A 115,343-nucleotide genomic window follows, 5' to 3' on the forward strand; every position below is an offset into this window, starting at 1 on the left:
AGCTGCGTCTCGCGGACCTGCTGTCGAAGAAGCGCAGCCGATCGATCGCACGCCCACGGCAGATGGCGATGGGGCTCGCCAAGGAGCTAACCGAGCACAGCCTGCCGGAGATCGGCGACGCCTTCGGCGGCCGCGACCATACGACGGTGCTACACGCCTGCCGCACGATTCGCGACCTGCGCGAAACCGACGGCAAACTGAGACAGGATTGGGAAAAGCTGGTGCGCACGCTGACCGAGTGAAACCGTACGGACAGGCTGTGGACAAGCTGTGCTGAACGCGCGACGCGAATATTATCCACAGATGACCCACAGGCGAGGCGTTTCGTTCTACAGCGCCTAAGCTACGCGTAAACGATTGATTTACAAGTGCTTTTAAGGGCTTCCGCGCTTATGCACAAGCCCAGCTACCACCAACGCTCCACATAAAGAAACCAAAGACAGGAACGGCAGACCATGCGATTCAGCATCCAGCGCGAAGCTCTACTCAAGCGGCTGCAACATGTGGTGGGCGTGGTGGAGCGGAGGCAGACACTGCCTGTGTTGGCGAACCTCTTGGTCGTCGTCGATGCCAGCGGTGTCGCGCTGACGGGTACGGACCTCGAAGTGGAAATGGTCGCGCGCACGGCAGCGGACGATCTCGATGCAGGCGAAGTCACCGTTCCCGCGCGGAAGCTGTTCGACATCTGCCGCGCGCTGCCCGATGGCTGCCGGATCAAGTTCGAGCAGAACGGCGAGCGAGTCACCGTGAGTGCAGGGCGCAGTCGTTTCACGCTGGCGACGCTGCCGGCGACAGAATTCCCGACGATCGATTCGATCGAGCTCGTCGAACGCGTCGCGCTGCCCGAAGCGACGTTGAAGGAACTGATGGATCGCACCAGTTTCGCGATGGCGCATCAGGACGTGCGCTACTACCTCAACGGCATGCTGCTCGACCTGCGTGAACAGGCGTTGCGGTGCGTCGCGACCGATGGTCACCGTCTTGCACTCGCCGAGGCGAAGCTCGAGGCGAAGGTCGGCTCACCGCGCCAGGTGATCGTCCCGCGCAAGGGCATCAACGAGCTGCAGGGGCTGTTCGAAACCGGCGACGGCGTGGTCGAGCTCGAGTTCGCGCGCAATCACCTGCGCGTGCGCCGTGGCGACGTCACGTTCACGTCGAAGCTCATCGACGGGCGCTTCCCGGACTACGAGGCCGTGATCCCGATCGGTGCCGACAAGGAAGTTCGCTTGCAGCGCGACGAAATGCGCGCAGCGCTGCAGCGCGCGGCGATCCTCTCCAACGAGAAGTACCGTGGGGTGAAGATCGAAGTCGCGCCGAATCGCGTTCGCGTCGTCGCACACAATCCGGAACAGGAAGAAGCAGTCGAGGAAGTCGAGGCGCGTACCGGTGTCTCGGACCTCAGCGTCGGTTTCAACGTGAACTACCTGCTCGACGCGCTCGGCGCGATCGGTAGCGAGGAAGTCCTGTTGTGCCTGCGCGACGGCCAGTCGAGCTGCCTGGTGCGCAAACCCGATTCCGACGACACGCGGCATGTGATCATGCCGCTGCGCCTCTGACGCACGCGCGAACGCGTCCCGCGTGCGCGGCGGCGACCGTGTGAGCCTGCGCCGCCTCGCATGAACCTGCTCGAACTGCGGATCGAGAACCTGCGTGTGCTCGCGCAGGTCGAGCTGGCGCCGACCGCCGGCTGGAACGTCTTCACGGGCCCCAATGGCGCCGGCAAGACGTCGCTGCTCGAAGCCGCCTATCTGCTCTCCCATGGCCGCAGCTTCCGCAGCGCGTCTCGCGAAGCGCTCGCCCGTGACGGCAGCGGCGGGTATTCGGTGTTCGGTGAGGTCGGACGCGCCGACCGGCGATTTCGCGTCGGGCTCGCTCGCACTGCGCGTGGACTCGAGGCGCGCGTCGATGGGGTGGAGGCGCCGATTGGCGATCTGTTGCGCCAGGCGGCCGTGGTCTGTTTCGAACCGGGATCGCATGAATTGATTGCCGGCGCGTCGGACGAGCGCCGCCGCTACCTCGATTGGGGTGTGTTCCACGTGGAACATGCCTTCCTTCCGGCGTGGCGGCGTTATCAGCGCATCCTCAAGCAGCGCAATGTCCTGCTACGACGACTCGTCGACGCGAGCGAACTCCAACCTTGGGACCACGAGCTTGCCCGCGCGGCAGCGCCGCTCGCGGCGATGCGGCGCAGCTACTTCGACGCGCTCGTTCCCTACGCACAGGAGTTGCTTGGCGATTTGTTGCCCGAGCTGGGCGACGCTGCCATCACGTTCGACCCCGGCTATGACGACACGCAATCACTGGCGCCGATCCTGACCGAACGGCTCGATCGCGATCTCGCGCGCGGCCATACGGGGCGCGGACCGCACCGGGCCGACTGGTCGCTCGGCTTCGCGGCAGCGCGTCGTCGTGACCATCTGTCGCGCGGGCAGCAGAAACTGAGCGCCTTCGCGTTCGTGCTTGCCCAAGCCCGATTGTTCGCGGAACGGGCCGGGGAGTGGCCCGTCATCTGTCTGGATGACCTCGCCTCGGAAATCGATGCGGAACACCAGCGGCGCGTGCTGCATGCGGTCGCGGCGAGCGGAGCGCAGGTGTTCTTGACGGGTACGGAAGAGCCTGCTGCGCTCGCCGAGGTCGTCGTCGAAGCCGCAAGGTTCCACGTGGAACACGGCCGCGTAACGCGGTTGCGCTAGCTGCGGCTGCTATAATCCGTGGATTGAGTTCCTTGGCAGGGTTCGCTTCGGCGCGCCAGCCCCGTCGCGTCCGGAGATCGAATGACCGACCAATACGATTCCAGCAAGATCAAGGTCTTGAAGGGCCTCGAGGCCGTACGCAAGCGGCCCGGCATGTACATCGGCGATACCGACGACGGCACCGGCCTGCATCACATGGTATTCGAGGTCGTCGACAACTCGATCGACGAGGCGCTTGCGGGCTATTGCGACAGCGTCATCGTCACGATCCATGCGGACGGCTCGGTCAGCGTCGCCGACAATGGCCGCGGCATCCCGGTCGGCATCCAGCCCGAAGAAGGGCGCTCTGCAGCCGAGGTCGTGATGACCGTGCTGCATGCGGGCGGCAAGTTCGACGACAACAGCTACAAGGTGTCCGGCGGCCTGCACGGCGTCGGTGTCTCGGTCGTCAACGCGTTGTCGGACCATCTCTGGCTCACGATCTACCGCGATGGTCATGAGCACCAGCAGGAATACGCGCTTGGCGAGCCGCTGTATCCGCTCAAGGTCGTCGGCACGTCGGCCAAGCGCGGCACCACCGTGCGGTTCCACCCGAGCCCGGCGACGTTCTCGACCATCGAATTCCACTACGACATCCTCGCCAAGCGCCTGCGCGAGCTGTCGTTCCTCAATTCCGGGGTCAAGATCGAACTCATCGACGAGCGCACCGACAAGCGCGACGTCTTCGAGTACGAGGGGGGCATCCGCTCGTTCGTCGAGCATCTCGCCCAGCTCAAGACGCCGCTTCACCAGCAGGTCATCGGCTTCAGCGCGCAGCACGAGGGCACGACCGTCGACGTCGCGATGCAGTGGACCGACGCCTACCAGGAAACGGTGTTCTGCTTCACCAACAACATCCCTCAGCGTGACGGCGGCACCCACCTCGCGGGCTTCCGCGGAGCGCTCACGCGCACGCTGTCGAACTACATCGAGTCGTCCGGCCTGCAGAAGTCGGCGAAAGTCGCGCTGTCGGGCGACGACATGCGCGAAGGCCTGATCGCGGTGCTGTCGGTGAAGGTGCCGGATCCGAAGTTCTCGTCGCAGACGAAGGACAAGCTCGTCTCGAGCGAGGTCAAGGGCGTCGTCGAGTCGATCGTCAACCAGAAGCTCGAGGAATTCCTGCTCGAGAATCCGAACGAGGCGAGGGCGATCGGGGCGAAGGTCGTCGACGCCGCACGTGCGCGCGAAGCGGCGCGCAAGGCGCGCGAGATGACGCGCCGCAAGGGGGCGCTCGACATCGCCGGCCTGCCCGGCAAACTCGCCGACTGCCAGGAAAAGGATCCGGCGCTGTCGGAACTCTTCATCGTCGAGGGTGACTCGGCCGGCGGCTCGGCCAAGCAGGGCCGGAACCGGAAGAACCAGGCGATCCTGCCGCTCAAGGGCAAGATCCTCAACGTCGAACGCGCGCGGTTCGACCGCATGCTGAGTTCGGCCGAAGTCGGTACGCTGATCACCGCGCTCGGCACCGGCATCGGCAAGGATGAATTCAACGTCGACAAGCTGCGCTACCACCGCATCATCATCATGACCGACGCCGACGTCGACGGCTCGCACATCCGCACGCTGCTGCTCACGTTCTTCTATCGCCAGATGCCGGCGCTGATCGAGCGCGGCCACATCTACATCGGCTTGCCGCCGCTGTACAAGCTCAAGCAGGGCAAGCAGGAGCTCTACCTCAAGGACGACGCGGCTCTCAACGCGTACCTGATCTCGAATGCAGTCGATGGTGCCGAGCTCACCTACAGCGCGGACGCGCCGCCGATCAGCGGCACCGCGCTCGAGAAGCTCATGGCGGTCTACCGCGCCGCGCTCGACCAGATCGAGCGGCTCGCGTTCCGCTTCGATGCGGCCTTCCTGCACGCGCTGATCGGCGCGCCGTTCTCCAGCGAAGGCTGGCAGGACGCGGCCGCGCTGCAGGCGTGGGTCGATCGCCTGTCGTCGTCGCTCGCGAGTACCGGACTCGGCCGCCCGCGATACGCATTGCGCATCCAGCCGGCGACCGCGGAGCACGGCGCCGGGCTCGTGGTCGAACGCGACCAACACGGCTTGCTGCACACGCATGTGTTGCCGGCGACGTTCCTCGCTGCGGCCGAATTCCGCCCGCTCGTCGAAGCCGCGAACCAGCTCGCCGACCTCATCCAGCCCGGCGCGCAGGTACGCCGCGGCGGCAAGAGCCAGGCGATCTCGCGCTTCGGCGAAGCCTACGAATGGCTCATGGAAGAGGCCAAGCGCGGCCGCACGATCCAGCGCTTCAAGGGCCTCGGCGAGATGAACCCGGAGCAGCTGTGGGACACCACGGTCAATCCGGACACGCGCCGCCTGCTGCAGGTCAGCATCGAGGACGCGGTCGCCGCCGACCAGATCTTCTCGACCCTGATGGGCGACGTGGTCGAACCGCGTCGCGACTTCATCGAGCAGAACGCGCTGCGCGTCGCCAATCTCGACGTCTGAGCACGCATCGCGCCGCCGCCACAGCGGCGGCGCTTCATGCTGCGAAGCAACATGTGAAGTCCTGCATGCGCGCTTGTGCAGTTCGCGCGCGCAGGGGTACCCTCTGCGCCCCGTTTTCGTCCCGCCAAGTGGACGACGTCCTTCGTATGTTCAGGAGTGAATCGACATGAAACTCTCGAAGTGGCTCATCGTCGCGGTCTGCAGCGCCGCCATGGTCTGCGGCACGGTCGCTTTCGCCAAGGACAAGAAGGAAGAGAACAAGTATCCGAACGCGACGCGCCAGGAGCCGAAGGTGAGCATGTCGCCGGGCGACCAGCGCGCGCTCAACAAGGCGGCCGACCTCGTCAACGACAACAAGTCCGACGAAGCGTTGCCGCTGATCCAGAAGGTCGTCGACAACGGCAGCGCGAGCAAGTACGCGCAGGCGTTCGCGCACCAGCTGCTCGCGCAGATCTACTGGGACCAGGAGAAGGGCGCGCAGTCGATCGACGAATACAAGAAGGCGATCGCGTTCGACGCGCTGCCGAACGACAGCCAGTTCCAGCTCGTGTTCGCGCTCGCGCAGACGCAGATCCAGGAAGAGAAGTACCAGGACGCGCTCGCGACGCTCGCCGACTGGGAGAAGCTGACCGGCGCGCAGACCGCCGACGAACTCGCGCTGAAGGCGAACGCGTACTACCGCGTCGATCAGTTCCAGCCGGCCGTCGACGCGATGAAGAAGGCGCTGTCGATGACCGACAAGCCGAACGACAGCTGGACGCAGATCCTCATGGCGAGCTATTTCGAACTGAACCAGTTCGACCAGGCCGCCGAGCTCATCAAGGGCCAGCTCGCCAAGGACCCGAACAACAAGAAGCTGATCAACCAGCTCGCGACCGTCTACATCCAGGGCGACAAGGACCAGATGGCGCTCGACCTCATGGCGAAGGCGAAAAGCCAGGGCCTGGTCACGACCAACGACGACTACGTCCAGCTCGCCAAGCTGTATGCACAGGCCGACAAGCCGAAGGACGCCGCGGCGACGATCAAGGAAGGCTTCGCCAAGGGCGCGCTGCAAGGCACGTACGACAACTACAAGCTGCAGGGCGACGTCTGCACGCAGGCCGAGGACGATCCGTGCGCGATCGAGGGCTATACCAAGGCCGCGCCGATGTCGAAGGACGGCAACGTCGATTACCAGCTCGGCTACCTGCTGTTCTATTCGGGCAAGTCGAAGGAAGCGGTCGATTCGCTAAACAAGGCGATCTCGCGCGGCGGCCTGCGCCAGGAAGGCGAAGCCTACCTGCTGCGCGGCGACGCGCAGAACGACCTCGGCCAGGGCGCGGCTGCGAACGCCGACTGGCAGAAGGCGGCCGGCTATGCCAGCACGAAGACGATGGCCGAACAGCGCCTCAAGGCCGCCAAGAGCGGCGTCAAGATCAACCGCGCCAAGAAGAAGTAAGGATGCGTTCCGCGCACGCACTGCAACCCGCGGTCGCGTGCGCGGAACCATAATGAGCTCCAAGGGCCGTAACCCCGGGGAGGGGTCCAGGCCGTTGGAACCTAAGGTTCCACCGAAGAACGTCACACAACTCCATAATCACGTGCAGGTCGCCCGCTGCAACCGCTTGTCCTGAGGGCATCCGCTGTTGTACCGTGGCCAGCTCTCGCGCCTACGCCTCTCGGGGTTTGCAATCGGGGCGAAGCGACGGCGTCGCCACGACGGCCGCACAGACACAATCTCGTTGGTCAATACTGATGGCAGATACCAATCAATCTGGCGGCGATTTCAGCTGGCGACGCGTCACGGCGTTTGCAAGTGCATTCGCTCTGCATGCCTTCGCATTCGCGATGATGATGGCGCCGGTTGCCCCGCCGCCGCCGAAGGACAAGACCATCGACAAGAAGGTCATGGTCGAGTTCATCGAGCCGCCGCCGCCGCCACCGCCGCCGCCGCCGCCGCCGCCGGAGCCGCCGAAGAAGCCGCCGCCGAAGATCATCGAAAAGGTGCAGCCGCCGCCGAAGGCGCCGCCGCCGCCGCCGGCCCCTCCGGTCGTGACGGAGGAAGCGACGCCGATGTCGACGCCTGCGCCGCCGCCGGCTCCGCCTGCGCCGCCGCCGCCGCCGGAAGATATCGCACCGAGCGAGAACATCAGCTACCGTAAGATGCGTCCGCCGCGTTATCCGCCGCAGGCCGCACGCCAGCACCAGCAAGGCAAGGTACTGCTGAAGGTCCTCGTCGGTGTCGACGGCTCGCCACAGGAAGTGACGGTCGAAAAATCCAGCGGCTCGCGCCTGCTGGATCAGGCAGCGATCGAAGCCGTGAAGACCTGGAAGTTCAATCCAGGCTCAAAGGGTGGTAGACCCAGCACCGGGTATGCCTTGGTTCCCATCGAATTCAATTTGACCGAGTAAGGTAACGCCATGCAGCAAGATGCCTCTCAGACCCCCGCAGCGGCTCAGCCTGCTGTCGTTCCCGCTCCCGGCGGCGGCAGCAATGCCGCGGCCATGAGCCAGATGGGCTTCCACGATCTGATCCAGAACTTCGACGCGCTCGGCTGGATCGTCTTCATCACGCTCTGCGTGATGTCGATCTCGTCGATCTACTTCGTGGTCGCCAACTTCCTGCGCAACGGCATGATCCGCGCGCGCATGGAGAAGGTCATCAACACGTTCTGGGACACGCCGTCCGCGCAGGACGCCGTGCGCTTCCTCGAGGAGCAGCCGAAGGGTGAGCCGTTCTCGAAGATCGCGCTCGACGCCGCGCAGGCTGCCGCGCACCACCAGCGCAACGAAGGCAGCCGCCTCGTCGAGGCACTGAATCGTTCCGAGTTCATCGATCGCTCGCTGCGCCAGGCCGTCGCCCGCGAAAGCTTGCGCCTCGAAGGCGGCATGACGGTGCTCGCCACGGTCGGTTCGTCGGCGCCGTTCGTCGGTCTGCTCGGTACCGTGTGGGGCATCTACCACGCGCTGATCAAGATCGCCGCGTCGGGCAACGCCTCGATGGAAGCGGTCGCCGGCCCGGTCGGTGAAGCGCTGATCATGACCGCGTTCGGTCTGTTCGTCGCGATCCCGGCGGTGCTCGCGTACAACTTCTTCGTGCGCCAGAACCGCGTGATCTACGCGCGCTTCGACGAGTTCGCGCACGACCTGCACGATTTCTTTGCGACCGGTTCGCGCGTCGACGGTGGCGCTGCTCCGGTTGCCGTCGCGAGGAAGTAAGCCATGGCAATGAGCACGGGTTCGGGCGGCGGCCCGATGGCGGAAATCAACGTCACGCCGCTCGTCGACGTGATGCTGGTGCTGCTGATCATCTTCATGATCACGGCGCCCCTGATGTCGCACAAGATCCGGATCGACCTCCCGCAGGCCAATCCGAACGTGCAGCAGGAAAACCCGCCGGAGCCGATCGATCTGGCGATCAAGGAAAACGGCGACCTGTTCTGGAACGACGAACCGGTCACCGATGCGATCCTGCAGGCCCAGCTGCGCGTCGCCGCGCAGAAGAGCCCGCAGCCGGAGCTGCAGATCCGCGCCGACAAGCCGACGCAGTGGCAGAAGATCGCCACCGTCATGGCCGAGGCGAAGGCAGCCGGCATGGTCAAGCTCGGCTTCATGACCACCGGCGGCAACGACCAGTAATCCGGTCGGCTGACGCGAGAAGCAATGGAACGGCGCCGCGGCAACGCGGCGCCGTTTTTTCTTTGCCATGCGATGCTCCTTGATCGCAGCTTCGGCGAACGATGGGACGGGCGCGAGCGTCTCGGGTTCGCGGGGTCAGAGCGACCATCCATGGCCGCGCTTGTTACAAACAGCCTGCTCCACAAACAGCCCGCTCCGTTTGGGGGTCGCCTGGAGGGCGCGCGGCGCGGATTGCGTGACCGCGATCGGCAGGCGTAGGCTGGGGTCGCCCGACCACAGCCGACGGAGACGACGATGACGACCGATGCGTTTCGTTCCCATGCCGCTGCGACCCAGGCCGAGATCAACGTCACGCCGCTCATCGACGTGTTGCTCGCTCTCGTCGTGATCCTCATGGTCACCGCGCCGCTCGCGATCAAGCGCCTGCCGCTGCCGCTCGGCAGCGACGGCACTGTCGCGCCACCGCCGCGCACGCTCGGTTTGTCCGTGCTGTCGACCGGCGAGCTTTATCTGGAAGGTCACGCCGTGTCGCGCGCCGAGCTCGCCTCCGCGCTCGCGATCGAAGCGCAGAAGCCGAAGCCGCCCGTGCTCGAGATCCGCTCGGATGCCGACACGCCGTACGCGAGAGTCGTCGACGCGCTTGCCGTCGCGCGCAGCAGCGGCATCGAGGGTATCCAGATCGAAGGAACCCGCGCGAAGTAGGCGTGCGTTCGCTGCGGCCGCTGAGGTCGCGGCCGCGAGCGATCCCGTGGCGCCTCGCTCAGTCCGCGAGGATCGCGAGATACGCGCGCACGGTCGGCGCGAGCCCCGCGTAAAGCGCTTCGCCGATCAGCGCGTGGCCGATCGAGACTTCGGCGAGAAACGGAATCGCGCGCTTGAGCGCACCCAGGTTGAGCTGGTTGAGGTCGTGCCCCGCGTTCACGCCGAGTCCGCAGTCGCGCGCGGCTTCCGCGGTGCGCACGCAGGCTTCCAGTTCGCGCGCGTGGTCGCCGCTCGCATGCGCCCGCGCGTACGGTTCGGTGTAGATCTCGATGCGGTCGGCGCCTGCCGCGACAGCCCGTTCGAGGTCGGCTGCGCCCGTGCCGGCGTCGACGAACAGGCTGACGCGGCAACCGAGTGCTTTCAGCTCGCCGACGAGCGGCGCGAGGCGCGCCGCGTCGGCGGCGAGATCGAAACCGTGGTCCGAGGTGATCTGCGCATCGCCGTCGGGCACGAGCGTCGCTTGCGCGGGGCGCGTGCGACGCACGAGTTCGACGAAGCCGGGATAGCTGCCGCGCGACGGCGCGAACGGATTGCCCTCGAGGTTGTACTCGACGGCGCGGTCGCGCGCGTTCCACGCAGCGACTTCCGCACCGACGCGCGCGACATCGTCGACGCGGATGTGGCGTTGATCCGGGCGGGGATGCACGGTGATCCCGTGTGCGCCGGCCCCGATCGCGATGCGCGACGCAAGCACGGGATCGGGTTCGGCATGTCCGCGCGAATTGCGCAGGACGGCGATTTTGTTGACGTTGACGCTGAGCGCGGTCATCCGACGATGATCGCGCAAGCGCGCGCGTGTGTCGACGCGCGCGCCACGCGGATCAGCGGCAGCTTTCGGTCGTCTGCTTCCAGGCCACCGGATCCCAGTACGCGCCGTCCTTCCACTCGTTGCGCTTGTCCTCGTTGAGGCGCGCCGCGATCAATACGGTCGTGTCCGGCGGCACGTCGACGTCGAGGGTCTTGTAACGGTCGTTGCCGATCGCCGAATTGCGCGCGCGATCGTTGAACGACAGGTAGCGACCCTCGATCTGCTCGGTCACCTTGATCGCGTGCCGACCCGCGCTCACGCGGTACGCGCGCGTGCCGGTCGGCCCCGGCGAAACGCCGTCGATGCTGATGATCTTCGCCGCGTGCAGGTGGTCGCCGCGCGGCGCGACGTCGAAATCGCTGACGCGACCGCAACCGCCGGTGCTCGCTGGCGTAGTGCCGCCGCCACCGCCGCCTGCCGCAACCTGCGCGCCGTCACCGACGGTGAGGTGCATCGCCGGCAAGTACACGCTCGACGGCGTGCCGGCGAGCGTCTGCCGGCGACCATCGCGTTGCACGTCGAACGCGAGCTGCGCGCCGTCGGGCAGCTGGTCGACCGAGCGGCGCAACGCCGCCGCCGCGCCGTCCGTGTTCGCGAGCGCCGTGCCGTTCACCGCGACGAGCACGTCGCCGCTGCGCAGGCCCATCTTCTCGGCGGCGCCGCCCGGCGTGATCGCGAGCACGTGCACGCCGTCGCGATCGTCGCGCGCGCTGTCGACGAGCAGGCCGAGGTTGCTCACGCGTTGCGCCGGCGCATCGATGTCGAGACGGATCTCGTGCGGGGGCGCCGCGCCGAATGCGCCGCTCTCGACGAGTTCGGTCATCACGGCGCGCAGTTCCGCGCGCAGGCGCTGCTCGGCGCCGGCGCTCGCGCCCGCTTCGCCGCGCAAGGCGGCCGCGGCGACGCTGCCGGCGAGCGGCGTCGCGCTGTCCGCATAGGCGCCGCCGGTGGCGAGCGCGAGTGCCAGGGCGAGCGAACGTACCGCGCGCGGTACCGTGTTGTGCATCTGCCTGCTCATTTCGTTACCTCTGCCTCGTCATTCACAACTGCGTGATGCTCGACGCGCGCCCGTAGGCGCCGTCCTGCATCGCCGCGATCAATCCGCGCAGCGCCCGGTTGCGCTGCTGCCACAACGACGCGAGTTCGTCCGTGGCTGCGCCACGATCGTAAGCGGCCTGCAGCTCCGCGTCGATCGCGCGCAGGCGCGTCGAGCCGAGCGCGGCCGCCCGTGTGCCGGCGAGCCGGTGCCATTCGCCCTCGAGCGTGCGCGATTCGTCCTGCATCGCAGCCGTCGCGGCCGGTGCCACGGGTGCGACGCCGAACCGGCCGGCGACCAGCACGGCTGCGGCGACCGACGCGGCGAGCGCGCCGCCGAACGCGGCACGCTGCCAGCGGCGCACCGACACGCGGCGCTGCTGGGCCGCGGCGATGCGCGACCACAGTGCCGGGTCCGGAGCGAATTCCGGCAGGCGTCGCGGATCGAATCCGCGCGCCGTCGCACGTTCATGTTTCATCCTGCACCTCCGCTGATCCGCCCGCGTCGTCATTGAGCCGCTTCAGTGCGCGCGCGAGGATCGACTTCGAATAACTCTCGCTCTGCCCGAACAGTTCCGCCATTTCCTTGTGCGTGTAGCCTTCGACCTCGTGCAGCACGACCACGGCGCGCGCGCGCGGCGGCAACCGCATCAACAGCGACCACGCGTCGACCCCGTCCTCCGCATCCGCGGCGACCGCGGGCATCGCTTCGAACAACGCCTCGACGTCGTCGCCCTGGTAGCGCTGGCGCGCGCGCAGCACGTCGATCGTCGCATTCGCGGTCAGCCGCTTGAGCCACGCGCCGAACGGGGCATCGCCGCGGAAGCCACGCACCGTCGAAAACATCTTGAGAAACACGTCCTGCACGATGTCCTCCGCAGCCGCCGGCTCACCGAGTACGCGCAACGCGAGCGTGTAGCAGGCACCGCCGAAGCGGTCGTAGATCGCCGCGAACGCGGTCATGTCGCCGCGCCGCGCGCGCTCCAGGGTCACCCGGTCGAGCGTCTGGCCGAAGCCCGATCCCGAGGGTACCGCGTCCACGTAGCTGGTCTGTCCGTCGGCCATCTGCTGCAAAGGACGGTCCACCGCGCCGGAACGTCGCGATTCCGTCGTCACGACACGAGTCGTAACGGTTGCACCACGCGTGGCGCGCCTCGCCAGGCGAGGCAGCCGACCACCCCGGGCACCGGCTCGAACGGCCGCAGCTGCCAGTCGGACGGGTGGCCGGCTTCGGCGGCGAGGCGACCGAGGCGGGCTACGTGTCCGTCGTCGGCAAGGTCGAATTCGATGCGATCGAGGCCGAAGCCGAGGCCGTCGCCGAGCGCTTTCAACACGGCTTCCTTGTGCGTCCACAGGCGCAGGAACGCAGGCTGGCGGGCGCCGGGTTCGATGCGGTCGAGCGCCGCCGTTTCGGCCGCTCCGAAAAATCGCGCCGCGACCCCGTCGACGGCGACGCGGCGATCGAGCGGCTCGATGTCGATGCCGAGCGGTTGGCCGCGTGCGAACGCGATGGCGACGTACGGGCCGGCATGGCTGAGGTTGAAGTCGAGCCACGGCAGCGCCGGTGCGAACGGCTTGCCATGGGCGCCGGTTTCGATCACCGGCGCGCGGTCGTCGCCCGCATAGCCACCGAGCAAGCGGTCGAGCGTCGCGCGCGCGGCGTCGCGCACCGCGCGCGGCCGCGTTTCACCGGTGTCGTGGATCCACACGTGGATCGCCTCGCGATCGAGCAGTGGCGGCGCGGGAAGCGGCAGGAAGGCATCGGCATCGGTCGATCGCATGCACCGATGCTTGGCGCGTCGGCGCGCGGCGTCAAGTCGCCGAGCGGGGGGAACGAAAAAGGCCGGCTTGCGCCGGCCCGGATTCACCCCTGGCGTGCATTCACGTCGCGCGTTTGAACAGGCCGATGAGCACGAGCAGGATGATCGCGCCGATCGCCGCGTTGATGATCGCCGCGACGAGGCCGCCACCGATCATGAGTCCCAGGCGCGGCAGCAGGAAGCCGGCGAGGAACGCGCCGACGATGCCGACCACGATGTTGCCGACCAGGCCGAAGCCGTGGCCCTTCACGATCTGCCCGGCGAGCCAGCCGGCGACCGCACCCACGATCAGAAAGATGAGCAGCGATTCGATGGTCACGCCAAATCTCCCGTCATGGCGTCGCAGGACGCGACCACGGGATTCTGCGTCAACCCGCGTTGGGGCGCACGACGCGGTGCGGCGCGACGCCCCGCGACTTCAACGCGGCGCCGAAGGCGGCGACGTTTGGCCCGACGACGGCGCCGAAGCGGGCGGCCGCGGCGCAGGTGGCAGCGGCCGCGTCGCGGGCTTGCGCATCGCTGCGAGATCCGTCGGCGATGCCATCGCGGTATCCGGACGCGAACTCGCCGACACGCGATCGGCGGCGAGCGAGAACACGAAGCCGATGAAACCGACGATGCCGAGCACCAGTCCAACGCCGAGCAACGTCGGGCTGCGCGTGGTGAAGACGAAAATGAATCCGAGTATCGTGGCGGCGAGCAGGAGCCAGCGGATCATGGAGCACCTGGAACGACAGCAATGGCCAAGGCGCCACGCTAGCAGAAACGGCGCCGCAGGCGGATGTCCACTGGTCGGGCGATCCCGGCCGGTCGCTGCACGGGAGCGCTCGGAGGCGTGATGGATTCGTTGTCGCAACTCGCGCTCGCCGGAGGCCTTGCCTGGGCCAGCGGGATCCGCCTGTACGTGACGATCCTCGTGGTCGGCCTGCTCGGCCGCTACGGCTACCTGCACCTGCCCGAACCCCTGCTCGTCCTGCAGCATACGTGGGTGCTCGCGGCGGCCGGCATCATGACGGTCGGTGAATTCCTCGCCGACAAGATTCCCGCGTTCGACTCGTTCTGGGACGCGCTGCATACGTTCATCCGCATCCCGGCCGGCGCGTTCCTCGCCTGGGGCGCGATGGGTGACGCGACGCCGGCGGCGCAGATGGCCGCCGCGATCGTCGGTGGCCTCATCACGAGCGGCACGCATCTGGCGAAAAGCGGCGGGCGCGCCGCGATCAACACGTCGCCGGAGCCGTTCACCAACTGGACCGCGAGCGCGAGCGAGGACGGCCTCGTACTCGGCGGGCTCTGGCTCGCGATCGCGCACCCGTTCGCGTTCCTCGTCGCGCTCGTGCTGTTCCTCGGCGTCGTCGCGTGGCTGCTGCCGAAGCTGTTCCGCTTCGCCGCGCGCATGCTGCGCCGCCTGCGTGGGCGCGGTCCGCCGGCGTTGCCGATCGCGCAGCGCTGAGCGCGGTCCGCCGGTCAGCGCATCCGGCGGTAATCGCCGCGCATGAACTCGACGTAGTCGTCCTGCCCGGCGAAGCGGTTCTCGATGCGCAAGCGCAGCGCGTCGCCGTCGAGCACGAACGTGTAGCGCGCGGCGCCGCGCGGCGTGTGCTTCTCCATGCGCAAGGTGTCGCCGTCCCAGCGGCCGCGCGCGGGCGGATCCGGCGCGAAACCGAAGCTGTCGAACCACCACCACGCGATGTCGTGTGACATGGGGTCGACGATGAACACGCCGTGGCCGCGGAAAGCGACCTGTCCTTCCTTCTCCTCCTCGTAGTCCTGCAGCAGCGCCGTGCCGTCAACGCCGACGCGGAACGCGAAGCGCCCGATCGCGACGCCGCCTGCGCCCCAGGGCGAAGGCGACAGCTGTTCGTCGCCGCTCCACGCACCGACGAAGCGCGTAAGGCGCGCGTGATCCGGACCAGGCTTGGGCATTTCCATCGGGGCGCTCCGCGGGAGGGCGCCATCGTACGCCGCTCAGCGTTCGGAATGTCCTGCCTCCCAGTAGTCACGGCGCGTGAACAGGCCGGGCCGCACGAGGTCGATGAATGCCCGCGCCTCGCTGCTGAGGTACTTGCCCTTGCGCACGACGACACCGTAGCTGCGCTGCGGGAAGTACGCGCTCATGTTGCGCACGGCGAGGCGCGCGCGGTCCTCGTCGCCGATGCAGATGCCCGTCACGATCGAGATGCCGAGGCCGAGGGAGACGTACTGCTTGATCACCTCCCAGCCGCCGACTTCGATCGCGACGCGGAACGGCACCTTGCGCTGCTGGAAGATGAGGTCGACGAGGCGATACGTCGTCAGGCGCTGTGGCGGCAGGATCAGGCCGTATGGCGACAGGTCCTCGAGGCGCACGTCGCGCAGCTTCGCGAGCGGATGGTCGGGCGGTGCGATCAGCATCGGATCGTACGACTGCACCGGCTCGTAGCTGAGGTCGTTCGGCACGTCGAGCATCGAGCCGATCGCGAAATCGACGTGGTCCGAGCGCAGCAGGGCGAGCCCGTCCTTGCCGGTCACGTTGTGCAGCTGCAGCTTCACACCGGGATGCTGCTCGCGGAACGCGGCGACGAAGCCCGGCAGCAGGTACTGGATCGTCGAGGTGCCGGCCGCGACGTGCAGCTCGCCGCCGGCGAGCCCCGAGCGCAGCGCGCGGAACCGCTGGTCGAGCTGGTCGAGTCCCTCGATGAGCGGCAGCGCGAGGTCGTATAACGCCTGCCCCTCTCGCGTCGGCGCGACGCGCCGGCGGCGGCGCTCGATCAGGGTCGCCCCGAGTTCCTGTTCGAGCGCGCGCAACTGCAGGCTGACCGACGGTTGCGACAGGAACAATGCTTCCGCCGCGCGCGACAGCGTGCCGAGCTTCACGATCATGCAGAACGCGCGCAACTGCTTGAGCCGGCTGCCTTTGTAATAGAACCGCGGTGGTTGCGCCGGCTCACTGCCACGACTCGAGCGCGCCGCTTTGCGGCGCTCCGGCTTGGGCGCATCGCGCGATGGGTCACGGCTGGATCGATCGGCCTGCTTCATCCGTGGATTCAAACACTTGGTCATGTTTTGAATAAGTCAATGTATCGCATTGAAACGTTTGCTTTGTCAAAGTCAAGTTTCCGCGCCTAGGCTTGCCGCATCGCACCACGGAATCGGTCCATGAGCGCTACCGTCGAAGACCTGTCGCAGGCCCGCCTCAGCCATCGCCTCGACGCCCGCCAGGCCGAAGTGCTCGACGCCGGCGCGCTCGCGTTCCTCGCCGACCTCCACGAGCGCTTCGATGCGCGCCGACGCGCACTGCTCGCGGCGCGCCGCGAACGCCAGGCGCGCTTCGACGCGGGCGAGCTGCCGGATTTCCTGCCCGGGACGCGCGCGATCCGTGAAATGGACTGGCGCGTCGCGCCGATCCCCGCGGCGCTGCAGGACCGCCGCGTCGAAATCACCGGCCCGGTCGACCGCAAGATGATCATCAACGCGCTCAACTCGGGCGCGAACGTGTTCATGGCCGACTTCGAGGACTCGACCGCGCCGACGTTCGCCAATCTCGTCGACGGCCAGCTCAACCTGCGCGATGCGGTCGCCGGCACGATCGACTACCGCGCCGTCGACGGTCGTGCGTACGCGGTCGGTGCCGATCCCGCCGTGCTCGTCGTGCGCCCACGCGGCTGGCATTTGCCCGAGCGCCACGTCGAAGTTCGCGGCAAGGCGATGTCCGGCGCGCTGTTCGACTTCGGCGTGTTCGCGTACCACAACGCGGTCGCGCTGCACGCGCGCGACCGCGGCCCGTATTTCTACCTCCCGAAGATGGAGAGTCATCGCGAGGCGGCCTTGTGGAACGACGTGATGGATCACGCCGAGGCCGTGCTCGGACTGCCGCAGGGCGCGATGAAGGCGACCGTGCTGATCGAGACCCTGCCGGCCGTGTTCGAGATGGACGAGATCCTGCACGCGCTGCGCACGCGTGTCGCCGGCCTCAACTGCGGCCGCTGGGACTACATCTTCTCGTACCTCAAGACGCTGCGCGCGCATCGCGATCGCGTGTTGCCCGAGCGCGGCCAGGTGCTCATGACCGTGCCGTTCCTGCGCCACTACTCGGAACTGCTGATCCGCACCTGCCACCGTCGCGGCGCGTTCGCGATGGGCGGCATGGCCGCGCAGATCCCGATCAACCACGACGCCGCGGCGAACGCTGCCGCGTTCGCGAAGGTGCGCGCGGACAAGTTGCGTGAGGTCACCGCCGGACACGACGGTACCTGGGTCGCGCATCCCGCGCTCGTCGCGGTCGCGCGCGAGGTGTTCGACGCGCATATGCCGATGCCGAACCAGCTGCAGGTCACGCGCGACGACGTCGTCGCCGATCGCGACACGCTGCTCGCGCCGAGCCCGGGCACGATCACGCGTGCCGGCTTCGACGGCAACATCGAGATCTGCCTGCGCTACCTCGCCGCATGGATCGACGGCCAGGGCTGCGTGCCGATCCACCATCTCATGGAAGACGCCGCGACCGCGGAGATTTCTCGAGCGCAGCTGTGGCAATGGTTGCATCGCGCCGACGACGGCGTTTCCACGCCGCTCGCGTTCGACGACGGTGCGCCGATCGACTTCGCGGCGTTCGACGCGTCGCTCGCGACCGCGCGCGCGCTACTCGCCGCCACCGCGATGCCCGGCCAGGCGCGCGTCAGCGAAGCCGCGACCCTGCTCGCTCGCCTCACGCGCGCCGACGCGCTGGCCGATTTCCTCACCCTCGAGGCGTACGAATACCTGTGCGATCGTCCCTGATCGCATGGCAAAAGCGGCCGTCCAGGGCCGCATATCTCACCACAAGCCCCTTCCACTGCTACGAGGTTGCCATGAAGACGCAGTTGCCGACCGCCGAACAGATCAAGCTGGACTGGAGCAACAACCCGCGCTGGCACGGCGTCACGCGCAACTACACCGCCGAAGACGTCGTGCGCCTGCGCGGCACGATCGCGGTCGAACATTCGCTCGCTCGCCTCGGTGCCGAGAAGCTGTGGGGTTCGCTGCACCGGGAGCCGTTCGTCAACGCGCTCGGCGCGCTCACCGGCAACCAGGCGATGCAGCAGGTGAAGGCGGGCCTCAAGGCGATCTACCTGTCCGGCTGGCAGGTCGCGGCCGACGCCAACATCGCCGGCGAGATGTATCCGGACCAGTCGCTCTATCCGGCCAACTCGGTGCCGATGGTCGTCAAGCGGATCAACAACACGCTGCTGCGCGCGGACCAGATCGCGCACGCGGAAGGCAACGACGGCGTCGATTTCCTGCAGCCGATCGTCGCCGACGCCGAGGCCGGCTTCGGCGGCGTGCTCAACGCGTTCGAACTCATGAAGGCGATGATCGAGGCGGGCGCAGCGGGCGTCCATTTCGAGGACCAGCTCGCGTCGGTGAAGAAGTGCGGCCACATGGGCGGCAAGGTGCTCGTGCCGACGCGCGAGGCGGTCGAGAAGCTCAATGCCGCGCGCCTCGCGGCGGACGTCTGCGGCGTGCCGACCCTGCTCGTCGCGCGCACCGACGCCGAGGCGGCCGACCTGGTCACGTCGGACATCGACGAGAACGACCGCCCGTTCACCACCGGCGAGCGCACGGTCGAAGGCTTCTACAAGACGCGCAAGGGCCTCGATCAGGCGGTCAGCCGCGGCCTCGCCTACGCGCCCTACGCGGACCTCGTCTGGTGCGAGACCGGCAAGCCCGACCTCGCGTTCGCGCGTGCATTCGCCGAGGCGATCCACGCGAAATATCCCGGCAAGCTGCTCGCCTACAACTGCAGCCCGAGCTTCAACTGGAAGAAGAACCTCGACGACGCGACGATCGCGAAATTCCAGAAGGAGCTGGCGGCGATGGGCTACCGATTCCAGTTCATCACGCTGGCCGGCTTCCACTCGCTCAACTACTCGATGTTCAACCTCGCACACGGCTACGCGCGTCGGCAGATGAGCGCGTTCGTCGAACTGCAGGAAGCCGAGTTCGCGTCGGCCGAACGCGGCTTCACCGCGGTCAAGCACCAGCGCGAGGTCGGCACGGGCTACTTCGACGCGGTCACGCAAACGATCCAGCAGGGGCTGTCCTCGACGACCGCCCTCGCCGGCTCGACCGAGGAGGAGCAGTTCCACGGCGCCACGCCGCGCGCCGCCTGACCGGCGCCCGGCGAACAGGCACACGAAGACCGCCGCGGGGAGAGCGGCGGGCTTCGTGTTTCCGGGAGAGAGGGCCGGAAGGTGCAGCCGACCGGCATCGGAACAGGCCGGGAGAGAGGGGACCCGGGCAGCTGGGGAGTGCGCCGGGTCGAGCCGTTCCGATGCCGGCCATGCCCTGGATCGCCGCGGGAGCGGCCGGGAGCCAGGGCGGCTGGCAAGTCAGGCCAAGCAAGAACCGGGCCTAACCTCCTCCAGCTTGCCCGTGCGGCATGACAGCACGGAGACGCCACCCGCGCCGCCACGTCGCCTGCGGCGCCCTCGCGCAATCCGTGCAACAGGCTTCGCACGCTCGAAGGGCGCTTGGCTCACAGCCGGAATAGCTGTTTTCTTACGACACTCCTTGTCACTCCGTGCCAGCCCGTCGGCCACATGGGTTACCATGACCCATTGATCGGGCCCCTAGGGGGAGGTTCGAGTGTCCAGCGACAAGGCAGAGTCGACCAGCGAACTCGCGCACGCGCTCTCCGCGACCCCGCTGCGCCCATCCCTGTTGCCCCGTCAACTGTCGGAAGACGAGTTCGCGCTGTTCGCCCGCGTCGGCGTCGCGCGCGAGGTGAGCCAGGGCGAGGTGATCTTCCGCCGCGGCGAGCTCGGCCGCAGCATGTTCATCGTCGAGGCCGGCCAGGTGCAGCTCGAATTCGGCGACGGCCTGCCCGACAAGATCATCGGCGCGCGCGAGTTCTTCGGCGAACTCGTGTTGTTCATCGGCAGCCATACGCGCGTGGCCAACGCGGTCGCATTCGGCCCCACGACCCTGCGTATCGTCGACCAGGAAACCTTCGAACACCTCATCTCGACGGAACCGCGTTTGCTCGCCCAGTTCATGCGCCGCTCGTTCTCCTACCTCGTCGCGAGCGAGCAGCAGCTCATCCAGAGCCTGAAGCGCCGCAACGAGGACCTCATGGTCACGCTCGATTCGCTGCGCCAGACGCGCACCCAGCTGTCCACCGCGCAACGCCTCGTGCAGACCGACGAACTCTCGGGCTTGTGCAACCGGCGCGGCCTCTACATGTTCCTCGAGCGGCTCGGCGAGCACCGCCTGCCCGGTACCGTGCTCGCGCTGCTGCTCGTCGATCTCGACCGCTTCAAGCAGATCAACGACCGCTGCGGCCACCTCGTCGGCGACCAGGTGTTGCGCGCGATCGCCGAAGAGGTGCAGAACGCAGCCTCGTCGGTCGATGTCCCCTGTCGTCTCGGCGGCGACGAATTCGCGCTGCTCATGCAGGTCACCGGCGAAGAGGAGCTCTGCGCGCGCGCGACCCAGATCATCGGCGCGGTACGCGCACTGCGCTTCCCGGGTTGCAAGGACGGCCTCGCGATCACCGTCAGCGTCGGTGGCAGCCTGTGCGGCGAGCATGCGGACTGGGCGGTCTGGTACAGCGACGCCGATGCGGCGTTGTACGAAGCAAAGGGCCGCGGCGGCGACGGTTATCATGTGGCGATACCCGGCAGCGTGCGCTGCGTGGTCTGAACCGAGAACACGGCTCCGGGCGCGCGGGAGCGAATGATGGACCAGCGCGCACATGCGGCGAATCGCCCGGCCCCATGCCCCGCGGCCGTCGAAGCACGAATCCGGCGGCGACGCATGCCCCGTCGCACCTGGATCAGCAGGACGCGTCGCTCCCGCAGCGCGCTGGAAGGCAGTAAGGCATGAACGCATTGCTTCATCCGTCAGCGCCGATACCGCAAGCCACGGCAATTCCGCTGTTGCGCACGCTCGTGCTCTGCGACCTCGTCGATTCGACCGCACTGACCCAGCGACTCGGTGACCAGCACGCCGCCGAGCTGTTCCGCAAGCACGACCGCCTCGCGCGCGCGCTGCTGCCGCTGCACGGCGGTCGCGAGATCGACAAGACCGACGGCTTCCTGCTCATGTTCGAGCGGCCGGTGCAGGCGGTCGCGTTCGCGATCGATTACCAGCGCGCTTTGCGCGAGCTCAACGCGACGGAAGGCAGCATGCTCGCCGCGCGCGTGGGCATCCATGTCGGAGACGTCGTCGCCTGGGACAACAGCGCCGAGGACATCGCGCGCGGCGCCAAGCCGATCGAGGTGGAAGGCCTCGTCAAGCCGATCACCTCACGTCTGACGCAACTCGCACTGCCGAACCAGATCCTGCTTTCCGGCGTCGCGCATGCGCTCGCCCATCGCGCGCAGGGCGAACTCGGCGAGCGCCTCGAAACCCTCCGCTGGCGCACGCACGGGCGCTACCGCTTCAAGGGCGTACCCGATCCGATTCCCGTCTTCGAAGTCGGCGACGAGGGGTTCGCGCCGCTGAAAGCGCCGCCGTGGTCGGGCAAGGCGCACCGCGAAGTGCCGTTCTGGCGCCGTCCGGCGACGCTCGGTATCGAGGTGGCCGCACTGCTGCTGATGCTCGCGATACCCGCTTGGTATCTGCTCCGGCCCGCCCCGGCGATCGCGTTCGCCAATCGCGACTGGGTCGTCGTCGGCGATCTCAAGAACCTGACCGGCGACACGCGTTTCGACGATTCGATCCAGACCGCGTTCCGTATCGGCCTCGAGCAATCCCGTTACGTCAACGTGCTGTCGAATCTCAAGGCGCGCGAGACGATCGGGTTGATGCGGAAGGACCCCGAGAAGACGTCGATCGACCGCGTCGTCGGCGCGGAGATCGCCTTGCGCGACGGCGCGCGCGCGTTGATATTGCCGACCGTCGCGGAAATCGGCGGTCGCGTCCGGGTCACCGCCGAGGTCGTCGATCCGACCACGCAGACGACGGTGTACTCGGAATCGGCGGACGGTCTGGGCGTCAACTCCGTGTTGCCTTCGCTCGATACCGTATCCCAGAAGCTGCGCGTTCGCCTCGGCGAAGCACTCGCCACGGTGGCCAAGGAGACCCGGCCGCTCGCGAACGTGGCGACGGCGAACCTGGAGGCGCTGCGCGCGTACTCGCTCGCGATCGATGCCTATGTGGGATATCGCTACAAGGATGCGTTGCCACTGTTCGAGCAGGCGATCAAGCTCGATGCGGATTTCACGCTGGCCAGGATCGGCATGGCGCGAGTGCTGTTCCTGATGGACCGGAACCAGGACGCGTCCGAGCAGCTGAAGCAGGCCGCCGCGAAAAGCGAGCGATTGTCGCCGCGCGATTCACTCTATCTGGATGCCTGGAGCGCCTCGTTGGCGACGCCATCGGCTTCCCTGCAGAAATGGAAGGTATTGGCCGAACTGTATCCGGACTTCTTCGCCGCCACGGGATCGTACGCGTACTTCCTCTGGCTGTCCGGCGGATCGTACGACGCCGCGATCGCTGCCGCGAAGAAGTCCGCCACGGAACAGAATCCCCATCGCGGCGTCAGCCATCAGTTGCTGGGCACGTTGTATCTGGGGACCGAACGATTCGGCGAAGCGGTCGACAGCTTCGAAAGGGCCAACGCCGCCGGTGTGTTGACGCAGAACGAATACTACGCGGCGACATATGCGGCCCAGCGCAAGTTCGCCAAGGCGAAGGAATTGCTCGACAAGGGTTCGGCCCCCGGCCAGGACTCCGAAAAGTCCTGGGTCCGCGTCGCCATGGCCATCGATCAAGGGAAGCTCGACGACGTCATGCACGTTGCCGCGCCAGCGGGGGCCGCATCCGCTCCGTCGCGCGTGGATCGCCGATCCCTCGGTGTCGACCTCGCGCTGCGAACCGCCGTCGGTTCATCCGATCCGCTGCTCGCCAAGGCGCTGACGAGCTATCGCGACGAGGGTGCCGCGTTGTTGAAGGCGTCCTCCGACGACGTCGATCGCGCCGATACCGAGTTCGAGTTGCTGCTCGCGGACTACCTGATGGCGCAGCGCGCGGAATCGGGCCAGGCACACGCGCCTGCCCGCGCCAATCTCGCGGAAGCCGGCAAGGGCACCCATGCGGCGCTGGATCAGATGCTCGCGATCGCGCAGGCCGAGGAGCTGCGTGCGAACAATCGACCCGACCAGGCCATCGAGCTGCTTCGATCGAAGGCGACGGGCGACGAGCTCTACCTTTCGCACGCCGCCCTGCTCGATGCGTACATCGCAGCGAAAAAGAACACGGAGGCGCTGGCCGAAGCCCGGTGGCTGACGGCGCACCGCGGTCGGGCCTACGCCGAGTACAACAGCCAGCGCGAACTGACTGCGTTGAACGTGCTGCGCTCGAACCTCGCGCTGCTGTCGATCGCCGAGCTCACCGTCGCCACGGACAAGGATGCGGCGAGAACCGGCCTGGACGCCTTCCGACAGGCATGGCCGGATGCCGAGCGCGTGCCGACGCTCGCCAAGCGGATGCAGAACGTACGGTCAGTGCTGGGCGGCGGCGGCCAAGCGCACTAACTCCGGCTGCCGTAGTCGAGACGCAGATTGGGGATGATCATCTTGTCCACGCACTGGACGGCGCTGTCCCCCAGCTCTTTCATCGCGGACGAGAACTTGGCTTTTTCGGCCAATTTCAGCGGCGCGAGGCAGGCCGCCCGGAGGTTGACGACGGTCTCATGGGGGATGCCCAGTTCGACCAGAGCCGCGGCCGGCTTCTCCTCGAAACGGGCGCGAAACCCGTCGTTGCTCGCCAGTTCCCGCAACAGCTTGATGGCCTGTTCGGTCGTGAGTGTGGCGTCGCTCATGGATTTCCCCTTCTGATGGCCGATGGCCGATACGGACGCGGTTTAACCGCGCGCCAAACTTAGTCATGCTGTTACTGAAATGCAATGCGAATTCCATGCCGATCGGCGGAGGCGGCCGCTCCCGGTTCCGCGGGCGGAGCGGCGGCACGTCCGTCGCGAAGGAGCGCGGTGCCCCATGCTCGACCCGGCCGCCGCCGGTGAACGGCAAGGTTCGGAGCGATTCTCCTCCGCACGTCCCCCTTTCCCGTTGATGCAAGGAAGTCGATGCGCCTGCGCCGCTGTGCCCATTTGCTGATCGAGCCCCGCGAGAGGCTCGAATTCGATCTCGCCCTGCTCGCCGTCGGCGGCGACGGACTGCGCAAGCCGGTCGACCTGGTCGCCCTCGCCCCGCACCTCGCGGGCGAAGTCGTCGTGTCGCCCGCCGAAGCGGCGGTCGCGATGGCGGCATCGCCGACCGATTGGCGCCCGTACGACGCGTTCGAAGCGGACGCGGCGGTCGTCGAGGCTTTGCGCGCCAAGGCGTTGTTCGTCGTCGAAGGCAGCGACATGGACGCGCGCGACCGGCTGGTGCGCGTCACGCATTGGCGCGCCGTCGCCGCTGCAAACCACTACGCATCACGCTGGAGCGACATCGACACCGAAGCGGCGCAGGAACGCCTGGCCGAAATCACCCAGGACAGCCTGCTCGATCGCCTCGGGCCTTCGCCTCCGCCCGTGCGCGAGCGGACCCCGCCATCGCAGCGCCGGAAGCTGACGGTTCCGGCACCGAGCGCGATCGATGCGCTGCTCGACCACCGCGTCACCTGCCGAAACTTCGACCGCACGCACGCGCTGACGCGGGAGCAGTTGTCGGCCGTGCTATATCGCGCCTACGGCGCCCGTGTCGTGCACGACTATGCGCCCGGAGTCCAGCTGCTGAAGAAGGGAGTTCCTTCGGCGGGCGCGCTCCACCCGACCGAAGCCTACCTGCTGGTCCAGCACGTCGACGGCGTCGATCCCGGCTTGTACCACTATCACCCGGTCGACCATGCGCTCGAACCCATCCGCGCGATGGACGCGGAGGAGGCGGCGTCGACCGCACGCCGCTTCGTCGCGGCGCAAGGCTACTTCGTCGATGCCCACGTGATGGTCATGCCGACCACGCGCTTCCGCCGCACCTTCTGGAAATACCGCAATCACGCCAAGGCGTACCGCGCCGTGATCCTCGACGTCGGTCACCTGTCGCAGACGATGTATCTCGCCGCCACCGAACTCGGCCTCGGCGCCTTCATCACCGCGGCGATCAACGAGGTCGACATCGAGCAGGCGTTCGGCCTCGATCCGCTCGAGGAAGGCCCGCTCGCCGTGACCGGATTCGGCGTGCGCGGAGCGGAACGCAACGAAATCGAGTTCGACCCGCTCAACGCGATCTGGCCGGCATCCTGACCGGGCCGGCCTAGCCGGCACGGGAGGGCTGGCGCGAGCGGCGGCAACGAAACGCCTTGTAATCGTTTTCGGGCGTATCGCTGGCCATCGTCGGGTATCCGGCGCAAAATGGTGCGAATGCAGCAAAGGGGCGGCAAGCAGGGTGACTGCAGACGAATCAGCGCGGATCGACGGCATGACCGGCAGCACGACGTCGGTGCTGCGCACGCTCGTCCTCAGCGACCTCGTCGATTCGACCGCACTCGTCGAACGCCTCGGTGACCAGCGGGCGGCCGACCTCATCCGCAAGCACGATCGTCTCGCGCGCTCGCTCATGCAGCAGCACGGTGGCCGCGAGATCGACAAGACCGACGGTTTCCTGCTCGTGTTCGAGCGGCCGATCCAGGCGGTCGCCTACGCACTCGATTACCAGCGCGAACTCAGCGAACTCGGCACGCAGGAGAAGACCGAACTCGCCGCGCGCATCGGCATCCACGTCGGTGACATCGTCGTCTGGGACAACAGCGCCGACGACGTCCGCCGCGGCGCCAAGCAGACCGAGGTCGAAGGCCTCGTCAAGCCGATCGCGGCGCGCCTCATGGGTCTCGCGCTGCCGCGCCAGATCCTGATGTCGGGCACCGCCTACGACATCGCGCACCGTGCGCAAGGCGAGCTCGGCGAAAAGCTCGCGCGGGTGCGCTGGCGCACGCACGGGCGCTACCGTTTCAAGGGCGTGCCGGACCTCGTGCCCGTGTTCGAGGTCGGCGAGGAAGGCTACGCACCGTTGCGCGCACCGGCCTGGTCCGGCAAGGCGTACCGCGAGATGCCCGTCTGGCGTCGCCCGGTCGCGATCATCGGTGAAGCGCTCGCATTGGTGGTACTGCTCGCGGTTCCTGCGTGGTACCTGTTCAAGCCCGCGCCGGCGATCGCGTTCGCCAACCGCGACTGGGTCGTTGTCGGCGACCTCAGGAATCTGACCGGACACAAGGTTTTCGACGACTCGCTGGAAACGGCTTTCCGCATCGGGCTCGAGCAGTCGCGCTACGTCAATGTCATGCCGGAACTGCAGGTCCGCGATGCGTTGAAACGCATGGAGCGCGATCCGTCGGCGACCGCGGTCGATCGTGCGATTGGCTCCGAGGTCGCGCTGCGCGAAGGGGCACGTGCGGTCGTTCTGCCCACGGTCGCGGAAGTGGGTGGTCGCGTCCGATTGACGGCGGAGATCGTCGATCCGAACACGCAGACGTCGGTCTACAGCGACTCGGTCGAAGGCGTCGGCGAGGCCGCGGTACTGCCGGCGATGGACGACCTATTGAAGAAGATGCGCGGCCGTCTCGGCGAATCGATCGCGAGCATCGGTGAGACCAGCGCGCCGTTGGCCGAGGTGACGACGCGCAACTTCGATGCGCTGAAGGCGTACTCGCTCGGACTGCAGGCCGTCGCCGGAGGACGCGGAGGCGAGGCACTGACGCTGTTCAACCAGGCGATTTCGCTCGATCCGCAGTTCGCGCAGGCCTATCTCGGCCTCGCCAACGTCTACTACAGCACCAGCCAGAAGGCGAAGGCACACGAAGCCGTGACGAATGCGGTGCGCGACCTCAATCACCTGAGCGTTCGCGAGCGACTGATCGCGCAGGGATACGCTGCGTTGTTCGGAACTCCGGACGCAATGCGCGAGAAATGGTCGATGCTCACCAGGCTGTATCCCGACGATCTGGTAGGTACGCAGAACCTCGCGATGGTGCTATGGCAATACGACAACGACCTCGAGCAGGCCGCGCAGTACTTCCAGAAAGTGACCGCCAGCCAACATCCACGCCGCGGTTACGCATGGTTGTACCTAGGTGACATACAGGTCGCCAGGGGCGACTTCACGGCGGCGGCAAAGAGTTACGCGACCGCGCGCCAGGTGGGTTCGCCGCAGAACTACCTCGATCCCGTCAATCTCCCCATCGCACAGCGCGACGCTTCCGGCGCGACCGCCGCACTCGCGAAGGAAGACACCCATCACTACCCCTTCTTCGACGTGGAAGCGCAGCTTCGTAAGGCGGCCATCGAGGTCGGACGAGGGCATCTCGCGAGCGCGCGAGCAGCAGCGGACGCGGCAGTAGCGCTCGCCGACCATGCGAAACTCGAGTCGTCGCGGCAGCGCGCGCGCCTCGCGGGCCTGGCGATCGCGTTCGCGCAAGGTGATGCCAAAGCCGGCGAGAGCCTCAAGGCATTTGTCGCCGACGAGCTGCGCCGCATGAAGAACGCGCCGGCGACCTACGATTTCAGCAGCTACGTTCATCTCGGCGTGGCCTCAATGCTCGCACTGCGCCACGGCGATCCCGCACTGGCGGAGCGCGCGCTGGCGGCGTTGACGCCGGCTGCAGAGGCGAGCGGCTACGACAGCCTGCGGCAACTGACCCGCATAGCGGCCTGCGAAGCGCGCAGCAGCGCCGATGCGGCAGGTGCCGTCGCCTGCTTGGAGGCGCTGCCTGTGGAAAAGGCCTACTACCAGAAGCGGGTGGCAATGCTGCACGCATACCGCGCAGCCGGCCGCGACGAGCAGGCGCTTGCGACGGCGCGCTGGTTGACCGAGCACCGCGGCCTCGCGACGGCTGATTTCGTCGGCGAGTTCGCGAGCCAGGTGCCGAACCTGCTAGCCAGCGACGCGGCCCTCGTGGACGTCGCGGAACTCGAGCTGAAAGCGGGGCACGCCGACACCGCGAGGAATGCACTCGCCGAGTTCAAATCCGCTTGGAACTCCGCCGAGGGCGACCTCCCGCTGTCGCGGAAGGCCGCACGCCTCGAAGCGTCACTTGTTCAATAGGAACCAACCCATGCCGACGGCGCCATCTACCTTGGCGCGGATGGCGGTGCGCTGCGACTGCAGCGCTTCCTTCGAGGGAAGACTGCGCACCGCCGGCACCGCGGCCGGATCCACCTGCACGCCGTGTTCGGCGAGCGCTGCCGCCGGATCGCCGAGGAATTTCTCGCGGAACTGATCGTCCGTGCCGAGGCGATCGAGCAACTGGTCGAGCTGCTCGGACGATGCGATGCCCTTGCCCATGGTCCCCTTCCCCTTTCGTGTGTGACGGAATCTGAAGCCCGGCTAAGCTTAGGGCGTCGCGCCGGACAACTCCAGCGCCTGCACCCGGATGTCCACGATGGAGAGCGATTCGCGCCTGCGCCGCTGCAGTGTCCTGTTCGTCGAACCGCGCGAGACGCTCGACCTCGATCTTGCCGGACTGCTGGGCGGCCGTGACGTGGTGGCCTCGCATTGCCGCTGGGTCGCGCTGGCACCTCATCTCGACACCGAGGTCGACATCGACGACGAAGAGCTGGCCGTGCTCGGCCGGGTGGGAGAAACGCCGTGGCGTCGATATGAAGACCTCGCATCGACCGCCTCGCGCGCCGTCCTTGCGCGCCTGCTCGACTGCGGCCTGCTGATCAGCGATGCGCCCGCGCGCGAAGGCATGCGGCGACGCGACGAGATCGTGCGCGGAACGCATTGGCGCTCCCTATCGGCAGTCGCGCACATGTTCAGCCGTTGGCGCGGCACCGACGTCGCGGACGATGCACGCATCACGCGTGACCGCACCCTCGTCGATCTCGTCGACGAGTACGGGCTGCCGCCGCCGCACCGCGTCCAATGCGGCGAAGCGCGCATCGACCTGCCGGATTGCGAGACGACGGCGCTCGATGGCCTGCTGCGTTCGCGTACGACCTGTCGCAATTTCGATCCTAGCAGCGAGCTCGCGCCGGCGGATTTCGCCGCGGTGCTGAAGCGCGTCTTCGCGGCGCACGCCGTCAGCGAGCCGCTCGCCGGTGTGCAGGTCATCAAGCGCGCCAACCCTTCCGGCGGCGGGCTGCACCCGCTGGAGGCATACCTGCTGCTGCGTGGCGTGCAAGGGGTTGCCGCCGGCTTGTATCACTACGATGTCGTCGGTCACGCGCTCGAACCGCTTGCCTTGCTCGACGCCGCCACCGCGACGGCACTCGCCGAACGCTTCGTCGCAGGCCAGAAGTACCTGTCCGGCGCGCACGCGCTGGTCGTGATCGCGGCACGCTTCCAGCGAACCTTCTGGAAATACCGCAACCACGCAAAGGCTTATCGCGTGCTTCTGCTCGAAGCAGGCCATGTCTCGCAGAACATCTATCTGGCCGCGACCGAGCTCGGGCTCGGCGCGTTCATCACAGCGGCGATCAACGAGGGCGACATCGAGCAGGCGTTCGGCCTCGATCCCCTCGAGCAGGGACCGATCGCGGTTTGTGGCTTGGGGATCCGCGCACGGCGCTGCGACGTGACCGAATTCGATCCGCTCGGCGTCGTGTGGGACGAATCCGGGACGCGGCGCTGACCGACGTGCCCGAAAGCCTGCGGGCGAGCCATCCCCAGCCACCCCCGATATCGGTGTCGACCGACACGGCCGGGACCGACGGCCAAGTTGCCCGACATGCCTAGGCAGATGCACGTGCTCGTTGCTAGGCTAGATGGCCCGATGTTCGGGCACCGCTCACCATAGAAGGGATCGAAGATGACCAGCGAATCGCCGGAAAGCAAGGCCGTATTGACGTTCGAGGCGGCGAAGGGAAAGGCCCTGCCGGATCTTCCCGGTCAGGTGCAGCTCGCCTCCGAAACGGAAGAGCAGAAGTCCGTTATTTTCGTATTCGCCGCCGCCAAGTGAATCTCGGCGATCGCAGCTCGTAGCATCCCGCCGGCCCACGCGAGTGGGCCGGTGGTCACATTGCGGGAACCGAAAGTTGCTTGTCGAAGCATGAAATCCCCTACAGCAGGACAGGCTGCGATCTTCTGCAGGGCCGCATCTTCGTCTTCGGACACCCTCCCGGAGGACGCGAGCTGCATCCAATCGGTAGCCGTTTCCGGCGCCGATTTGTTGCGGCAAGACAGCGCCGACACGCGCCGGCACTTCGAACACGCATTGGATCGGTTGCAGCGGTCGGCGACGTTGGATCGCCTCGTTTCCGGCGAGGTATCCAGGCTCGCACACGACGGCGCGTACATCCCCGAACGCGTCGTTCCGGGGCGCTTGTCGCTCTACGAGAACGCGGACTGTCGCCTTGACCTCGTGACCACGCGCACGAGCGCCGAGCAACCGTCGACGTTCCTGTATTCGAACACCACGAGTCTCGTGCACGTTTCACTCGACGATTCGGCGCGCGTCTCGATCTCGGCCTACCAGGCGCCTCGGGTCGAGCGCAACGACACGTTCGTCGCCGGAGCGAAGCTCGAGTTGATCGAGCAGCGGAACCTCGACCGCTATCACGCTATCCGCGCGTCGGCGGACGGGCTTACGGCGCACGACCTGTGCAGCGACCGACCTTCGGTCCTGCTCCGTCTCGCGCTGAAACGGGAGCTTCCTTTCGTTTGGGGATTCGATCGCGAAGTACTGGCTGCGAAGTTCTACTACCCGAGCGACGTGGGAGCTTCGAGGAGGGCGCTCGCCATCGATTTCCTGCTCGCCACATCCCACCCGCGGCTCGCCGAGTTGTGCTCGCTGTTGCGAGCCAGCCAATGGCATTTCCTGCGCTGGCGCGCGATCCAGGTCATGGCGAGGGAGGGTTTCGCCACCGTCGACGAGTTGATGCATGCGGCGTGCGACGACAATCATCCCGAGATCCGCTCCGCGGCCCGCGATACGCTCGATCAGATGGCGCAGGCGTAGGCCGATGCCCGTCAAGATGCCTTCGGTCGCGTGCCGACCAGTTTCTCTGGCCGAGTACGTCGAACACATCGAGGCGGAAGTCGACTTCCGGGATCGTGACTCGATCATCGCGTCGGCGCCCATGCTGCAACGGCTTGCAGCGAACAAGAACTTCTTTGGCGATTGGCTGATCGACCAGCTGTCCGCCGACGCGAGCGAGTTCCAGCGCGGCAACGACTACAACTACCAGTCGATCGTCCTGCGCGTCACCGACGACTATTTGCTGAGGGTCAATTTCTGGGTTCCCGAAGCGCACATTGCGAAGCATGGAGCACGTGAAACGGTGGCGTTCGGTTACAACGCGTACCACAACCACAATTTTAATTTGTTGACAGTCGGATACAGCGGTTCGGGTTACGCGACCGACATCTACCGCATGCGTGAGCCGTTCCGCGCGCACGAGATCGGCGACGAACCGGACCTCGAAGCATTGGGACGATGGCACCTCGGCTGCGGCGAAGTGATGTTCTACGATGCATTCAGGGATGTGCACTCGCAGATCGCACCAGCTGAGCTGTCCGTGTCGATCAACCTCATGACTCATTCGGCGCGCGACACCTGGCCGCAATACATGTTCGACGCGCAAACGATGGCGATAACCGGTATCGTCGGATCGCCCCTGGATGCGCGCATACATCTGCTGACAGTTGCCAAGCGCCTGGTTCCCGGACTCGCGAATGAAGCCCTGCAGGACCTCGCAAGGAACGATCCGTCTCCGAGGCTGCGAAAACTTGCTGCTGACGCATTGGATGATCGCTTCACCGATTGGCGCTAGACGCGTCCCGTGGGCGATCGCGGTCCATGAAATCGCAAGGCTGCGCACACCGCGTTTGGTTGTTCGAACCGACCGGCATTTCGCTCGGACGCACGGCGGCGCTGTCCCGTGTCTGACGCGAGGAATACTCTACGCGCGCTGCTCGGCAAGCCCAATAATGATGCTTTCGGGACCACGGATGTAACAGAGCCGAGACATGTCCCTGTAGTGCACGATTTCGCCGACGAGTTGGGCGCCATGGGTCTGCAAGCGTGCGAGGACTTCATCGACATCGTCAACGACGAACATGACGCGCCGTATGCCGAGCGTGTTTACCGAAGCGTTCTTCGGCTCTGCATTGACCGCCGCCGGCGCACGGAATTTGAGCAGCTCGATCCGACCGTGACCGTCCGGGGTCTGCATCATCGCGATCTCACACTGAACACCCTCGAGCCCAACGACAATATCCACCCAGCGTCCCTCGAGGGGCATCTCACCTTGCAACTCCATACCGAGCTCTACAAAAAACGCTTTAGCAGCCTCAAGGTCGTCAACCACGAGGAGAACGTTGTCCATCCGTTGAAGCGCCATCGTTCCTCCGCCACCGTCGAAGAAATCGATATTTAAAGGCGCAATTCAGACTCGGGTCAATGGAGAAAGGGCGCCCGCGCGACCAACGTTCGACCATGAATGAATTCGACGCAGTCTGGGTTCTTTCCCGCATGCGGCGCGCCCATGAGCCGCGACGAGATTGGTTGATCATGAGGCTCCTTCTGATCGGGCGAGTCGCACGAAGCTATCGCGATCCGTAGGTTGCGCGGGGTTGCGTACACCGCGTCTGGTTCTTCGAAGTCTCTCTCTGGAAACCGACGTAGCGGACTCAAGCGCCCCGAAACGGCAACGAGCGCAATCGTTTTCCCGTTAATGCGAACAGCGCATTGCCGACCGCGGGCGCGATCGGCGGCGTGCCCGGTTCGCCGCAGCCACCCATCTTGTCCGTGCTCGGCACGATGTGCACTTCGACCTTCGGCATCTCCGGCAGGCGCAGCGCGACGTAGTCGTTGAAGTTGTTCTGCTCGACGCGCCCGTTCTTCAGCGTGAGTTCGCCGTGCAGCGCCGCGGACAGGCCGTAGGCGATGCCCGACTGCATCTGCGCCTCGACCGTGAGTGGGTTCACCACCGGCCCGCAGTCGATCGCGCAGACGACGCGATGCACGCGCACCTTGCCGTCCTCGACCGATACTTCGGCGACTTGCGCGACGTAGCTGTCGAACGACTGGTGCACGGCGAGACCCGCCGCGTGGCCCTTCGGCAGCGGCTTGCCCCAACCGAACTTCTCCGCGGCGAGATCGAGCGCGCGTCGTTCGCGCGCGCCCTTCGGCAGCAGCGCGCGGCGGTACTCGAGCGGATCCTGCTTCGCCGCGTGCGCGAGTTCGTCGACGAAACTTTCGACGACGAATGCCGTGTGCGAGTGGCCGACCGAACGCCACCAGAGCACGGTGACTGGACTCTTGGGCGAATGCAGCTCGACGCGATGCGCGGGAATCGCCGCGAGATACGGCGAGTCGGCCGCACCTTCCACCGAGGTGGCATCGACGCCGTCCTTGACCATCATCGGCTCGAACGGAGTGCCGGCGAGGATCGACTGGCCGACGATCGTGTGTGCCCACGCGGCGGGCTTGCCGTCCGCGTCGAGCGACGCGCGCAGGCGTGACAGCCACATCGGGCGGTAGTAGCCGCCGTGGATGTCGTCCTCGCGCGTCCACACGACCTTCACCGTGCGCTTCGCCGCTTTGGCGACGAGGGCGGCCTCGACGATGAAGTCGGACGTGGGACTCGCGCGCCGGCCGAAGCCACCGCCGAGGAACGTCGTGTGGATGCGCACCTGCTCGGGCTTGATGCCGAGGGCTTTGCCGACGTTCATCTGGTCGACGGTCTGGAACTGGGTGCCGGTCCAGATCTCGCAGCCTTCGCCATCGATCGAGACCGTGCAGTTGAGCGGCTCCATCGGCGCATGCGCGAGGAACGGCACTTCATACTCCGCTTCGATCGCCGACGGCGCGCCCTTCAGCGCTGCCTCGACGTCGCCCGCCGCCTTCGCGGTCGCGCCCGGCGTCGCGGCGAGCTTGCGGTACTCATCACGCAGGTTCGCCGTCGAGACCTGCGCGAACGCGCCTTCGTCCCACTCGAGCACGAGTGCGTCGCGCCCCTGCTTGGCCGCCCAGAAGTGCTTGCCGAGCACGGCGACGCCGCTCGGCACCTCGACCACGTCGAGCACGCCGGCGATCGCCTTCGCCTTCGTCGCGTCGACCTTCTTCAACGTCGCACCGAATACCGGCGCGCGCGCGACGAGCGCGACCGCCATGTCCGGCCGCTTCACGTCGAGTCCGAACTCGGCCGTGCCGGTCGTCTTCGCCCTGCTGTCGAGGCGACGCGTCGGCTTGCCGATCAAGGTCCAGTCCTTCGGTTCCTTCAGCTTCACGCTCGCGGGCATCGGCAGTTTCGCCGCGGCGTCGGCGACCTCGCCGTAGCGCACGCGCCGCTCGCCGTGCACGACGTGGCCGTTGTCGACCCGGCATTCGGCGGCCTTCACGCCGAGCTTCGCCGCGGCGGCGGCGACGAGCAGCTCGCGCGCCATCGCGCCGGCGGTGCGCAGCTGGTCGAACGATTCCCACGTGCTCGTCGATCCGCCGGTCATCTGCATGCCGAACGCGGTGTGCGCGTATTCGGGCGCGGCCGGCGCATGCTCGACGCGCACCCGGTTCCAGTCGCAACCGAGTTCCTCGGCGACGACCATCGGCAGCGACGTCCACACGCCCTGGCCCATCTCCGAATGCTTGAGCAGGATCGTCACGCTGTCGTCGGGCGCGATGCGGATGAACGCGTTCGGCGACACTGGCGGCTTCGCCGCGGGCGCCGGCTCCGCCGCGACCGCGCGTCGCGCCGCGACCGGTACGATGAACGCGACGACCAGACCCGCGGCCGCGGACTTCACGAACGCGCGACGGCTGAGTCCTGTCGCGAGCGGCACCGGTGTCGCCGGCTCGGCGGGTGCGAGCGGAATCGGAAGCTGCATGCCATCACGCCACATGGCCGCCCTCCTTCGATGCGAGTTCGGCTGCGCGGTGCACCGCGCCACGGATACGCTGGTAGGTGCCGCAGCGGCAGAGGTTGCCCGCCATCGCGGCGTCGATGTCGGCATCGCTCGGCGAGGGCTTCTGCGCGATCAGCGCGGCGGCGCTCATGATCTGCCCCGACTGGCAGTAGCCGCACTGCACGACGTCGAGTTCCTGCCAGGCTCGCTGCACCGGATGCGAGCCGTCGCTGGACAGGCCTTCGATCGTCGTGACCGACTTGCCCGCGGCGGCGACCGCAGGCATCACGCACGAACGGATCGCCTGGCCGTCGAGATGGACGGTGCACGCCCCGCACTGCGCGAGGCCGCAGCCGAACTTCGTGCCGGTCATCCCGAGGATGTCGCGCAATACCCAGAGCAACGGCATGTCGGCCGGCGCATCAACCTCGTGCGGCTGGCCATTGACGACAAGCTTCATCGGCGTCTCCGGTGCGTGCGGGGATGCTCAGGCTACTCCCGCGCGGAGATGCCCGCCAGCCGCTTGCAGGATCGGACAAGAACCGCGCACGAACAGGCAAGACCGCGCCCGCACGGCCACAAATCGACGAAGCACGCAGGCCGGACGACCGCAGGTCGGCCGGCGGGACCCGTGATCGTCAGGACGGCTCCCGCGCGAGATCGCCCGGCGTGTCGAGATCGCGCGCGAGCGCCGGCGCGGCGATCGCGATGACATCGTCCGCGCGCTCGCGCAGCAGCGCCCGCGCGCCGGTGTCGCCGCGCAACTGCAGGATGCCGGCGAACCACGCGCGCGGCAGCAGCGCCGGCACGCCGAGCACGCCGGCGTAGGCGCTCGCGCTCGCTCGCGCGGGCGTCGCTCGCCAGGCGTCGCGCAATGCTCGCAGGTGCGCGCCATCGAGCGCAGGCTGGTCGGTCAGCGCGACGAGCGCGCCGTCGCAATCGGCCGGCAGCGCGGCGACGCCGGCGCGCAGCGAGGCAGCGAGGCCCTCGGCGTGGTCGCGCGCGACGATCCGCTGGAGCGGCAAGTCGGCGATGCAAGCGCCCACCGCGGCCGCGTCGTGGCCGAGAACGACGACGAGCGTATGCGGAGACGTTTCGAGCAGTGCGCGCGCCGCGCGCCGCAACAGCGGCTCGCCGTCGATCTCGATCAGCTGCTTGGCGCGACCGAGCCGCGTCGACGCGCCCGCGGCGAGCAGCACGGCGCCGTGCGCGAGCTCATGCGTGCGCTGCACGCGCGAATTCCTGCTGCAGCTGCGCGACGATCGCGAGCGCGATCGCCTCGGCGCCTTCGCCGCCGAGCCGCAGGCCGATCGGCGCATGCAGGCGCGCCCGCAGCGCGTCGCGCGCGTCGCCGATCTCCGCCAGCAGTTCGTCGCGCCGCGCGGCGGGACCGAGCAGGCCGACGTACGGCACCGCGCTCGCGGCGAGCGCGCGCAGGCAGCGCGCGTCGAGATCGAGGTTGTGGTTCATCACGAGCGCGGCGTCGAAGCGTGTCGCCGCAACGACGTCGGCGAGCCGGTCGGGACCGTCGCGATGCTCGTCGTCGATGCCGCTGCCCGTGGCGAAGCGCAGCCAGCGCTCGCGATGTTCGGCGAGTTCGACGCGCCAGCCGAGCAGGCGCGTGAGCGCGAGCAGCGGTCGCGTCTCCGGACCCGCACCGAGCAGCAGCACGCGCGGCGCCGGTGCCACGCGCACGTGGCCGGTCGTCGCGAACGCGATGTCGTCGTCGACGGCTCCGCCGCGTTCGTCGAAGCGATAACGTTCGTCGCCGGCGCATGCTTCGCCGCTGCCGAGGCGCTCGCCGTCGGTGACGAAGTCGAGCACGAGTTCGACGTCCCGCGCGTCGGCCGCGCGCAGCGCGCGGCGCAGCGGCGCGTTGCTCGCCGGCAGCGGCAGCAGCAATACGTCGATCGAGCCGCCGCAACCGGTGCCCGATCCGAACACGCGATCCTCGTCGCCGCTCGTGTCGAAGCGCGCCGACTGCGCGCTGCCGTTGGCGAGCACGTCGCGCGCGCGCGCCTCGAGCTCGGCTTCGAGGCAACCGCCCGACAACGCGCCGACGCGGACGCCGGCCGCATCGAGCAGCACCAGTGCACCCGGCTTGCGATAGGTCGAACCGCTGCTGCCGACGACCACGCAGAGAACGCCGTCGCGCCGCGCGGCGGCGAGTGACTCGACGCCGGCGACGAGCGCGCGCAAGCCGCCGAGCGGCGGCGGCGGAAGCGACGGTTCGACGACGATCGGCATGCGAGTCATATTCCCGGGAAACGCTCATCATAACGACGCGCATCGGGCGGCGGCGCAGACCGCGTCACAGGCTGCCGCTCAGCGCGCCACGAAACGACTCGGCAACAGGCGCGCGAGCCACGGTCGTCGCACGAGCACGTTGCCGAGCCGCTCGAGCTTGAGGCCGACCTTGCGCACGCCGTCGTCGTCGAGCTCGCGCGCGATCAGGCTCACCGGGCCGAGCCGCACGCGGTCGCCGATTTCGATCGTGTGTTCGTAGCGGCGCGTGAAGTGCTCGGCGAGCGTGAGCGGCGCGTCCTTCGCGCGGATCGGCAAAGCGTAGAACTCGGCGACGTCGGCGAGGCGCACGTCGGCGTCGAAGCTGAACTCGCCGAACATCTCGCGCTCCGCCTCGCGCGCTTCTTCCGGCGGCGCGAACAGCCAGTCGAGGCGGTAGACGCGGCCGGGTGGCGCGAGCAGGTAGGCATAGTCGCCACCGGCGAGCGGGCCGCTCGCGTCGGGCATGAGGATCGCGCCGCCGCGCACGATCATCGCGAGCTGCGCCCAGCCGGGCAATGGCGCACCGGTGAGGATCGCCGCACCCGGTGCGACCGCGTAGCCGACCATCTCGCGTTCGAGCGAACCGGGCAGGTCGAGCTCGACGCGCCGCACCGCGCGATCGCGGTGCGGCAGCGCGACGTCGAGCAGGCGCGCGGCGAGGCCGAGCGTCCAGCCCTGCACGAGCAGCGACGCGAGCACGACGATGAACGCGACGTTGAAGATCAGCTGCGCGTTCGGCAGCCGCATGAGCATCGGTATCGAGGCGAGGAAGATGCCGACCGCCCCGCGCAGGCCGACCCACGCGACGAAGCCGATCTCGCGCTTGCCGTAACGGAAAGGTGCGAGGCAGAGCGTGACCGCGAGCGGACGGCCGACCAGCATGAGGAACGCGGCGAGGCCGAGTGCTGGCAGCAGCGCCGGACCGAGAGTATGCGGCGTCGCGAGCAGCCCGAGCACGAGGAACATCACGATTTGGCACAGCCACGTGCCCGCATCGAGCACCGACAGCAGGTTGGCGAAACCGGGCACGTTGCGGTTGCCGACGACGACGCCGGCGAAGTAGACCGCGAGGAACGCGCTGCCGTGCAGCCAGCCGGTGACGCCGAACACGAACAGTGCGGCGGCGACGAGGAACAACGCGGCGAGGCCACCCGTCAGCGGCAACCGGCGCATCGCGGCGGCGATCGCGAATCCGCCGAACGCACCGCCGAGCGCGCCGACGCCGAACTGCAGCGCGAGTTCGAGCGCGATGTCGCCTGCGGTGACGCCGGTCGGCGCGGCGAGGAACTCGGCGAGCAAGGTCGTCAGCAACACCGCGACCGGATCGTTCGCGCTCGATTCGATCTCGAGCGTCGCGCCGACGCGCGAGCGCAGTTGCAGGCCACCCGCGCGCAGCAGGAAGAACACCGCGGCCGCGTCGGTCGAGGCGACGACCGAACCGAGCAGCAGCGCCTGCACCGGGCCGAGGCCGAGCAGCGCGCGCGCGGCGAGGCTCGTGAGCGCGGCGGTCACGACCACGCCGACCGTCGCCAGCAACAGGGTCGGCGCGGAAACACCGCGGAAGCTTTCGCGTCGCGTGCGCAGCCCGCCGTCGAACAGGATCACCGCGAGCGCGAGCGAACCGATGCGATAGGTCGTGCCGACGTCGTCGAAATGGATGCCACCAGGACCATCGACGCCGGCGAGCATGCCGACGACGAGGAACACGAGCAGCAACGGGGCGCCGAAGCGACGCGCGACGAGGCTCGAGCCGATGCCGACGAGGACCAGCGCGGAGGCGGCGGCGAGCAACCAGTAGATGTCGTGGATCGCATTCATTCGTCGGTGCTCCGGCAAGGATCATAGCCGGTTGTCGAACGCGCCGACGCGCGCCGCGGCCGGCGCTCAGGCGCCGAAGCGGCGGTACTGGATCGCCTCGGCGAGGTGCACGGCGTCGATGCGCTCGCTGGCGGCGAGGTCGGCGAGCGTACGTGCGACGCGCAGCACGCGGTGGTAGGCACGCGCCGACAGGCCGAGCCGCTCGACCGCACGATCGAGCAACGCGTGCAGGCTCGCATCGAGCGCGCAGTCGCGCTCGACTTCGCGGTTGCCGAGCCACGCGTTCGGCTTGCCCGCGCGCTGCAGCTGGCGCACGCGCGCACTCGCGACGCGCGCACGCACGGTCGCGCTGTGCTCGCCGGCGGCGCCGTCGCGCAACTCGGCATGCGCGACGCGCGGCATCTCGAGCTTGAGGTCGATGCGATCGAGCAATGGACCCGACAGGCGCGCGCGGTAGCGTGCGATCATGTCCGGCGTGCAGCGGCAGCGACCGGACGCGTCGCCTGCATATCCGCACGGGCACGGGTTCATCGCCGCGACGAGCTGGAAGCGCGCGGGAAACTCCGCCTGGCGCGCCGCACGCGAGATCGCGATGCGGCCGGATTCGAGCGGCTCGCGCAGCACTTCGAGCACGTGGCGATCGAACTCGACGATCTCGTCGAGGAACAACACGCCGTGGTGCGCGAGCGAGATCTCGCCGGGGCGCGGCACGGTGCCGCCGCCGACGAGCGCGGCGGCCGACGCGGTGTGGTGCGGCGCGCGGAACGCGCGCCGCTTCCAGTTCGCGACGTCGGTGTCGTGGCCGGCGACCGAGCGCACCGCGGCGAGCTCCAATGCCTCGTGCTCGTCGAGTGGCGGCAGGATGCCGGGCAGTCGGCTCGCGAGCATCGTCTTGCCGGTGCCGGGCGGCCCGACCAGCAACAGGTTGTGCGCGCCCGCGGCGGCGACCTCGAGCGCGCGCCGCGCGTGCGGCTGGCCGCGCACGTCGGACAGGCACGGCGACGCGATCGCGACGGTGTCGGTCATGTCGTCGACTTCCGCGTGCGGCAGGTCGATGCGGCCGGCGAGGTGCGCGCACACTTCGAGCAGCGAGCCGGCGACGCGCACGTCGGCATCTTCGACGAGCGCGGCCTCGCGCGCGTTCTCGCGCGGCACGATCACGCGCCGTCCGCGTCGCGTCGCCTGCAATACCGCGGGCAGGACGCCGCGCACCGCGCGCAGTTCGCCCGACAGCGCGAGCTCGCCGATGAACTCGCAGCCATCGAGCGCGTCGCGCGGCACGCTGCCGTTGGCGGCGAGCACGCCGAGCGCGATCGGCAGGTCGAAGCGGCCGCCCTCCTTGGGCAAGTCCGCCGGCGCGAGATTGACGGTGACCTTGCGCTGCGGGTACTCGAGCTGCGCGTTGAGGATCGCCGCGCGCACGCGATCGCGCGCTTCCTTCACGGTCGTTTCCGGCAAGCCGACGATCGACGTGCCCGGCAGGCCGCCCGAAAGGTGCACTTCGCAGGAGACGAGCGGCGCGACAATGCCGACTTGCGCGCGGCTGTAGACGACCGCGAGGCTCATCGGCGTGCCGGCGGCGCGGCGGAAAAAGAGCCCGCCGTCCGCGCCATGGGGTGAACTGCGGCGGACAGCGGGCATCCCGGGAAATCCGTTCGGCGGCATTCCATGCAAGCGGCCTCCCTGCCGCGGACGCGTTCGCCCGTCGCCGCCGCAGCGGCGCGTCCCTTCGATGAGCGGGCGGATGAAGGCGACGGCGGTGCCGCCGCGACGTGCGTCAGTGCTTCGGCGCGGGGTTCGCCGCGAGGCTGCGTTCGAGCGCGAGCACCTGCTGCTCGAGCTCCTCGATCTTCTCGCGCGTGCGCAGCAGCACGCAGCGTTGCACGTCGAATTCCTCGCGCGTGACGAGATCGAGGTCGCGCAGGCCGGCTTGCAGCGCGCTGCGGAAGTTCGCCGTGAGGTCGGCGCGCGCTTCGTGCAGACCCGGTGGCACGAGCGCCGCGAGGCGCTGTGCGAGCGTGTCGATGGCTTGGACGTGGATCATGCGTTCACCCTGGCATGCTGATGATGGCGTACATCGTAGCGGGCGGACCGCAGCCTGTGCCGGCTGTTCGGAACCGTTGCATCTCGTTTCCCCGTCCGTGGGGGCGACCGGTGGCGAACGCGATGGTCCGCCACCGGCCGGAGCCTCCCTGCGGCGCCGTTCCGTCGGCGCAACCTCCCCGCGCCAGCCAGTCTAGGCCGACCCTCGATCGCCGCCATCCGCGGAATTCGGATTGCTCTGTAGGAAATTTCCTACCGGTCGATCGGCTATAGTCGCGATGCTGAACAAGACCACCCGGGAGACCGCGATGCAGATGGTCATGGCGATCATCAAGCCGTTCAAGCTCGACGATGTGCGCGAAGCGCTCGCCGAGATCGGCGTGCAGGGCATCACGGTCACCGAAGTGCGCGGCTTCGGGCGCCAGAAGGGCCACACGGAGCTCTATCGCGGCGCCGAGTACGTGGTCGACTTCCTGCCGAAGATCAAGCTCGAGGTCGCGGTCGCGGACGACCAGCTCGAGCGCGTCGTCGAGGCGATCAGCCAGGCCGCGAACACGGGCAAGATCGGCGACGGCAAGATCTTCGTCTGGCAGCTCGACCGCGTCGTGCGCATCCGCACGGGCGAACTCGACGCCGACGCGCTCTGACGCGCTGCGCGCGCGTCATGCCGGGACGGCGGCGCGATCCTCATCCGGCATCCGCGCCGACACCTTCGATGTCCGCCTCGACGTAGGCGATGCCGCCCACGCTGCCGGCGTCCGCGCGGGCGCCGACGACGCGGTCCCGACCGGCGCATTTCGCGCGATAGAGCGCTGCGTCCGCGAACGTGATGACCTGGTCGACGCTGCCGTGGCGCGGCGCGCGCGCGTCGAACGGAAACGCGGCCCAGCCGATCGAGCACGTCACCTGCAGCGGCGTCGCGCCGACGATGAACGGTGTCGACGCGATCGCGTCGCGCAGGCGCAGCGCCGAAGCACACGCGCGCTCGCGCTCGGTGTCGCGCAGCACGACGAGGAACTCCTCGCCGCCCCAGCGCAGCGCGACGTCGCCGCTGCGCAGCAGCGCGCGCACGCGCCGCGCGAACTCGACCAGCACCGCGTCGCCCGCGGCGTGGCCGTGCGCGTCGTTGATGCGCTTGAAGTGGTCGACGTCGGCGAGCACGAAGATGAGGTCGGCCGCGCACTCGCCGCGCACGGCGCGGCGGATCGCGCGCTCGCACTCGGGCGGCAGCTCGAGGCCGAAGTAGCGACGGTTCCACAGGCCGGTGAGCGGATCGGTCAGCGACGCGTGCGCGAGCTGCCGGTTCGCCTCGGCGAGCGCGCGCGTGCGTTCGCCGACTTCGTGCTCGAGCGCGCGGGCGCGCGCGGCGAATGCGCGGGCGCGCACCCGTCCCGCGAACAGCCCGAGCAGGATCATCGCCGCGGCGTAGAGCAGGAACGCCCACGGCCGGCGCCACCACGGCGCGTGCACGCGGAACGCGTGCGAAACCGTTCCGCTCTCGACGCCGTCGGCGGCGCGCGCCCACGCACGAAATTCGTAGCGGCCGGGCGGCAGGCGGCTGTAGCTGCGGTGAGCGCTGTCGTTCCACTCGCCCGGCTGCGGCTCGAGCCCGACCAGCTGCGTGCGATACCGCGTGCGGTAGTCGCGCTGGTAGGACAGCAGTCCGAGCTCGAACGCGACGTTGCTGGAGGCTTCGTCGAGGTCCGCGCTGTCACCGAGATCGCCGCCGCCGCGTTCCTCCTTCGCGGCGAGGATACGCAGCGGCCGCGGCGCCGCCGGCGGCCGCTCCGATGCCGGGTCGTACATCGCCGCGCCTTCGATCGTGCCGCCCCACAGGCGGCCCTGCGCGTCGAGCAGCGAAGCACGCGTGAACTCGAGGTCGGGCAAGCCGTCGGCGAGATCGAATCGTTCGATGCCGGCGTCGTCGGGACCACGGTAGCCGGCCGGTAGGCGCAGCACGCCGTTCGCGCCGAACAGGTACATGCGCTCGCGCGCATCGAACTGCAGCTGGTAGATCGAGGCTGCGTTCGGCGACGTCGGCAGTGCGATCCGCGTGCACGCGAGATCGCGATCGAGGTCGACGCGCAGCACGCCGTCGAACGTCGCGACCCAGAGCCCATGCGCATGACCCGGGGCGCCGCGCTCGCGCAGGTCGAACACCGCGGTGTCGCCGAGCCCGCTGCAGGCGAGCCGGCGCCAGGCGCCGTCGCGCGCGAAATACAGGCCGTGTTCGGATCCCGCCCAGAGCGTCGCCGCACCGCTCGCGTCGCGCGTGTCGCGCAGCACGCGCACGAAGAAGTCCGCGGGCTCTTCGGGCACGGCTTCGCGCTCGAGGCGGTCGCCGCGCACGCGCGCGATGCCATGTCGCGTGCCGAGCCACAGCGTGTCGCCGCCGTCGCCATGCTGCAGGTGGAGGCCGACGACGGTGTCGTCCGGCAGCGCCGAGTTCGCGCTCGTGTACGCACGCACGCCGTCGCTGGCGACGCGCAGCAGGCCTTCGCGTGTTGCGACCCAGAGGTGGTCGCCGTCGCGCACGACGTCGAACACTTCGCTGCGCGCGTATTTGGCCGGCAGCCACGACCGCCATTCGTCGCCGTCGCGACGCACGCTGCCGCCGCTCGTGCCGATCCAGACCGCTTCCTCGCCGTCGAGGAAGCGCGTTTCGCCGAGCGCGAGCACGACGCGATGCGGCAGGCCGTCGCGTTCGACGAACGCGGACCACGTCTGCGGTTCGCCGCGCAGCACGCCGCTGTGGCCGGAGCCGAGCCAGAGCACGGGCGAAGGCTGGTCGGCGTCGGTGACGAGCGCGGTGTTGATCGCGTTCTCGGGCAGGCCGTTCGCGGTCGTCGTGCGCCGCCAGTGGCCGTCGTCGTCGAACTCGGCGAGGCCGCCGGTCGACAAGGTCGCGACGAGGCGCTCGCCGCCGCTCGCGCGCGGCATGCGCACGAAACGACTCGCACCGCCGGCGAACCCCGAAGCGCCGGCGTACACGAGGAGGGTCGCGTCGGCGAGTCGCGCGACACCGCGCGCGGTCGCGATCCACAGGTCATGGCCGTTCGCGCCGCCCCATTCGGCGAGCGCGGCGACCGCATCGTCGGGCAGTCCGTCCGCGTGCGTGAGTCGCCAGGCCGATCGGTGCGACGAGCCACGCGCGTCGTCGATGCGCACGACCCCCGCATCGCCCGTGCCGACGTACAGGGAGGCGACCGTCGCGCCGCGTGCGGGCAGCAGGCTGCGCACGTGCAGGCCGCGAGCAGCGTCGAGCGCACGACAACCGTCGGCATCGCAGCGGTCGATACCGTCGTCGGTACCGACCCAGACGACGTCCGCGTCGGTCTGCAGGCAGGTGACGCCGCCGCTCGCTGCCGTCGCCAGCGCGCGCCGCTCGAGCCGGCCGTCGCGCCAGGCGTACAGGCCGGCCGTATCCGTGCCGATCCAGAGCGTGCCGTCCGCCGCGGCGGCGAGCGCGGTCACGTACGGCTGCCGCGTCGACGCCCCGGGCGGAAGCGGCACGCCAACCCAGCGCCGGCCGTCGTAGCGCGCCAGGCCTTCCTCGGTGCCCGCGTAGACGAACCCGTCGCGATCCTGCGCGAGCGCGGTGACCCAGTTGCGCGGCACGCCTTCGCGGCTCGCGTAGCGCCGGTAGCTCTGCCAGCGCAGTGACGCGTCGTGGGTCGGCGCGGGCCCGTCGACGACCGCCGGCGGCGCGGCGCCGGCCGCTGCGCAGAACACGAGCGCGAGCACCGCGGCGCCGATGCGGCGCGCGTGCGCGAGCCCGCGAGAGCGGCGCAAACGGCGGGCGATTGGCAACATGGGACAAAGGATCGCGCGTCTCCGCTCCGAATGGCCGTCGCCGCGCCCGGCTGCGTCGGCCTCAGCGCAGCAGGATCCAGGCCCCGAGCGCGGCGAACAGCAGCGCCGCGCCGATGCGCGCGGCGCGCAACGGCAGTTTCGCCGCGAACCGCGCGCCGAGCCAGACGACCGGAACGTTTGCAAGCAGCATGCCGAGCGTGCTGCCGGCGACGACCTGCCACAGCGGCGAATACTGCGCGGCGAGCACGACCGTCGCGACCTGGGTCTTGTCGCCCATCTCGGCGAGGAAGAACGCGACGAGCGTCGCGATGAACACGCCATGGCCGGCACCGCGCTCGGCCTCGTCTTCGTCGGCCGCGTCCGGCTTGAGCGTCCATAGCGCGACCGCGAAGAAGCTCGCCGCGACGATCCACTTGAGCGCCTGCGGCGACAGCCAGTGCGCGACGAGCGCGCCGACCGAACCGGCGAGCGCGTGATTGACGAGCGTCGCGAGCAGGATGCCGAGACAGATCGGCCACGGCCGGCGGTACTTCGCGGCGAGGATCAGCGACAGCAGCTGGGTCTTGTCGCCGATTTCGGCGATCGCTACCGCGGCGGTCGAAACGAGCAGGGTTTGCATGGGGAACTCCGGGGCCGGGAAGCGGACGCGATGGATCGCGCACGCAGTCCCGGCCGGGTGCTGCCTGCACGAACCAAAGGTCTTGCCGAAGGTCCCGGTGGAACCCCGCGCGCGCCATGGCCTGCCGGCCAAGTGTGTTGACGCTCGCCACGCACCTGCGCGCGGCTACTCCCCGATGGAGCGCGCGCAGTGTAGCGGCGTGGGCGCGGGGCGGCCAGCCCGCGCGCGCCGCCGTCAGTCGAAGCCGTCGGCGAAGATCGCGTCGCCGTTGCCGACGCGCATCGTCACCGGCACGACGACGGTCGCTGCCGGCGCCGCTGCGGACGCGAGGCAGATCGAGCCGCCGTGGACGCCGTCGGCCGTGCCGCCGGCGTCGAACATCGCCTGCAGAGGCAGCATCGCGTCGGCTTCGATGTGGCCGGCCGCGGGCGCGAGCGCGAGCCAGCCGACCGGCGCCGCGGTCGCACCGCACGGGTCGCTCGCGAGCGTGTCGAGTTCGAGGATCAGGTGGACCCAGTCGAAACCGACTTCGGGATACGCGAGCGGTTCGTCGATGCCGCAGTCGTGCGCGGCCCAGTACGCGGGGGCGCTCTCGCCGTCGCTGTTGCCGCCCGGGTAGAACGTGTTGCCGCCGGCCATGCCCGACGGAACGTGGATCTCGGCGACGAGCACGCTGTCGCCGGCGACGTGCAGCGGCGCGTCGAACGCGATGCTGATGCGCTGCAGGCTCGTGTCGGCGACGTCGATGGTCTTCTCGGCGAGCAACTCGAGGTTGGCGAACGTGAACTCGCCGTGCAGCGCGTGCACGCGCACGGTGACCGGCTGCGATCCCGTCGTCGACATCGCCGAGTCGACCGCGAACGTCACGCCACGCACGACCATTTCCGTGGCCGGCACGCCGCGCGTGGCGAGGTCGAAGCGGCGCAGGTAGCGGTTGTCGAGCGAGTAGCCGGTCGGCGGATTGATGCAGGCGAAACTCGCGTTCTGCGTCGGCGCCGGGCTCGTCGTCTGCACGAGCGGCACCGGCGAAAGCACCGCGGGATCACCGCCCACGCGCGCGCTCCAGTCGGTCGCGGCCGCGCCGGTGTTGAGCAGGTCGAGCGCGAGCGACGTCGTCTGCCCGGCGGCTACCTCGCCGAGCGGCGCCGCGGGATCGGTGCCGAGGCAGGCCTGCAGCGCACGCAGGTCGATGTCGGCCGGCGTTTCGCCGCCGGCGGCGACACTGAAATCCTGCGTGACCGGGCGATGGCCGACCGCGTCGACGGTGAGCGCGAACGGACCGTGGGTGGCGTCGACCCAGTAGCGGTACGCGCCGTCGGCGCCGCTCGTCGTCGTCGAACTCTCGCCGGTGGCGGCGTGGATCGTGATCGTCGCGCCGGCGAGCGCCAGGGGATGCGCGTCGCAGGCGCCGAGGCTGCGCACCACGCCGACCAGCGCGCCGTAGCTCGCCGGTGCGGTCACCGTCATGGTCGCTTCGACGTCGCCGAACGGCCAAGCGTACGGTGTGTCCTCGGCGATGCGGATCGGCACGCGGTAGGTGCCCGGCTGCGCGACGTCGCGCGCGTCGAACGCGACGTCGAGCGTGCGGCTCGCGCCGGCGGCGAGCGTGCCGTGGTCGGGCGCGACGTCGAGCAGCGTGCTCGCGTTGATCGATTCCAACAGGTGCACCTGGTCGACGACGACCGAGCCCCACGGCGGCGTGCCCGTGTAGTGGAAGCGCACGCGCACGTCCGGCGCGCCGGTGAATGCACTGAGATCGAGTTCGATCAGCGCACCCGGACCGCTGCCGTTGTTCTCGTGCGTCTCGCTGTCCACGGTCGTCCACGTCGTGCCGCCGTCGGCGGAGGCGTCGACGTCGAGGCGCGGCGCGTTGTCGGCGCCTTCGAACAGCGACAGGAAGAAGCCGACCGACGCGGTATGGCTGGTCGACAGATCGAGCGGCGGCGACACCAGTGCCGTGTCCGACGCGTCGCCGCCCCAGCACGGGTAGAGGTCGACCATCGCCGCGCGGCCGTCGCCGCCCGCGGTGTTCGCCGCGTGCGCCGGATCGAGCGCGCTCCATGCGCAGCCCGCACCGACGTTGACCACGCTCCAGCCGTCGGGCGGGAACGTCGCGCCTTCGAAGTGTTCCTCGATCGCGACGCCCTCGAGGCCGAACTGCAGCGGCGCCGTGCCGCTGTTGTCGAGCGTGAGCGACGTGTGCGCGGTCGCGCCGAGTTCGACGCTCGCCGCGGGTGCCGCCGGATACAGGCGCAGCCGGCCGGCGGGCAGGGCGAGGTCCGCGCGCACGGTCGCGCCGGTGGCCACGTTTGCGGCTTGCGCCGCATCGCCGTAGCCCGCGGGCTGGCGTCCGCGCGTCGCCGTCACGAGCGGCGCGCCGCTCGGCGCGTACGCCGCATAGAAACCTTCGCCGACGCCGGGATCGGCGCTGCGCGCGGTCGTGACCGCGATGCCGCCGGCGACGCGCACTTCGGCGCCGTCGAGACCGATGCCGGTGTTCGCGTCGCGGACGTGGCCGACGACGAGGCCGCCGCTCGCGGGCGCCGTGCACGCGCCGCGCACGCTCACGTCGTCGATCGCCCACGGTCCGCCGACGCGCGGATCACCGTCGCTGCTGCCGTCGTCGGCGTGGAAGCGCAGGCGCGCGCCATTCGCCGCCGCGGCCGACAGCGCGACCGTCTCGTCGGTCCAGCCGCCGAGTTCGTACGCCGATCTCGGCGCACCGAGCGCATTCCACGTCGCGCCGCCATCGGTGCTCGCCTCGATGCGCGCGCGGCCGCCGGTGTCGACGTAGTAGCTGCGATAGCGCAGCACCGGGTTCGCGATCGCGAGGTTCAGCGCCGGCAACTGCAGGTAGTCGCTGCGACCGTCGTTGTCGAGGCCTTCGCCGGCACCGAGTTCGTCGCTCGCCGCGGCGATGCGCCCGTGCGCGGGAATCGGGAAGATCGAACCGCCGACGTCGGCGGCGTCGCCGAACAGCCAGCCGAGTCCCGCACTCGAACGGCTCCAGCCCGGCGGGGGCGCGCTGCCGTTACCCTCGAAATTCTCGCCGAGCAGGCTCGTCGCATACGCGTAGCCGGGTGCGTCGCATGCGACCGGATCGGCCGCGAGCGCGAAGTCCTGCTCCGCGCCGCTGGCGATCGACGCGAGCTCGCGCGACGTCGTGCGGTAGCCCGTGATGTCGCTCGTGACGTCGAAGCGGTAGGGACGTCCGTCCGGCAGGCGCACCGAGTAGCGGCCGCTGAGCGGATCGGTCCACACCGGGCCGTCGGGATAGCCGGAGATCTCGATCTTCGCGTGCAGCGGCCAGCCGGTCGCCGCATCGACGGCGCGACCGCCGACCTTGATCATCGGCGCCGGCGCGAGCGCGACGTCGTGGCGCGTCGTCGCGTCCGCCTGCACGCGCACGCCGGCCTCGCTCGAAGGCAGGTAGCCGTACGCGGTCACGCGCACGGTGTAGCCGCTGCCCGCGTCGACCGGCAGGCGGCGCACGTAGCCGCCGTCGCTGCCGCTGGTCGCCTGGTACACGCGCACGTTCTCGTCGACGAACATTTCGATCGTCGCGCCGGCGATCGGCGCGCCCGCCGCGCTACCGACCTGGCCGCGGACGAAGCCCTGCGGTCCGCACGCGTGCGCGGCCGCTTCGACCGCGCGCGGCGCGTCGATCTCGCCCCAGCCGGTCGCGTAGTTCGGCAGGTTGCCGACACCCGGCGGCGGCGAGCCGCCGCTGGCGTAGTCGATCGGTCGCGCGGTCTGCATGACGATGCCGCCGAGCGTGGCATAGTCGCCGCGCAGGCATTCGCCCGCTTCGAGCATGAGCGCGACGAGCCCGCTGATGTGCGGCGCCGACATCGACGTACCGGTCATCGTCGCGTAGCCGTCGCTGCCGTCGATCGCCGAGAGGATGTCGACGCCGGGCGCGACGACCTGCGGCTTCATCGTCGGATAGCCGCGCGGGTCCGGATACGTCGGCAAGCCCTCGCTCGCCTCGAGCGCGGGCCCCCACAGCGAATGCGGTGCGTACGCACCGTCGTGATTGCCGGTCGAGCCGACCGCGAACGCGCTGCCGAGCGATGCGGGGCTCGTCACCGTCGACAGGCCGGGCGGCTCGGGCAGGCCGCAGTTGCCCGCATTGCCCGCGGCGAACACCGGGAACAGGCCGGCGGCGACCCACGCCTCGACGATGTCGCGGTAGAAGTCGTCGGCGCTGCCGTCGCAGAGCGCGTAGCTGCCCCAGGAATTGTTGACGACCTGCGGGCGCAAGTCCGGGTTCGGCGCGCTGCCGTCGGTCTTCGTCGGCGCGAGCATGAACTCGCCGCACGCGGGCAACGCGAACTCGGCGCCCTTGATCGGCAGGCCGAGGCAGGCGATCCAGCGCGCGCCGGGTGCGACGCCCGTGCGATGGCGCAGGATCGGGTCGGCCGCGCCGTCGTCGCCGAGGACCGTACCGGTCACGTGCGTGCCGTGCCCTTCGCCCTGCGAGCCGTCGGGTTCGGTCGTCAGCAGCAGCGGTGCGTACCAGTTGTAGTCGTGCACGAAGCCGCCCGCGCCGAGATTGCCGCGGTACTGCCGCACGATCGCTTCGTGGCGGTAGAACACGCCGTCGTCGATGATGCCGACGGTGACGCCGTCGCCGGTGGTGCCGTCGTTCCAGACGTGGTCGGCACCGATCCAGGTGATGTTGTCGGTCGCGCCGCCGGCATCGACGGGCCGCGCCGCCGCGCGCACGGGCGGGTGCTCGGGCGCGACGAGTTCAGCCTTCGGCAGTTCGCGGATGCGCGCGACGCCGGGCGCCTGCGCGACGCGTTGCAGGGTGGCGACGTCGCCCTGCTCGACGAGGATCGTGTTCTTGATCCAGTAGGCATGGAACGCGACGCCGCGCTCGCGCAACAGGCGCCGCACGCCGGCCTGGCTGCGCTCGGCGGTCTCGCGCAGGCGTTCGTGCACGTAGCGGCCGCGCGCGATCCAGTCGAGCGTACGCGCGGCGGAGAGGTCGGCGCGCTCGCGGAATTCGATCGCGAAGCCGCCGCGCTCGCCCGCGGCGAGGCGGCGCTGCAGCGCGGGTGCGATCTCGACCGCGGTCGTCGCCTGGCCACCCGCTGTGCCGGCGCTGCCGCGGACCTGTGCCGCGGGCGTGCGGACCTCGCCCGTCGACGCGAGCAGGCCGTTGCAGAAGACCAGCAGGGCGACGCCGAGCAGCGGCGACCAGAACCGGCCCGGCGCAAGCGGGCGGTGTCCGCGCGGCGTGCGCGCGTGTGCGACATCGTGCATGGGAATCTCTCGTCGTTCTTCGGCGGCGGGCCCTGCGCGACGACGGCGGTTCGCCGTCGATCGTCGCGACGACCACGTCGCCGCAGGCTAGGCCAGCCCGCCCGCCGCGTGCATTCGCGAATCCTTTGCGCGCCCTGTGCTGTCGCTGAATCGCAGCAACGACAATGCGTTAGCGCGCGGCGCCGCGCACCGGCTCGCGCGTGAGTTCGAGTGGGACGACGCGTTCGCCGGCGAGTCGGCGCGCGCGTTCGAGCGCGTTGTGCCACGGCTCGACCTGGGCGAGCGCGTGGTAGAGGCGCACCTGCAGCAACGCGGCGTCGTAGTCCTGTGCCGCCCAGCCCGCGATGCGCGCGGCGACGGGACCGGCGCGCGCGAGCTCGCCGCGCGCGAGCAATGCCTGCGTGTAGGCGATGCACACGCGCAGCAGATCCTCGGGCACGCGCTGGCGTTCGGCCTGCGCGAGCGCGGCGGCGAAGTCGGCGTCGGCCTGCGCGGCCGCGTCGCTCGCCGCCGCGTGCTCGGCGCGAGCGAGCACGGCGTAGAGCGCGGCGACCGGCGCGCCGTCGCGTTCGGCCCAGCGCGCGAGCGCGGCGACGTCGCCCTGCGCGGTCGCCGCATCGCCACGCGCGATGCGCGCGCGCACGAGGGTAAGCCAGGCGCCCGCCTGTTCGCGCGGCGTCTCCGCCTGCCAGTCCGCCTTCAGCACTTCGCCGGCTTCGTTCGACGCGCGCGCCGCGTCGCCGTCGGCGAGCGCTTGGCGCGCGGCGATGATGCGCGCCGAGCCGAGCAGCGGCGCGTCGCCGGCGCGGATGGCGTCCTCGAGCACGCCGCGCAGCAGCGTGCGCGCTTCCTCGAGCCGGCCGTTCGCGGCGAGCACGTCGACGCGCGCGAGCGTCGCGTAGCGCTTCCATTGCGGATTCGGTTCGCGCTCGACCAGTTCGCGCAGGCGCGGCTCGCCCGCGAGCGCGGCGGCATCGTCGAGCAGGTAGAGCTTCGCGTAGGCGGCCGCCACGCGAGCGAACAGCTCGCTGGTGAGGTCGTGGAAATTGGCGAGCTGGCCGGCACCGCGCTCGAGCAGCGGCAGCGCCTCGGCGTAGCGGTCGCGGCGCGCTTCGAGGATGCCGAGGTTGGCGTCGATGCGCGCGAGGCCGAGGCGATCGCCGACGCTCTCGAGCACGACGCGCGCCTGCGCGAAGTCGGCGACCGCGTCGTCGAAGCGGAACAGCGCGCTGCGCGCGATCGCACGGCCGGTCAGCGCGCGGCCGAGCTCGGGCGACGGCGCGGCGTCGCCGAGCAGCGCGACGACGCTGCCGGCGATGCGCTCGACCGCGGCGTAGTCGTCGCGGCGCAGTGCGACGTTGCCGAGGCCGTTGAGCACGCGCGCGTGGAACAGCGGATCGTCGCCGGCCGATCCGGAATCGAGCAGCGCCTCGAACGTCGCCTGCGCGGCGTCGAGGCGGCCGCTGCGGAAATCGATGCCGGCTCGGCGGAAGCGCACGTCGGGACGCGCGCCCTGTTCGGCGTCGAGCGTGTCGAGCAGCGCGCGCGCGGTGTCCGGCTGGTCGGCGAGCATCGCCGCCTCGGCCTGCTGCAGCACGCCGTCGAGCGCCCGCTCGCGCGGTGAGCGGAGGTCGTCGTCGCGCGGCGGCGCGAGGCCGAGCTGCGCGGCGGTGCGATCGGCGGCGATGCGTGCGGCTTCGAGCAGTTCGCGCGCTTCGCCTTCGGCGAACAGCGCCGGCGAGCGTCCGCGCAGGCTCTGCACGCTCACGCGCCAGTAGCCGGCCGAGAGGGCAGCGCGCGCGCGCAGCACGATCGCCGCGGTCGACGCCTCGGTGATGTGCTGCAGTTGCGCGGCATCGGGCGCGTCGCCGCCGAGGTCGCGTGCGAGCGGGATCACGTTGTCGCTCGGCACCATCGCCTGGCCCGCGCTGCGCAGCCGGTCGGCGATGAGGTCCATCGCGCCGAGCCGCGCCCAGCCGTACTTCGCGTCGGCGTCGACCGCGACCGGCAGCAGCAACGCGAGGTTCGCGTGCGCCAGCGGCGGCGGTACCGGCGTGCGTGACCACCACCAAGCGGCCGCGCCGACCGCGAGCAGCGCGACGACGATCGCGCCGATCGCGTGGCGCGCGCGCCGGCTCGATGGAGTGGCCGCAGGCGTTGCATCGCGCGCCGTCGCTTCGGCCGCTTTCACGCTTCCGACCTCGCTCGCCGGCAGCACCGCCGGCGTGCCGGACGCTCGATCGGCGTCGATCGTTTCCACCGGCGCGACCCAGGCGTAGCCGAAGCGCGGCACGGTGCGGATCATGCGCCGCGCTTCGTCGGTGTCGCCGAGCGTGCGCCGCGCGCGCAGCATGACTTGGTCGAGCAAGTTGTCGCTGACCTCGCTGCGTCCCCACACCGCGGCCATGAGTTCGTCGCGGCCGACCGCACGCGCGCGGTGCTCGATCAGGTAGGCGATGCAGTCGAACGCCTTCGGCGGCAGCGCGAGCAGCTCGTCGCCGCGACGGAGTTCGCGTCGCGCGGGGTCGAGCCGGAAATCCTCGAAGCGGAACTGGTGCAAGCGTGGGGCTTCCCGGCGGACGTGCGCGACGCGGGCCTGTCGCACCCGCGTCCCAACGCTGGATGGTAGCCGCGAAGGGCTGCTTCGGCGCACTCGTGAGGACCTGACGGCGAGGATGCAGAATCAACACGTTGACAAGCAAATGCGAATCATTATCATCTAGGTGTCCGTACACTGGAGCGATGGCCATGTTCGATTCGACCGCTACCCCGCCGCTGTCCGCGAACCCGTCTGCTGGCGTCGCGCTGCGACGGCCGATGACCCCGCCGCCGCGCGCCGCGCGCGTGAGCAGCGGCAAGCTGCTCGACGGCGGGCGCGAGCTCGTCATCGAGCACGCGGGCCAGGAATACCACCTGCGCCTCACGCGCAACGACAAGCTGATCCTCACCAAGTAGGCACCGCGCGTCCGATCGCGCATCGCGTGGCGATCGACGCGAGACGGGCCGCTGTGCGCGACCCGGCAGACTCCAACGTCGCCAGCCTGCACCGGTACGCCACGCCGGTTCTCCGCCAGCCGCCGTCACGACCACTGGACCCTGGAACCGCGTGCTGCACCGCGGCGCATGCCGGCCCCGCGCCCGATGTCGCGGCGAATCGCGTGCGCCCGGTGTCTCGCCCGCGTCGATTCCGACCTTCGAGGAGGTTCCCCGATGCCCCTGCACGACGACGGCAACGACGGCGGGTTCCCGCCGCATTTCGACCCATCACCGCACTCGCCGCCGCAGGCACCGGCGCCGCGCGGCCTCGATCTCGCGCGCCTCGCCGACCTCCTGCCGAAACTCGGCACCGTGCTCTGGCTCGAGCGGCGCGCACCCGCGGCGGCCGTCGGTGGTGCGCCGCCGCGCGGCCTCGTCCTGCTCGATCATCCGGCGCTCGCGGTGCTCGCGCGCTGCAGCGACGTCACCGTGCGCGAGGCCGTCACGCCGAACGGTCCGCGCGAATGGCTCGCGTTCGCGGCCGCGGACGGCGAGGCGCGCGCGAAACTGTTCCTGTTGCCCGACAGCGACTACCTCGCCTGGGACGAGATGGCGGCACAGTGCCGCAGCGTGCCTGCCGGCGATGCGCCGACGCGCCGGAGCGCGCACGGAGCATTCCTGCGCCACGCGTTCGCGCGCCTCGCGGGCGGGTGGCGCGCACGCCTGCTCGCGTTCGAACAGCGCCGCCGGCCGTGGTTGCACACGCTCGATGCGCATGCGCCGCTGCGCATCTCGCTGCTCGGACTCGAGCTCGCGCGCGCGATCGCACGCGACGAAGGCGCCGAACTCGTCTCGCCGCTGTACGCGGCCTGATCCGGTCGACGCGCCGGCTCAGGCGCCGCGGTCGCAATGCAGCGCGCGCGTCGCGCGGCGGTCGCCCGCGGCGCGGCGCCCGACCAGGATGCCGAGCGCGATGATGCCGGCGACGACGAGCGCGGCACCGAGCGCGGCCCAGCCGTGCGGCACCGCCTCGCCGAGCCAGAGTACGCCGAGCCCGCTCGAGAACAGCAGCTCGGCGGCCTGCATCGCTTCGACCGCACCGAGCGCGGCGGGATCATCCTGCACCATCGCGGTTGCGCGGAAGAACAGGATCGTCGCGATTGTGCCGGTGAGCAGCGCGACGCCGGCGGCGAGCAGCACCTGCATCGGCGCCGGCGCGCCGGCGGCGTGGCCCGCGTAGGCGGCGACGAGCCACCAGAACGGCTGGCTCGCGAGCGTCATGCCGAACACGCGCTGGGTCGCGTCGAGCTGCTCGCCGGTGCGTTCCAGGTGCAGCAGGATCGCGCGATTGCCGAGCGGATAGAGGAACGCAGACAGCGCGACCGAAGCGAGCGCGAGCCAGGCGTCGCGATCGAGCCGACCGTGGAAATGCGCGCCTTGCATGAGCGCGACGCCGAGCACGATCACGCCGCCGAACGCGAGCGCGGCGAGCGGCAGGCGCGCGCGTTCGTCGCGATACAGCAGCGGCGCGAGCAGCATGCCGGCGATCACGGTGAGCTGGAACGTACCCGCGACGAGCCACGCGGGCGCGAACGCCGCGGCCCAGGTCAGGCACACGCAGAACAGGCCGAAGCCGACGCCGCTCCACGCGAGCCAGGCGAACGGGTGCGCGCGCAGCGCCGACCACACCGCGCCGAAGCCGCCTCGCCAGGCGAGCACGAGCGCGAGCATCGGCAAGGTGAGCAGGTAGCGCAGCGCCGCCGACCAGGCCCAATGGCCGCCTGCGGTCGCCATCGCGCGGTTGAGCACGTAGGTCGCGGTGAAGAACAGCGCTGCCGCGAGGCCGAGTGCGACTGCGGCGAGCGCCCGCGTTCGGTAGGGACGCAATGAAGGCATGGTTCGGGTCGTGCAGGGTCCGAACGCGGCAGTCTATCCGGCCCCGACCGTGCCTGCCGCCGCGCCGTTGGACCGCACCGTCGTGCGCACGGCTCAGCGGCGCCGGCTGCCGCGCAGGCGTTCGATCGGAAAGCTCGCGACGTCGCCGCCGCGCTCGCGGCGCGGCTGGCCGGGCGCGGGGGCGCGCGCGATCGCGTAGACGACCTCATACGTCGCGGGCAGGACGCCGTCGGTGCGGAAACGCTCGTACGCGGTGTCGACGCGCGCGAGATGCGCCTTGCCGGTGAGGCTGCGCTGGCGCCGCGCGTCGGCGTTGGTCGCGCCGATCGCGCGCAGTTCGTGCATGAGGCTGCGCACGTCGGCGTAGGTGAGCGTGAAGTCTTCACGCTCGAGCACCGGATCGCGGAAGCCGCTCGCGAGGAGGCCGTCGCCGATGTCGTGCATGTCGATGAAGCGGCTCACGTGCGGGCCGCGATCGACTTCGGCGAACGCCGCGCGCAGTTCCTTCAGCGTGTCCGGTCCGAACGTCGAAAACAGCAGCAGGCCCTCCGGGCGCAGCACGCGGCGGAACTCGGCGAGCGCAAGGCCGGGATCGTCGCACCACTGCAGGCACAGGCTCGAATGCACGAGGTCGACGCTCGCGTCGGCGAGCGGCAGCGCCTGCGCGTCGGCGCAGACGGGGAGGAAAGCGGGGCCAGGTTCATGTTCCGTCGAGGTCGAGGGCAGCGCTTCGCCCACGGAAAACGAACCCGACTCCGTTCTCCCCAACGCTTCGCGCAGCATCGGCAGCGCGAGGTCGAGCGCAATCACCTGCGCGTGCGGATAGCGCGCGCGCAACGCGACACAGCCATCGCCGGGGCCGCAGCCGACGTCGACGATGCGTCCCGGTGCGAAATCCGCGATCCCGTCGAGATGCTCGCGCAGGCGCGCGGCGACCTCCGACTGCAGCGGCGAATGCGCGGCGTAGCTCGCCGCGGCACGACCGAACGCGCGGCGGATGTGACCGCGATCGAGGCCCGCGCTCATGCGGGCAGCTCCGCCGAGAACACGACGAGCGCGTCGGCGATCGCGGCTGCGAACTCGAGGAACGGCGCATGGCCGCTGTTGAACTCCAGATGGCGCGCGTGCGGCGCGTGGGCGGCCGCCCATTGCAGCGCGGCCGGCGGCACGAGGCGGTCGCGCCGTCCGCCGATCCACAGGCTCGGCATCGCGAGCCCGGCGAGCGCGTCGCGCAGGTCGCTCGCGTCGAGCGCGGCAAGGCCGTCGCAGAGCGCTTCGACGCTCGGCTCGCCGCGGGCGAACACGAGCTGCTTGAGTTCGCGCAACTGCGCCTGCGCGTGCGGCGAACCGAGCGTCTCGAGCGCGAGGAAACGTTCGATCGCGTGGCGGTAGCGCGCGCGCAGCTCGCTCGCGAACTCGCCGAACACGGTCGCGGCGACGCCGTTGGGCCAGTCCGGTGCGGCGACGAAGCGCGGGCTCGAGGCGAGCATGGCGAGCCCGCGCACCTGCGCCGGCGCGTCGAGCGCCGCGCGCAGCGCGACGAGGCCGCCGAGCGACCAGCCGACCCACAGCGCGCGCGGCGTAGCCGCCGCGATGCGCCGCGCGCTGTCGGCGACGTCGAAATGCGCCTCGTCGCGCGCGAAGCCGTGGCCGGGCAGGTCGACGAGGTGCACGCGGAAGTGCGGCACCAGCGCGGCGAGCAGTGGAGCGAAGATGCCGCCGTGCATCGCCCAGCCATGCACGAGCACGAGGTCGGGACCTTGGCCGTGGATTTCGATATGCATCGCGGATCGGGTCAGCAGGATGAGGTCGGGGGTAGTGCGGTCGCGCGGGCGCGCGCGACGCGCGGGCCGAGCAGTCGCCACAGGAATTCCGCGTGGCGACGCGTGCAGCGCCCGCGTGCGCGCAACCAGCGCGGCCTGCGCTGTTGCGCGAGGATCGCTTCGGCGAGCCACTGCATGTCGAACGCGTCCCACACGCCCGCGGTCGCACAGAGGTTCGCGCACACCGCCGGGTGCACTTCGTCGAGCAGGATCGCGCGCAGCTCGTGCGCGCTGTAGCGCGTTGGTGCGAGCGCGGCCGCCGCGGCACGCACGTGCGGACGGACCGGCGCGTCGAGATAGAGGTCCGACAGCGCGCGCCAGACCGGTTCGCGTCCGGCGCGGTCGTCGCACGCCGGCATCATCGCGACGCACCCGCGAGTGCATCGAGCAGGCGCTCGACGTCGCTCTCGGCGTGCCGCACCGACAATGCGACGCGCAGGCGTGCATGGCCCTTCGGCACCGTCGGCGGACGGATCGCGGGCACGAAGAAGCCGGCATCGCCGAGCCGCTGCGACAGCGCGAGCGCGGCGGCGCTGTCGCCGACCACGACCGGCTGGATCGGCGTGCGCGAATCGAGCACGCCGATCCCGCGCGCGGCCGCGCCGGCGCGGAAATGCGCGACGAGGCGCTGCAGGCGATCGCGGCGCCAGCCTTCGTGGCGCGCGACGTCGATCGCCACGCGTGTCGCCGCGGCGAGCGCAGGCGGCAGCGCGGTCGTGTAGACGAACGTGCGCGCCGACTGCACGAGGCCGTCGACGAGCGCCGCGCTGCCGGCGACGAACGCACCGGCGACGCCGAGCGCCTTGCCGAGCGTGCCCATCAACACCGGCACGTCGTCCTGCGTGAGTCCCGCTTCGGCGACGCTGCCGGCACCGTCGGCACCGAGCACGCCGAGGCCGTGCGCGTCGTCGACCATGAGCGTCGCGCGTTCGGCGTGAGCGAGCCGGGCGAGTTCGCGCAGCGGCGCGACGTCGCCGTCCATGCTGAACACGCCGTCGGTCGCGAGCAACGCAGCGGCATCGGGCTTCGCACGGAGCTGGCGCGCCGCGCTCGCGACGTCGCCGTGCACGTAGCGCTTGAGCGCACAGCCGGCGAGCTGCGCCGCGTCGAGCAGGCTCGCGTGGTCGAGCTTGTCCTCGACGCAGAGGTCGTCGGCGCCGAGCAGCGCGGTGACGACGCCGAGGTTGGCCATGTAGCCGGTCGAGAACAGCAGCGCGCGCTCGCGCCCGGTCCAGCGCGCGAGCGCGTCCTCGAGGTCCGCATGCTCGCTGCGATGGCCGCCGAGCAGGTGCGCGGCACCTGCGCCGACGCCCCAGCGCGCCGCCGCACGCGCGAGCGCCTCGCGCAGCGCCGGATGCTGGGCGAGGCCGAGATAGTCGTTGCTCGCGAAGTCGAGCAGGCGCCGGCCGTCGACGACGATCGTCGCGCCGTCGACCAGCTCGACGTTGCGCAAGCGGCGCAGCAGCGACGCGCGCGCGCGCTCCGCCTGCACATCGGCCAGGCGGGCGAGCAGGTCGGGGCGCATCGGCTTCGCCGGCGAAGGCACGCGCGGATCAGGCGGCGGCTTCGGCCGCGCAGCGCTCGACGATGTCCGCATGCACCGTGTTCGATTCGACGTCGACCTCGAGCGCATGGATGCCGAGGCGCGCGAACAGCGCCTGGTCGTGCTCGACGTCGGGGTTGCCGGTGGTGAGCAGCTTCTCGCCGTAGAAGATCGAATTGGCGCCGGCGAGGAAACACAGCGCCTGCAGCTCGTCACTCATCTCGGCGCGGCCGGCGGACAGGCGCACCATCGACTTCGGCATCGCGATGCGCGCAGCCGCGATCGTGCGCACGAACTCGAACGGATCGAGCGCCCTGGTGCCCGCGAGCGGCGTGCCCGCGACCTGCACGAGGCGGTTGATCGGCACCGAATCCGGATGCGCGGGCAGGGTCGCCAGCGCGTGCAGCAGGCCCGCGCGCTGTTCGCGCGATTCGCCCATGCCGACGATGCCGCCGCAGCAGATCTTGAGGCCCGCGTCGCGCACATGGCCGAGCGTGTCGAGGCGATCCTGATATTCGCGCGTGTGGATGATCTCGGTGTAGAACTCCGGCGCGCTGTCGAGATTGTGGTTGTAGTAGTCGAGACCTGCGTGCTTGAGCGCATGCGCCTGCGGTTCGCTGAGCATGCCGAGCGTCGCGCACGTCTCCATGCCGAGCGCCTTGACCGCACCGATCATCGCGGCGACCTTCGGGATGTCGCGGTCCTTCGGCGAACGCCAGGCTGCGCCCATGCAGAAGCGCGTCGCACCGGCCGCCTTCGCCGCCTGCGCCTTCGCGAGCACGGCGTCGAGGTCCATGAGCTTCTCGGCCTCGACGCCGGTCGCGTAGCGCGCGGCTTGCGGGCAGTAGGCGCAGTCCTCGGGGCAGCCGCCGGTCTTGATCGACAGCAGGGTCGACACCTGCACGGCGTTCGGGTCGTGGTGCTCGCGGTGCACGCCTTGCGCGCGCGCGACGAGGTCGGCGAACGGCAGCTCGAGCAGGGCGAGGATTTCGGCGCGGGTCCAGTCGTGGCGCAGGGCGGTCATGCGGAATCCGGGAAGTCGTACGGAAAGGGCGGTTCGGGCGCGCTCGCGGTGCCGGCGTGCGCGGTGCAGGCTCGGCAGTCTCGGCATCGCGCGGGAGGCTGTCAACCTGATGGAGGCCGGCATGGTTGACGGCTGGATCGATCGTGGCTTGCGCGTGCTGCTGCCGCCGCGCTGCCTGCTCTGCGGTGCCCGCGGCGCCGGCACGAGCGACCTGTGCGCCGGTTGTGCGGCTGATCTCGCGCCGAACGCCCCGTGCTGCCCAAGCTGCGCGTTGCCGCTCGCGACACCGGCGCCCGCGTGCGGCGCCTGCCTTGCGCGCGCGCCGCCGTTCGCCCGCGCCTGGGTACCGCTGCGCTATGCCCATCCGCTCGACCTGCTCGAGGCACGCTTCAAGTTCCACGCCGACCTCGCCGCGGGGCGCGTGCTCGCCGGCCAGCTGGTCGAATGCGCCGCGCGCGCCGCGCCCGACCTGCCGGCGATGATCGTGCCGGTGCCGCTGCACGTCGCGCGCCTGCGCGAGCGCGGCTACAACCAGGCGCTCGAGCTCGCGCGTCCGCTCGCGCGCGTGCTCGGCGTTCCGCTGTGCCACGACGCGCTGCGACGCGCTCGCGCGACCCCCGCGCAGACCGGCCTCGACGCGAAGATGCGCCGGCGCAACCTGCGCGGCGCATTCGCCGTCGCGCCGGGCTTCGAATGGCCCGACCACGTCGCGTTGTTCGACGACGTCATGACGACCGGCGCGACCCTGCGCGAAGCCGCCCGCACCCTGCGTCGCGCAGGCGTCACACGTGTCGACGCGTGGGCATTAGCGAGGTCGCCATAGCGGTGAGATGGGGGCCAATGCCAATTCAACCGCCTTGTCGCTTGACACTTGCTGAAAAACAGTGTCCAGCACTAGACTCTGAACTATGGCAAAGGCACCAGAAGGATTTGAGACTCGGGAGGCCGCGGCTATTTCTGGGCTGCGCGTAACGGTTGTCGATTATTTGGCACGAACGCAGGTCGTCATTCCCTCAATAAAAGCCACTCCAGGAAGAGGGCGTCCACGTCTATATTCTTTTGGGGACCTTGTCGCACTTCGTGCAGTGAAGTCACTCCTTGCAGCGAAAGTCGAGGTCGCTAATGTGAAGCGCTGCATGGCAACGCTGCAGCGAAAGTACGGCAAGAACTTGACGACCTGTCCGGCAGACTATTTATTCACAGATGGCCAATCTGTTTTTCTCTCGGATGGCGATAGGTCGGTCGCCGACGTGACCAAGGGCGGCCAGCAAGTATTCCTATTCATGTGCGATCTACGGCAAATCCACGCGTTGACCGCCCGCGCCGCCATCAAGCGGCGGGCTGTCAGTGCGTAAGAAAAAGCAGCAACGCTGGGCCGCTAGAGTTAGACTAATCGACCGACGAGCCGGCCCAATTGGCGTTCTGTTTCGGGTATATCAAGACTTCCCTACCTACTGTGGGAGTGACTCATGAGCGACCCAAGCCTTCACACGCGAACCGCTCAAGCAATTAACTTTGGGTTGCTCGCTGCTCGGTCATCCGACGCAATCGCTAGAGCTGGCTCGCAGGCTCTTTCGTTGGAAGATCAAGCAATCTTGGGCAAGGCGGCAGACTTTTTGCATCAGGCGGCACAAGGCGCCGAATTCATCGCGAGCGGCACACAATCTGGAGGAAGTGCGTTCGCAAGCACGGAAGCGCTTGGCTACGCGCTCCGACCAGTCGAGTCACTTGATGCAGTGCTCAGAGGTCGACAAGCACCGCTCGTGTTCAGTGAGCTGGAGACTGCCGTGCGCGAAATTGCGGCGGGACATAGCGCTTCGGTTGACGTGAATACATTAAACGCGGTCAGACTTTTTTTTGATCGTCTCTATACGTCATTGCTTGGCATGATTGAGCACAACCGCCTGCGGCCTTCTCGCCATGACCTAAAAGTTGGCCTTGGGTACCACGCCTAGTCAACCGTTTCAGACCGTTCACTATCGCCGTCTTCAGGCGGCCGGCCTTTGCTCGGCCCTTAAGCAGCGTTTTGCTGAGCTAAGGTCGCGCGATTTCCCGGATGAAGGCGCTGCTCAAGCTCTCGAACTGCTTGAGGAATTGCTCTCTACACTTAGAAGCGAAATCGCCAGCATTTCCGATGAGCGTACGCTCGTCATGGTTACGCTGGTCGTGTTCGAGCTTGGCAAGACCCTCGAATATTTCGACAACGCGGGAACAGATCAAACTCCCCGTGGACTCGTGTGTCTACTGCGGTCTCTCTACGAGCGATTAGGGAGAAACTCTGCGTTGCTTGCCTGGCCGCAAGCTGACTACAACTTCACAATCCGAAATTACGTCGAAACGTTGAAGCGACTCTTTGCGAATATGGGGCCGAACGCAAAGATGGACGGCATACTTGCAAAGTACAAAGGCCCAGCAGACTTCGTCTCGTTCCCACGAATCGAAAGAGATAACGTGCTAATGCACGCTATTTTCGGTCATGAGCTTGGGCATCCCATTGCTACAGATTTCCTGACGCAGGAGTCCGCGAAGCCAGAGTATGCGACGAAAGAGCTTGAGATTCGTAACGAGGTGAGCGCCGCTTTGGGCGCTGCGAATTCTCTCGCGGAGCTGCATACAGCGATGCAAACGGTATTCGCGCTGAGATTTCGTGCGCTTGAAGAGCTGATCTCCGACACCGTGGGTATCTATCTGTTCGGTCCCAGTGCCCTTTTCGCTGGCTACGAGATAAATCTGTGGGCACTGGATGTTGTGCCTTCTGCAGGCAACGACTGCTATCCCCCGGGCCGAATGCGAATTCGCGTATGTCTGGAGGCCGCGCGTTCTCTGAAGCATCTCGCCGTGCTCGCAAACCACTCGGATTCGCCATCTTTCCGCGCAGCGGCATCGCTCACGGATCAGCTGGCTGCTCTAGCTGCCGAGGATAGTGACAAGAAGGCGATTGAGACAAATGCCCTCGCGAAAATCGCCTATAAATGGGTGGATGCTTCGTTGTCAGACGCCCAAGCATTTGCGAAACAAGCAGTGGGAAGTGCTGTATACGAAGACGCGATATTCGAGGCCGAAGTGCCCGACCTTGTTGGACGCCTGAAAAACGGCCTCCCACCAAACGAGCTTGGAAATTCTCTGAACCCGCGGCGAGTTGATGAGCGATCGGCGATCCTCGCTGCATGGCTCGCCGTATTGGAGGAATCACAGTCGCCTACAGCGACGACCGGGAGTACCGATGATGTCGCTAGGCTCAACGAAAAAACTCTCAGGGCTCTTGAATATATAGTGCTGGAACGCGAGTATCGCGAATGGGGCAAGACCCGATGAGCGTGCTGGGTAAAACGAGGCTGATATCGGCGATCGAGCAAACCGATCCAAAGGCGCGGCTTGTCGTAACCCCTCTCCTGAACCGAACTCAGATTGGGGAGGCGTCCATTGATATCCGCTTGGGTAACGACTTTGTTGTGACGAGGCGCGGAAATCTCGCATCTATTGATCCAGCGAGCTCCGATCCGCGTTCTATACGGTACAACTCTCGTCATTACTCCAATTTCGGGGCGAAATTTTTTCTTCACCCAAACGAACTCGTGCTCGGCAGCACTCTCGAGTACATCAAACTACCGCAGAATCTGGCCGGGTGGGTGACATCGCGCTCGCGCTGGGGCAGAGTGGGTCTCGTCATTGCCACAGCGACGGCAATTCAACCGGGTTTTGCAGGCACCATCACATTGGAGCTTGTCAATCTCGGCGAAGTCCCGCTGGTTCTGTATCCCGGCCTACTCGTAGCGCAAATTATTCTTTCGGACTGCGAGGGCGCCGCCGCCTATGGCGGAACATTCGCGCAGCAGGTCGACCCGGGGCACGGCAATATTTCTGCTGACGCCGAAATGAAATTTTGGACGGGGGAGGGTCTCCGCCAGCCGTAGTGCCAGAGCCTTTCCGCAAGCAGGAGAGGAAAAAACTAGCGCAGCGGCGCGGAAAACCAGAGCCGTCCATCGCGGGGTAGCACCCACATCGCGACGAGCGCGACCTACCGAATCGCCATCGCGAACAACAAGCCGAGCCAGATCAGCAGCCCGACGAGGTTGTTGTTGTGGAACGCGGCGAAGCACGCGTCGCGCGCACGCGCGCGGATCAGCCATTGCTGCCAGCCGAACAGGCCGGTGGCTCCGGCGAGGCCGAGGAAGTACGGCCAGTGCAGGTGCACGCGCGTGCCGGCGAGCAGCATCGCGAACAGGAACGTCGCCATGAGCACGCCGATGATCACGCGATCGGCGTCGCCGAACAGGATCGCGGTCGACTTCGCGCCGACGCGGATGTCCTCGTCGCGGTCGACCATCGCGTATTCGGTGTCGTAGACGACCGAGAACAGCACGTTGGCGAGGAACAGCAGCCAGCACAGCTGCGGCAGCGAGTTGGTCACCGCGGCGAACGCCATCGGGATCGACCAGCCGAACGCGGCGCCGAGCACGACCTGGGCGAGGTGCGTCACGCGCTTGGTGAACGGATAGACCGCGGCGAGCGCGGCGCCGACGAAGGCAAGCTTGATCGTCAGCGCGTTGGTGAACAGCACGAGCACGAACGCGAACGCGAGCAGGCCGCCGAACAGCAGCAGGGCCTCCTTCTTCGTCACGCGTCCGGCCGCCATCGGTCGGCCGCGCGTGCGCTCGACGTGCGCATCGAGCCAGCCGTGGTCGGCATAGTCGTTGATCACGCACCCGGCGCTGCGCATGACGAACACGCCGAGCGTGAAGATCACGAGCACGCCGGGCGGCGGGAAATCGTTGGCCGCGAACCACAGTGCCCACCAGGTCGGCCACAGCAGCAGCAGCGCGCCGACCGGGCGGTCGAGGCGCATGAGCACGAGGTACTCGCGCACGCGCGCGCGGTGCGCATCCGGCACGTAGCCGAGCACCCAGTCGATGATGCGCGCGCTGCGCGTGGACGTGTCGGCCGGGCGCGCGGGCGCGGGCGCGCGCCGTGGCGGCTCCGTCTTGCGTGCGAACGAAGGCACCATCGCGGGTGCATCGTCCGGCGCCTCCATCGCCGTGATCCCCGCGGGCGCAGGCGGCGACGCGTGGGTGATCGGCGGCGCGTTCGGCAACGCGCCCGCGGGCACCGCGCCGCCGCCCGTCGTGGCGTCGCCCGGCGCGCCGGAAGCGGGTGCCTTGCGCGTGCGCGGCGCGCGCTTCGGCGCGACGCCGTCGGCATCGTCACCAGCGGCAGCTGCCGCACTGCGCCGCGCGCGCGGCGTCGCCGCAGCCGGCCTGTCGTCGGCGACATCGCCTTCGCTCGGTTTGCGCCGGCGCGGCTTGGGGCGCTCGCTGTCTTCCATCCGGCGAGTTTAGCCCGCAATGACGACGGTGGAACCTCGGCTATGCTCATGCACATGCCGCGGCGCACCGCGACCCGACCGGAGTTGCCGATGGAACAGTGGCTGCCTTCGCGCTATCTCGCCTTCATCGCCAGCGTGCTCGTCTGCGCGCTCGCGTTCGCCGGCTGGCATCTCGGCCTCGGCGTGCGCCTGGTCGCGCTCGCGAGCGCCGCGCTCGTCGTCGTCGGCGTCGCCGACCTCGCGCAGAAGCGCTCGACCCTGCGGCGCAACTATCCGCTGATCTGCCACGTGCGCTTCTTCTTCGAGTACGTGCGGCCGATGCTGCGCCAGTACGTGGTCGAGTCCGACAACGAGGAAGTGCCGTTCTCGCACGTGCAGCGCGCGGTGGTGAAACAGCGCGCGAAGAATGCGCTCGACGTGCGCCCGTTCGGCAGCGAGCTGGACATGTACGCCGAGCGCTACGAATGGGTCAACCATTCCATCCGCCCGAGCCGCATCGACAGCCACGACTTCCGCGTCGACGTCGGCGCGCAGTGCGCGAAACCGTATTCGGCGAGCGTGTTCAACATCTCGGCGATGAGCTTCGGCGCGATCTCGCCGAACGCGATCCGTGCGCTCAACGAAGGCGCGCGCCGCGGCCGCTTCTACCACGACACCGGCGAGGGCTCGCTGTCGGCGTACCACCGCGAGAACGGCGGCGACATCGTCTGGGAGCTCGGCTCAGGCTATTTCGGCGCGTGCGAACGCGCGGGCGTGCTCAGCGAGGCGCGCTTCGCCGAGAAGGCCGTGCTCGACCAGGTGAAGATGATCGAGATCAAGCTGTCGCAGGGCGCCAAGCCCGGCCACGGCGGCGTGCTGCCGGCGCCGAAGGTGAGCGCCGAGATCGCCGCGACGCGCGGCGTCGCGATGGGCGAGGACTGCATTTCGCCGGCGCGCCACTCGGCGTTCGACACGCCGGAAGGGCTGCTGCGTTTCGTCGCGCGCCTGCGCGAACTGTCGGGCGGCAAACCGACCGGCTTCAAGCTCGCGATCGGCCATCCATGGGAGTGGTTCGGCATCGCCAAGGCGATGACGACCACCGGCATCCTGCCCGACTTCATCGTCGTCGACGGCGGCGAGGGCGGTACCGGCGCCGCGCCGCTCGAGTTCACCGACCACGTCGGCGCGCCGCTGCGCGAAGCACTCATGCTGGTGCACAACACGCTGGTCGGCCTGGACCTGCGCGATCGCGTGCGCATCGGTGCGAGCGGCAAGGTGATCACCGCGGTCGACCTCGCGCGCACGCTGAGCATCGGCGCCGACTGGTGCAACGCCGCGCGCGGCTTCATGTTCGCGCTCGGTTGCATCCAGTCGCAGAGCTGCCACACCGATCGTTGCCCGACCGGCGTCGCGACGCAGGATCCGCGTCGCTGGAACAAGCTCGATGTGCCGGACAAGGCCGCGCGCGTGGCGAACTTCCACGAGAACACGCTGCACGCGCTGAAGGAGCTGCTGCAGGCGGCCGGCCTCGAGCATCCGTCCGAACTCGGCCCGGAACACATTATCCGCCGCGTGTCCGGCAACGAGGTGCGCTCGCTCGCCTCGCTGTATCGCTTCCTCGAACCCGGTGAGCTGCTCGCCGGCGTGCCGGAGCACGCGGTGTTCCAGCGCTTCTGGCTCGCCGCGCGGCCCGATTCGTTCGCGCCGCCGGAAGAACTCAGCGCACGTCGCCGCAGCAAGTCGCGCTGATCGCGCGCGATCCCGGGAAGCCATGCGGCTTCCCGGGCCGTTCGAACGCGTCACTCGCGGTTGGTGCGCGCCTGGCAGCGCGACAGGTCGCGGTTGTCGATGCGCCAGATGCGGTCGGCGCCGCACAGCGAGACGTCGCGCACGATGCACTCGTTGTCGTCGTCGTCGACCATCTTCACGTCGTACTTGTCGCAGCGGATGCCGGTCAGCGTGAACGTGTCGTCCGGATGCACCGAATGGTGGCCGAGCTGGTTCGGCCCCCAATGATCGCTGCCGACCGGCGCGAAATACAGTTCCTGCAGCGACCAGCGCGACTGGTTCCTCAATTCGATCTGCGAATCCGAAGGCCGGTCGTCGCCCTTCATCTTCGTCTCGAGATCCTGCTGCGCGAACGCCGGCGCGGCAGCGAGCGCCGCGACGAGGGCGAGATACGAAGCGCGATGGATGAACGTGTGCATGGTGCCTCCTCGGGACAATGTCGCTCGGATACGACGTCCGGATTCGAGCACCGCCGTTCGCTGCACCGCAAGAAACGCGCGCTGAATGTTCAGTCGCGGGATAGGCGGGCGCGGTTCAGCTGCGCGCGCGTCGCACCGAGCCATCCACGCGGAGCGGTCGATGTCGCCGTACACTCGCAGCGTCGGGACGTCCAGGGGCCGGCATGGCGGGCATGCGCATCGGGGTGGCGATCGTCGGTGTCGTGTTCGCGGCGCTCGCGGCGAGCGCGTCGGCACAGCCGGACGGCGCGCTCGAGTGGCGCGCGTTCCGCAGCTTCACGAGCGCCGACGGCCTGCCGCAGAACAGCGTGCTCGCGCTGCTGCAGGACGCCGACGGCTACGTCTACGCGGGCACCAACCACGGCCTCGCGCGCTACGACGGACGCTCGTGGCAGGCGGTCGAGCTGCCGACCGGCGAGCGCGCGTACGCGGTCGGCGCGCTCGCGCAGGCGCGCGACGGCGCGTTGTGGATCGGCACCGACGCGGTCGGTGCGTGGCGTGTCGTCGGCGGCGTCGCGAGCGCGGTGCCGCTGCCGGGCGCGGAAGAAATCAACGCATTCTGGGAGGCGCCCGACGGTCGCCTGTGGGTCGCCGCTTCGGGTGGCCTGTTCCGTTGCCGCGCCGATCATTGCGAACGCATCGACGCGCTTGCCGACGCCGGCGCGCGCGGCCTCTACGGCGAGGCGGTCGACGGCGTGTGGCGGCTGTGGGTCGGCACGAACCTCGAGGGCGTGATCCAGATCGAAGGCATCGACGAAGCGACGCCGCACCGCACCGGCATCGCGTTCGACCGTGCGCACGGCCTGCCGAACAACGTCGGCCTGTCGATCCTGCGCCACGCGGGCGACTTGTGGATCGGCAGCGGCCGCGGGCTCGCGCGCTGGGATGGCCACCGGCTCGAATCGTGGACCGCGACGCGAGGCCTGCCGAACGCGATGGTGTTCGCGATGCAGTCCGACGTCGACGAGCAGGGCCGTCCCGTGCTCTACGTCGGCCTGCGCCCGGGCGGCCTGCTCGAGATCCGCGCCGACGGTGTCTGGCGCCTCGTCGACAGCCAGCACGGCCTGCCGTCGAACGCGGTCGCGAGCCTCATGCGCGAACGCCACCGCGGCGCGTTGTGGATCGGCACGATGAGCGCAGGCGTCGCGCGCGTCGAGCGGCATCGCTGGGCGCTGTTCGACGAGCGCATGGGATTGCCCGACCGCATCGTGCTCGGCGTCGGCTGGTCGGCGCCGTCGCGCATGCTGTGGGTCGGTACGGCGAGCGGCGCGGCGCGCTGGAGCGACGGCCGTTTCGTGCCGCTGCTGCCACCCGCGCGCAACACCGAGCTCGTCTACGACCTCGTCGACGCGCCCGACGGCAGCCGCTGGATCGCCCACCGCGCCGGCCTGCAACGCTGGCGCGGCGATGCGCTCGAACTCGATTTCACGGTCGACAACTCCGCGCTGCCCGCGGTGTCGGCCGACCGGCTCGCGCTGCGTCGCCTCGCCGGCGGCGACTTCGAACTATACGCGGCGAGCGGCCACGGTCTCGCGCGCTGGCGCGCCGATGACGGTCTGCGTCGCATCGAGAACGTGCCCGGCCTCGTGCCCGGCGGCGCGGTGCCGAACCTCGTCGCCGCACCCGAACCCGGGGGCTCGGGCGAGGACCGGCTCTGGGCCGCGACCGACACCGGCCTCACGCGCCTCGACCGCGACGGCTGGCACGTCGTCAGCGCGCCGTGCCTGGACGGACTCGCACCGTTCGCGCTCGACGTCGAGGACGGCGGCGCGCGCACGTGGATCGCCTCGCGCAACGGCCTGCGCCGGCTCGACGCGGACGGACGCTGCGTCGCCTATCCCGCTGCGCGCGCGCTCGGCGCGCTCACGCGCGTGCGCGTCGTCGGCGACGAGGTCTACGTGTTCGGCGCGCGCGGCGTCATGAGCCTGCGCCGCGACGGCGACGGCGACCAGGCCGGTCGCGTCTACGGTCCCGAAGCGGGGCTCGCCAGCCCAGAGATCGGCGCGGTCGCGGTCGACGATCGCGGCCGCGTGTTCGGCGCGACCGCGGCGGGACTCGCCGCGCTGCGCCCGCAGGCCGACGCGCCCGCGCCGCCCGCGCCGCTGCGCCTGCTCGATGCGCGCCACGGCAGCGCGCTGCGCCCGCTCGCGGTCGGGGCGCAATTGTCGCCGGACGACAGCAGCGTGCGTTTCGACTACGGCCTGTTCGCGTTCGACCGCGAGTACGCGACGCGCTATCGCGTGCGCCTGTCCGGCCTCGACGACGCGTTCGGCCCATGGAGCGCCGAGACGGGCGTCACCTATCCGCGCCTGCCGCCGGGTCGCTATCGCCTGCAGGTCGAGGCGCGCGACGCCGACGGCGTCGACGCGGCGCCGATCGACTTCGCGTTCGGCGTCGACGCGCACTGGTGGCAGCGCGCGTGGGCGCTCGCGGCGGCGGCGCTGCTGCTGCTCGCGATCGGCCTCGGCATCGGCCGCTGGCGCCTGCGCGCGGCGAGCCGGCGCGCACAAGCGCTCGAAGCCGAAGTCGCATTGCGCACCGGCGAACTGGCCGCGGCGAACGCGCGCCTCGAGCAGGCCGCCGTCACCGATCCGCTGACCGGGCTGAAGAATCGCCGCTACTTCGCCCTCGCCGGCCATGCGGAAGCCGAACGCGCGCGCCGCGCGTCACCCGCGCGTGCGCTGCTCGTCGTGCTGCTCGACGTCGATCACTTCAAGCGCATCAACGACGATTGCGGCCACGATGCCGGCGACGCGGTGCTGGTCGAGATCGCGCGCCGACTGTTGCGCGTCGCGCGTGCGGGGGACATCGTGCTGCGCTGGGGCGGCGAGGAATTCCTGCTGCTGCTGCGCGACGTCGAGCGCGACGCGGCCGACGCACTGCTCGTGCGCCTGCTCGCCGAGCTGTCGTCGGCGCCGGTACAGGCCGGCACGCATCGCCTCGTCGTCACCGCGTCGATCGGCGCGATCGCGTTCCCGCCGGCGGAACCGCCTGCGCTCGACCTCGAACACGCGATCGCGCGCGCGGACGCGGCGCTCTACCGCGCCAAGCGCGAGGGCCGTGATCGCGCGATGCGCGTCGACGCGCGCCACGGCGAGGGCACGCCGCCGTGCGTGTGCGCGACGCGCGCGGCGCGCGCCTGAATTCCTGCGACGGCGCGCGACGCCGCGCTACTCTAGGCGCATGACCTCCCACGAGTACCGGTTCGGCGACTATCGCCTCGCTCCGGCGGCGCGCGAGCTGTGGTACGGCGAACAGCTCGTCGCACTGCCGCCGAAGTCGCTCGACTGCCTGATCTGGCTGGTCGAGCACCGCGAGCGTGCGGTCGGCCGCGACGAGCTCATCAGCGCGGTCTGGGGTCGCGTCGACGTCAGCGACGACGTGCTCGCGCAGACCCTGCTGCGCGCACGCCGCGCGGTCGGCGACACCGGCAACGAGCAGCGCGCGATCCGCACCGTGCCGCGCTTCGGCTACCGCTGGGTGCTCGCGGTCGAGGAGGTCGGCGCATCCGTCGCGCCGGCCGCGGAGGCGACGGTCGCGTCCGCGGTCGTGCCGCCAGCCGCGGCGCCCGAGCGCGCGCGCGTCGGCGCGCGCGTGCTCGTGGCCGTAGCGGTCGTCGTGTTCGCCGCGGTCGTGTTCGCGTTCGCCTGGAGCCGACGCGGCGCATCGGACGCGGCGCCGTCGGCCGTGGCGAACGTCGCGCGCGGCGAACGCGTCGTCATGGTACTGCCGGTCGACGTGCGCGGCGGTGACCGCGGTGCGGCGTGGGTGCGCCTCGGGGCGATGGACTTCCTCGCCGCGAACCTGCGCGGCGCGGGCCTCAAGGTATTGCCGAGCGAACAGACGCTGTTGCTCGCCAGCGGCAACTTCGATCCCGCCGATGCGGGCACGCTGCATCGCCTCGAGCTGTCGACCGGCGCGCGCTACATCGTCGCGCCGCAGGCGACCTGGGCCGATGACGCGTGGGCGGTCGTGCTCGACGTCTACCACGACGGCGGCGTGCTCAGTTACGAGGCGCGCGCGGACAACCCGCTCGACGCCTCGAGCCTCGCCCTCGCGCGCTTCGCCGCCGCGCTCGGCGTCACCGCCACGCCGGCGGCGCGCAGCGGCGCGGCGACCGAACTCGTGCAGCGCATGGACGCGGCGCTGCTCGCGGGCGACCTCGAGGAAGCGCATCGCCTCGCCGACACGACGCCGGCGAACCTTGCCGGCGATCCGGCGGTGCGCGTGCGCACGGGCCAGATCGCGTTCCGTGCCGGCCGCCTCGACGAGGCGACCGCGTTGCTGCAGCCGCTCGCCGACGATGCTGCAGTGGCCGCCGACCCGCGTGCGCAGGCGCAGATGGGGCTCGGTGCCGTCGCCGTGCGGCGCGGCGACTTCGACGCTGCCGAACGCGCCTACTCGGCGGCGATCACGATGCTCGCGAACGTCGCGGCCAACGCGGACCTGCTCGGCAGCGCCTACAGCGGCCGCGGCGTCGCGCACGGCGCGCGCGGCCACGCCGACGCCGCGCTCGCCGATTTCGCGCGCGCGCGCGTCGAGTTCGAGCGCGCCGGCGACCGCACCGGCGCGGCGACGGTGGAGGTCAACGCCGCGCTCGTCGAAGGCGGCCGCGGCCGCTACGACCAGGCCGATGCCGCGTTCGATCGCGCGATCGCGACGTTCAATCGCTTCGACGTGCGCGACAACCTCGCCGCCGCGCTGCTCGGCAAGGCGAACGCGCAACTCGCACTGCTCGACGACGCCGGCGCGCTGGCGAGCAGCGAGCGCGCGGTTAACCTCGCCGCGCAACTCGAGAATCCGCTGCTCAAGCGCCGCGTCGCCGCGGTGCGCGCGAGCGCGCTGATCACCGCCGGCGCGCTGGCGGCGGCCGAGCGCGTGCTCGACGAGAACGGCGGAGCCGCTGCGGGCGACCGCGAGTTCGAACAGTTGCGCGCGACGCTCGCATTCGAACGCGGCGACGGCGCGCAGGCGAGCGCTCGCGTCGCCAGCTTGCTCGATCGCGGCCGCGGCGACGCCGACCTCACCCTCTCCAACCTCGTGCTCGTCGCCGCCGAGGCGCTGCGCCGCGGTGGCGACACGGCGACGCTCGAGCGCGTGCTGCACGCATTGCAGACCGACGCGGACGCGAGCGGCGATCGCGATCGCGCGTTCGCGCTCGAACTCGGCGCCGCCGCGCTCGCCGTCGCGCACGGTTCGGTCGACGCGGCCACGCACTTCGACGCCGCGCTCGTCGCGGCCGACCGGCGCGGCTCGCCCGAGGCGGTCGCGCGCGTCGCGGTCGCCGCGCTCGCCTGGCGCCTGCAGCAGGCCGACCGTGCCGGGCTCGACGCCGCGGCGACGCTCGTCGGGCGCCTCGTCGCCTGGGACGAGCGCGACTATCGCTGCGCACGCGCGGCCGCCGCCTACTACCGCGCGATCGGCGACGGCGCCGCGGCGACCGCCGCGGAGGCCGCGCAACGACGCCTCGCCGGCGAACGCGATCCGCGCCTGCCGCTCTAGCCCGCCGGCCTCGTAAGCGTGCAAGCGTTTGAAGCAGGGCCGATTTCAGCCGCCTGTCAGGCGCCTTTGAGGCGACCGTCAGCGCATCGCCAGCCGCCGCTCAAGCGCCCACGCCGGCACGGGCGGATGCTGGCCGCATGTTCCGAATCCTGCCGTCGCTGCTCTACCTGCTCGCCGCCTCCAGCGCGGCCGCCGGCGAGTTCCATGCGCTCGCCTTGCCGGGCAGCCAGCTCGCCGCGCTGTCGGCGGACGGCCGCGCCGCCGCGGGCGGCGTGATCGGTGGTGCCAGCGGCGGCTTCCGCTGGCGCGAAGGCGAGGCACCGGTGCTGCTCGACCGCGCCGTCTCCGTACGTGCGATCTCCGCGTCCGGTCGCTACGTCGCCGGCTCCTCGCTCGACGCGCAGCAGCGCGAAGTCGCGACCTGGTGGGATGCCGACGGCCGCATGCATGCGCTCGACGGCCTGCCGGGCGCCGAAGCCGCCGCGGGTGTGCTCAGCGTGGCCTGGGGCATCGACGACGAACCGCAACTGGTCGGTATCGGCGCGAGCGCTGCGGGCACCGTCGCCGTGCGCTGGAGCGCGGCGTCGGGATGGCAGGTGCTCGACGCCGCGCCGAGCGCGGCGATCGGCATCAGCGACGACGGTCGCCGCGTGTACGGCTGGAGCGGCCAGGCCGCGACGCGCCACGGCGTGCTGTGGACCGACGCGCGCGTGTGCTGCACGACGGCGGCGGCGCGCCTGCACGACGACGAACTCGTCGGCGCGAACCGCGCGGCGACGATCCTGCTCGGCACCAGCGGCAACGACGTGCACGGCCACGCCACGTACCGCTGGACGCCGCCGGCGAGCGTCGTCGCGCGCCTGGCGCCGGCGACGCGCTTCAGCGCGAGCAGCGACGACGGCAGCGTGCTGGCGGGTGTCGCCGGCAGCGGTGCGCAGCGCGTCGCGATGATCCGCACCCGCGACGGCGGGATCGCGCGCTTGCGCGACGTACTCGCCGCGCGCGCGATCGACGTGCCGCCCGGCTGGACCTTGCTCGCCGCTACCGCGGTGAGCGCCGACGGCGGCCGCATCGGCGGCTTTGGCCTCGTCGACGGACGCTTCGATTCCTTCATCGTCGACCTCGGTGTCATCGCGACGCCCGGGTCACTTCCACCGACGGCGCGCTAGCGCCACCATGCCACCTGGAGACATCGCCATGAAGTGCAGGTTCCTTCTTCCGCTCCGCGTCGCGTCGCTGGCGCTCGCGGCTTCGTTCGCGACCGCGGCGCACGCGCAGTGGTCGTCCGACGCGGCGAACAACCTCGTCGTCGGCGACGCCACGGGCGGCACGACGCAGCCGAAGATCGTCGCCGCGCCGGACGGCGGCTTCTACGTGAGCTGGTTCGGCAACGGCGCCGACGGCTACGACATCCGCCTGCAGCGCCTCGACGCGGGCGGCCACGAGCTGTGGGCGCACGACGGCGTGCTCGTCGCCGACCGCGGCTACAGCTTCACCTACGACTATGGCCTCGCCGTCGATACCGCCGGCAACGCCTACGTGTCGTTCAACTGCTGCACGAACAACTCGACCGACGAACACATCGTCGTGAGCAAGGTGCTCGCCGACGGTTCGCTCGCGTGGGGCGCGGCCGGCCTCACCGTGTCGGCGCCGGCGTCGACCGAAGCGGTCTACAACGCCTACGTCACCGGAACGAGCGACGGCGACGTCGTCGTCGCCTGGTCGGCCGACGGCGGCGTGCGTGCGCAGAAGCTCGATCCCGCAGGCACGGCGCTGTGGGCCGCGAACGGCGTGCTGCTGAACCAGCCGAGCGGGTTCAAGCTGCTCGGTGGCGTGCAGCCCGGCCTCGGCGGCGACGCGATCGCGTCGTGGTCGAACCAGTCCGGCTCGACGCGCATCCTGCGCGCGCAGAAGCTCGCTTCCGCCGACGGTGCTGCGCTGTGGGGCAGCGGCACCGCGGTGCGCGTGTTCGGCGCGGGCAACCTGCAGGCGGGTTACTACCCGCCGTTCATCGCCGACGGCGCCGGCGGCGGCGTGTTCTGGGACTACGACGCGATCGGCCTCGTGCAGAACGCGCGCGTGCAGCACCTCGACGCGAGCGGCAACCTGCTGCTAGGCGCCAACGGCGTGCTCGCGACGACCGACACGGCGAACTCGCACCTCGGCACCGTCGCGAGCTGGGATGCCGCGAGCGGCAGCATCTACGTGGTGTGGAACGACTACCTCAATTCCGGCGGCAGCGACTACGACGGCGTCTCGGCGCAGCGCATCGACAGCAGCGGCGCACGCATGTGGGGCGACACCGGCAAGGTGCTCGTGCCGCTCACCGATTCGACCGACGGCACCCACGTGATCTCGCAGCTGACCGCGCTGCCGACGCCCGACGGCGTGCTCGCGGGCTGGGTCACCGGTGCGATCCCGGCCGCGGACCAGCCGCTCACGGTCGCGCGCCTCGACGCCGCCGGCGACTACGTCTGGGCCGCGCAGACGACCGCAGTGAAGACGCAGCGCTACACCGGGCGCATGACCGGCACGATCGGCAGCGACGGTTTCGCGGTGTACGCCTGGCAGGACGGCGGCAACGGCGACGACGCGACGATCCGCGCGCAGAACCTCAACCTCGACGGCACGCTCGGCACGCCGGTGGCGACCTACACGATCGGCGGCAGCGTCAGCGGCCTCGTAGGCAGCGGCCTCGTGCTGCAGCTCGACGGCGCGAACGACCTCCCGGTCAGCGCCGATGGCGGCTTCACCTTCGCAGCGCCGCTCGCCGATGGCAGCGCGTACACGGTCAGCGTGCTTGCCCAGCCGGGCAATCCGGCGCAGACGTGCAGCATCGCCAATGGCAGCGGCACGCTCGCGGGCGCGAACGTAACGAACGTCGAGGTGAACTGCGTCACCGACGCGAACGACGTGATCTTCGCCGACGGCTTCGACGGGACGTGAGCCTTCGCTGATGCGCAGGCAGGGGGCGTGCACCGCCCCTGCCTGGAAGCGCTCGTTCCCTGCCGTCGACGTCGCCGCCCGTCTTCGCGCAGGCGGGTTCCGACGCGGCGCCGCGCGCCCGTCGCCGCCATCGTCGTCCTCCCTCGGCGATGGCGGATCTTCCCGCCGCGGCATCGGCGCCTTCGCACGCGCTTCGCCGTGCTGCACTGCGCCGATTGCCCGATCGCGTTGCGGCTATGATCGACGCTTCCGCCCAGGGGAATGCCGCATGAGCCTGCTCGCGCAACTGACGCGTCACAAGCCGATCGAACAACTGCAGGCCGAACTCGGCTCGCGCCGCGACTTCCGCCGCGTGCTCGGCGTCTGGCAGCTCACCGCGATCGGCCTCGGCGGCATCATCGGCGTCGGCATCTTCGTGCTCGCGGGGCAGCAGGCCGCGGTGAATGCGGGCCCGGCGGTCGCGCTGTCGTTCATCATCGCGGGCATCGCGAGCGCGGCGGCTGCGCTCTGCTACGCCGAGTTCGCCGGCCTGATCCCGGTCACCGGCAGCGCCTACACCTACAGCTACGCGACGCTCGGCGAACTCGTCGCCTGGCTGATCGGCTGGGACCTGCTCCTCGAGTACGCGCTCATCGTCGCCGCCGTCGCGAGCGGCTGGTCCGGCTACGTGCTCAACCTGTTCGACGCGTTCGGCGTGCACCTGCCCGAGGCGTTGCGGGGCGCGCCGCATTCGGGCGACGGGCGCGTGTTCAACCTCATCGCCGCGCTCGTCGCGATGGCGGTCGCGGTGCTGCTGACGATGCGCACGGAATGGGGCGCGCGCGCGAACACGCTGATCGTCGCGATCAAGGTGGTCGCGGTCGTGATCGTGATCGGTGTCGGCATGTTCCACGTCGACCCCGCCAACTGGCACCCGTTCGTGCCCGAACGCGTCGTCGGCGCCGACGGCGTCGGCCACTACGGCTGGCAGGGCGTCGTCACCGCGGCCGCGGTCGTCTTCTTCGCGGTGTTCGGCTACGACACGCTGACCACCGCTGCGGAGGAGGCGAAGGATCCGCAGCGCGACCTGCCGCGCGCGATCCTGCTCTCGCTCGGCGTGTCGATGGCGCTGTACATCACGATCACGCTCGTGCTGACCGGCATGGTGTCGTACACGCAGCTCGGCAACGACGCGCCGGTCGCGCACGCGTTCCAGGCGCTCGGGATGAAGTGGATCGGCGCGGCGATCTCGGCGACCGCAGTCGCGAGCATCCTCAGCGTGATCTTCGCGTTCATGCTCGCCGCGGCGCGCATCTGGTTCGCGCTGTCGCGCGACGGCCTGTTGCCGGGCTGGTTCGCCAAGGTGCATCCGAGCTACGGCACGCCGCACCGGCCGACGCTCGCGCTCGGCCTTTTCACCGCGATCGTCGCCGGCCTGTTCCCGCTCGGCGAGGTCGCCAAGCTCGTCAACATCGGCGTGCTGTCCGCGTTCATCGTGATCTGCAGCGCGGTGCTCATCCTGCGTCGGCGCAAGCCGGACCTGCCGCGCGCGTTCCGCACGCCGTGGGTGCCGGTGGTGCCCGTGGTCGGCATCGTGTTCTCGCTGTGGCTGCTGTCCGAACTCGCGGCGATCACCTGGGCCGTGTTCGTCGGCTGGGTCGCGCTCGGCCTGGTCATCTACTTCGCCTACGGCATCCGCCACAGCCGCCTCGCACCGCCGCGCTGACGCGCGGTACACTCGTATACGCGCCGGCAACCTCGCCGGCGCGGGAGCGCGCCATGCCCGGTCCGATCCGCGAGTACCCGCTCGACCGTTGCGACCTGTTCCTCGCGCGCTGCAAGAGTCGCAGCAAGGCGATCAAGGTGTTCGCGACCGGCGATTCGTGGCTCGCCGCGCCGGGCGGCTGGTGGCGCGGTTCGTCGGTGGTCAACCTGCTCAACGACGACGACTGGGTGCGCTCGATCGATCCCGCGCATCCGGGGTTCAACGTGCTGTCGATCGCCAAGGTCGGCTTCGAGATGAAGCAGATGCCCGGCGACCACGATCTCGTCGCGCTCGACTACGTGCGCAGCGAGTTCGCGCGGCAGCAGCGGCCGTTCGCGTTCGACGCGTTCATGGTCAGCGGCGGCGGCAACGACTTCATCCCGAAGATCCAGACCTACGTCGGCGGTGGCGACGGCGACGCGCGCATCGACGACGCCGCGCTCGACGCGATCTTCGAGCAGGTGGCGAACCGCTGGAGCGCACTGCTCGCGCGCCTCGTGCCCGGCGGCGCGCCGGTGCTCACGAACGGCTACGGCCCGATCATCCCGACGCTCGAGCCGGGCTCGACCTGGCTGCCGCTGCTCGGCATCGGTCCGTGGGTCGGGCCGTGGCTGCTGCAGCATTGCGGGCTCGACGCGGTGCACGCGCGCGCGATCGTCGACGAGGTCATGAACCGCTTCAACGCGCGCGTGTCCGCGCTGCCCGGTGTCGCCTATTTCGACCTGCGCCCGGTCGTCGCGGCGATGCCGGCGTCGTTCTGGCACGACGAGATCCATTTCACCGCGGCAGGCTGGGAACGCGTCGCGCAGCGCTGGATGGAGGAACTCGATGCGCGCGTCGGGCGCACGCCGCAGGTCGGCGCGGCGAGCCTGCGTGGCCTGCGCATGCCGGCGCTCGCGGGCGCGGGCGCGGCGAAGAAGGCGGCCGCGTCGCGCAAGGCCGCGGCGAAGCCCGCGCGTGGTCGCGGCCGTCGGCCGCGCTGAGTCGTCGCGATGGCGCCCGCAACGCGGATGTGCTGCACTGGTGCACCATCCCGTCGGCCGGAGTCGCCTCGATGTCGTCGTCGTTCCTTTCCCTGCGCCTGATCGCCGCTGGCGTCGCGATCTGCCTCGGCAGTGCCGCGTGCGCGCCCGCGACGCCGCGCGCGAGTGTCGCCGGCACCGCGATCGACGTGCCCGTGATCCACCATCCCGACGGCGAGACGCCCGACTGGTGGTTCCGCGCGGGCGCTGCCGCCGCGCACGCGAACCTGCCGCAGCGCGCGCACGCGAAGAACGTGATCGTGTTCCTCGGCGACGGCATGAGCATCCCGACGATCACCGCCGCGCGCATCCTCGACGGCCAGCGCAAGGGCGGCTCGGGCGAGGAGAATCGGCTGTCGTTCGAGCGCTTCCCGGCGAGCGCGCTGAGCAAGACCTACGAGACCGACCACCAGACGCCCGACTCGGCCGGCACGATGACCGCGATCATGAGCGGCGTGAAGACGCGCTTCGGCGTGATCGGCGTCGACCAGCGCGCGACGCGCGGCGACTGCGCCTCCGGCAAGGGCACCGAAGTCGTCAGCGCGCTGGAACTCGCCGCCGCGGCCGGGCTCGCGACCGGCGTCGTCACGACCACGCGCATCACGCACGCGACGCCCGCGGCGACCTACGGCCACCTGCCCGAGCGCAACTGGGAAGTCGATGCCGAGATGTCGGACAAGGATCGTGCCGCCGGCTGCACCGACTTCGCGCAGCAGCTCGTCGACTTCCGCATCGGCGACGGCATCACGGTCGCATTCGGCGGCGGCCGCACCGAATTCATGCCGGCGAGCCAGCAGGATCCGGAGTACGCGGGCTTCCCGGGCAAGCGCCTCGACGGCCGCGACCTCGTCGCCGACTGGAAGAAGCAGCCGGGCGCCGCCTACGTCTGGAACACGCAGCAGCTCGATGCACTCGACCTCGCGAACACCCGTCGCGTGCTCGGCCTGTTCGACGTCGAGCACCTCAAGTACGAAAACGAGCGCGCACGCGATCCGGCCGGCGAGCCGAGCCTGTCGGAGATGACGCGCGCCGCGCTGACGGTGTTGCAGAGGCGTCCGAATGGGTACTTCCTCATGGTCGAGGGCGGGCGCATCGACCACGGCAGCCACGCCGGCAACGCGTTCCGCGCGCTCAACGAGACGATCGAGTTCGCGCACGCGGTCGCGGTCGCGAACGAGATGACGTCGGCCGACGACACGCTCATCCTCGTCACCGCCGACCACAGCCACACGCTCACGTTCGTCGGCTATCCCGCGCGCGGCAATCCGATCCTCGGCAAGGTGCGCGGTTCGAGCGGCGAAGGCACGCCGACGAAGGACTACGCGCGCGACGCGACCGGCCTGCCGTACACGACGCTGCAGTACGCGAACGGCCCGGGCTACCCGGGCGCGAGCGAGCGCCAAGCCGAAGGCCCGAAGCGTTACCCGCACGACCCGACCGGCTACCAGCGCACGGAACACGGGCGGCCCAACCTCGAGCACGTCGACACCGAGGCCGAGGACTACGAGCAGGAAGCGATGGTCCCGCTCGGTGCGGAGACGCACGGCGGCGACGACGTCGCCGTGTACGCGCGCGGCCCCGGCTCGGCCGCGGTGCACGGTTCGATGGAGGAGAACGCGCTGTTCCACGTGATCGCGCAGAACGCGGACGCGATCCGCGCCGAGCTGTGCAGGCTCGGCAGCTGCGATGCGAACGGCGTGCCGGTGAAGCGGCCGACGCGCGAGCAGTTGCTCGCGGCCACCAAGGCGCCCTAGGCGTTTTTCCCGCGCGGCATGCGACGCATGTGCCGGCCGCGCCGTGCGCGTCCGGCCTGCGTGCAGAGCGCGGCGACACCGCGATCGCTTCAGCCGTCGAAGCCGTCGTCGAAGATCGCGTCGGCGTCGATCGGCGTCGCGATGAAGCTGCCGACGTCGAAGTCGCCGACGCGGCCGAGGCCGACGACGACGCCATGGTCATTGATCGCGGCGGCCTTGAGCAGGTACGGGAAGCCCGCGTCGCCGTCGCATTGCTCGAGCAGGTCGTAGGCGACGCCACCGGCGTAGACGAACGCCTTGAAGGTCAGGGTCGCGAAATCCTGCGCGCGCCCGACGATCGTGCCGTCCGCGTTGATGCCGTAGGCGGCGCCGTTCGGCAGGCCGAGCAGCGCGCCGGGGATCGCCGTCGCCACGCCGCCCTGGAACACCACCGGCACCGCATGGCCGTCGCCCGCGACGTCCATCTCGCCGACCGCGGTGCCGGCTTCGTCGATGCCGTGCGCCATGCTCGCGACGTCGTCGACGCCCGCCGCGATCGCGTCGATGCCCGCGGTGCCGAACGTGCCGGTGGTCGCATGCGAAACCGCGAAGATCGGATTCCAGCCGCCGACGATCGTGCCGGCGTCGTTGATCGCGGACCAGTACGCCTGCGTGTCCGGCCCGTGCGCCGGCACGCCGTCGTCGACGAGGCCGCCGCCGGCGCTCCAGCTGAACGCGCGGAACGCGCCCTCCTGCGAGGCGAGGCCGACGACGACACCGTTGTTGTTGATGTCGGCCGGGTTGAGCTTGTACGCCTGGTCGTCGCCGATCACGACGTAGTCGCCGGGATGCGCCGCGTCCCACAGCAGCGCGGTCGTCTGCGCGCCGTCTTCGGTGATCGTCGAGGCATAGCCGACGATCTGGCCGAGATCGTTGATCGCGGCCGCGGTCGCCTCGTCGCGGCCGGCTGGACGCGGCAACGTGATCGCCTGCTGTCCGTCGAACAGGAACGCCTGGTTGGCGAAGTTCGCGTCGATGTAGTAGCCGACCGCCTGGCCCGCGTCGTTGACGTCGGCGACGTAGACACCGTTCGAATCCGGGATCGTGATCGCGGCGAGGTGGTAGTGCGGCGCGGGTGCGCCCGCGATCGCGGCGGCGGCGGGCAGGACTGCGAGGAGCAGGGACGGGAAACGGCGCAGGTGCATGGAGGCCTCGAGCTAGGTGTCGCCGCGCGGGTCGCGGACCGCACGAGCCTGCCGCGGCGCGCGCAGGCGCGCGTTCGGATCGGATGCGAATCGCGTTCGGATCGTGTTCCGGCCGCGGATTCAGCCGGGCGGCACGCCGAGCACGCGCGGGATCGCGCGCTCGCCGGCGAGCCGGCGAGTGGCGTCGAGGGCGGCCTGCCACGCTTCGCGCCGCCCCTGCGCGCGGGCGAGCGCGAGCTGCACGAGCGCCGCGTCGTAGTCGTGATCGGCCCACAGCGCCACCTGGTTCGCGATCACGGCCGCCTCGGCGACGCGCCCGCGCGCGAGGAGGTGGTCGACGTAGTCCTGCGCGACACGCAGGATCGTCAGCGGCACGCCCTGCGCCTGGGCGAGCGCGAACGCCGCGGCGAACGCGTGCGCGGCCTCGTCGTCGCGCCGTTCCGCCCAGGCGCGGTTGGCGGCCGCGAGCAGGCGGATCGGCGTGCGCGCGTTGGCCGGCCGGTCCCCGCCTGGGTCGGCTGCACCCGGACTCGCGCGCGCATGGCCCGTCGCGCGCTCGATGCGCGCGCGCAGCAGTTCGACGTCGGCGCGGATGAGGTCGCTGTCGGCCGAGGCGAGGGCGCCGGCGGGCACGGGTGCGAGTTCGGCGAGCGCGCCGTCGCCGTCGCCGCGGCGCCAGGCGAGCTCGGCGCGCAGCAGGCGGATGCGCTCGTTCTCGGCGGCGTCGGCCGGCCGGCCGTCGTTGGCGGGGTCGTCGAGCAGCGCGCCGGCTTCGTTGTGGCGGCCCTGCTGCAGCAGCTGTTCGGTGCGATACAGGCGCATCGAAAGGCGCGAATAGCGGCTCGGCACGCGCGCGCGCTGCGCCCACGACGCGTCCATCGCTTCCCACGCGCGCGCGTCGTCGAGCTGCGCGCGCCGCGCTTCGAACAACAGCTGCAGTTCGCCGATGCGTTCCTGCACGAGGCCGAGCGCTTCGAAGCGTGCGATCGCCGCGGTGAGATAGGGCTCGGCCTGCGCCGGATGGGCGCGCAGCAGTTCCATCGCGCCGATGTTGCCGTCGACGCGCGCGACACCGCCTTCGTCACCGGCGCGCTGGAACGCGTCGCGCGCGATGCCGTAGTCGAGCAGCGCCGCGGGATAGTCCTCGAGCGACGTGCGGCTGACCGCGCGCCCGTTGTGCAGGCGACCGCGCAGTTGCGGCTCGGGTGCGTCGCCGAGCAGGTCGATGCCTTCGCCGAACCAGTGCCCGGCGTCGGCGTACTCGCCCGAACGCACAGCAATCAGGCCGCGTGCAGCCAGCAGTTGTGCGCGGAACACGCGATCCGTCGTCGTCGCGGGGAGCAGTTCCTCGAGCGTGCGCCTTGCCTCGTCGAGGCGACCGGCGCGGATGTCGACTTCGGCCAGCTGCTGGCGCAGGCGCGGCGTGTCGTGCGCGAGCCGTGCGTCGCCGAGCAGGATCGAGCGCGCCGTGTCGGGTTCGTTCGCGAGCAGCGCGGCCTGCGCACGTTGCAGCGTTTCGCCGACCGAGTCGGCGTCCGCGGCGTCCGCCGGCATGCGGCCGAGCGCCGCGGCGAGGCGGTCGGCCGCTCCGCGCACGGCCGCGATCGCGCCGGCATCGTCGCATGCCACGGAAAGCGGCGGCGCGTCGCCCTCGCGCGTCGCGCGCACGCGCGCGAACCAGCGGCCGTCGCGCTGCCGGACCTCGCCTTCGACGAGCGTCGCCGTGGGCGCGATGCGACGCAGCGAGGCCGCCGCATCGCCGTCGCCTTCGCCGAGCGCGCGCAACTGGCCGACGGTCAGTTCGCTCGGCTGCACGACCAGGCCGCTGCGCCGCAGCCGATCGGCGACGAGGTCCATGCCGCCGAGGCGCAGCCAGCGGTCGTCGCCATCGCCGGTGGCGAGCGGGAGTACGACGACGCGCGCGATCGATGCATCGCCGCGCGCCTGTTCGCCGGAGCGATGCCACAGCCACGCGGCGGTTGCCGCGAGCAGGATCGCGAACATCAGCGCGAGCCCGACCCGTCGTGCCCGCCGCGGTTCGCGCACCGGCGGGGGCGGCGCGACCGCCGCGTCGCGGTCGCGCGGCGGCGCCGGCGCGGGGGGTGCCGAGGCGACCTCGACCGCCGCGGTCGGCGCGACCCACTGGTAGCCGAATCCCGCCACCGTGCGGATCGCCCATTGCGTCTGGCCGTCGTCGTCGAGGGCGCGCCGGCATTGCACGACGAGCTGGCCGAGTTGCACGTCCGTCGCGGCGCCGTGGCGCCAGAGCGCGCGGATGAGCTCGTCGCGATCGACCGCGCGCTCGCGTCGTTCGACCAGCATGAGCAGGCAGGTGAACGCACGCGAAGGCAGTGCGATGCGCGTGCCGTCCTTGCGCAGTTCGCGCGTCGACGCATCGAGCGTGAACGCGCCGAAGTGATACGCGGTCATGCGCGCGCCGGCATGCACTCGAGCGCGGCGACCGAACGCATCAGCCGAGGCGACAGGTACGCGTGCGAGCCGCACGCGATGAGTCCGGCAGCCGCGAACCGCGTGCGGTACCAGGTGGGCGAACGGGCGATGAAGCCGCGCGTGTCGCCGCCCGGGTCGTCGCGCGCGGTGAACACCTCGATGAAGGCGAGCCCTTCGAGCAGGTCGGCGAAGCCCGACAGTCCGCGCGCGACCTCGCGCGCGGGCACGTAGTGCAGCATGTCGCTGCAGACGACGAGATCGAAGCGTTCGTCGAAACGCAGCTCGGCGAGCTGGCCGAACGTGGCGAGGCCGACGTTGCGCGAGCGGCCGTAGCGCGCGACCGCGTACTCGCTCGAGTCGAGGCCGCGGTAGGCGAGTTTCGGCCGCAGCCGCAGCAGCGGCGCGCGCCACGCGGCTTCGCCGCAGCCGACGTCGAGCACGTTGCGCAGCGGCCGCGCGAGGTAGTACTCGGCGAGGTGCACGACCATCGCGACCTTGCGCGCGAGCTCGGCGCGCGAGCCGACGCGGTGCATGCTGCTGCGGTACCACTTGTCGAAGTAGGCGCGGTCGTACGTTTTGTTCATCGTGGGTGGCGCCGCGGGCAGGGAAGCGCCCATGGTAAGCGACGCGCGCGCGCCGGCCGAGCGGAGGTGGATAATCGAGCGGGACGCCGGGAGGGGCGATGGGCAAGCAACGGGCGGGGAAGCGCACGGCCACGGTCGCACCGGCGTCGCCAGCGGATCCACCGGCGAGCGGCTGGCGCGCGTTCGTACTCGGCAACGCGGTCGGCCTCGCGGTCAGTCCGCTGATCCGCTTGATCGCCGCGTTCCCGCTCGGCTTCGCGATCGTGCTGCTCAGCACCGGTTGGCTGGTCGGGCCCGCGCGCCTCGTCGACGCCTGGCAGTACCGCAGCTACACCGCCGCGGCGCAGGGCCGCATCGTCGACAGCTGGCTCGCGATCGATTTCGACGCCGCCGCACAGGGCGATCGCGGCAACTGGGCCGGGCCTGCGCGTGCGACGCACTGCGCGGTGGTCGCCTACGACGGCGAATGGGGCGATCCGCTGCGACGCGCCTACTGTGGCAACCGCCTGAACGTGCACGGCGAGGAGACCTTGCCGATGCTCGTCGACGACGTGACGATGGCACCCGGCGTGCCGTTCGCGATGCCGCGCGACGCGCACGGGTTCAGCGTGCCGACAATCCGCATCGGCGACACCGAGAGCGCCTGGCTGAAGGCGCATCCGCCGTTCAGCGGCTTCGACGCACGCGCGTCGCACACCGCGTGGGACGCCTTGCGCCGGCGCCTCGACCGTCCGCTCGATGCCGCGCTCGCGGGCTGGGGCACGTCGCCGCCGGCGTTCCCGCTCGCACTCGATCCACGCGATCCCGGCGCCGCGATGCCGGCCGCGTTCGTCGCCGCGAAGCGCAGTCCCGGCAATGCGGGCGCGTGGCTCGCGGGCGCGCTGCTGCTCGCGGCCGGCATCTGGCTCTGGCTACGCGGCATGAACGTGCTGATTGGCGGCCTGCCGCACGCGGCGATGCTGTTCGCGGCGATCGGGCCGTTGCTGCTGCTGCCGTGGTGGGGCGAGCGCATGCCGCGCGCGCTCGCGCACGTGCAACCGCAGATCGCCGAAATCATCGGCGACATGCTCGCCGACATCGACGTCACCGGACGCCTCGTCGCCTCGTCGCCGGCCGCGGCGCAACTCGCGCACGGCGGCGAACGCCTCGTCTGGCGCGTCGGCGAAGGCGCCTACGCCGACACGCTCGGCCCCGTCGACTGGGGATCGCCGCCGGCGCTCCCCGCCGACGCGACGAAGGCGCTCGCGGCGCTCGTCGCGCGCGTCTCCGCACACGTCGCCGCCCTCGCACCGGAGCAACGCGAGGCGCTCTTCGCTCGGCTGCGCGACGACAAGGACGCCGGCCGCTATGGCGGCGGCCTGCTGTTCGTCCCGGCCGCGGCCGACCTCGCCTGGGACGACGCGCACGGCGCGGACGAGCGGCGCGCCGCGGCGCGTTTCCTCGACGCCTGGGTCACCTCGCCGGTCGAGACGCCGTCGCCGACCGATGCCGGCTTCGCCGCGCGCGTCGAACTGTTCCGCCGCCTCGCCGAGGTGCCCGACGCGGCGATCGCGAACCGCGCGCGGGCGATCGCCGACGACGCGCAGCCGCACTGAACCGTCAATCGCGCTCGAACGCGGCGAGCTCGTCGAGCGCCGCCTGCGCGCGGCGGATGCTGCCACCCGCCGCGGAGTCGTCGAGCTTGCGCCCGAACGCGGCGCGTTCGGGCCGGTTCGCCCAGCGGTGGAACCACCACGTCCCGAGCAGGCCGATCGCGCCGATGGCGAGCTGGATCGCGACGACCCAGGGCGCGTCCGCGAGCATGCGGCCGTCGCCGAGCACGATCAGCAACGGCACGTAGATGAACCACCACGGCAGGCCGACGATCATGCCGCCGATCACGTAGGCACGGCGCAGCGCGAGCAGCTGGCGCTGGATCGCGAGCACGGGCGCGGCGTAGTCGATCGCGGCGATGCGTGCCTCGACGACCGCGCCGACGATGACGAGGCCGAGGCAGTACGCGTGCAGCACGAGGCCGCACGCGAGCAATGCGGGTTCGTGCAGATGGCGGACCCAGTACGGCGCGAACACGAGCATGCCGGCCGCGCCGATGAGGATCTGCAGCGCCTGGCCCCAGGCGAGCGGGCGCAGGCCGCGCCGCGCGTTGTCGGTGCGGCTGTTCTTGAGCAACTGGAAGCCGAGCGCGTTCTGCTGCTGCAGGCGGCGGTCGAGGGTCTGCCAGGCGTGCTTGAGGTCGTCGAGTTCCATGGTCGTTTCCATCTCATTCACCGAGTTCGTTGCGGATGCGCGTCTTCAGGCGGCCGATCTTGGTCGCCACGTTGGTTTCGCTGAGGCCGAGGATCTCGCCGATCTCGCGCTGGCTGCGCTCGTCGAGGTAGAGCAGCATGAGCGCGCGATTGAGCGGATCGAGGCGCTCGATGCAGGCGTACAGCGCGCGGATGCCGTCGTCGGACTCGCGCGCGGCGTCGGCGTCGTGGCTCGGCTCGACGCCGGCCTCGTCGAGCGGCAGGTGCTGGCGATCGCCGGCCGAGCGCGCGTGCGAGATCGCGACGTTGAGCGCGACGCGGTACATCCAGGTCGAGAACGGCCGGCCGCGGTCCCACGCCGGCAACGCCTTCCACAGCTGCGCCGCGATCTCCTGCGCGAGGTCGCGCCGGTCCTCCGTGTCGCGGCAATACGCGTGCGCGATCTTCAGCACGATGCCGCGATGGCGCTCGAGCAACTGCTCGAACTGCTCGCGCTGCGCCGCCGTCGTCATGGTCGCCCCTGCAAAGTCCACCCCGGCCTCCGATCCTGCCTCATGCACGGGTGATACGCGTGGGGGCGGCGGATATCACACGCTGCCGAGGGACGGTCCGGCCCGCGCGGGGCCCGGGTGGCGTAGTCGACTAGACTGCGCACCATCGGACGACAGGAGCCAGGAATGAAGCAACAGGCCCGACGCGCGCTCGTCACCGGCGGCAGCGGCGACATCGGCGGCGCGATCGCGCGCGCGCTCGCCGCGGAGGGCTGCGACGTGCTCGTGCATGCGCATGCCGGACTCGAGCGCGCGCAGGCAGTGGCCGGGGCGATCGTTGCGGCCGGTGGCCGTGCCCGCGCGCTCGCGTTCGACCTCACCGACGGCGAGGCGGCGCGGGGCGTGCTCGAAGCCGAGCTCGCGCACGGGCCGATCCCGATCGTCGTGCACAACGCCGGCATCCACGACGACGCGCCGCTCGCGGGCATGCGCGAGGAGCAGTGGCGGCGCGTCATCGACGTGTCCCTGCACGGTTTCTTCCACGTCGTGCAGCCGCTGCTGCTGCCGATGGCGCGCACGCGCTGGGGGCGCATCGTCTCGCTGTCGTCGGTCGCCGCGGTGCTCGGCAATCGCGGCCAGGCCAACTACGCCGCAGCGAAGGCCGCGCTGCACGGCGCGACGCGGTCGCTCGCGCGCGAGATGGCTTCGCGCGGGATCACCGCGAACGTGGTGGCGCCGGGCGTCATCGCCGGGCGCATGGTCGGCGACGCGTTCGACGAGGCGCAGCTCAAGGCGATCGTGCCGGCCGGGCGTGCGGGGACGCCGGACGAGGTCGCCGCGCTCGTGCGCTTCCTCTGCTCCGACGCGGCCGGCTACGTCAACGGCCAGGTCATCGGCGTCAACGGCGGCATGGGCTGACGGTGGTTTCGTCGCCGCCGCTGCCGCGGTCCGCGCTGACGGGAGTGCCTGGAGCGCGAAAATGTGACGGCGTTCGCCTTGTGCGTGCCGCATGCATCGCGGCACCTCGCGCCGGCGGCGCGCAGGATGCGGCCACACCCACCCGAGGAGTGCCCGCATGAACCTGCTCGCCCGTACGCTCGCCGCCGCCGTCGTCGCCGGCCTTTCGATGTCGACCGTCTTCGCCGCGAACCCGGCGCCGCGCGCGGTCGCCAACGACCTGCACTGGTCGGCCGACGTACCGCTGCCGAAGGCGTCCGCCTCGATGCGCGGCGCCGGCAGCGCGGCGCCGGCCGCATCGCCGGGCGCCGACGACGTCGGCGACGCCGATTCGTTCGGCCGCAACCTGACCTGGCTCGGCCTCACCGACGGCTCGGTCGAACTCTCGCCGGACTGCAGCAGCGGTGCGGAGCACTGCCAGGTCCTCGCGCCCGCGCCGGCGGCGACCGCGTTCTCGTTCTACGACATCGGCCGCATCAAGCTGCCGAGGAACGCGACCAACTCGCTGCTCTGCTACTGGTTCTCGCCCGTGCTCATGATCGACTACGACAACCCGACCGCGTCGCCCGCGGTCGCGCGCCTGAGTTACGTGCCGACCGTGACGGTCGAGAATCCCGTGCTGGATGATCCGTCGCTGATCGACCCGAACACCGGCCTGCCGTTCGGCGGCAGCCTGCTCACCGGCGTCACGTCGTCGGAACGCTTCGAGGTGCCGCTCGACCCGGGCCAGCATCTGTTCGAGCGCGAGCGCGACTCGGCCGTGTGCATCGCCGGCCTGCTCAGCAAGCAGTCGCTGATGCAGAATTACGGCCTCAGCGAGACGCTCGCGCGCCAGTTCTTCCGCAAGCCGACCACGCTGCGCCTGAACATCGAGGGCAGCGCGCAGTTCGTCGGCGACGCGTCGCTCTACTTCGGCCTGCGCATCGTCGGCGACTGACCCGGCCCCGCGCCGCGGCGGCGTGTCATTCGCGCGTCGTCGCGGCGTGCGCGTGCGCACCGTCGCGGCCGCGGCGCAGGCACGCCTCGAGCATCGGCGTCGCCATCAGCGTCGTCACGATCGTCATCGCCATCAGCAGCGTGAACATGCCGGCGCCGATCACGCCGGCATCGAGGCCGACCTTGAGCACGATCAGCTCCATCAGGCCGCGCGCGTTCATCAGCGAGCCGACCGCGAGCGACGAACGCCAGTCCAGCCCGGCGATGCGTGCGCCGCCGCCGGCGCCGAGGATCTTGCCGAACACGGCCGCGGCGAGGATCAGCAGCAGCGCGGACACGCCGGACCCGGTGAACGCGTCGGCGGTCGTGCCGAGCCCGGCGAGCGCGAAGAACACCGGCATCAGCACGAGCACGGCGACGTGTTCGAGGCGCTCGACCAGCGTGTCGAGCAGGCGGTCGTCGCGCGGCAGGCACACGCCGGCGAGGAACGCGCCGAACACCGCGTGCAGGCCGAGCCACTCGGTCGCCGCCGCCATCGCGCAGGTGCCGATCAGCAGCACGCCGAGCACCGTCCCGCCCGGGCGGCTGTCGCTGGCGTGGCGCGCGAGCAGGCGCGCGAGCAGCGGCCGCAGCAGGCCGAACGCGATCGCGCAGGCGAGGGCGAGTCCGCCGATCGTGCGCGCGAACGCGGCGTTGCCGTGCGCGGAGATCGACGCGATCACGAACGCGAGCAGGATCCACACGAGCACGTCGGCGATCGCGGTCGCGGCGAGCGACAGCTGGCCGACCCGCGAGCGCGTGAGATCGCGGTCCTTGAGGATGCGCGCCATCACCGGGAACGCGGTGATCGCGAGCGCCGCGGCCATGAACAGCGCGAACGGCCACGCGCCGACGCCCGCGGGCGCGAAGCCGTCGTACAGCGCCGGCGCGACCGCGAGGCCGAGCGCGCTCGGCAGCAGCACGCCGGGGATGCCGACCCACGCCGCGGCGACGAAGCGCGCACGTGCGCCGTCGGGTGCGCGCAGCTCGGCGCCGACGATGAACATGAACAGCACGAGGCCGAGCTGGCTCAGTCCCTGCAGCGCGGCGAGGCCGTCCTTCGGGAACAGCGCCGCGTGCCAGTCCGGCGCGAGCGCACCGAACACGATCGGGCCGAGCACGAAGCCGGCGATCATCTCGCCGATCACGGCTGGCTGGCCGAGCCGGCGCAGCAGCAGCGCGAGCACGCGTGCGGTGGCGAGGATGACGCTGAGCTGCAGCAGCAGGTGCGGCATCGACGCTCCGGTCACGCGCCCGCGGGCGGATCGTAGATCAACGGCGGGCGATCGTGCCCGCGGCGGTAGCTGTCGACGACGCGGCCGTAGTGGACGACGCGGCGGATCGTGTACAAGGTGATGCGCGTGACGTCGCGCACCGGGCGGAAATGGCTGAGGCGGAACTCGCCCTGGTAGCGCGAGTCGATCGGCACCGAGACGACGCCGAGCTTCTTCTCGCGCGTCGCCGCGATCAGCAGCGCGGCCTCGAATACGAAGTCGTCGGCGGCGAGGTCGGCGAGTTCGAGCGCGGCAAGCGGGTAGTAGCGCTGGCCGCTCTGCGTGTCGGCGATCGGCAGTGCGCAGCCCCACGAGATGCCCCAGTCGGCGACCGCGTTGGCGCGGCGGCGCGCGGGCGGCTGGTTCTCGCGCGCGCGGATGCGCGCGCCGATCACGATGTGTTCGGGGTAGCGGCTCGCCGCGGCGAGCAGGCGCGGGATGTCCTCGGCCAGGTGCTGGCCGTCGCCGTCCATCGCGATCACTGCGTCGAAACCGAGTTCGAGCGCCTTGCGGAACGCGTCGCGCAAGCCCTGCCCCTTGCCGAGCGGCGTGGCGTGGCGGATCAGCGTGTGCGGCAGGTCGGCGATGCACTCGACCGTGCGGTCGGTCGAGCCGTCGTCGACGACGATCACGTTCGGGCAGATCGCGAGCACCGACTCGACCACGCCACGGATCGCGCGCTCCTCGTTGAGCGCGGGGATCACGACGACGATGCGCGCGGGATCGGTCGCGCTCATGCGAGCACCTCGATCGCGAGCGCGGTACCGCGGCCGGCCGGCAGGCGCAGCCGCGCCGAATGGCCGTGCGCGAGCGCCCCGAACAGCGGCAGCAGTGCCACGCCGAACCACGCGCCGCGTGCCTCCGGCACGTCCGCACCGTCGCCGTCGCCGTCGTGGCGCAGGCGCAGCGCGGCGACGGTGCGCGCGCCGCGTTCCGGGCTCAGCACGAAGGCGACGCCGTGGCTCGCCTCGGCGCGCATCGTCTCGGCGAGTGCGCCGCGCGCGCCGGCGTCGTAGGCGGCGAACAGCGTCGACGTGCCGTTCGCGTGCGCTTCGGCGGCGGCTTCGAACAGGCCCACGGCGAAGCTCGCGCCGGATGCCGACAGCGCGTTCGAGGCGGCGTGGCACTGCGTGGCGACGGTCCAGTAACCGGTCGCCGCGTTGAGCACGGAGTTGTGGAACTTGGTCGGCGAGAGTTCGAGCGGATTCGCGGCGAGCGTCATGCAGAGATGTTCGGTGATCGCGATGTCGCCATGCATCGAGGCGAACACGCAGGGAAGTTGCGCCGGTTCGGACGCAGCCATCGCGCAGGCCTGGCCGGCGACGTCGCAGGCGAGCAGTACGGTGTCGGGCGCGCGACGGCGCTCGTTCGGCGGCAGCAGTGCCGGGCTCGCACCGCTCGCGCCGATCAGCGCGGGCGCGCCGCCGTCGCGCAGCAACGCACGCGCGGCGTCCCAGTCGGCGAGGCCGGGCGAGCGCCAGCCGATGCCGTCTACGTGCACGGTCAGCACGCCGTTCATGCGGCGCACCCGAACGCGAGCGTGCAGTTGTTGCCGCCGAACCCGAACGAGTTGCTCAGCGCGACGCGCACGGCGCGCTCCTCGTTGGCGAGCGCGAGTCGCGCGTCGCAGAGCGGATCGCGCGTGTCGGTGTTGAGCGTGCCCGGCACGAAGCCGTGCTCGATCGCGAGCAGGGTGATCACCGCCTCGAGGATGCCGGCCGCGCCGAGCGTGTGGCCGGTCCAGCCCTTGGTCGAGCTCGCGCGCGTCGTCGGCGGGAAACTGTCGGCGAGCAGCGCGGCCTCGACCTCGTCGTTCTTCACGGTCGCGGTGCCGTGCAGGTTCACGTAGTCGACCTCGTGCGCGCCGACGCCCGCGCGCGCGAACGCGTCGGCGAGCGCGAGGCGTGCGCCGAGGCCGTGCGGATGCGGCGTCGACATGTGGTGCGCATCGGACGACTCGCCGTAGCCGAGCAGGCGCGGCGCGCCCGCGCCGTCGCGTTCGAGCAGGGCGAAGCCGGCGGCCTCGCCGATCGAGATGCCGCGCCGCGCGACGTCGAACGGCCTGCACGCCTCGGGCGCGACGAGTTCGAGCGCGTTGAAGCCGAACAGGACGCTGCCGCAGAGCGTGTCGACGCCGGCGAGGATCGCCGCGTCGACGATGCCGAGGCGGATCAGGCGTTCGCCCTGCGCGAAGATCTTCGCGCTCGACGAGCACGCCGTCGCGATCGTCGAGCACGGACCGCGCGTGCCGAGCACGTGCTCGAGGAACAGGCCGAGCGAGTGCGGCGTGTGCAGTGCGGGCGAGGCGAAGGCCGGCGCGAAGCGGCCGTCCTCGAGCGCGAGATGCGCCTGCTCGGTCGAACCGATGCTCGCGGTCGACGTGCCGACGAGCAGCGCGACGCGGCTCGCCCCATGGCGGTCGATCGCGGCGCGCGCGGCGTCGAGGAAGCCGTCCGCGCCCAGGCCGAGCCAGGCGAGGCGATTGTTGCGGCTGTCGTGCTCGGCGAACTCGGCCGGCAACGGCTGCGCCTCGAGGCCGTCGACGCGACCGATCGCACAGGCGAGCGGCGCCGCCGTGAAATCGTTGTCGCGCAGGCCCGTGCGCCGGTCGCGCAACGCCTCGACGTGTGCGCGGCGTCCGCGGCCGAGCGCGGACGTGGCGGTGTACGCGGTGATGGCGAGCGGCGGGATGCGGCTGGGCACGCGGCGACGGGGTGGATGAATGGCCGGAAATTATGACACAGCGCCGCAGGCGGGCCGGCGCGGCGGTCCGCGCTGCTACCATCGCCGCGTCCCGATGCGACGTACGAGGCGCCGATGGTCGAGTCCTTCATGCCCCACGGCGACCCTGCGCCCGAGGTGCGCCTAGACCTCGTCCACGCGTTCCTGACCGGCCTGCAGGACCGCATCTGTGGCGCGCTCGAAGCGGCCGACGGCGACGCGCGCTTCGTCGAGGACAGCTGGCAGCGTGCCGAAGGGGGCGGTGGCCGCACGCGCGTCCTGCGCGACGGCGCCGTGTTCGAGCAGGCCGGCGTCAACTTCTCGCTCGTCTCCGGGGCGCGCCTGCCGCCCGCGGCGAGCGCGCATCGCCCCGAGCTCGCCGGCGCGCCGTGGACCGCGCTCGGCGTGTCGCTGGTCGTGCATCCGCGCAATCCGTACGTGCCGACCACGCACATGAACGTGCGTTACTTCGAGGCGCGCCCGCAGCGCCCCGGTGCCGACCGCAGCTGGTGGTTCGGCGGCGGCTTCGACCTCACGCCGTACTACCCGCTCGACGAGGACGTCGTGCACTGGCACACGGTCGCGCGCGACGCGGTCGCGCCGTTCGGCGACGACCTCTATCCGCGCTGGAAGCAATGGTGCGACGAGTATTTCTTCCTCAAGCACCGCAACGAGACGCGCGGCGTCGGCGGGCTGTTCTTCGACGACCTCGCCGCGGGCGGATTCGAGCGCTGCTTCGGCCTCATGCGCAGCGTCGGCAACGCGTTCCTCGAGGCCTACCTGCCGCTCGTCGCGCGGCGCAAGGCGACGGCGTACGGCGAGCGCGAGCGCGAATTCCAGTTGTACCGGCGCGGCCGCTACGTCGAGTTCAACCTCGTCTACGACCGTGGCACGCTGTTCGGCCTGCAGTCGGGCGGCCGCACGGAATCGATCCTCATGTCGCTGCCGCCGCGCGTGCGCTTCGAATACGCCTACGTGCCCGAGCCGGGCAGCGACGAGGCGCGTCTCGCGGACTACCTCAGGCCGCGCGACTGGCTCGCTGGTTGAGGCGATCGCGCCGGGCGAACCGGCGGCACGCGCTTTTCGCGTACCGCTCTACTTCCACTCGTACAGCGAGTAGTAGACCGGCGATACCGGGCCTTCCTTCGGATCGCGCACGAGGCGGCCGCTGCCGTCGTTCGCCATGAAGGTCTGGCTCGGGCCGGTGACCGGGATGATCTTGATCATCCAGACATGGCCGTTCTGGCGGTACTCCTCGACCGTGTCGTCGCCCTGCTTGCGCTTTACGATTTCGCTGCGCGCGATGCGCTCGTCGGTCGCGCCCTTGTCGCGCGACGCCTTGTCGCGCACGAGGCGCGCGTCCGGCTTCGGCAGCGGCGCGAGCGGATCGTCGCTGGGTGCCGGTGCGGCAGCGGGCTGCTCGGCCGGGACCGACTGCGGCGTGGTCGTCACGCCGGGCTCGTTCATGCCCGGCGGCGGCGGCACGTCCGCCTTCGCCGGCGTGCGATCCGCGGCGACCGCCGCGCCCATCGCGGTGGCGAGCAGCACGGATGCGAACGAAACGATCGGCTTCATGGCGTCACCTCGAAAGGTCATGCGTGCAGCCTAGCAGACCTGCATGAACGTGCACGCGAAGCCCGTCGCAACGGATCGAAAAGGTTCAGCCGGACAGGCCGAGCAGGCCCGCGGTGCGCTCGGCCGCGGCGCGGCTGATCTCCTGCGGCAGCATCGCCGCGCGCAACGCCGGCAGCGCGGCGACGAGCAGCGTGCGCGCCTCGGTGCGGTCGCCCGCGCGCAGGCGCACGGCGGCGAGCTCGCTGCGCGCGATCGACAGGTCGATCGGCTGCGCGCCCGCGGCTTCGAATCCGTTCACCGCGGCGCGCAGCTCGCGTTCGGCGCCGGCGAGGTCGCCGCGGTCGAGCGCGAACGCGGCGCGCGCGCGCCGCATGTGCAGGAAGATCGGATGCTCGGCCGGCGCGAGGCCGTGCCAGCGCCGCTCCGCCTCGTCGAGCAGTGGCAATCCGGTGTCGGGCCGATGCATGTTGCGCGCGAGCACGACCAGTTGCCAGGTCAGCATCGCGTACTCGCCCGAATCCTCGCCGTCGATGCGCGCGGCGCGCCCGCGCAGGTCGGTGAGGCGTTCGAGCGCGCGTGCGTGCTCGCCGGCGAGGCCGAGCGTGCGCGCCTGCTCGCGCTCGATGCGCCGGCGCACCTGGTGGTCGGCGCCGATGGCGGCGCCGTCGAGCAGCGCGAACGCGTTGTCGTAGTGGACGAGCGCGACCGCGTAGTCGCCCGCGTTCTCGAGCACCGCGGCGAGGTTGCCTTCGGAGATCGCGCGATCCGCCGCGCCGTCGATGCCGGCGCCGGTCATGTGGCGGTCCGACTCGCGCAGCAGGTCGGCCGCCTCGCGGTAGCGGCCGAGGTCGTTGACCGCGATCGCGAGGTCGTTGGTGAGTTCCATCATGCGCGAGCCGCCCGGATCGACCACGCGCTGCTGCAGCGCAATCGCCTCGCGCAACAGGCGTTCGGACTCGGCGGCATCGCCGCCGGCGCTCTTCGCGTTCGCCTTCGCGCGCAGCAGCAGCACGTGTTCGGGCGATTCCTTCGGCCGCAGCGCGTCGACGCGCGCGAGGCTTTCTTCGGCGATCGCCAGCGAGGCGTCGGCGTCGCCCGCGGTCGCGAGCAGCGCGGCGAGTGCCTGCGCGATGTTCGTGTACAGATCGAGCGGCATCCCCGGCAGCGCCTTCGCTTCGGCCATCGCCTCGCGCAGCAGGGCGATCGCGCGCTCGTCGTCGCCGCTGCGATGATGCACGAGGGCGAGCGACTGGCGGCTGCGCAGCTGTTCGACGCGATCGTCGGGCGCGAACTGCGCGCGCCAGTCCGCCGCGCGCTGCGCCGCCGCGAGCGCCTCGCCGACGTCGCCCTTGATGCCGAGCTGGCTCGCGTACTCGTCGTAGTCCTCGGCGAGGCGCAGGGCTTCGGCGCGATCCGCCGGCGCGGCGTCGCGCACGCCCTCGCGCATGAGCTGCAGGCCGGTGCGGATGTCGCCGAGGTCGCCGTAGAGGTGCGCGAGCAGGCGCTGCATCGGCCGCACGAGCGCGGGATCGCTGCGCTGCTCGAGCTTCGCGCGGGCGGCGTCGAGCAGGTCGCGCACGCTGACCTCGCGGCTCATCGCGACGTCCGGCGCGGCGGCCGCGATCGCGTCGCTGAGGAAATCGAGCGACGCACGCGCGCGGCTCGCCTCGCGTTCGGCCGCGACCAGTGCCTGCTGCGCCGATGCCTCGGCCGCGCGTGCGCGCGTGCGCTCGCGCTCGAGCCGCCAGACGAACGCGGCCGCGACCAGCACGGCGAGCGACGCGGCGACGAAACCGACGCGATGGCGCGCGACGAACTTGCGCAGCCGATAGCCGTGCGTCCAGCGCGCGGCACGCACCGGACGCCCCTCGCGATGGCGGCGCAGATCGTCGCGGAACTCGCTCGCGCTCGCGTAGCGATGCGCGGGATCGGGCTCGGTCGCCTTGGCGAGGATGCCGCGCAGGTCGGCATCGAGGCGCAGCGGCGCGATCGGCGACGCGCGCACGTCGGTCGCGTCGCGGCGGCCCTCGAGCATTTCGCGCAGCAGCACGCCGAGGCTGTAGATGTCGCTCGCGGTGGTGATGGCCCGGCCCTGTTCCTGCTCGGGGCTCGCGTAGCCGCGGCTGAACACGCGCGTCGAAGTCTCGCGCTGAGATTCCTCGCCGGCTTCCACGAGGCGCGCGATGCCGAAGTCGAGCAGCTTGACCGTGCCGTCGGTGGCGACCATCACGTTGGCGGGCTTGATGTCGCGATGCACGACGAGGTGGCTGTGCGCGTGCGCGACCGCGTCGAGCATCGCCTCGAACAGCGCGAGGCGGTCGCGCAACGCCGGCGCGTGCGTCGCAACGTGCTCGAGCAGCGGCACGCCGTCGACGTATTCGAGCGCGAGCCACGGCTGCCCTTCCGCGGTCTCGCCGCCGTCGAGCAGGCGCGCGATGTTCGGGTGGTCGAGGCCGGCGAGGATCTGACGCTCCTGGCGCAGGCGCCGCGTCGCGTCGCGGGTCGGGAAACCGCGCAGCAACTTGACCGCGACGGCCCGCTCGAACTGGCCGTCGGCGCGTTCGGCGAGGAACACGGTGCCCATGCCGCCGGCCCCGAGTTCGCGCACGAGGCGCCACGCGCCGAACTCGCGCGGGCCCTCGCCGTGCAGGCGCGCGGCACCGTGCGCGATCGCCTCCGCGAGCGGGTCGCCGTCGGCGGCGTCGGCCGCGAGCAGGCGCTCGAGGCGCGCGCGCGAGGCGGGATCGAGCGACAGCCTGGCGATCTCCTCCGCGCGCTGCGCCGGATCGAGCGTGCGCAGGCGCTCGAAATGCGGCGCGAGCGTGTCGAGCGTCGACGCGCTCATGCTTCCAGCGCGCTGCGCAGCCATGCGCGCGCGAGGCGCAGGTCGCGATCGACCGTTCCCTCCGACACCTGCAGCGCCTGAGCGACCTCGATCCGGCTGAGGCCGCCGAAGTAGACGAGCTCGATCATCTGCGCGCGCCGCGCGTCGCTCTGCTGCAGGTCGCGCAGCGCGTCGTCGATGCGCACCAGCTCGGTGTCGCCGTCGTTCGCGGCGACGCCGAGCGCGGCGTCGAGTTCGACTTTCTCGGCGCCGCCGCCGCGCTTGGACGCGAGGCGCTGGCGCGCGGCGTCGACGAGGATCTGCCGCGTCGCCTGCGCGGCGACGTGGAAGAAGTGACGCCGATCGCTCCAGGCAGCGTCGGTGCCGAGCAGGCGGATCAGCGCCTCGTGCGCGAGGTCGGTCGCGCTCAGGGTCGCGCCGGGCATCTGCCGCAGCGACTGCGCCGCGATCGCGCGCACGTTGGCGTAGACGCGTTCGACCAGCGCCTCGCGCGCGCCTTCGTCGCCGCTGCGCCAGGCGGCGATGAGGCGGGTGACGTCGTGGTCGCCGGGGCCGTCGTTCATGCTGCGTCGCCGTTGGGATTTTCGTGGCGGTTCTTCGTAACAGTCATCGAACCGTCCTCGGAGCCATCCCATGATCATACGTCCTCGACACGGTCTGCAGACTGCGGCGTGGTTCGCGCTCGCACTGTCGACCGCCGCGCTCGCGCAGGCGCCCGCGCCGCCGTCGCCGGCGGGTCCGCTGACCTTGCCCGGTCCGGATCTGGTGACGCCCTGGTACAACGGTGCGTTCACGAGCATCGGCACCGTCCAGTACTGCCTCAGCGATCCGCCGATCTTCGCGACGCGCGTGATGGGCTACACGGGGTTCAGCCACCCGCCGCCGGACTTCTCGCCGGCGGTCGGCGAAGTGTTCTACACACACCTCGTGCTCGGCCATCCCGGCAATCCCTGCACCGGCAGTGCGGTCGGCATCGAGTTGATCCTGCCGCCGGGCATGCAGACCGCCGTTTCGGCCGACAACCCGGTGTTCTGCTTCTCGATGGTGCCCAACCCTTCCAATCACCTCATCGACCTCGACACCGACGCCGATTACGGCTGCCCGACGACGTTCCCGCAGGGGCTGGAAGGGCTGGCGGTGCGGCCGTTGCGCGGTGGCCTGGGCAACAGCGGCGCGTGGGGCATGGCGATGGGGTTCTATCTGGAAATCCTCATCCCGGTGCGCGCGACGCAGGTGCAGCTGGGCAACCAGTCGATCGCCTGGCGCGTGAACCCCGACGTCGGCGTGGTCGGTTATCCGCAGGTGCCGGTGTTCGCCAACGGCGACGTGGTCTTCCGCGACCAGATGGAGAACACGCTGCTCAACCTCGACCTGTGCACGCTCGATCCGCTGCCGCAGGGCTGTTGAGCGCGCGAGCCGGCCTTGACGCCGGCGTTGCAAAGCCGGCGGGCGCGCGCGAAGCTGCGCGCCCGTCGTCCTGCTCGCCCGCCATGCCGCCACGCCTCGTACTCATCGACGGTTCGTCGTACCTCTACCGTGCGTTCCACGCGCTGCCGCCGCTGACCAACGCGGCCGGCGAGCCGACCGGCGCGCTGTTCGGCGTCGTCAACATGCTGCGCACGATCCTCAAGCAGCGGCCCGACTACGCCGCGTTCGTCGCCGACGCGCCCGGGCGCACGTTCCGCGACGACCTCTACGCCGAATACAAGGCGAACCGCCAGGCGATGCCCGACGACCTCGTCGCGCAGGTCGAGCCGATGCTCGCGATCGTCGGCGCGCTCGGTTTCCCGATCCTGCGCGTAGACGGCGTCGAGGCCGACGACGTGATCGGCACGCTCGCGCGGCGCGCGAACGCGGACGGCATCGACGTCACGATCTCCACCGGCGACAAGGATTTCGCGCAGCTGGTCGTGCCCGGCATCGAACTCGTCAACACGATGACGAACACGACGCTCGACGCCGCCGCGGTGATGGAGAAGTTCGGCGTGCGGCCGGAGCAGATCGTCGACTACCTCGCGCTCATGGGCGACAGCGTCGACAACATCCCCGGCGTGGAGAAGTGCGGACCGAAGACCGCGGCCAAATGGCTGGCCGAGTACGGCAGCCTCGACGGCGTGATCGCGCACGCGGCCGAGGTCGGTGGCAAGATCGGCGAGAACCTGCGCAAGGCGCTGCCGCAGTTGCCGCTGTCGCGCCAGCTCGCGACGATCCGCACCGACGTGCCGCTCGCCGAAGGCCCGCGCGACCTGCATCTGCGCGAGCGCGACGCCGACACGCTGCGCACGCTCTATCGCCGCTACGAATTCAACGCGGCGTTGAAGGAACTCGACGCCGGCAGCGAGCCCGTCGCGCGCGCCGCGCCCGATCTGCCCGCGGCCGAGCTGCCGCAACGGCGCGAATTCGGCGTGCGCGGGATTTCGCCGCCACCGGCACCGAGCACGGATCCGCAACTGACGGGGCCCGGCCACTACGAACTCGTCATGACCGAGGCCCAGCTCGACGCCTGGCTCGCGAAGCTCGCCGCGGCCGACCTCGTCGCGTTCGACAGCGAGACCGATTCACTCGATCCGATGCAGGCGCGCATCGTCGGCGTGTCGATCGCGGCGTCGCCGCGCGAGGGCGCCTACATCCCGCTCGCGCACGACTACCCCGGCGCGCCCGCGCAACTCGACGCCGCGCACGTGCTCGCGCGCCTCAAGCCGCTGCTCGAGGACGCGACGCGGCCGAAGGTCGGCCAGCACGCGAAGTACGACATCAACGTGCTGTCGACGCACGGCGTCGCCTTGCGCGGCGTCGCGCACGACACCATGCTCGAATCGTACGTGCTCAATTCCACCGGGTCGCGGCACGACATGGACACGCTCGCGCGGCGGCACCTCGGTTACGAGACCGTGCCGTACGAACAGGTGACCGGGCGCGGCGCGAAGCAGATCCCGTTCTCGCAGGTCGACCTCGACACCGCGTGCCGCTACGCCGCCGAGGACGCCGACGTGACCCTGCGCCTGCATCGCGCGTTGTGGCCCAAGCTCGAAGCCGAGCCGGGCCTGCGCACGGTGTACGAGACGATCGAGATGCCGCTCGTGCCGGTGCTCGCGCGCATGGAACAGCGCGGCGTGCTGATCGACGTCGCGGCGCTCAAGCGGCAGAGCCACGAGCTCGCGCGGCGCATGCACGAGATCAACGAGCGCGCGCACGCGATCGCCGGTCGCAGCTTCAGCCTCGACTCGCCCAAGCAGCTGCAGGCGATGCTGTTCGACGAACTGAAACTGCCCGCGCTGATGAAGACGCCGAGCGGGCAGCCGTCGACGAACGAGGAGGCGCTCGAGGCGATCGCCGACCAGCACGAACTGCCGCGCCTGATCCTCGACTACCGCGGCCTCGCCAAGCTGCGCTCGACCTACACCGAGAAGCTCGCCGACAACGTCAATCCGCGCACCGGCCGCGTGCACACGAGCTACAACCAGGCGACCGCGGCGACCGGCCGGCTGTCGTCGGTCGAGCCGAACCTGCAGAACATCCCGATCCGCACCGAGGAAGGGCGGCGCATCCGCCAGGCATTCGTCGCGCCGCCGGGCTGGAAGGTCGTCGCCGCCGACTATTCGCAGATCGAGCTGCGCATCATGGCGCACCTGTCCGGCGATCCGGGCCTGCTCGCCGCGTTCCACGGCAACCAGGACGTGCATCGCGCGACCGCGGCGGAAGTGTTCGGCCTGCCGCTCGAGCAGGTCGACGGCAACCAGCGTCGCGCGGCGAAGGCGATCAACTTCGGCCTCATGTACGGCATGAGCGCGTTCGGGCTCGCGCGCCAGCTCGGTGTCGGTCGTGGCGAGGCGCAGGACTACATGGCGCGCTACTTCTCCCGCTACCCGGGCGTGCGCGACTTCATGGAGCGCGTGCGCGAGCAGGCGCACCGCGACGGTTACGTCGAGACCGTGTTCGGTCGCCGCCTCCACCTCGACTACATCCACTCGCGCAACGCGGCGCAGCGCGCGGGAGCCGAGCGCGCCGCGATCAACGCGCCGATGCAGGGCACCGCGGCCGACATCATCAAGCGCGCGATGATCACGGTCGACGCCTGGCTGCTCGAGCGCCAGGACGCCGCGCACATGCTCATGCAGGTGCACGACGAACTCGTGTTCGAGGTGCGCGAGGACGCGGTCGAGGCGATCGTCGCCGGCGTGCGCGAGCGCATGGCCGGTGCGGTCGAACTCGATGTCCCGCTCGTGGTCGATGTCGGCGTCGGCGCGAACTGGGACGAAGCGCACTGAGGCGCGGAAAGGGCGCGTCCGCGCCCATATAGGCCATTCGTCATGCCCGCGCCGAAGCATGAATGCCCGCTAAACGGGACCGAAAGCGGGCTGGAAACTTTCGCACCGAATCCCGATCTATCTTTCCGGGTGCACGCAACGGCACCCCCGGTTGGCTCACCTCCCTGAGTGCAACCCGCGAAGCCCGATCCCTCCCCAGATCGGCCTTCCCCGCCCCGAGGGCTCCCCCTGGCCCTCGGGGCTTTTCTTTTGTGCGTTCGTCCGTGAACGCTGCGATCTGGCAGGTCCTTCCGAGCACCCGTACGGGTCGGCTTCGGATGGTCCAGAGCGGCCATCCATGGCCGCACTCCTCAAATGAAGCATGCTTCGATCGAAAGGCGCGAGTTGCATCTCGTCGGCCGACGCGTTCGGGCGAAGCGCGCTTGCGGGAGGGACATTCCCTGAACGGGATCATCGGCGCAGGGCTTGCACCTATACTGACTGCAGGGTGTTTGCCGGGATAGGGGCATGGCCGGGGATGTCACCGCGCTCATCGAGGCTGCCAGCGGCGGAGGGGACGCTTGCGCGTTGCAGGCGTTGTTCGAGCGCGTCTACGACGAACTGAAGGTGCTCGCCCGGCGGCAGCTCGCGAGTTCGGGCTCGTCGACCCTGAACACCACGGCGCTCGTCCACGAGGCCTACGTCAAGCTCGCCGGGTCGCGCGAGCGCGAACTGCACGGGCGTGCGCATTTCTTCGCGCTCACCGCCAAGGCGATGCGGCAGATCGTCATCGATCACGCACGCGCACGGGCGACCGAGAAGCGCGGCGGCCATCCGGCCAACATCCTCGAACTCGATGCGGCAGCCGACGTCATCGCCGGCGAAATGCCTGCGGACGAGCTGTTGCGGCTCGACCGCGCGCTGACCTTGCTCGAAAGCGAGGAGCCGCGCCTGGCGAAGCTGGTGGAGCTGCGCTTCTTCGGCGGCCTCGGCATCGCCGAGATATCCCTGCTGCAGGCGATCAGCCCGCGCACCCTGAATCGCGACTGGCGGCGCGCGAAGGCGCACCTCTACGTCCACATGCACCCCGACGTATGAAGCGGCCGCGCGGCGCCGACCTGGCGGCGGATTCCTTCGGCGCCCGGCGCGGGCGGCGCGACGGCGCCGGCGGTCGCCGCGGATGAACCGCGCGCGCGTCGATGCGTTGTTCGCGCACGCGATCGACCTGCGCGAGGACGAACGCGCGGACTGGCTCGCGCGCGAGTGCGCCGACGATGCCGAGCGCGCGCACGTCGAACGGCTGCTGCGCGCCGACGCAAGCGCCGGCGATTTCCTCGAACAACCACCCGCGCTGGTCGCGGCCGCCGTGAGCGGCGTCGTGCAGGAGCGCGGCAGTCCGACCGTGTTCGGCGCCTATCGCGTCGTGCGGTCGATCGGCGTCGGCGGCATGGGCGAGGTGTGGCTCGCCGAGCGCGACGACGGCGAGTTCCAGCAACGCGTCGCGATCAAGCGCCTCGCCTACCCGACGCCGGGATTGCTGCACCGGTTCCGCCAGGAACGGCAGATCCTCGCCCGGCTCGAGCACGCGCACATCGCACGGCTCATCGACGGCGGCCTCGACGCGGGCGGCATGCCGTACCTGGCGATGGAATACGTCGACGGCGTGCCGATCACGCGCCACGTCGCCGACGCGGCGCCGGACCTGAAGGCGCTGCTCGAGCTCTTCCTGCGCGTCTGCGACGCGGTGCAGTACGCGCACCAGAACCTCGTCGTCCACCGCGACCTCAAGCCGTCGAACATCTTCGTCACCGCCGACGGCACGCCGAAGCTGCTCGACTTCGGCATCGCCAAGGTGCTGAGCGCCGATACGACCGATGCGCCGACGCAGACGGTCGCGCGCCTGCTGACGCCCGACTACGCCGCGCCCGAACAGTTCGACGGCGGCGCGATCACCACCGCGACCGACGTCTACGCGCTCGGTGTCGTGTTGTACGAGTTGCTGACCGGCAGGCATCCGTATCGCCATGCGCGTGGCGGCGCCAGCGCGGGTGACGTTCCCGACCCGCTGCCGCCGAGCGCCGCGAGTCGCGATCGCCGTGCCGCGCGCACGACCGGCCGCGTGCCGCGCGGCGACCTCGATCGCATCGTCCTCGTCGCGATCGCGCGCGATGCGTCGCGCCGCTACGCCTCGGCCGAGGCATTCGCGACCGACATCCGCCGTTACCTCGACGGTCGCCCGGTCAGCGCGAACCCGGGCAGCCTCGGTTACCGCTTGCGCAAGTTCGCCGCGCGCAACCGCTACCCGCTCGGCGCCGCACTGGTCGTGGTCGCGGCGTGCGTCGCGGCGACCGCGGTGGGCTGGCGCCAGATGCAGCGCGCGAACGAACAGGCAGCGCGCGCGCAGGCGGCGCGGCAGTTCCTCGCCGGTGTCTTCGAGCAGGCCGGCCCGAATCGGAGCCAGGGCAAGCCGATGACGGCGCACGAACTGTTGGAACGCGGCGAACAGCAACTGGGCCGTTTCGGCGGGGAACCGGCCATCGAAGCGGATCTGACCGGCCTGATCGCCGGGCTGTACTGGGACATCGGAGACGCCGAGCGTGCGCTGGCCTTGCTCAAGCAGGCGGACGCCGCGATCGACGATCCGCGCGTACCGGACGAGATCAAGGCGCGCAACCTGGTCAGGCGGGCGATGATCGAGAGACGCAACAAGAACAACGATGTCGCCGTGGTGCATGCACGACAGGCGCTGGATCGTGCCGAGCGTGCCGGAGCCGTCGCGGCGCGCGAGCGCTCGGACGCCCGCCGCGCGATCATGCTGGCGACGGAGGGAGCCGCCGGCGTCGACTACACGGCGGTCGCGCGCGACGCGCAAGCATTGCTGGCCGAAGACGAAGCGCGGTTCGGCGGGCGCAGCGACATGGTCGCCAAGGATCTCGGTCTTCTCGTCGTCGCGCTGCTGAATGCCGGTCAATACCGCGCGGGCGTCGATGCGTCGCGTCGCGCGCTGGAGATCGATGGCGCGCTGTACGGCGAACGCAGCGCTGCGGTCAGCGACGACCTGTTCTACATCGGCATGGGCCTGCTCCAGATGGCGGATTTTGCCGGCGCCGAGGCCGCGCTGGAACACTGCGCGGCCGTCCGCACCGACGTGTACGGCGCCGACAACATCGAAACGATCGACGCCCGCACTTTCGTGCTGCTGGTCGAGGAATTGTTGGGCCGCTACGCCGAAGTGCTGCCGAAACGATTGCAACTGCTCGAGGATCAGCGTCGTTTCCGCGACAGCAACCCGGGCATGCTGGCGGACGCATACAACATGCTCGGCGACAGCTACGTCATACTCGGCCGGTTCGCCGAAGCCGAGAGCGCGCAGCGCGAGTCGCTGGCGATACGGGCCGGCAAGGACGGCACCAATGACAGCATCGCCAGTCGGCGGGCGCTCAGCAGTCTGAGCGACGCGCTGCAACTCGAGGGACGCTACTCCGAGGCGGAAGCGGCGCGCCGCAAGACGCTCGCGCTCGCCGTCGCCGCCTATCCCACCGGCGGCGACGTGCCCAACGCCGAGCGCGGCGAGCTGGGCAACATCCTGCGCCTGCAGCATCGCCACGCGGAAGCGCTCGATGAGTTGCGCCAGGCGGCGACTGCGCTCGAAGGCGGCAGCAAGGTCCATGCGTCGATGGTGCAGGCCCAGCTGGCGGAAGCCGAGCTGGACGCAGGCCATCCCGACCTTGCCTTCGCCGCGGCGACACGCGGCCTCGAACTCGGGCGCGCGAGCATGCCTCGCGGCCAGCGCCGGCTCGCCTATCCGTTGTTCGCGCTGGCCCGGGCTGAACTCGCGCGCGAGCACCCGGCCGAGGCCGAGCCGCTGCTGCGCGAAGCGCTCGCCGTGCGCAGCCCGCCGTATCCTGCGCACGATCCACGCGTGCTCGAAGTGAAGGTCGCGCTCGTCGATGCGCTGACCGGGCTCGGCCGGCCGGCGGAAGCACAGGCGCTGCGCGCCGAGATCGAGCCGCTGCTGAAGGCGTCGGCGACACCGTATGCGAAGGACCTGCTCGAACGACTGGGCGCGCGGCGGTAGGGCGTCTTCGAGCGAGCAAGGCGGAGTTCTGGCGTGCGCGCTTGCGTCGTGCGGGCATTCCTCGTCCGGATGCGCGTGCGACCGCGAAGCGCCGCTGCGACGGTTCGCGCGGCGCCGCCGACCCGATGGCGTCGTTTTGCGCGCCTTCCCGTACGAGGCAGTGAGGGAGCATCCCCTCGCCACGCTTCGGGAACCGTCATGAATCGTTGGACATGGCTCGTCGCGCTCGCCGCAGCGCTCGGCGTCGGCGCGACCGCGGCACGCGCGCAAAGCTTCACCTACCACGGCTCGCTACAGGACGCGGGCAAGGCCGCCGACGGCCGCTACGACATGCAGCTCACGCTCTACTCGCAGCGCAACGGCGGCACGATCGTCGCCGGACCCGTCACGCTGTTCGGCGTCGTCGTGACGGAAGGCCGGTTCGTCACTCAGGTCGACTTCGGCACGTTGCCGCACGCGCTCGCGCAGGGCTGGGTCGAAGTCAAGGTGAAGGCGGCCGCCGATACCGCGTTCACGTCGCTCGACGCGCGCTCGCCGGTCACGCCGGACGGCGGCTGCCCGGGCTCGTGGGCGCTCGATGGCAACGTCGGCACGTCCTCGAGCAGCTTCCTGGGCACGCTCGACGCGATGCCCGTGTGGATCGAAGCGAACAACACCCTCAACACCGTATTCCGCCCGAACGGTGCGGTCGGCCTGGCGCATCCGGACGGAGAGAACGGCGCGTATTCGGTCGCGATCGGCTTTCACGCGAAGACCAACAACGCCGGTTCCACGATGGTCGGCGGTTACCAGGACGGCGGCCTGTCGCAGGCGATCGGCGGCGATTCGGCGCCCAACCAGTTCATCGTCGGTGCGGCCGGTGGCATGGGCATCAACACCGCGCATGCGCCCGACGGCAACGCATTGCGCGACGAGCTGACCATCGCGCCGTCCGCCGTGCTGCCCGGCACCAACGCCGACCTCACGCTCGAAACGAGCACGACGGACGGCTACTCCGGCTTCCATTTCGAGGCCGCACCGAACGGATTCCTCACGCTCCACGGCCTGTACACCGCGAGCGGCGTGCTCGACTACGACAACCTGCTGCGGGTGAACTACAGCCACAACATCGGCGGCTATTTCGCGTTCAACGGCAGTACCTACACCGGTCCGATCACGGTCGGCAATGCCGGCGGAGGCTTCGGCAACGGCGCCTACGTGTCGACCGGCGGCGTCTGGACCAACGCATCGAGCCGCTCGTTCAAGGAAGGTTTCGCCGCGGTCGATGCCGCGGCGGTGCTCGACAAGCTCGTCGCGCTGCCGTTGCAGACCTGGGTCTACAAGGCGTCGCACGAGGAAGGGCAGCACATGGGGCCGTTCGCCGAGGACTTCGCGCGCACGTTCGGCCTCGGCAACGACGAGCAGCACATCGCGACCGTCGACGAGAGCGGCGTCGCGTTCGCGGCGATCCAGGGACTCAACCGCAAGGTGGAGCGCGAGAACGCGGCGCTGCGCACGCAGAACGCCGAGTTGCGTGAACGGCTGGAGCGGATCGCCGCGCGGCTCGATGCGCTGGACGCCCGCGGGGAGAAGTGACATGTCGACCTTCAACCCGGTGATCCGCGGCGGGCCGACCTGGCTCGCGTTCCTCGTGCTGGCCGGCATCGGCGCGACGCCGGTGCCAGGCAGTGCCGAATCGCCGCGCTACACGCTGCGTGGCAGTTTCGAGTCGAGTCCGCGGTCGCAGGACGGTGCCGCGTCGATGCAGCTCAGCGCGCGCCTGTCGTCGCCGGCACGCGGCGCGGTCCTGCAGGCAGGCGGCGACTTCGTCGTCGTCGCGGGCATCGCCTCGTCGCCGCTCGGCTGCGCCGACGACACGATCTTCGTCAACGGCTTCGAGACGCCCGGATGATCGTCGCGCGCGCGGCGGGATCGGCGGCTCAGGGGCGGCCGAGCGCGGCGAGCAGCGCCGCGCGCGGCAGCTTGCCCGTTTCGTTGCGCGGCAGCGCCGCGATCTTGCGCAGCGGCCGCGGCAGGAACGCGGCGTCGATCATCTCGCGCAGTTCCTGCAGCAGGTCCGCTTCGCTGCGCGTCGGCGCGACGACGAGCGCGGCGATGCGCCGCACGCCGGTCGCGTCGGCGTCGTCGAGCTGCAGCACGACCGCGTCTTCGACGCCGCGCAGCGTGCTCACGCGGCGCGTGAGGTCGCCGAGCGAGGCGCGCTTGCCCGCGATCTCGACCAGGTCGGCGTGGCGGCCGCGCAGGCGGAACGCGTGATCGGGCAGGAGCTCGACCAGATCGGCAAGCACGACCGGCGCCGCGAAATGCGGCGCATCGACGAGCGTGCCGTCCGGCTGCGGACGCAGCGTGACTTCGGGATAGAGGTGCCAGTCCTCGTCGATCGCGCAGCGGCGCTGCGCGATCACGCAGGTTTCGGTCGAACCGAACAGCTCGAGTACGGGTGCGCCGTAGCGCGCCTCCGCTTCCGCCGCGAGGTCCTGCGGCAGCGGTGCGGTCGCCGAGGTGATCGCGGCGAGCGGCGGCAGCGCGAGCCGTTCGCGCAGCAGCGCGCGCAGGTGCACGGGCGTCGTCACGAGCACGCGCGGCGCAGGCACCGCGGCGAGCGCGTCGGCGACGTCGGCCGGGAACAGCGGCCGGCCCGCGTGCACGCCGAACGGGCCGAGCAGCGGCAGCAGGACCGACAGCTCGATGCCGTACATGTGCTGCGGCGGCACGGTCGCGACGATCTGCGCGCAGTCCGACCCGTCGAGCCCGGGCAGCGCGGCGAACGCGCGCACGTTGAGCGCCGTGCTCGCACGGAACGAGCCCCAGGTCTTGGCGTTCGGTTTCGGCTGGCCGGTGCTGCCCGAGGTGTAGCCGACGACGACGACCTGGTCGGCGGGAATCACGGGAACCTCGTGCCGCTCGCCGTGCACGCCGAGCGGCGGCAGGCGCATGCCGCGCCCATCCAGCGACGGCGGCTCGACATCGGACAGCGCGTAGCTGCCCGGGTGGCCGGCGAGGATCTCGCCGATCGCCTGCGGCGTGCGTGCGGAAGGCAGCAGGTTGGTGCGGCCACGGCAGGCGACCGCGCAGAGCGCAACGAGGAAGGCGTAGCGGTCCTCGCAGAGGTTGATCGCGTCCGCGTGCGGCGGCAGGGTCGCGGCGACCGCGGCGACGTCGGCGAGGAACCCGCCCACGCTGACCGCGTGGCCGTCACGCCAGGCGAGTATTCGTGACGGTTCGGCGCGCACGAGCAGCGGCAATGCCGCGCGTGCTGCGACGCGACCTTCGGGTACCGCTGACATGGATTCCTCCCCCTCCGGGCCTAGTTCCGCAGACTCTCCCCGGTGATAGCGTCGCGGATCGGCGTCGGCCGCTCAAGTCCCCCGGTTTCGCCGTTCAGGATCGCATCGATGCCGGTGGGGAAGGCATGCCGCACGTCCTCGCTTCGGCGCGCGGGCGGCTCGCCGTGGCGGTTGGCGCTGGTCGACACCAGCGCACCGCCGAAGGCGCGGCACAGCGCGGCTGCGGGTGCGTGCGCGGTCACGCGCAGGGCGATCCCGGCATGGCCGCCGGCGATCCATTCCGGCACGCCGGCGGCGCGCGGGAAGATCCAGGTGTGCGGGCCGGGCCAGGTCGCGAGCGCGCGCGAAAGCGCATCCGCCGGCGTCGCGGCGAGGTCGATGTACGGCGCCACGTGCGCGAATTCGGCGCCGATCAGCAGAACGCCTTGCGTCGGCGGACGCTGCTTGAGCGCGAACAGGCGTTCGAACGCCGCGTGGTCGTGCGGATCGCAACCGAATCCGAACACGGCTTCGGTCGGATAGGCGACGACGCCACCGCGGCGCAACGCGGCGACGGCCTGCGCGAGATCATCGTGATCGGTGTTCATCCGTACAGTGGCAGGTGGCAGTGCGCGCACGCCTTGCCGGCGTCGGCGCGCAAGCCGGCGCCATCGAGAACGCGGCCATTGAAGCGCTTGCCGCAGCGCGGGCAGGCGAATCGCGCGACTTGAACATTGGCGATGATCATCGTTGCGACGAACAGCAGCACGAGCGGCCACTGCGCCGCCGTGAAGACGGGCTCCAGCGCAGGCCATCGGCCTGCCGCGATCGCGAATACCATCCCCGCGCCGATCACGGACAGCGGCAGCCATCGCCAGCGTCGATGGCTGCGCCAGGCGTCGGCGTAGTCGCGATGCGCGGCCGGCGGCGTCATCGCCGCCTCAGCCCGGCGTCTTCTTCGCCGCGGTCTTCCTGGCCGCCGCCTTCTTCGCAGGGGCCTTCTTCGCTGCGGTCTTCTTCGCCGCCGCCTTCTTCGCGGGCGCCTTCTTCACTGCGGCTTTCTTCGGCGCGTCGGCAGCAGGTGCCTTCGTCGACCTGGCGGTCTTCGCGGCTTTCGCCGGCGCCTTCTTGCCGAAGCGGCCACCGCGCTTGGGCCGGTTCGGCGCCGCCGCGAGCAGCTCGACGCATTCGGCCTCGGTCAGCTCGCGGGGCTCCTTGTCCTTCGGGATGCGCGCGTTCTTGTCGCCGTCGCTGATGTACGGGCCGTAGCGGCCATTCAGCACCTGGATGCCGTTGCCGAAGTCCTTGATGATGCGGTTGGCGATGAGCTCGGCCTTTTCGCGCACGAGTTCGAGCGCGCGCGGCAGTTCGATCGTGTACGGATCGTCCTCGGGCTTGAGCGAGGCGTACATCGATCCGTGCTTGACGAACGGGCCGAAGCGGCCGACACCGACGGTGATTTCCTCGCCGTCGTCGGTCTGGCCGAGCTTGCGCGGCAGCTTGAACAGCTCGAGCGCTTCCGCGAGCGTGATCGTGTGCATGCTCTGGCCCGGGCGCAGCGAGGCGAACGTCGGCTTGTCCTCGTCGTCCTTGCTGCCGATCTGCGCGAACGGTCCGTACCGGCCGAGGCGCACCTGCACCGGCTTGCCGCTCTTCGGATCGATGCCGAGTTCGCGCGCGCCGGTCGCCTCGGAGCGGTCGACCGTCTCGCTCTTCTCGTCGACGGTCGCCTTGAACGGCTTCCAGAACTTCTCGAGCAGCGGCACCCAGTCTTCCTCGCCGCGGCTGACCGCGTCGAGTTCGTCCTCGAGCTTCGCGGTGAAATCGTAGTCGACGTACTGGGTGAAGTGGCCGGACAGGAACTTGGCGACCGCGCGACCGACGTCGGTCGGGCGGAAACGACGGCTGTCGAGCGTGACGTACTCGCGGTTGAGCAGCACCTGGATGATGCTCGCGTAGGTCGACGGCCGGCCGATGCCGTATTCCTCGAGCGCCTTCACCAGCGATGCCTCCGAGTAGCGCGGCGGCGGCTCGGTGAAGTGCTGGTCGGCGTCGATCGCGGCGAGCGGCACCGCTTCGCCGATCTCCATCTTCGGCAGCTTGCGGCCCTCGTCGTCGTCTTCCGCATTCTTCGCGTCGCGGCCTTCCTCGTACACGGCGAGGAACCCGGGGTCGACCACGGTCGTGCCGCTCGCGCGGAACAGCGAATCGCCGCCGGCGTCGAGGTCGACGCTGACCGTGTTCAGGGTCGCGTGCTGCATCTGGCAGGCGACCGCGCGCTTCCAGATCAGCTCGTACAGCTTGCGCTGTTCGTCGTTGAGGTAGGCGGCGACCGCGCGCGGGCGATGCAGCGCCGAGGTCGGGCGGATCGCCTCGTGCGCTTCCTGCGCGTTCTTCGACTTGTTGCGGTAGTAGTGCGGCGCCTCCGGCAGTGCCTGCGGGCCGTAGTCCTTGGCGATGACGTCGCGCAGTTCGTGGATCGCCTCGGCCGACAGGTGCACCGCGTCGGTACGCATGTAGGTGATGAGGCCGACCACGCCCTCGTCGCCGAGCGCGACGCCTTCGTACAGGCCCTGCGCGATCTTCATCGTGCGGCTGGTCGAGAAGCCGAGCTTGCGCGCGGCTTCCTGCTGCAGGGTCGAGGTCGTGAACGGCGGCGCCGGGCGGCGCTTGCGCTCCTTCGACTCGATGTTGGCGACGACCAGGCGACCCTGCGCGGAGCGCTCGAGCGCGCTGCGCGCGGCCATCGCGTCGGCTTCGTTGGTGAGGTCGAACTGCTCGAACTTCTTGCCGCGCAGCTTCAGCAGGCGCGCCTTGAAGCGCGTGTCCGGGTGCGCGCAGTCGGCTTCGATCGTCCAGTATTCGCGCGCCTTGAACGCTTCGATCTCCTCCTCGCGCTCGGCGATCATGCGCAGCGCGGGCGACTGCACGCGGCCCGCGGAGAGGCCGCGCTGCACCTTGCGCCAGAGCACCGGCGACAGGTTGAAGCCGACCAGGTAGTCGAGCGCGCGGCGCGCCTGCTGCGCGTTGACGAGATCCATCGACAGCTGGCGCGGATGCGCGACCGCTTCCTTGATCGCGCGCGGCGTGATCTCGCTGAATACGACGCGATGCAGCGTCTTGCCTTCGAGCAGCTTGCGCTGCTTGAGGATCTCGGCGATGTGCCAGGAGATCGCCTCGCCTTCGCGGTCCAAGTCGGTCGCGAGGTAGAGCGAATCGGCCACCTTGGCCGCCTTGGCGATCGCGTCGACGTGCTTCTCGTTGCGGTCGATGACCTCGTAATTCATCTGGAAGTGGCGATCGGGGTCGACCGCGCCCTCCTTCGGCACGAGGTCGCGCACGTGGCCGTAGGACGCCAGCACGTGGAAGTCCTTGCCGAGGTACTTGTTGATCGTCTTCGCCTTCGCGGGCGACTCGACGATCAGGAGGTTCTTTGCCATGTGGAGTCCTTGGCGGGTGCGGGCGCGGCGCCGGCGGGGCGCGGATCGGGTCGCCGGCGCGGGCCGGGACATGGGCGCGCCGACGGCACGCAGTCGTTCTCTCTTTTTAGTGGAAACACGTCGCGTGCCGGCCTGTCAAGCCGAACCCAGCCCCCGGTGGTGGTGGACGGCCCGCCGCGTGGATGCGGTCGGATCGGTGCAACACAAGGCGCCGCCTCGGTTTTTCAGGCCGCGGGACCGGCGCGGCGCGCATAGCCGCCGCGTTCGGCGACGACCTCTCCCTCGAGTTCGAGCATCAGCAGCATCGATGACAGGGCCGCCACCGGCAGGCCGCTGCGCTCGGCGAGCGCGTCGATGCCGAGCGCGTCGTGGCCGAGCGCCGCGTACAGGCGAGCGTAGTCGGGATCACCCGCGCGCGAGGACGCGGTGCTCGGCGACCTCTCCGGCAGGCCGGCCGCCTCCGGCCCGTGCAGGCGTTCGCGCAGGCTCGCGCCGAGGCGCAGTGCGAGCGGGGCGAGCTCGGCGACGATCTCTTCGGCCGTTTCGACGAGCTTGGCGCCGGTGCGGATCAGCTGGTGGCAGCCGCGCGCGAGTGGGTTGTGGATCGAGCCGGGGATCGCGAACACTTCGCGCCCGGCTTCCGCGGCCTGGCGTGCAGTGAGCAGCGAGCCCGAGCGCAGGCCCGCCTCGACCACGAGCGCGCCGAGCGCGAGCCCGGCGATGATGCGGTTGCGGCGCGGGAAATGCGTCGGATGCGGCGGCGTGCCGAGCGGGAACTCGCTGACCAGCGCGCCACCGTTGTCGACGATCCGCGCGGCGAGGTCGCGGTGGCGCGGCGGGTAGACGAGGTCGGCCCCGGTGCCGAGCACGGCGATCGTCGCGCCGCCGGCGTCGAGCGCGGCCGCATGGGCGGCACCGTCGATGCCCTCGGCGAGGCCGCTGGTGATCGCGAAGCCCGCGACGGCGAGCGCACGCGCGAACGCGGTCGCGTTCGCATGGCCGCCCTGGCTCGCGCTACGGCTGCCGACGATCGCGACCTGAGGCCGCCACAAGGCATCGGAGGCGCCGGCGACGAACAGTGCCGCGGGTGGTGTCGCGGTGTCGTCGAGCAGGGCAGGGAAGTCCGCCTCGTCGCAGGCGAGCAGCGCATGCCGCGGCTGCGCGAGCCAGGCGAGGTCGGCTTCGACGAGCGCGGCGTCGGGCGCACGCAACCAGTCGCGGCAGGCGGCCTCGCGCGTGCGTTCGTAGCTGCCGCGGCGCGCGGCCGCGAGCGCACCGGGCGCGTCGCCGGCGTCGGCGAGCAGCTCGCGCAAGGTGGCGGGGCCGAGGCCGGGTGCGCGCAGCAACACGAGCCAGGCCTCGAGCCGTGTCCGGTTCGCCGCGATGTCCATGCGCGGAGTCTAGCGGGCGCGCAAAGGCACGCGGCGCGATGTTGCCATCGCGCCGCGTGAGAGATTGCCGATGGGCGTGCGTTGCACGCGGTCGATCGTTGGGGCGTGCCGTGCACGCCGCCGGATCAGGGCGTCTTGTCCGGATCGAACAGGAACTGGCCGATGTTCACCGGCTTCACCGCGTCCATGACGAGGCCGTAGCTCACGCGCTGGAACGTGCGGAACACCATCACGTGGCCGATGAATTCCGGCGGCAGCGTCGGGCGCGCGTCGTGCGGATGGAAGAACCGCTTCACGCTGCCTTCCGGATAGTCGGTGTCGTCGACGACCTGCTCGCCATCGGCGTAGACGCTGAAGGTCTGGCCGTTCTCGATGCCGTCCTCGCTGCCGCGCGAGAGCGCGACGACCTGGCGCGGGCCGACCGCGTCGAGCGCATCGCTGAATGCGATCACGCGCATGTTCTCGGGCACCTTCGCCGGCGCGTGCGGCACGTACTGGTCGTCGTACGGGCGCGGGTCGATCGGCAGCACGTAGTCGCCCGCCTTGACCTCGAAATCCGAGCTGACCACGAGCGCGGACGACACGTCCGCGCTGCGCGTGACTTCGGCGACGCCGAAATCGCGCACTTCGTAGCCGAGGAAACGCACGTTGCCGGTGAGCGAGAATTCGTTCGGGCCGTGGCGCCAGAGGATGTCCGGGCGACGGTCGTGGAAATCGTCCTTGGCCTGGCGATAGACCTCGCGCGGGCGACCGTCGTCTTCCGGCGGCATGTCGTAGTAGCGGCCGCTCGGGCGCACGAGTGCGAGGCGCGTGCCCGGCTGGGCGGAGAGGCCGCGGATGTAGACGAGCTGGCCCGGCGAGCCGCGCAGCTGGTTTTCCTCGATGCCGACCACGTGCGGTGCATCGCGCAGGTCGTCCTCGCCGATGATGCGCGTGTTCTTCAGCCACTGCTTGAGCGCGGACAGCGGGATCGGCGGGATCGCGTCTTCGTACGCCGACGAGCGCACGTGCG

94 protein-coding genes, 1 pseudogene and 1 riboswitch (2 of these 96 cut by a window edge) are annotated in these 115,343 nt (G+C 70.3%); of the genes and pseudogenes, 47 read left to right on the plus strand and 48 right to left on the minus strand.

From position 1 onward, the window contains the following. The 9 genes from dnaA to FHW12_RS07735 form a co-directional block, all read left to right on the plus strand. Window positions 1-242, plus strand: partial view of a chromosomal replication initiator protein DnaA gene (gene dnaA / locus FHW12_RS07695; protein WP_182530427.1) — the 3' portion only. The gene continues 1,084 nt to the left of window position 1, outside the view; only the last 242 of its 1,326 coding nucleotides appear in the window; its start codon lies beyond the left edge, outside the window; it ends in the stop codon at window positions 240-242. A 213-nt stretch (window positions 243-455) separates the two neighbouring features. Next, window positions 456-1,556 carry a DNA polymerase III subunit beta gene (gene dnaN, locus FHW12_RS07700; RefSeq protein ID WP_182530428.1) on the plus strand — a complete coding sequence of 367 codons (1,101 nt, stop codon included), beginning with the start codon at window positions 456-458 and terminating at the stop codon, window positions 1,554-1,556. 60 nt (window positions 1,557-1,616) lie between these two features. Then, window positions 1,617-2,693, plus strand: coding sequence for a DNA replication/repair protein RecF (gene recF, locus FHW12_RS07705; RefSeq protein WP_182530429.1), 1,077 nt, complete (start codon window positions 1,617-1,619; stop codon window positions 2,691-2,693). An 81-nt stretch (window positions 2,694-2,774) separates the two neighbouring features. After that, a complete protein-coding gene (gene gyrB / locus FHW12_RS07710) occupies window positions 2,775-5,183 on the plus strand; it encodes a DNA topoisomerase (ATP-hydrolyzing) subunit B (protein WP_182530430.1) in 2,409 nt (802 codons plus the stop codon). Window positions 5,184-5,349: 166 nt separating this feature from the next. Next, entirely contained in the window at window positions 5,350-6,624 is a 1,275-nt protein-coding gene (locus tag FHW12_RS07715) for a tetratricopeptide repeat protein (RefSeq protein WP_182530431.1), read from the plus strand. 296 nt (window positions 6,625-6,920) lie between these two features. Beyond that, window positions 6,921-7,577, plus strand: a complete 657-nt coding sequence (locus tag FHW12_RS07720; RefSeq protein WP_182530432.1) for an energy transducer TonB — start codon at window positions 6,921-6,923, stop codon at window positions 7,575-7,577. Window positions 7,578-7,670: 93 nt separating this feature from the next. Further along, window positions 7,671-8,384 carry a MotA/TolQ/ExbB proton channel family protein gene (locus FHW12_RS07725; protein ID WP_182530433.1) on the plus strand — a complete coding sequence of 238 codons (714 nt, stop codon included), beginning with the start codon at window positions 7,671-7,673 and terminating at the stop codon, window positions 8,382-8,384. A 3-nt stretch (window positions 8,385-8,387) separates the two neighbouring features. Next, window positions 8,388-8,804, plus strand: coding sequence for an ExbD/TolR family protein (locus tag FHW12_RS07730; RefSeq protein ID WP_182530434.1), 417 nt, complete (start codon window positions 8,388-8,390; stop codon window positions 8,802-8,804). A gap of 294 nt (window positions 8,805-9,098) precedes the next feature. Next, complete coding sequence (locus FHW12_RS07735) at window positions 9,099-9,506, plus strand: ExbD/TolR family protein (RefSeq protein WP_182530435.1); 408 nt, start codon at window positions 9,099-9,101, stop codon at window positions 9,504-9,506. Window positions 9,507-9,564: 58 nt separating this feature from the next. On the opposite strand, the gene FHW12_RS07740 is transcribed toward FHW12_RS07735, so the two are convergent. The 7 genes from FHW12_RS07740 to FHW12_RS07770 all read right to left on the minus strand — a co-directional run bounded on the left by FHW12_RS07740 (window position 9,565) and on the right by FHW12_RS07770 (window position 13,947). Continuing rightward, complete coding sequence (locus tag FHW12_RS07740) at window positions 9,565-10,335, minus strand: pyridoxine 5'-phosphate synthase (protein WP_182530436.1); 771 nt, start codon at window positions 10,333-10,335, stop codon at window positions 9,565-9,567. A 52-nt stretch (window positions 10,336-10,387) separates the two neighbouring features. After that, window positions 10,388-11,392: a PDZ domain-containing protein gene (locus tag FHW12_RS07745; protein ID WP_182530437.1), complete on the minus strand. Its 1,005-nt coding sequence runs from the start codon at window positions 11,390-11,392 to the stop codon at window positions 10,388-10,390. Window positions 11,393-11,414: 22 nt separating this feature from the next. Further along, the gene (locus FHW12_RS07750; protein ID WP_182530438.1) at window positions 11,415-11,888 is read right to left on the minus strand and encodes a hypothetical protein; all 474 of its coding nucleotides are present in this window, start codon (window positions 11,886-11,888) and stop codon (window positions 11,415-11,417) included. Beyond that, complete coding sequence (locus tag FHW12_RS07755; protein WP_182530439.1) at window positions 11,878-12,495, minus strand: RNA polymerase sigma factor; 618 nt, start codon at window positions 12,493-12,495, stop codon at window positions 11,878-11,880. The genes FHW12_RS07750 and FHW12_RS07755 overlap by 11 nt, the downstream gene beginning before the upstream one ends. Window positions 12,496-12,521: 26 nt before the next feature. Further along, the gene (locus tag FHW12_RS07760) at window positions 12,522-13,190 is read right to left on the minus strand and encodes a 4'-phosphopantetheinyl transferase family protein (RefSeq protein ID WP_182530440.1); all 669 of its coding nucleotides are present in this window, start codon (window positions 13,188-13,190) and stop codon (window positions 12,522-12,524) included. 100 nt (window positions 13,191-13,290) lie between these two features. Beyond that, window positions 13,291-13,548, minus strand: coding sequence for a GlsB/YeaQ/YmgE family stress response membrane protein (locus tag FHW12_RS07765; RefSeq protein ID WP_182530441.1), 258 nt, complete (start codon window positions 13,546-13,548; stop codon window positions 13,291-13,293). Between the two features lie 99 nt (window positions 13,549-13,647). Continuing rightward, window positions 13,648-13,947, minus strand: coding sequence for a hypothetical protein (locus FHW12_RS07770; RefSeq protein WP_182530442.1), 300 nt, complete (start codon window positions 13,945-13,947; stop codon window positions 13,648-13,650). A 120-nt stretch (window positions 13,948-14,067) separates the two neighbouring features. Here FHW12_RS07770 and FHW12_RS07775 point away from each other — a divergent pair, with 120 nt between their 5' ends. Next, the gene (locus FHW12_RS07775; RefSeq protein WP_182530443.1) at window positions 14,068-14,682 is read left to right on the plus strand and encodes a DUF4126 domain-containing protein; all 615 of its coding nucleotides are present in this window, start codon (window positions 14,068-14,070) and stop codon (window positions 14,680-14,682) included. A 14-nt stretch (window positions 14,683-14,696) separates the two neighbouring features. Here the strand turns inward: FHW12_RS07775 and FHW12_RS07780 are convergent, their stop codons facing one another. Further along, entirely contained in the window at window positions 14,697-15,161 is a 465-nt protein-coding gene (locus FHW12_RS07780; RefSeq protein ID WP_182530444.1) for a DUF1579 family protein, read from the minus strand. Between the two features lie 36 nt (window positions 15,162-15,197). Then, window positions 15,198-16,247: a LysR family transcriptional regulator gene (locus FHW12_RS07785; protein ID WP_182530445.1), complete on the minus strand. Its 1,050-nt coding sequence runs from the start codon at window positions 16,245-16,247 to the stop codon at window positions 15,198-15,200. 120 nt (window positions 16,248-16,367) lie between these two features. Between FHW12_RS07785 and aceB the strand changes: the two genes are divergently transcribed. The 4 genes from aceB to FHW12_RS07805 all read left to right on the plus strand — a co-directional run bounded on the left by aceB (window position 16,368) and on the right by FHW12_RS07805 (window position 23,728). Then, window positions 16,368-17,987, plus strand: coding sequence for a malate synthase A (gene aceB / locus FHW12_RS07790; RefSeq protein ID WP_182530446.1), 1,620 nt, complete (start codon window positions 16,368-16,370; stop codon window positions 17,985-17,987). A gap of 71 nt (window positions 17,988-18,058) precedes the next feature. Then, window positions 18,059-19,360 carry an isocitrate lyase gene (gene aceA, locus FHW12_RS07795; RefSeq protein WP_182530447.1) on the plus strand — a complete coding sequence of 434 codons (1,302 nt, stop codon included), beginning with the start codon at window positions 18,059-18,061 and terminating at the stop codon, window positions 19,358-19,360. Window positions 19,361-19,835: 475 nt separating this feature from the next. Beyond that, a complete protein-coding gene (locus tag FHW12_RS07800; protein WP_182530448.1) occupies window positions 19,836-20,891 on the plus strand; it encodes a GGDEF domain-containing protein in 1,056 nt (351 codons plus the stop codon). A 179-nt stretch (window positions 20,892-21,070) separates the two neighbouring features. Further along, window positions 21,071-23,728, plus strand: coding sequence for a putative peptide modification system cyclase (locus FHW12_RS07805; protein ID WP_182530449.1), 2,658 nt, complete (start codon window positions 21,071-21,073; stop codon window positions 23,726-23,728). On the opposite strand, the gene FHW12_RS07810 is transcribed toward FHW12_RS07805, so the two are convergent. Beyond that, window positions 23,725-24,015, minus strand: coding sequence for an NHLP-related RiPP peptide (locus FHW12_RS07810; protein ID WP_182530450.1), 291 nt, complete (start codon window positions 24,013-24,015; stop codon window positions 23,725-23,727). The genes FHW12_RS07805 and FHW12_RS07810 overlap by 4 nt on opposite strands. A gap of 264 nt (window positions 24,016-24,279) precedes the next feature. On the opposite strand from FHW12_RS07810, the gene FHW12_RS07815 reads away from it, so the two are divergent. After that, window positions 24,280-25,440: a putative peptide maturation dehydrogenase gene (locus FHW12_RS07815; protein ID WP_182530451.1), complete on the plus strand. Its 1,161-nt coding sequence runs from the start codon at window positions 24,280-24,282 to the stop codon at window positions 25,438-25,440. Between the two features lie 175 nt (window positions 25,441-25,615). After that, window positions 25,616-28,234, plus strand: coding sequence for a putative peptide modification system cyclase (locus FHW12_RS07820; protein WP_182530452.1), 2,619 nt, complete (start codon window positions 25,616-25,618; stop codon window positions 28,232-28,234). Here the strand turns inward: FHW12_RS07820 and FHW12_RS07825 are convergent. Beyond that, entirely contained in the window at window positions 28,220-28,474 is a 255-nt protein-coding gene (locus tag FHW12_RS07825; RefSeq protein ID WP_182530453.1) for an NHLP-related RiPP peptide, read from the minus strand. The genes FHW12_RS07820 and FHW12_RS07825 overlap by 15 nt on opposite strands. A 97-nt stretch (window positions 28,475-28,571) precedes the next feature. Here FHW12_RS07825 and FHW12_RS07830 point away from each other — a divergent pair, with 97 nt between their 5' ends. The 4 genes from FHW12_RS07830 (at window position 28,572) to FHW12_RS07845 (ending at window position 31,905) form a co-directional block, all read left to right on the plus strand. Next, window positions 28,572-29,765: a putative peptide maturation dehydrogenase gene (locus FHW12_RS07830; protein WP_182530454.1), complete on the plus strand. Its 1,194-nt coding sequence runs from the start codon at window positions 28,572-28,574 to the stop codon at window positions 29,763-29,765. 177 nt (window positions 29,766-29,942) lie between these two features. Beyond that, window positions 29,943-30,092 carry a hypothetical protein gene (locus FHW12_RS07835; RefSeq protein WP_182530455.1) on the plus strand — a complete coding sequence of 50 codons (150 nt, stop codon included), beginning with the start codon at window positions 29,943-29,945 and terminating at the stop codon, window positions 30,090-30,092. A gap of 90 nt (window positions 30,093-30,182) precedes the next feature. Then, complete coding sequence (locus FHW12_RS07840) at window positions 30,183-31,091, plus strand: hypothetical protein (RefSeq protein ID WP_182530456.1); 909 nt, start codon at window positions 30,183-30,185, stop codon at window positions 31,089-31,091. Between the two features lie 4 nt (window positions 31,092-31,095). Continuing rightward, window positions 31,096-31,905, plus strand: a complete 810-nt coding sequence (locus tag FHW12_RS07845) for a hypothetical protein (protein WP_182530457.1) — start codon at window positions 31,096-31,098, stop codon at window positions 31,903-31,905. A 129-nt stretch (window positions 31,906-32,034) separates the two neighbouring features. On the opposite strand, the gene FHW12_RS07850 is transcribed toward FHW12_RS07845, so the two are convergent. The 8 genes from FHW12_RS07850 to ubiK all read right to left on the minus strand — a co-directional run bounded on the left by FHW12_RS07850 (window position 32,035) and on the right by ubiK (window position 41,126). Beyond that, complete coding sequence (locus FHW12_RS07850) at window positions 32,035-32,460, minus strand: VOC family protein (RefSeq protein WP_220484367.1); 426 nt, start codon at window positions 32,458-32,460, stop codon at window positions 32,035-32,037. 304 nt (window positions 32,461-32,764) lie between these two features. Next, window positions 32,765-34,960 (minus strand): xanthine dehydrogenase family protein molybdopterin-binding subunit, encoded by a 2,196-nt coding sequence (locus tag FHW12_RS07855; RefSeq protein WP_182530459.1) that lies wholly within the window; start codon window positions 34,958-34,960, stop codon window positions 32,765-32,767. Between the two features lie 4 nt (window positions 34,961-34,964). After that, complete coding sequence (locus FHW12_RS07860; protein ID WP_182530460.1) at window positions 34,965-35,438, minus strand: (2Fe-2S)-binding protein; 474 nt, start codon at window positions 35,436-35,438, stop codon at window positions 34,965-34,967. A 178-nt stretch (window positions 35,439-35,616) separates the two neighbouring features. Beyond that, window positions 35,617-36,210 carry a nucleotidyltransferase family protein gene (locus FHW12_RS07865; protein WP_182530461.1) on the minus strand — a complete coding sequence of 198 codons (594 nt, stop codon included), beginning with the start codon at window positions 36,208-36,210 and terminating at the stop codon, window positions 35,617-35,619. Continuing rightward, on the minus strand, window positions 36,194-37,225 hold the full coding sequence (locus tag FHW12_RS07870) for an XdhC family protein (protein ID WP_182530462.1): 1,032 nt from the start codon (window positions 37,223-37,225) through the stop codon (window positions 36,194-36,196). The genes FHW12_RS07865 and FHW12_RS07870 overlap by 17 nt, the downstream gene beginning before the upstream one ends. Before the next feature lie 78 nt (window positions 37,226-37,303). Next, the gene (locus FHW12_RS07875; RefSeq protein ID WP_182530463.1) at window positions 37,304-39,082 is read right to left on the minus strand and encodes a potassium/proton antiporter; all 1,779 of its coding nucleotides are present in this window, start codon (window positions 39,080-39,082) and stop codon (window positions 37,304-37,306) included. 66 nt (window positions 39,083-39,148) lie between these two features. Continuing rightward, window positions 39,149-40,648: a YifB family Mg chelatase-like AAA ATPase gene (locus tag FHW12_RS07880; protein WP_182530929.1), complete on the minus strand. Its 1,500-nt coding sequence runs from the start codon at window positions 40,646-40,648 to the stop codon at window positions 39,149-39,151. Between the two features lie 211 nt (window positions 40,649-40,859). Then, a complete protein-coding gene (ubiK, locus tag FHW12_RS07885; RefSeq protein ID WP_182530464.1) occupies window positions 40,860-41,126 on the minus strand; it encodes a ubiquinone biosynthesis accessory factor UbiK in 267 nt (88 codons plus the stop codon). Between the two features lie 307 nt (window positions 41,127-41,433). Between ubiK and glnK the strand changes: the two genes are divergently transcribed. Further along, window positions 41,434-41,772, plus strand: coding sequence for a P-II family nitrogen regulator (gene glnK, locus FHW12_RS07890; RefSeq protein WP_182530930.1), 339 nt, complete (start codon window positions 41,434-41,436; stop codon window positions 41,770-41,772). A 40-nt stretch (window positions 41,773-41,812) separates the two neighbouring features. Here glnK and FHW12_RS07895 read toward each other — a convergent pair whose 3' ends face one another. The 4 genes from FHW12_RS07895 to FHW12_RS07910 form a co-directional block, all read right to left on the minus strand. After that, a complete protein-coding gene (locus FHW12_RS07895) occupies window positions 41,813-44,938 on the minus strand; it encodes a ligand-binding sensor domain-containing diguanylate cyclase (RefSeq protein ID WP_182530465.1) in 3,126 nt (1,041 codons plus the stop codon). 61 nt (window positions 44,939-44,999) lie between these two features. After that, window positions 45,000-45,557 (minus strand): TMEM165/GDT1 family protein, encoded by a 558-nt coding sequence (locus FHW12_RS07900; protein ID WP_182530466.1) that lies wholly within the window; start codon window positions 45,555-45,557, stop codon window positions 45,000-45,002. Between the two features lie 88 nt (window positions 45,558-45,645). After that, window positions 45,646-45,735, minus strand: a riboswitch (yybP-ykoY riboswitch). A 56-nt stretch (window positions 45,736-45,791) separates the two neighbouring features. Then, complete coding sequence (locus FHW12_RS07905) at window positions 45,792-50,828, minus strand: S8 family serine peptidase (protein WP_182530467.1); 5,037 nt, start codon at window positions 50,826-50,828, stop codon at window positions 45,792-45,794. Between the two features lie 169 nt (window positions 50,829-50,997). Beyond that, window positions 50,998-53,388: a winged helix-turn-helix domain-containing protein gene (locus FHW12_RS07910; RefSeq protein WP_182530468.1), complete on the minus strand. Its 2,391-nt coding sequence runs from the start codon at window positions 53,386-53,388 to the stop codon at window positions 50,998-51,000. Between the two features lie 188 nt (window positions 53,389-53,576). On the opposite strand from FHW12_RS07910, the gene hemP reads away from it, so the two are divergent. Together hemP and FHW12_RS07920 are read left to right on the plus strand one after the other, a co-directional pair. Continuing rightward, on the plus strand, window positions 53,577-53,783 hold the full coding sequence (gene hemP, locus FHW12_RS07915) for a hemin uptake protein HemP (RefSeq protein ID WP_182530469.1): 207 nt from the start codon (window positions 53,577-53,579) through the stop codon (window positions 53,781-53,783). Window positions 53,784-54,038: 255 nt separating this feature from the next. Next, entirely contained in the window at window positions 54,039-54,677 is a 639-nt protein-coding gene (locus FHW12_RS07920; protein ID WP_182530470.1) for a hypothetical protein, read from the plus strand. An 18-nt stretch (window positions 54,678-54,695) separates the two neighbouring features. On the opposite strand, the gene FHW12_RS07925 is transcribed toward FHW12_RS07920, so the two are convergent. From FHW12_RS07925 to bioB, 6 genes are all read right to left on the minus strand, one after another. Beyond that, window positions 54,696-55,700 (minus strand): multidrug resistance efflux transporter family protein, encoded by a 1,005-nt coding sequence (locus FHW12_RS07925; protein ID WP_182530471.1) that lies wholly within the window; start codon window positions 55,698-55,700, stop codon window positions 54,696-54,698. A gap of 93 nt (window positions 55,701-55,793) precedes the next feature. Further along, window positions 55,794-56,726, minus strand: a complete 933-nt coding sequence (gene bioC, locus FHW12_RS07930) for a malonyl-ACP O-methyltransferase BioC (RefSeq protein ID WP_182530472.1) — start codon at window positions 56,724-56,726, stop codon at window positions 55,794-55,796. After that, window positions 56,723-57,484 (minus strand): pimeloyl-ACP methyl ester esterase BioH, encoded by a 762-nt coding sequence (gene bioH, locus FHW12_RS07935; protein ID WP_182530473.1) that lies wholly within the window; start codon window positions 57,482-57,484, stop codon window positions 56,723-56,725. The genes bioC and bioH overlap by 4 nt, the downstream gene beginning before the upstream one ends. 11 nt (window positions 57,485-57,495) lie before the next feature. Continuing rightward, a complete protein-coding gene (locus tag FHW12_RS07940) occupies window positions 57,496-57,885 on the minus strand; it encodes a DUF7079 family protein (protein WP_259392927.1) in 390 nt (129 codons plus the stop codon). Beyond that, complete coding sequence (bioF, locus tag FHW12_RS07945) at window positions 57,882-59,048, minus strand: 8-amino-7-oxononanoate synthase (protein WP_182530474.1); 1,167 nt, start codon at window positions 59,046-59,048, stop codon at window positions 57,882-57,884. The genes FHW12_RS07940 and bioF overlap by 4 nt, the downstream gene beginning before the upstream one ends. A gap of 28 nt (window positions 59,049-59,076) precedes the next feature. Next, window positions 59,077-60,090, minus strand: a complete 1,014-nt coding sequence (bioB, locus tag FHW12_RS07950) for a biotin synthase BioB (protein ID WP_182530475.1) — start codon at window positions 60,088-60,090, stop codon at window positions 59,077-59,079. 121 nt (window positions 60,091-60,211) lie between these two features. Between bioB and FHW12_RS07955 the strand changes: the two genes are divergently transcribed. The 6 genes and pseudogenes from FHW12_RS07955 to dcd all read left to right on the plus strand — a co-directional run bounded on the left by FHW12_RS07955 (window position 60,212) and on the right by dcd (window position 64,004). Further along, the gene (locus FHW12_RS07955; RefSeq protein ID WP_259392928.1) at window positions 60,212-60,913 is read left to right on the plus strand and encodes a ComF family protein; all 702 of its coding nucleotides are present in this window, start codon (window positions 60,212-60,214) and stop codon (window positions 60,911-60,913) included. A gap of 85 nt (window positions 60,914-60,998) precedes the next feature. Beyond that, a pseudogene (locus FHW12_RS21790) lies at window positions 60,999-61,220 on the plus strand (MerR family transcriptional regulator); the annotation flags it as partial. Window positions 61,221-61,226: 6 nt separating this feature from the next. Next, entirely contained in the window at window positions 61,227-61,445 is a 219-nt protein-coding gene (locus FHW12_RS21220; RefSeq protein WP_259392930.1) for a hypothetical protein, read from the plus strand. 114 nt (window positions 61,446-61,559) lie between these two features. Beyond that, on the plus strand, window positions 61,560-62,045 hold the full coding sequence (locus FHW12_RS07965) for a hypothetical protein (protein WP_182530478.1): 486 nt from the start codon (window positions 61,560-61,562) through the stop codon (window positions 62,043-62,045). Continuing rightward, window positions 62,029-63,405: a hypothetical protein gene (locus FHW12_RS07970; protein ID WP_182530479.1), complete on the plus strand. Its 1,377-nt coding sequence runs from the start codon at window positions 62,029-62,031 to the stop codon at window positions 63,403-63,405. Before FHW12_RS07965 ends, FHW12_RS07970 begins: the two co-directional genes overlap by 17 nt. After that, window positions 63,402-64,004, plus strand: a complete 603-nt coding sequence (gene dcd / locus FHW12_RS07975) for a dCTP deaminase (protein WP_182530480.1) — start codon at window positions 63,402-63,404, stop codon at window positions 64,002-64,004. The genes FHW12_RS07970 and dcd overlap by 4 nt, the downstream gene beginning before the upstream one ends. A gap of 104 nt (window positions 64,005-64,108) precedes the next feature. Here dcd and ubiA read toward each other — a convergent pair whose 3' ends face one another. After that, window positions 64,109-65,413: a 4-hydroxybenzoate octaprenyltransferase gene (gene ubiA / locus FHW12_RS07980; protein ID WP_310735181.1), complete on the minus strand. Its 1,305-nt coding sequence runs from the start codon at window positions 65,411-65,413 to the stop codon at window positions 64,109-64,111. A gap of 90 nt (window positions 65,414-65,503) precedes the next feature. On the opposite strand from ubiA, the gene FHW12_RS07985 reads away from it, so the two are divergent. After that, window positions 65,504-67,141, plus strand: a complete 1,638-nt coding sequence (locus FHW12_RS07985; protein ID WP_182530481.1) for an FMN-binding glutamate synthase family protein — start codon at window positions 65,504-65,506, stop codon at window positions 67,139-67,141. Window positions 67,142-67,191: 50 nt separating this feature from the next. Here FHW12_RS07985 and FHW12_RS07990 read toward each other — a convergent pair whose 3' ends face one another. Then, window positions 67,192-67,599: a hypothetical protein gene (locus FHW12_RS07990; RefSeq protein WP_182530482.1), complete on the minus strand. Its 408-nt coding sequence runs from the start codon at window positions 67,597-67,599 to the stop codon at window positions 67,192-67,194. A 212-nt stretch (window positions 67,600-67,811) separates the two neighbouring features. Between FHW12_RS07990 and FHW12_RS07995 the strand changes: the two genes are divergently transcribed. From FHW12_RS07995 to FHW12_RS08025, 7 genes are all read left to right on the plus strand, one after another. Then, window positions 67,812-70,781, plus strand: a complete 2,970-nt coding sequence (locus tag FHW12_RS07995; protein WP_182530483.1) for a ligand-binding sensor domain-containing diguanylate cyclase — start codon at window positions 67,812-67,814, stop codon at window positions 70,779-70,781. A gap of 40 nt (window positions 70,782-70,821) precedes the next feature. After that, window positions 70,822-73,140 carry a winged helix-turn-helix domain-containing protein gene (locus tag FHW12_RS08000; protein WP_182530484.1) on the plus strand — a complete coding sequence of 773 codons (2,319 nt, stop codon included), beginning with the start codon at window positions 70,822-70,824 and terminating at the stop codon, window positions 73,138-73,140. Window positions 73,141-73,277: 137 nt separating this feature from the next. Beyond that, on the plus strand, window positions 73,278-74,309 hold the full coding sequence (locus FHW12_RS08005) for a hypothetical protein (protein ID WP_182530485.1): 1,032 nt from the start codon (window positions 73,278-73,280) through the stop codon (window positions 74,307-74,309). 28 nt (window positions 74,310-74,337) lie between these two features. Beyond that, window positions 74,338-76,086, plus strand: a complete 1,749-nt coding sequence (locus tag FHW12_RS08010; RefSeq protein WP_182530486.1) for a hypothetical protein — start codon at window positions 74,338-74,340, stop codon at window positions 76,084-76,086. A 268-nt stretch (window positions 76,087-76,354) separates the two neighbouring features. After that, window positions 76,355-77,791, plus strand: coding sequence for an amino acid permease (locus FHW12_RS08015; protein WP_182530487.1), 1,437 nt, complete (start codon window positions 76,355-76,357; stop codon window positions 77,789-77,791). Between the two features lie 53 nt (window positions 77,792-77,844). Continuing rightward, on the plus strand, window positions 77,845-78,813 hold the full coding sequence (locus tag FHW12_RS08020) for an SGNH/GDSL hydrolase family protein (RefSeq protein ID WP_182530488.1): 969 nt from the start codon (window positions 77,845-77,847) through the stop codon (window positions 78,811-78,813). Between the two features lie 71 nt (window positions 78,814-78,884). Next, a complete protein-coding gene (locus FHW12_RS08025; protein WP_182530489.1) occupies window positions 78,885-80,606 on the plus strand; it encodes an alkaline phosphatase in 1,722 nt (573 codons plus the stop codon). Window positions 80,607-80,695: 89 nt separating this feature from the next. Here FHW12_RS08025 and FHW12_RS08030 read toward each other — a convergent pair whose 3' ends face one another. The 3 genes from FHW12_RS08030 to FHW12_RS08040 all read right to left on the minus strand — a co-directional run bounded on the left by FHW12_RS08030 (window position 80,696) and on the right by FHW12_RS08040 (window position 84,825). Beyond that, the gene (locus tag FHW12_RS08030; RefSeq protein WP_182530490.1) at window positions 80,696-81,790 is read right to left on the minus strand and encodes a hypothetical protein; all 1,095 of its coding nucleotides are present in this window, start codon (window positions 81,788-81,790) and stop codon (window positions 80,696-80,698) included. Between the two features lie 120 nt (window positions 81,791-81,910). Continuing rightward, window positions 81,911-84,220, minus strand: coding sequence for a winged helix-turn-helix domain-containing protein (locus FHW12_RS08035; RefSeq protein ID WP_182530491.1), 2,310 nt, complete (start codon window positions 84,218-84,220; stop codon window positions 81,911-81,913). Next, window positions 84,217-84,825 (minus strand): class I SAM-dependent DNA methyltransferase, encoded by a 609-nt coding sequence (locus FHW12_RS08040; protein WP_182530492.1) that lies wholly within the window; start codon window positions 84,823-84,825, stop codon window positions 84,217-84,219. The genes FHW12_RS08035 and FHW12_RS08040 overlap by 4 nt, the downstream gene beginning before the upstream one ends. Window positions 84,826-84,923: 98 nt before the next feature. Here FHW12_RS08040 and FHW12_RS08045 point away from each other — a divergent pair, with 98 nt between their 5' ends. Beyond that, entirely contained in the window at window positions 84,924-86,420 is a 1,497-nt protein-coding gene (locus FHW12_RS08045) for a hypothetical protein (RefSeq protein WP_182530493.1), read from the plus strand. 4 nt (window positions 86,421-86,424) lie between these two features. Here the strand turns inward: FHW12_RS08045 and FHW12_RS08050 are convergent, their stop codons facing one another. Next, a complete protein-coding gene (locus tag FHW12_RS08050) occupies window positions 86,425-87,072 on the minus strand; it encodes a serine/threonine protein kinase (RefSeq protein ID WP_220484369.1) in 648 nt (215 codons plus the stop codon). Between the two features lie 13 nt (window positions 87,073-87,085). Continuing rightward, the gene (locus tag FHW12_RS08055; protein WP_182530495.1) at window positions 87,086-87,583 is read right to left on the minus strand and encodes an RNA polymerase sigma factor; all 498 of its coding nucleotides are present in this window, start codon (window positions 87,581-87,583) and stop codon (window positions 87,086-87,088) included. A 165-nt stretch (window positions 87,584-87,748) separates the two neighbouring features. Here FHW12_RS08055 and fabG point away from each other — a divergent pair, with 165 nt between their 5' ends. Together fabG and FHW12_RS08065 are read left to right on the plus strand one after the other, a co-directional pair. Next, window positions 87,749-88,480 (plus strand): 3-oxoacyl-ACP reductase FabG, encoded by a 732-nt coding sequence (fabG, locus tag FHW12_RS08060; protein WP_182530496.1) that lies wholly within the window; start codon window positions 87,749-87,751, stop codon window positions 88,478-88,480. A 157-nt stretch (window positions 88,481-88,637) separates the two neighbouring features. Continuing rightward, window positions 88,638-89,456 (plus strand): hypothetical protein, encoded by an 819-nt coding sequence (locus FHW12_RS08065; RefSeq protein WP_182530497.1) that lies wholly within the window; start codon window positions 88,638-88,640, stop codon window positions 89,454-89,456. A 25-nt stretch (window positions 89,457-89,481) separates the two neighbouring features. Here the strand turns inward: FHW12_RS08065 and FHW12_RS08070 are convergent, their stop codons facing one another. Genes FHW12_RS08070 through FHW12_RS08085 form a run of 4 tightly spaced genes read right to left on the minus strand, consistent with a single transcriptional unit; the run spans window position 89,482 to window position 93,471 of the window. Continuing rightward, window positions 89,482-90,729, minus strand: a complete 1,248-nt coding sequence (locus FHW12_RS08070; protein WP_182530498.1) for a cation:proton antiporter — start codon at window positions 90,727-90,729, stop codon at window positions 89,482-89,484. Window positions 90,730-90,740: 11 nt separating this feature from the next. After that, window positions 90,741-91,505 carry a glycosyltransferase family 2 protein gene (locus FHW12_RS08075; protein WP_182530499.1) on the minus strand — a complete coding sequence of 255 codons (765 nt, stop codon included), beginning with the start codon at window positions 91,503-91,505 and terminating at the stop codon, window positions 90,741-90,743. Continuing rightward, window positions 91,502-92,287, minus strand: coding sequence for a beta-ketoacyl synthase chain length factor (locus tag FHW12_RS08080; RefSeq protein WP_182530500.1), 786 nt, complete (start codon window positions 92,285-92,287; stop codon window positions 91,502-91,504). Before FHW12_RS08080 ends, FHW12_RS08075 begins: the two co-directional genes overlap by 4 nt. Then, window positions 92,284-93,471: a beta-ketoacyl-ACP synthase gene (locus tag FHW12_RS08085; RefSeq protein ID WP_182530501.1), complete on the minus strand. Its 1,188-nt coding sequence runs from the start codon at window positions 93,469-93,471 to the stop codon at window positions 92,284-92,286. The genes FHW12_RS08080 and FHW12_RS08085 overlap by 4 nt, the downstream gene beginning before the upstream one ends. Before the next feature lie 129 nt (window positions 93,472-93,600). Here FHW12_RS08085 and hemF point away from each other — a divergent pair, with 129 nt between their 5' ends. Next, complete coding sequence (hemF, locus tag FHW12_RS08090; RefSeq protein ID WP_182530933.1) at window positions 93,601-94,536, plus strand: oxygen-dependent coproporphyrinogen oxidase; 936 nt, start codon at window positions 93,601-93,603, stop codon at window positions 94,534-94,536. Between the two features lie 48 nt (window positions 94,537-94,584). Here hemF and FHW12_RS08095 read toward each other — a convergent pair whose 3' ends face one another. From FHW12_RS08095 to FHW12_RS08105, 3 genes are all read right to left on the minus strand, one after another. Further along, window positions 94,585-95,064, minus strand: a complete 480-nt coding sequence (locus tag FHW12_RS08095; RefSeq protein ID WP_182530502.1) for a DUF2782 domain-containing protein — start codon at window positions 95,062-95,064, stop codon at window positions 94,585-94,587. A gap of 85 nt (window positions 95,065-95,149) precedes the next feature. Then, window positions 95,150-97,909, minus strand: coding sequence for a serine/threonine-protein kinase (locus FHW12_RS08100; RefSeq protein WP_182530503.1), 2,760 nt, complete (start codon window positions 97,907-97,909; stop codon window positions 95,150-95,152). Further along, window positions 97,906-98,472, minus strand: coding sequence for an ECF-type sigma factor (locus FHW12_RS08105; RefSeq protein ID WP_182530504.1), 567 nt, complete (start codon window positions 98,470-98,472; stop codon window positions 97,906-97,908). The genes FHW12_RS08100 and FHW12_RS08105 overlap by 4 nt, the downstream gene beginning before the upstream one ends. Window positions 98,473-98,542: 70 nt before the next feature. Between FHW12_RS08105 and FHW12_RS08110 the strand changes: the two genes are divergently transcribed. From FHW12_RS08110 to FHW12_RS08135, 6 genes are all read left to right on the plus strand, one after another. Then, entirely contained in the window at window positions 98,543-99,316 is a 774-nt protein-coding gene (locus FHW12_RS08110; RefSeq protein ID WP_182530505.1) for a hypothetical protein, read from the plus strand. Window positions 99,317-99,399: 83 nt separating this feature from the next. Then, the gene (polA, locus tag FHW12_RS08115; RefSeq protein WP_182530506.1) at window positions 99,400-102,177 is read left to right on the plus strand and encodes a DNA polymerase I; all 2,778 of its coding nucleotides are present in this window, start codon (window positions 99,400-99,402) and stop codon (window positions 102,175-102,177) included. A gap of 507 nt (window positions 102,178-102,684) precedes the next feature. Next, window positions 102,685-103,254 (plus strand): ECF-type sigma factor, encoded by a 570-nt coding sequence (locus FHW12_RS08120; RefSeq protein ID WP_182530507.1) that lies wholly within the window; start codon window positions 102,685-102,687, stop codon window positions 103,252-103,254. Window positions 103,255-103,336: 82 nt separating this feature from the next. Next, on the plus strand, window positions 103,337-106,234 hold the full coding sequence (locus tag FHW12_RS08125) for a serine/threonine-protein kinase (protein WP_182530508.1): 2,898 nt from the start codon (window positions 103,337-103,339) through the stop codon (window positions 106,232-106,234). 198 nt (window positions 106,235-106,432) lie between these two features. Further along, window positions 106,433-107,809, plus strand: a complete 1,377-nt coding sequence (locus FHW12_RS08130; protein ID WP_182530509.1) for a tail fiber domain-containing protein — start codon at window positions 106,433-106,435, stop codon at window positions 107,807-107,809. Between the two features lies 1 nt (window position 107,810). Beyond that, a complete protein-coding gene (locus tag FHW12_RS08135; protein ID WP_182530510.1) occupies window positions 107,811-108,125 on the plus strand; it encodes a hypothetical protein in 315 nt (104 codons plus the stop codon). A gap of 28 nt (window positions 108,126-108,153) precedes the next feature. Here FHW12_RS08135 and FHW12_RS08140 read toward each other — a convergent pair whose 3' ends face one another. The 5 genes from FHW12_RS08140 to FHW12_RS08160 all read right to left on the minus strand — a co-directional run. Next, window positions 108,154-109,521 carry an AMP-binding protein gene (locus FHW12_RS08140; RefSeq protein ID WP_182530511.1) on the minus strand — a complete coding sequence of 456 codons (1,368 nt, stop codon included), beginning with the start codon at window positions 109,519-109,521 and terminating at the stop codon, window positions 108,154-108,156. Window positions 109,522-109,541: 20 nt separating this feature from the next. After that, window positions 109,542-110,108 carry an L-threonylcarbamoyladenylate synthase gene (locus FHW12_RS08145; RefSeq protein WP_182530934.1) on the minus strand — a complete coding sequence of 189 codons (567 nt, stop codon included), beginning with the start codon at window positions 110,106-110,108 and terminating at the stop codon, window positions 109,542-109,544. Between the two features lie 333 nt (window positions 110,109-110,441). Then, a complete protein-coding gene (locus FHW12_RS08150) occupies window positions 110,442-112,940 on the minus strand; it encodes a DNA topoisomerase I (RefSeq protein ID WP_182530512.1) in 2,499 nt (832 codons plus the stop codon). Between the two features lie 224 nt (window positions 112,941-113,164). Continuing rightward, on the minus strand, window positions 113,165-114,331 hold the full coding sequence (gene dprA / locus FHW12_RS08155) for a DNA-processing protein DprA (RefSeq protein WP_182530513.1): 1,167 nt from the start codon (window positions 114,329-114,331) through the stop codon (window positions 113,165-113,167). 125 nt (window positions 114,332-114,456) lie between these two features. Beyond that, window positions 114,457-115,343, minus strand: the 3' portion of a protein-coding gene (locus FHW12_RS08160) for a LysM peptidoglycan-binding domain-containing protein (RefSeq protein ID WP_182530514.1). 274 nt of this gene lie beyond the right edge of the window; only the last 887 of its 1,161 coding nucleotides appear in the window; its start codon lies beyond the right edge, outside the window — the gene reads right to left on this strand; the stop codon is at window positions 114,457-114,459.

Source organism: Dokdonella fugitiva, from assembly GCF_014138265.1.
Taxonomy (GTDB): domain Bacteria; phylum Pseudomonadota; class Gammaproteobacteria; order Xanthomonadales; family Rhodanobacteraceae; genus Dokdonella_A; species Dokdonella_A fugitiva_A.

Coding starts and splice junctions, on each gene's coding strand:
- FHW12_RS07735 (WP_182530435.1), top strand. CDS start 9,099: ATGACGACCGATGCGTTTCGTTCCCATGCCGCTGCGACCCAGGCCGAG.
- FHW12_RS07965 (WP_182530478.1), top strand. CDS start 61,560: ATGAGCGACCCAAGCCTTCACACGCGAACCGCTCAAGCAATTAACTTT.
- FHW12_RS21220 (WP_259392930.1), top strand. CDS start 61,227: ATGGCAACGCTGCAGCGAAAGTACGGCAAGAACTTGACGACCTGTCCG.
- FHW12_RS08145 (WP_182530934.1), bottom strand. CDS start 110,108: ATGAACACCGATCACGATGATCTCGCGCAGGCCGTCGCCGCGTTGCGC.
- FHW12_RS07875 (WP_182530463.1), bottom strand. CDS start 39,082: ATGAATGCGATCCACGACATCTACTGGTTGCTCGCCGCCGCCTCCGCG.
- FHW12_RS08130 (WP_182530509.1), top strand. CDS start 106,433: ATGAATCGTTGGACATGGCTCGTCGCGCTCGCCGCAGCGCTCGGCGTC.
- FHW12_RS08120 (WP_182530507.1), top strand. CDS start 102,685: ATGGCCGGGGATGTCACCGCGCTCATCGAGGCTGCCAGCGGCGGAGGG.
- FHW12_RS08150 (WP_182530512.1), bottom strand. CDS start 112,940: ATGGCAAAGAACCTCCTGATCGTCGAGTCGCCCGCGAAGGCGAAGACG.
- FHW12_RS07955 (WP_259392928.1), top strand. CDS start 60,212: ATGGTTGACGGCTGGATCGATCGTGGCTTGCGCGTGCTGCTGCCGCCG.
- FHW12_RS07730 (WP_182530434.1), top strand. CDS start 8,388: ATGGCAATGAGCACGGGTTCGGGCGGCGGCCCGATGGCGGAAATCAAC.
- FHW12_RS07870 (WP_182530462.1), bottom strand. CDS start 37,225: ATGCCGATCGTCGTCGAACCGTCGCTTCCGCCGCCGCCGCTCGGCGGC.
- FHW12_RS08030 (WP_182530490.1), bottom strand. CDS start 81,790: ATGCACCTGCGCCGTTTCCCGTCCCTGCTCCTCGCAGTCCTGCCCGCC.
- bioC (WP_182530472.1), bottom strand. CDS start 56,726: ATGAGCGCGGGCCTCGATCGCGGTCACATCCGCCGCGCGTTCGGTCGT.
- FHW12_RS08055 (WP_182530495.1), bottom strand. CDS start 87,583: ATGACGACGGCGGCGCAGCGCGAGCAGTTCGAGCAGTTGCTCGAGCGC.
- hemP (WP_182530469.1), top strand. CDS start 53,577: ATGTTCGATTCGACCGCTACCCCGCCGCTGTCCGCGAACCCGTCTGCT.
- FHW12_RS08105 (WP_182530504.1), bottom strand. CDS start 98,472: ATGAACGACGGCCCCGGCGACCACGACGTCACCCGCCTCATCGCCGCC.
- FHW12_RS07905 (WP_182530467.1), bottom strand. CDS start 50,828: ATGCACGATGTCGCACACGCGCGCACGCCGCGCGGACACCGCCCGCTT.
- polA (WP_182530506.1), top strand. CDS start 99,400: ATGCCGCCACGCCTCGTACTCATCGACGGTTCGTCGTACCTCTACCGT.
- aceA (WP_182530447.1), top strand. CDS start 18,059: ATGAAGACGCAGTTGCCGACCGCCGAACAGATCAAGCTGGACTGGAGC.
- FHW12_RS08040 (WP_182530492.1), bottom strand. CDS start 84,825: ATGAACAAAACGTACGACCGCGCCTACTTCGACAAGTGGTACCGCAGC.
- FHW12_RS07860 (WP_182530460.1), bottom strand. CDS start 35,438: ATGAAGCTTGTCGTCAATGGCCAGCCGCACGAGGTTGATGCGCCGGCC.
- FHW12_RS07780 (WP_182530444.1), bottom strand. CDS start 15,161: ATGGAAATGCCCAAGCCTGGTCCGGATCACGCGCGCCTTACGCGCTTC.
- FHW12_RS07990 (WP_182530482.1), bottom strand. CDS start 67,599: ATGCACACGTTCATCCATCGCGCTTCGTATCTCGCCCTCGTCGCGGCG.
- dnaN (WP_182530428.1), top strand. CDS start 456: ATGCGATTCAGCATCCAGCGCGAAGCTCTACTCAAGCGGCTGCAACAT.
- FHW12_RS07855 (WP_182530459.1), bottom strand. CDS start 34,960: ATGCAGCTTCCGATTCCGCTCGCACCCGCCGAGCCGGCGACACCGGTG.
- FHW12_RS08065 (WP_182530497.1), top strand. CDS start 88,638: ATGAACCTGCTCGCCCGTACGCTCGCCGCCGCCGTCGTCGCCGGCCTT.
- FHW12_RS07805 (WP_182530449.1), top strand. CDS start 21,071: ATGAACGCATTGCTTCATCCGTCAGCGCCGATACCGCAAGCCACGGCA.
- recF (WP_182530429.1), top strand. CDS start 1,617: ATGAACCTGCTCGAACTGCGGATCGAGAACCTGCGTGTGCTCGCGCAG.
- FHW12_RS08015 (WP_182530487.1), top strand. CDS start 76,355: ATGAGCCTGCTCGCGCAACTGACGCGTCACAAGCCGATCGAACAACTG.
- FHW12_RS08070 (WP_182530498.1), bottom strand. CDS start 90,729: ATGCCGCACCTGCTGCTGCAGCTCAGCGTCATCCTCGCCACCGCACGC.
- FHW12_RS07810 (WP_182530450.1), bottom strand. CDS start 24,015: ATGAGCGACGCCACACTCACGACCGAACAGGCCATCAAGCTGTTGCGG.
- FHW12_RS07725 (WP_182530433.1), top strand. CDS start 7,671: ATGAGCCAGATGGGCTTCCACGATCTGATCCAGAACTTCGACGCGCTC.
- FHW12_RS07770 (WP_182530442.1), bottom strand. CDS start 13,947: ATGATCCGCTGGCTCCTGCTCGCCGCCACGATACTCGGATTCATTTTC.
- FHW12_RS07985 (WP_182530481.1), top strand. CDS start 65,504: ATGGAACAGTGGCTGCCTTCGCGCTATCTCGCCTTCATCGCCAGCGTG.
- FHW12_RS07850 (WP_220484367.1), bottom strand. CDS start 32,460: ATGGACAACGTTCTCCTCGTGGTTGACGACCTTGAGGCTGCTAAAGCG.
- FHW12_RS07925 (WP_182530471.1), bottom strand. CDS start 55,700: ATGCCTTCATTGCGTCCCTACCGAACGCGGGCGCTCGCCGCAGTCGCA.
- FHW12_RS08075 (WP_182530499.1), bottom strand. CDS start 91,505: ATGAGCGCGACCGATCCCGCGCGCATCGTCGTCGTGATCCCCGCGCTC.
- FHW12_RS08025 (WP_182530489.1), top strand. CDS start 78,885: ATGTCGTCGTCGTTCCTTTCCCTGCGCCTGATCGCCGCTGGCGTCGCG.
- FHW12_RS07750 (WP_182530438.1), bottom strand. CDS start 11,888: ATGAAACATGAACGTGCGACGGCGCGCGGATTCGATCCGCGACGCCTG.
- FHW12_RS08050 (WP_220484369.1), bottom strand. CDS start 87,072: ATGGAACTCGACGACCTCAAGCACGCCTGGCAGACCCTCGACCGCCGC.
- FHW12_RS07745 (WP_182530437.1), bottom strand. CDS start 11,392: ATGAGCAGGCAGATGCACAACACGGTACCGCGCGCGGTACGTTCGCTC.
- FHW12_RS08000 (WP_182530484.1), top strand. CDS start 70,822: ATGACCTCCCACGAGTACCGGTTCGGCGACTATCGCCTCGCTCCGGCG.
- FHW12_RS08100 (WP_182530503.1), bottom strand. CDS start 97,909: ATGAGCGCGTCGACGCTCGACACGCTCGCGCCGCATTTCGAGCGCCTG.
- hemF (WP_182530933.1), top strand. CDS start 93,601: ATGCCCCACGGCGACCCTGCGCCCGAGGTGCGCCTAGACCTCGTCCAC.
- FHW12_RS07720 (WP_182530432.1), top strand. CDS start 6,921: ATGGCAGATACCAATCAATCTGGCGGCGATTTCAGCTGGCGACGCGTC.
- FHW12_RS08045 (WP_182530493.1), top strand. CDS start 84,924: ATGGGCAAGCAACGGGCGGGGAAGCGCACGGCCACGGTCGCACCGGCG.
- FHW12_RS07760 (WP_182530440.1), bottom strand. CDS start 13,190: ATGCGATCGACCGATGCCGATGCCTTCCTGCCGCTTCCCGCGCCGCCA.
- FHW12_RS08035 (WP_182530491.1), bottom strand. CDS start 84,220: ATGACCGCGTATCACTTCGGCGCGTTCACGCTCGATGCGTCGACGCGC.
- bioF (WP_182530474.1), bottom strand. CDS start 59,048: ATGCGCCCCGACCTGCTCGCCCGCCTGGCCGATGTGCAGGCGGAGCGC.
- FHW12_RS07820 (WP_182530452.1), top strand. CDS start 25,616: ATGACCGGCAGCACGACGTCGGTGCTGCGCACGCTCGTCCTCAGCGAC.
- FHW12_RS07940 (WP_259392927.1), bottom strand. CDS start 57,885: ATGATGCCGGCGTGCGACGACCGCGCCGGACGCGAACCGGTCTGGCGC.
- glnK (WP_182530930.1), top strand. CDS start 41,434: ATGCAGATGGTCATGGCGATCATCAAGCCGTTCAAGCTCGACGATGTG.
- FHW12_RS07920 (WP_182530470.1), top strand. CDS start 54,039: ATGCCCCTGCACGACGACGGCAACGACGGCGGGTTCCCGCCGCATTTC.
- bioB (WP_182530475.1), bottom strand. CDS start 60,090: ATGACCGCCCTGCGCCACGACTGGACCCGCGCCGAAATCCTCGCCCTG.
- FHW12_RS07900 (WP_182530466.1), bottom strand. CDS start 45,557: ATGCAAACCCTGCTCGTTTCGACCGCCGCGGTAGCGATCGCCGAAATC.
- ubiK (WP_182530464.1), bottom strand. CDS start 41,126: ATGATCCACGTCCAAGCCATCGACACGCTCGCACAGCGCCTCGCGGCG.
- FHW12_RS07775 (WP_182530443.1), top strand. CDS start 14,068: ATGGATTCGTTGTCGCAACTCGCGCTCGCCGGAGGCCTTGCCTGGGCC.
- ubiA (WP_310735181.1), bottom strand. CDS start 65,413: ATGGAAGACAGCGAGCGCCCCAAGCCGCGCCGGCGCAAACCGAGCGAA.
- dprA (WP_182530513.1), bottom strand. CDS start 114,331: ATGGACATCGCGGCGAACCGGACACGGCTCGAGGCCTGGCTCGTGTTG.
- FHW12_RS08080 (WP_182530500.1), bottom strand. CDS start 92,287: ATGAACGGCGTGCTGACCGTGCACGTAGACGGCATCGGCTGGCGCTCG.
- FHW12_RS07835 (WP_182530455.1), top strand. CDS start 29,943: ATGACCAGCGAATCGCCGGAAAGCAAGGCCGTATTGACGTTCGAGGCG.
- FHW12_RS07895 (WP_182530465.1), bottom strand. CDS start 44,938: ATGTTGCCAATCGCCCGCCGTTTGCGCCGCTCTCGCGGGCTCGCGCAC.
- FHW12_RS07830 (WP_182530454.1), top strand. CDS start 28,572: ATGGAGAGCGATTCGCGCCTGCGCCGCTGCAGTGTCCTGTTCGTCGAA.
- FHW12_RS08010 (WP_182530486.1), top strand. CDS start 74,338: ATGAAGTGCAGGTTCCTTCTTCCGCTCCGCGTCGCGTCGCTGGCGCTC.
- FHW12_RS08095 (WP_182530502.1), bottom strand. CDS start 95,064: ATGAAGCCGATCGTTTCGTTCGCATCCGTGCTGCTCGCCACCGCGATG.
- FHW12_RS07995 (WP_182530483.1), top strand. CDS start 67,812: ATGCGCATCGGGGTGGCGATCGTCGGTGTCGTGTTCGCGGCGCTCGCG.
- FHW12_RS07880 (WP_182530929.1), bottom strand. CDS start 40,648: ATGAGCCTCGCGGTCGTCTACAGCCGCGCGCAAGTCGGCATTGTCGCG.
- FHW12_RS07785 (WP_182530445.1), bottom strand. CDS start 16,247: ATGAAGCAGGCCGATCGATCCAGCCGTGACCCATCGCGCGATGCGCCC.
- FHW12_RS07825 (WP_182530453.1), bottom strand. CDS start 28,474: ATGGGCAAGGGCATCGCATCGTCCGAGCAGCTCGACCAGTTGCTCGAT.
- FHW12_RS08125 (WP_182530508.1), top strand. CDS start 103,337: ATGAACCGCGCGCGCGTCGATGCGTTGTTCGCGCACGCGATCGACCTG.
- dcd (WP_182530480.1), top strand. CDS start 63,402: ATGAGCGTGCTGGGTAAAACGAGGCTGATATCGGCGATCGAGCAAACC.
- bioH (WP_182530473.1), bottom strand. CDS start 57,484: ATGCATATCGAAATCCACGGCCAAGGTCCCGACCTCGTGCTCGTGCAT.
- FHW12_RS08135 (WP_182530510.1), top strand. CDS start 107,811: ATGTCGACCTTCAACCCGGTGATCCGCGGCGGGCCGACCTGGCTCGCG.
- FHW12_RS07815 (WP_182530451.1), top strand. CDS start 24,280: ATGCGCCTGCGCCGCTGTGCCCATTTGCTGATCGAGCCCCGCGAGAGG.
- gyrB (WP_182530430.1), top strand. CDS start 2,775: ATGACCGACCAATACGATTCCAGCAAGATCAAGGTCTTGAAGGGCCTC.
- FHW12_RS07845 (WP_182530457.1), top strand. CDS start 31,096: ATGCCCGTCAAGATGCCTTCGGTCGCGTGCCGACCAGTTTCTCTGGCC.
- FHW12_RS08005 (WP_182530485.1), top strand. CDS start 73,278: ATGTTCCGAATCCTGCCGTCGCTGCTCTACCTGCTCGCCGCCTCCAGC.
- fabG (WP_182530496.1), top strand. CDS start 87,749: ATGAAGCAACAGGCCCGACGCGCGCTCGTCACCGGCGGCAGCGGCGAC.
- FHW12_RS07840 (WP_182530456.1), top strand. CDS start 30,183: ATGAAATCCCCTACAGCAGGACAGGCTGCGATCTTCTGCAGGGCCGCA.
- FHW12_RS07715 (WP_182530431.1), top strand. CDS start 5,350: ATGAAACTCTCGAAGTGGCTCATCGTCGCGGTCTGCAGCGCCGCCATG.
- FHW12_RS07740 (WP_182530436.1), bottom strand. CDS start 10,335: ATGACCGCGCTCAGCGTCAACGTCAACAAAATCGCCGTCCTGCGCAAT.
- FHW12_RS08140 (WP_182530511.1), bottom strand. CDS start 109,521: ATGTCAGCGGTACCCGAAGGTCGCGTCGCAGCACGCGCGGCATTGCCG.
- FHW12_RS08020 (WP_182530488.1), top strand. CDS start 77,845: ATGCCCGGTCCGATCCGCGAGTACCCGCTCGACCGTTGCGACCTGTTC.
- FHW12_RS08110 (WP_182530505.1), top strand. CDS start 98,543: ATGATCATACGTCCTCGACACGGTCTGCAGACTGCGGCGTGGTTCGCG.
- aceB (WP_182530446.1), top strand. CDS start 16,368: ATGAGCGCTACCGTCGAAGACCTGTCGCAGGCCCGCCTCAGCCATCGC.